This window comes from Variovorax sp. GW458-11-26-14-LB1 (assembly GCF_059423965.1).
This window is the reverse complement of the sequence record NZ_JBWKYW010000015.1, coordinates 1-88,129: the sequence shown is the minus strand read 5'-3', so window position 1 is coordinate 88,129 and position 88,129 is coordinate 1. Positions and strand designations below refer to the sequence as shown.

Genomic DNA, 88,129 nt, shown 5'->3' with positions numbered 1-88,129 from the left:
GTTCCGTGGTGGCCACGAGCAGCGAGGAGCAGCTCGGTCTCGAGATCGTCGCGGCCGGCGCGCCGGCGACGGCGGGTTTCCAGGGCGTCACGCTGGATGCGGGCGCGCTCAGCGGCATGGGCGCGTCGCGCCTGGTCATCGGCGGGTTGCAGGGCGCCGACTATGGGCAGAGCGGCAACGTCATCCAGACCGGCGACGGCGGGCAGAGCGTGGTGCTGCGCCAGGGGGCGGTGCTGTCCGCACCCGAGGTGTTCCTGGCCGCGGTAGGCGCGACCGAGGGCACGCCGCTCAGCGTGGTGGTCGAGCAGGGCGCGCGCATCCACACCCTCGGCCGTGGCAAGGCGGCTTACGACGCTGGCGACGGCTTCGTCTACGCCGCGACCGGCCAGATGCTGATGGTCTCCAACGGCCGGGTGAGCACGCTGCCGGTGCCCCAGACCCAGGCCGCGTCGGACAACCGCAGCCTGCAGATCGGCGTGTGTGCCAGCGCGTCGTGCAGCGGGCAGACCGAGCTGTATTCCGAAGGCACCATCGCGATGGTGACGCCCGACCGCTTCGAGATGAACGAGGCGGTGCGCTACGGCACGCGCCACCTCACGCTGGCGGTGCGCGGCATCAACGTGGGCGACAGCGCCGCGCTGGCCGCCGCCGCGCAGAACCACACGCTGCCGCCGGGACTGGCCATGAGCCAGGCCCTGCTCGACCGCCTGCTGCGCGGCGACCGGCAGTACGGCGCGCCCGCGCTCGAAACGCTGGAACTGAGCGCCAGCGGCGGCGTCAACTTCTTCGGCACCGCGGCGCTGGACACCATCGACCCCGCCACCGGCAAGGCGACGATGGCGCAGCTGGTGCTGGCCACGCCTGCCATCTACGGCCAGGGCGGCGCGGGCGACGTGGCCACCATCCGCACCGGCCGCCTGGTGTGGCAGGGCGCGACCACGGCGCCTTCCGCCGTGGTGCGCGACGGCGCGGGCACCGGCAGCGGCACGCTGAACATCGAGGCTGAGCACATCGAGTTCGGCTACGGCCCCCACAGCCAGCCGAGCGGCCTGGAAGACGCGGGTCGCCTGGTGCTGGGCTTTGCCGGCGTGAACCTCAAGGCCTCCGAGCGCGTGAGCGCCAACCACAAGGGCAGTCTCTCGGTCTACCAGTCGCAGGGCGCGTACGAAGCGGGCAAGGGCTACGCGTACAGCGGCGGCGACCTGAGCATCGTGGCGCCGCTGCTGACGGGCGAGGCGGGCTCGGTGAACCGCATCACGGCGGGCGGCACGCTGCGCGTGGCCGCACCCGCGGGCGCGCCGGCGGCGGCCACCGGCGATGCCGCGCTGGGCGCCGAGCTGAGCCTGCGCGGGCGCGAGTTGACGCTGGACACCGCCGTGGCGCTGCCCAGCGGCAAGCTCACGCTGAGCGCCGAACGCGACCTCGTGCTGACCGACCGCGCGGTGCTCGACCTGTCGGGCCGCGAGGTGGTGTTCAACGACCTGAGCAGGTACAGCGCCGGCGGCGACGTGGTGCTCGAAAGCCTGCACGGCAACCTGCGGCAGGCGGCGGGTTCGGTGATCGACATCTCGGCGAAGAACAACCGCGCCGGCACGCTGAAGGCGATGGCGCTCGACGATGCCGCCGGGGCAGTCGACTTGCAGGGCCGCATCCTCGGCGCGAGCAGCGGCCACTACGACGCGGGCGGCACGCGGGTGCCGTTCGTGGCGGGCAGCGTGGACGTGCGCGCGCGGCAGCTCGGCGACGCCGAGTTCGCGGCGCTCAACCAGCGGCTGAACGACGGCGGCGTGTTCGGCGCGCGCAGCTTCCAGCTGCGCCAGGGCGACCTCGCCATCGGCGACGGCCTGAAGGCCAACGAAGTGAACGTGTCGCTCGACAACGGCAGCCTCACCGTGACCGGCACCATCGACGCCAGTGGCGAGCGCGTGGGCCGCATCAGCCTGGCCGCGAAGCACAACCTCACGCTGGTCGGCAGCGCGGTGCTCGATGCGCACGGCCGCACACTGCGCGTGGACAGCCACGGCCAGATCATCGATTCGCCGAACCGCGCGATGGTCGAACTCACGTCGAACGACGGGCAGCTCACGCTGGCCTCGGGTGCGCGCATCGACCTGCGCCACGGCACCGACGCCCAGGTGGGCGGCGAACCGGGCCAGAACGACGGTCGGGCGCGCGGCACGCTGGAGCTCAACGCGGGCCGCACCGGTGAGACCGTCGGCGACATCCGTATCGACGCCAGCGGCAGCATCGCCATCGAGGGCGCGCGCTCCATCGCCGTGAACGGCATGTGGCGCTACGACGATGCCCGCTTCGGCACCGACGCCGCGGCCACCGGCCGGCCCTACCAGGTCATCGACCAGGCGTACCTCGACGCCAAACACCTGCAGAGCACGGACTTCATCGATCGCGCGCTGGCCAACGGCGCGCTGATGAACGGCAAGCTCGCGGGCCTGAACAATGCGCGCTACGCCGACGCCTTCCACCTGCGCCCCGGCGTGGAGATCGTGAGCAAGACCTCCGGCGGCGATCTGGTGGTGCAGGGCGACATCGACCTGTCGGGCTACCGCTACGCCAGCGCCAATCCGCACACGCAAAAGACCGGCGTGTACGGCTCGGGCGAGGTGGGCGCGCTGGCCCTGCGCGCGGGCGGCAACCTCGACATCTTCGGCAGCGTCAACGACGGCTTCGCGCCGCCGCCCGCCACGCCGGACGACGGCGGCTGGCTGCTGCTGCCGGGCGTCAACCTGCTGCGCGGCGACACCGTGCTGCCGCGCGGCGGCGTGGTGCTGGCCGACGGCACGACCTTCGAGGGAGGCGCCGGCACGCTCAACTACGACCTGCCGATCAAGTCGACGGCCTTCGGGGCCGGGCAGGTGATGCCGGTGGCCAGCGTGCTGGCCAAGGCGCTCGAACTGAAGGTGGGCACGGTGCTGAGCGCCGACGTGCGCGACGCCTCGGGCGCGCTGCTGTTCGCGGCGGGCAGCATCGTCAGCGGCGCCAACGTGACGCTGCCGGTGGGCACGCGCCTGGGGGCCGGCATGCGCCTGCCGTCGGCGGCCACGCTGTCGGGCGTGGTGTGGCCCAAGGGCGTGCCGCTGCCCGGCGACGGCAAGAAGTTCGTGCTCAACGGCGCCCTCACGCTGCCGCTGGGCGCGCTGCTCCCGGCCGCGACCAACATCAAGCTGCCCGGCGGCGTGACTTCGGTGAACCTGCGCCCGGACGGCGCCGGCAGGCTGTGGGCCGCGGCGGCGATGCTGCCCGAGGGTTCGCAGTCGTGGTCGGTGCGGCTGGTGGCCGGCGCGGACCTGGGCGCGGCCGACAACCGCATCGTGCAGGTGCATCCGGCGGCGGGCCGGGGCGACCTGCGGCTGGCGGACAGCCACTACGGCATGTTCGGCAAGCTGAAGCCCGGCGGCGAGGTGTGGAGCGTGGAAGGGTCCATCAACTTCGTGGGCGACGAGAGCATGGCTGGCAAGCCCATCGATTTCGCGGACATCCAGTACCCGGAGCTTTGCGTGGACCTTCCCAGCTATTGCGTCATCACCGCCCCGGAGTACGGCTACCTGCCGGGCAGCACGCGCTTCAGCGTGGTGCGCACCGGCGCGGCCGATCTCGACCTGCTGGCCGCCGGCAACCTGCGCATGGATTCGCTGTTCGGCGTGTACACCGCCGGCGCCTCGTCGCAGGCCACGCGGGCCGGCGACCCCTACAACCTGCCGCGCGCGGTGGGCGCCAAGGGCACGGTGCTCAACGACGCGAGCGGTGGCTACGAGAAGTTCGTCGATGGCGGCACGCAGAACCTGGCACGCGCCTGGTACCCCGCCTCCGGCGGCAACCTGACGCTGAAGGCCGGCGGCGACCTGACCGGCGACATGATGCTGGTCGCCGGGGGCAGCGGTGCGGGGCGGCCAAACCCCGCCGACAAGGGCTTCAGCAGCGGCGCCATCGGCAACTGGCTGTGGCGCCAGGGCACGGGCGACAGCTTCGGCGGCGCGCAGGACCAGCCCACGGCGTGGTGGATCAACTTCGGCTCCTATGTCGGCACGACCGGGGCGGCCGACAAGTTGCTCGGCTTCACCGGCTTCGGCACGCTGGGCGGCGGCGACCTGCGCGTGGACGTGGGCGGCAACGCGGGGCTGCAGGGACGGCGCGGCGCCAAGACAGATTCGTACGCCGACAGCCGGCGCAGCCAGGGCCTGGTGCTGGCGGTGGGCGGCACCGGCCGTGTGCTGGCCGACGGCAGCCTGAGCCTGACGGGCGGTGGCGACGTGCTCGTGCGCGTGGGCGGTGCCTTCAATCCGCTCCACAGGCCCTACGTCGAGGGTGCCGGTGGCGACATCGACGCCGGGCTCAACGGGGCGATCGTCAACCTCCGGGGCGACGTGCAGCTGCAGGCAGGCACCCTCGGCAGCCTGCCCCTGGTCTACGGCCTCACCGAACGGACGCAGTCGCCGCGCGAGACCCGCGCCTACGACCCCTACACCGCGACCCGCGGCATGGCGCAAGGCGGCATCGTGCTGGCCCCGGGCGATGCGAACTACACGCTCGCCACGCGCGGCGACCTGGTGGTCAAGGGCGTGATCGATCCGACGCGCGTCGACCTCGCCAATGCCACGCCGTTCAGCGCCAACGGCCTGGCAGGACAGGGCCAGAGCTGGTTCACCCTGTGGACGCCGCACACCGCCATCCGCCTTTTCGGCACGGGCGGCGACCTGGTGCCGGTGACGGGTGGCGCGGGCGTGCCCGTGACCGACTCGGCCTTCGTGTACCCCTCGATCCTGAGCGCGGTGGCCGCCAGCGGCAGCCTGTTCTATGGCGACGCGGCGACCTTCGACAACACCGGCACGGGCACGCCGCTGGTACTGGCACCCTCGGCCCACGGCACGCTGGAGTTCCTGGCCAGCGACTCGATCTACGCGGGAGGCAACACCGTCAGCCAGTCGGGCGCGGCGGCCTCTGCGCTGGCGACGCCGCGGCGTCCGGCGTTCCAGGGCACCGCCAGCGACGGCACGGTGCTAGGCAACCTGTCGGGTGGCAACAACCTGGCCGGCGGCGGCGTGCGTCCGCTGTTCGCCTTCGGCCCCAACACGGTGTCGGGTGAAGCGGTGGGCACGCAGCCGGCGCGGTTCTACGCCGTGCACGGCGACCTGGTCGGCGTGAGCAGCGGGCGCATCCTGCGCTTCGGGCCTGACGACGCGACGCGTGCCGGCCAGACCTGGTACGAGGGCGCGCAGCCGGTGTGGATGATGGCCGGGCGAGACATCGTGGCGAGCGGCACGCCCATCGGGCAGGCCGAGGATTCGGGCGGCATTGCGCAGACCTACTTCGCGAGCAGCGGCAACCTGTTCGCGCACCAGAAGCCGGGCGACATCTCGGTGGTCTCGGCAGGCCGCGACATCCTGTTCAGCACCTTCAACGTGGCCGGCCCCGGCACGCTGGAGATCACGGCCGGGCGCGACATCCGCATGGAGAACAGGGCCTCGGTCAGCAGCCTCGGCGCGGTGGTGCCGGGCGACAGCCGGCCCGGTGCGGGCATCGCGATGTTGGCCGGCGTGGGCGCCCACGGGCCCGACTACGCGGGCTTCGCGCAGCGTTACCTCGATCCGGCCCACCTGATGCAGAGCGGCCAGCCGCTGGCCGACCAGGCCGGCAAGGTGGTGAAGAACTACAACCGCCAGCTCACGCTGGGCGACTGGCTGCGCGCCGAGCATGGCTACAGCGGCGATGACAACGGCGCGGCGGCCTGGATGGCGCAGCGGCAAGCCCGCCTCGACGCGGACACCGGCACGCCGCGCCGCGTGCTCGCCAACGACTACCGGCAGGCGAGCCAGCTGTACCTGGTGAACTGGCTCGAAGCCTCGCAGGGCTACAGCGGCAAGGGCGGGGCACAGGAGGCGCTGGCCTTCTTCAACGCACTGCCGCCGGAACAGCAGCGCAGCTACCTGCGCGGCGTGTACTTCGCGGAACTGAAGGAGGGCGGCCGCGAATACAACGACGAGGCTGGCGTGCGCTACGGCAGCTACCTGCGCGGGCGCAACGCCATCGCGTCGCTGTTCCCGGGAACGAGCTACAGGGGCGACATCACGATGTTCGGCGCGGCCGGCATCAACACGCTGTTCGGCGGCGACATCGCGATGCTCACGCCGGGCGGGCGCCAGGTGTTCGGCATCGAGGGCGCGGCGCCCCAGGCCGTGGGCACGCTGATTCCGGGTGTCATCACGCAGGGCGCGGGCGACATCTCGCTCTATGCGCTGGGCAGCATCCTGCTGGGCCAGAGCCGGATCATGACCACCTTCGGCGGCAGCGTGCTGGGCTGGTCGGCCGAAGGCGACATCAACGCGGGCCGGGGCTCGAAGACCACCGTGGTCTACACGCCGCCCAAACGCGTGTACGACCGCTGGGGCAACGTGGTGCTCTCGTCGGACGTGCCGAGCACGGGTGCGGGCATTGCCACGCTGAACCCGATTCCCGAGGTGCCGGCCGGCGACATCGACCTGATCGCGCCGCTGGGCACCATCGACGCGGGCGAGGCGGGCATCCGCGTGTCGGGCAACGTGAACCTGGCGGCGCTGCAGATCGTGAATGCCGACAACATGGCGGTGCAGGGCAAGAGCACGGGGCTGCCGGTGGTGGCGTCGGTGAATGTCGGTGCCCTGACCAACGCCAGCGCCGCGGCCTCGCAGGCCACGGCGGCGGCGCAGGACGTGATGCAGCGCGAACGCGCTGCGGCGCGCCAGAGCCTGCCGTCGGTGTTCTCGGTGCGCGTGCTGGGCTTCGGCAACGAGCCCGCGTCCGGCGCGCCCGAGGCCCCCGAGGTGCGGCGCAGGCCGGCGGAGCAGGCGAGCTACGACCCGTCGGGCTTCGTCCAGATGGTGGGGCACGGTGCGCTCACCGACGCGCAGCTGACGCGCCTGAACGAGCCCGAACGGCGCGGCCTGCCGCGCGGCCGCTAGGCGGCGACGCACCATGTCGCACGCCTGCCTGCTGCCCCGCGGCGATGCCGCGGGGACCGCCCCTGCGCCGCCGGACGTCCAGCAACTCCTGGTGGCGCACTACGCGCAGCTGCACCGGCGGCTGTCGCTGCACCTGGGGTGTGCCGACGCCGCCACCGAAAGCCTGCACGATGCCTGGCTGCGCCTGGGCGAGGCCGGCTTCACGGGCACCTTGCACAACCCCGTGGCCTACATCTTCCGCGTGGCGTGCAATGCCGCCATGGACCGCCTGCGCGCCGAGCGCCCCTGGCAGTACACCGGCGAGGCGGACGACACGCTGGCCCAGGTGGCCGATCACGCACCGGGGCCCGAGCTGATCGCCGAGGCGCGCTCCGACCTGAAGGCGGTCGAGCGCGCGATGCAGGGCCTGCCGCACCGCCATCAGGACATCTTCGTGGCCTTGCGCGTGCACGAGCTGACGCGGCACGAGGTGGCGGTGCGGCACGGGCTGTCGCTGCGGCGGGTGGATTCCACGCTGCGCCAGGCGCTGCAGCGCCTGCCGACCGGTCGCCGCTCGGACATGCATGCCTGAGCCATTGCTTTTGTATGCAATGTTTGCAAATGAAAACTAAAGGCCTATGATGAATTCATCATGGACTCCGCCCGACTCGACCTTCACGTGCCAGGTGGCTGGACGGGATGGTTCGAACTCACGCGCACCCCGAAGGGCACCTACGCCGGCATCGCGGCGCTGAGCCTGGACGGCATTCCGCGCTGCGCGCTGGTCATCACCCAGCAGCTGTCGTGGGACTCGGCCGTGGCGCGCGCGAACGTGCGCGCGGAGCACTTCGTGCGGCAGTGGTCCGAGCGCGCGCACTGACGAAGGCATTGGCTGCGCGCTCGCGCCGCGCGTGGTAGAAACCGCCACCCGTGGGCGCGGTCGTGCACCGCGCCGCGCGGCAGCGGCGTTTTTTCTCCTTCGCTCCCGTGCCCTTGCCCTTCCTATTTCCTGTCGTTCATGCAGAGCCCATTGCCCCGGGCTGACGTGCCGCGCGCCCGGTGGTTCGCCTGGCTGCTGTGCGGCCTGGTGATGCTCGTGCTCGCCGGTTGCGCCGGCTTGCCGACCGAGGTGGCGCGCAAGCCCTCGAGTGCCATCACCGACGGCGCGGACACCGCGCTGGGCCGCCTCGTGCGCGCCGCCGCGCCGCCGGGCGAGCCGCTCAGCGGCTTTCGCCTGCTGCCGATGCCGCAGTTCTCGCTGCACGCGCGCATCGAGCTGGCGCGCCGCGCGCAGCGCTCCATCGACGTGCAGTACTACCTCGTGCAGAACGACGAGACCGGCCGCTACCTGCTGCGCACGCTGCGCGACGCGGCCGACCGCGGCGTGCGCGTGCGCCTGCTGGTGGACGACCTGTACACGGCGGGCGCCGACCCGCTGTTCACCAGCTTTGCGTCGCACCCGAACGTCGAGGTGCGCCTGTTCAACCCGTTCCCGGCCGGACGCTCGCGCTTCGGCACGCGCTGGGCGTGGTCGATCCTGGACTTCGACCGCGTGCACCGCCGCATGCACAACAAGCTGTTCGTGGTCGACAACACGATGGCGGTCATGGGCGGGCGCAACATCGCCAACGAGTACTTCCTGCGCGACGGCGGCTCCAACTTCATCGACATCGACACGCTGGTGGCCGGCGCCGTGGTGCCCCGGCTGTCCTCGCTGTTCGACATGTACTGGAACAGCCTGTACGTGTACCCCATCGAGTCGCTGGTGCCGCGCGGCAACGAGTCGGCGCAGGCGCTGCGCGAGCGCTTCGACCGGCTCACCACGGGCCCCGAGACGCTGCACCCCGAAGAGCCCGAATCGACCGACCTGCTGGGCCACAACCCGCTGGCCAAGGACCTCAACGCCGGCAAGCTCGCGCTGAGCTGGGCGCGCGCCGAGGCGTATGCCGACGCGCCCGCCAAGGCGCTGGCGCCCACCGACGAAGGGCGCGGGCTGCCGGCCGACCAGGCCGCCGACAGCGTGCTCTACAACGTGCAGCGCTACCTGCGCGGCGCGCAGCACGGGGTGCTGCTGACCACGCCCTACCTGATCCCCGGGCGGGGCGGCATGGAGACGATGCAGATCGTGCGCGGCAACGGCGTGGGCTACACCATCGTCACCAACTCGTTGGCGGCCACCGACGAGTCGCTGGTGCACATCGGCTACCGCCGCTACCGCGCGCAGATGCTGCGCCTGGGCGTGGAGCTGTACGAGCTGAGCCCCAAGCGCGTGGAGCAGACCAAGCGCTTCGGCATCTACGGTTCGGCCAGCGGGCGGCTGCACGGCAAGTCGGCCGTGATCGACGGGCAGGTGGTGTTCGTCGGCTCGATGAACTTCGACCCGCGCTCGGCGCTGCACAACACCGAGATTGGCCTCTTCATCTTCAGCCCGCAGATCGCGCAGCAGCTGACCAGCCTGATCGGTTTCATGCGGCTGGACGGCGCCTACCAGCTGCAGCTGGGGCCGCGCGGCGGCATCGAGTGGGTGAGCCCGGCGTCGGGCGACGGGGCGGACACCATCCTGCACACCGAGCCCGAAACCCATTTCTGGGCCCGCTGGCGGCTGGAGCTGCTGGCGCCCCTGGTGCCCGAAAGCCTGCTGTAACGGCTTTTACGTTTACTGCTGCAAACGGCCGTTGAGGTACGGCTCGGGATCGACGGCGGTGCCGTTCTTGCGGATCTCGAAATGCAGCTTCACGCGGTCGGATTCGCTGTTGCCCATTTCGGCGATCTTCTGGCCCTGGCGCACCACGGCGCCTTCCTTCACGAGGATGGTCTTCGCGTGGGCGTAGGCCGTGAGGAAGGTTTCGTTGTGTTTCACGATGACCATGTTGCCGTAGGAGCGCAGCTCGCCGCCCACGTACACCACGCGGCCATCGGCCGAGGCCACGATGGGGTCGCCCAGGTTGCCCGCGATGTCCAGGCCCTTGTTGCGCACGCCGTCGAAGCGGCCCACGGTGGTGCCGGCGGCGGGGCGGATGAAGAGCGCCTGGCGCGGTGGCGGCGGCGTAGCGCCTGGAACAGGCTGCTGCGGCGGCGTGGGGCCGGGCGTGGTGCAGGCGGCAATGCCCCCGGCCACGAGCAGCGTGGCGGCGGTTCGGAAAACAAAAGTCTGAAGGTGCATGACGCTGTTGGAACGGATTCGTTGCGGAGGGTTCCGTCGAAGGCCGACATCTCGGTGTCGGCCGCTCGGACGATGCTAGCAAACTCGCATCGCCGAGCTGTTCAGCAGCCCCTTCACTTGAGCGGGATCGGCGTGCCGCGATCGACCGGCACGGCCGTGATGCTGTTCTTGGGCGAGCCGTCGATCAGCAGGTCGGAGTAGGTCAGGTAGACCAGCGTGTTGCGTTTGGGATCGACCATGCGCACCACGCGCAGGCGCTTGAAGAGCACCGACAGGCGTTCGCTGTAGACCTCTTCGCGCTTGGGCAGCGGCTGCGTGATGCTCACCGGGCCGACCTGGCGGCAGGCGATGGAGGCCTCGGCCTTGTCCTCGGCCACGCCGAAGGCGCCGGCGATGCCGCCGGTTCGCGCGCGCGAGACATAGCAGGTGACGCCGCTGACCTTGGGGTCGTCGTAGGCCTCGACCACGATCTTGTGGTCCGGGCCGATGAGCTTGAAGGCGGTGTCGACCTCGCCGACCGTGTCGGCCTTGGCTGCCGAAGCTGCGAGTGCGAAGCCGAGGCTGGCGCCACAGAGGAGGGTGGCGCGCAGGGTCTTGAGCATGGGGAAATTTTTCAAACGATGCTGAGTTCGTGGACGCGGTCGAAGCTGCCGCGCTTGCGGTCTTCGAAGTAATGTTCGAGCGCCTGGCGCACGGTGCGAAAGGCGATCTCGTCCCAGGGAATCTCGTCCTCGGTGAACAGGCGCGCCTCGATCGTCTCGTGGCCCGGGTCGAAGCGGTCGTCGAGCAGGCGGGCGCGGTAGAACATGTGGACCTGGCCCACGCGCACCACGCTGATCACGGCGAACAGGCCCTCGATCTCGAAGTTCGCGCCGGCCTCCTCGTCGGTCTCGCGGGCCGCGCCCTCGGCGGTGGTTTCCTCGAGCTCCATGAAGCCCGCGGGCAGCGTCCACTTGCCCCAGCGCGGCTCGATGTTGCGCTTGCACAGCAGCACCTTGTCGCCCAGCACGGGGATGGTGCCCACCACGTTCAGCGGGTTCTCGTAATGGATCGTGTGGCAGGCCGGGCACACCGCGCGCTGCTTGGTGTCGCCGTCGTCCGGCACGCGGTAGACCACCGCCGTGCCGCAGTTCTTGCAATGCTTGATGGGTACGCGAAGGAGCATGAAGAGGGACCGCGCGGGCGTCAGACGATCTTGACGGTCAGCGCGGGCAGGCCTGCGACCTGGCCCACCAGCGTGTCGCCGGCCACCACGGCCGCGACGCCCTCGGGCGTGCCCGTGAAGATCAGGTCGCCGGGCTGCAGCTCCCAGGCCGCCGACAGGTGCTCGATGGTCTCGGCCACGTTCCAGATCAGCTTGCTCACGGTGCTGCGCTGGCGGTCTTCGCCATTCACCTGCAGCGAGATCTCGGCCTGCTCGGCGTTGCCGGCCTGTGCCACGGGCACGATCGGGCCGATGGGCGCGCTCTGCTCGAAGCTCTTGCCGATGTCCCAGGGGCGGCCCTGCTTCTTCATGTCGTTCTGCAGGTCGCGGCGCGTCATGTCCAGGCCCACGGCGTAGCCGTAGATGTGCTTGTGGGCGTCGGCCGCTTTGATGTTCTTGCCGCCGGTGCCGATGGCCACCACGAGCTCGATCTCGTGGTGCAGGTTCTTCGTGAGCGTGGGGTAGGCCATGGTGCCGGTCTGGCCCGCTTCGACCGTCACCAGCGCATCGGCCGGCTTCATGAAGAAGAAGGGCGGCTCGCGGCCGGTGAAACCCATTTCCTTGGCGTGATCTTCGTAGTTGCGGCCCACGCAGTAGATGCGGTGCACCGGGAAGCGTGCGGGCTGACCGGCCACCGGCACCGAAACGGTGGCCGGCGGGGCGAAAACAAACTCGGAAGCCATGGGAAGGTGTCCTTTTTCAGCGAAGCGGGAGGGGAGACCGGCAGTGTGCCAGAGGCGGCACGGGCTTGCCGGCACGCCGGACTCGGGATTTTGCGGCGGCCCACAATAGGCGCTTCTGCGCGTTTCCCCGACCCCTTTCCCGACCTCTTTTCTCCCTCGCTCCACCATGCCCATCCGACTCGGCAAAGCCGGCAAGGCCACCGCCTTCAACGAACTCGGCCGCGAACGCGACGAGGCCGGCGACCAGGACGGCGCCCTGGCCGCCTACGCGCAGGCCAGCGCCATCCATCCGTACTGGTCGGCGCCCTGGTACAACGCCGGGCTCATCCACAAGTACCGCGGCGACTGGGCCGCGTCGTTGCAGGCCAACGCCCGCGCCGTGCAGTGCGAGCCGGGCAACGAAGGCGCGCTGTGGAACCTGGGCATCGCGGCCACCGCGCTGGGCGACTGGCCCACGGCGCGGCGCGCATGGCGCCAGTACGGCATCGGCATCCCGGACGGTGAAGGGCCGGTCGACTATTTCGTCGGCCTCACGCCGATCCGCGTGCACGGCGACGAGGCCAGCGAGGTGGTCTGGGCCGACCGCATCGACCCGGCGCGCGCGATCCTGCGCAACGTGCCGACGCCCGCCAGCGGCCACCGCTACGGCGACCTGGTGCTGCACGACGGCGCCGCCAACGGCTACCGCCGCCGCGGCGAGCGCGAGGTGCCGGTGTTCGACGCGCTCGCGCTGATCGCGCCGTCGGACCATGCGACCTACGAAGTCTTCGTCGAAGACGTGCAGGCCGAGGCGATCGATGCGCTGGTGCGCCGCTTCGAGGAAGCGGGCCTCAGCGCCGAGAACTGGACCAGCAGCATGCAGGTGCTGTGCAAGGCCTGTTCCGAAGGGCGCCCCGACGACCAGCACAACCACGCGCCCGGCGAACCACCCGCGGCCGAAGGGCCGTGGCACCTGGGCATCGCCGCGCGCGAAGAAGCCGCGGCGCGCGGCCTGCTCGATGCGTGGCAGCAAGAACACCCCGAAGCCCGGCTGCGCGATTTCCGCTGCGCATTGCCGGCCACACCACGCTCCTGAGAGGGCGCTATCCTCGAGAAATCATGAAGCTGCATAACTATTTCCGCTCCTCCGCCTCGTTCCGCGTGCGCATCGCCCTGAACCTCAAGGGCCTGGACTACGACTACGTGCCCGTGCACATCGCACGCGGCGAACACCGCACCGGCCCGTACTCGGCGATCTCGGCCGACATGCTCGTGCCGCTGCTCGAGGACGAAGGCGAGCGCTTCTCGCAGTCGATGGCCATCATCGAATACCTGGACGAAACGCACCCCGAGCCGGCGCTGCTGCCCAGCGACCCGGTGGGCCGCGCCCACGTGCGCGCGCTGGCGCAGTCGATCGCCTGCGAGATCCACCCGCTGAACAACCTGCGCGTGCTCAAGTACCTCGTGAAGGAACTGAAGGTCGACGACGAAGCCAAGAACACCTGGTACCGCCACTGGGTGCGCGACGGCCTGCTGTCGTTCGAGCGCCAGCTCGCGCAGCACCCGGGCGGCACCTATTGCTGGGGCGACACGCCCACCATCGCCGACTGCTGCCTCGTGCCGCAGATCTTCAACGGCCGCCGCTTCGACTGCGACTTCAGCGGCCTGCCGCGCACCATGGCCGCCTTCGACGCCTGCATGAAGCTCGACGCCTTCCAGCGCGCGCAGCCTTCGCAGTCGCCCGACGCGGAACCCTGAGCCGGCGCGTCGCGATGAATCCGCAATGGCTGGTGCCCGAATGGCCCGCGCCGCCGAACGTGCGCGCGCTGTGCACCACGCGCGACGGCGGGGTGTCGACCGGGCGCTATGACAGCCTGAACCTCGGCGACCACGTGGCCGACGACGCCGCGCTCGTCGCCGAGAACCGCCGGCGGTTGCAGCAGGCGATCGGCACGCGGCCGGTGTTCCTGCAGCAGGTGCATGGCACGGGGCTCGTGTCGCTCGACGAGGCCGTGCCCGACGGCACCGTCGCCGATGCCTGCACGGCCACGACCTCCGCGCGCGCCTGCACGGTCATGGTGGCCGACTGCCTGCCCGTGCTCTTCACCGACGAACTCGGCCACCGCGTGGCCGCTGCGCATGCGGGCTGGCGCGGGCTGGCCGGCGGCGTGCTCGAGCAGATCGTGCGCGCCTTCGCGCAGGACGAAGGCGCGCCGCGCCTGTTGGCCTGGCTCGGCCCCTGCATCGGCCCGAAGGCCTTCGAGGTGGGGGCGGAGGTCAAGGCCGCCTTCGAGGCGCAGTCGCCCGAGGCGGTGTCGTGCTTCACGCCCGCGGCGGCCGAAGGCAAGTGGCTGGCCGACCTGCCCGCGCTCGCGCGGCAGCGGCTGCGTGCGGTGGGTGTCGAGTCGCTCCATGGCAACGACAGCGGCGATGCGTGGTGCACCGTCGCACAGCCGTCACGGTTCTTTTCGCACCGGCGCGACGGCGTCAGCGGGCGGTTCGCTGCGCTGGTCTGGAAGGTCTGAAGCCGCAGCCTCCGCGGCGGCGCGGCGCGCGGCCTCCTGGGCCTGCGCCTCGCGTTCCTTGATCGCCCGCCGGCGCGCCGGCGTGGCCATCAGGTAGATCACCAGCGCCACCGGCGCGAGGCCGTAAAGAAGAAATGTGAAGATGGCGCCCAGCACCGTGCCCGTGGTGTTGGTGGCTTCGGCTACCGCCATCATCACGGCCACATAGAGCCAGCCGATCACGATCAAATGGATGAACACAGGCGCAGACGTTTTGTTTCAAGGGATTAGTGAAAGCGCGGCGTTGTGAGTGCCTTGCGAATGCAGCATACTCAAAACACGCAAGCCATCCGTTCGTATCGACCCAGGCCACGGCCAGGAGACATGATGAAGCAACAAGACACGGGGGCCGATGCGTTCGCGCCCTTTCAAAAAGCCCTCACGCAGGGCTGGACCCAGGCCATGGAGGCTTTCCAGAAAGCTGCAGGTCCAGGAGGTTCCGCCGCTTTCGACGTCGGCGGCACGCCGCTATGGCAATTGCCACAAATGGCGCAATTCCCGGGCGCAGCCGCCATGCCCGAGCTGCCCAAGTTCTCCATCGATCCCGAGCAGCTGCAGTCCATCCAGCAGCAGTACCTGAGCGACGCCACCGACCTGTGGCGCCGCGGCTTCGGTGCCCGCCCAGAGGGCGACAAGCGCTTTGCCGCCGAGGCCTGGGGCAGCAACCCGCTGGCGGCCTTCTCGGCCGCCGTGTATCTGCTCAACGGCCGCACCATGATGCGCATGGCCGAGGCCATCGACGCCGACGACAAGACCAAGGCGCGCCTGCGCTTCGCGGTCGAGCAGTGGATGGCCGCGGCCTCGCCCAGCAACTCGCTCGCCTTCAACGCCGAGGCGCAGAAGAAAGCCATCGACACGCAGGGCGAGAGCATCGCCAAGGGCATCCAGAACCTGCTGCATGACATGAAGCAGGGCCACGTCAGCATGACCGACGAGAGCGCCTTTGAAGTGGGGCGCAACGTGGCCACCACCGAAGGCGCCGTGGTGTTCGAGAACGACTATTTCCAGCTGCTCGAATACAAGCCGCTCACCGCCAAGGTGTACGAGCGGCCGTTCCTGCTGGTGCCGCCGTGCATCAACAAGTTCTACATCCTCGACCTGCAGCCCGACAACTCGCTCATCCGCTATGCGAACGAGCAGGGCCACCGCGTGTTCGTGGTGAGCTGGCGCAACCCCGACGAGTCGCTGGCCCAGGCCACCTGGGACGACTACATCGAGAACGCCGCCATCAAGGCCATCCATACCGTGCAGGAGATCAGCGGCAGCAAGCAGATCAACACGCTGGGTTTCTGCGTGGGCGGCACCATCCTGAGCACCGCGCTGGCCGTGCTCGCGGCGCGCGGCGAGAAGCCGGCCGCGTCGGTCACGCTGCTGACCACCTTCCTCGATTTCAGCGACACCGGCATCCTGGACATCTTCGTGGACGAGCCCATGGTGCAGTACCGCGAGATGCAACTGGGCAAGGGCGGCCTGCTGCCGGGCGGCGACCTGGCCTCGACCTTCAGCTTCCTGCGCCCGAACGACCTGGTGTGGAACTACGTGGTCGGCAACTACCTCAAGGGCGAGACGCCGCCGGCCTTCGACCTGCTGTACTGGAACAGCGACGCCACCAACCTGCCGGGCCCGTTCTACGCCTGGTACCTGCGCAACACGTACCACGAGAACAAGCTGGCCAAGCCGAATGCGCTCACCGTGTGCGGCGAGAAGATCGACCTGGGCAAGATCGACATCCCGGCCTACATCTACGGCTCGCGCGAAGATCACATCGTGCCCATCGGCGGCGCCTACACCTCCACGCAACTGCTCACGGGCAAGAAGCGCTTCGTGATGGGGGCCTCGGGCCACATCGCCGGCGTGATCAACCCGCCCGCCAAGAACAAGCGCAGCCACTGGCTGCGCGAGGACGGCAAGTTTCCCAAGACCCAGCCCGAATGGCTGGCCGGCGCGCAGGAGCAGCCGGGCAGCTGGTGGACCGACTGGGCACAATGGCTCAAGGGCCACGCGGGCAAGCAGATCCCCGCGCCCAAGGGCTACGGCAACGGCAAGGCCTACAAGGCCATCGAACCGGCGCCGGGACGCTACGTGAAGGCCAAGGCCTGAACGGGCGCCAGCTCCCGCAAGATCGCAACCGATTTCAAATCACCTCAACGGAGAGAACCTCATGGAAGACATCGTCATCGTTTCGGCTGCGCGTACGGCGGTCGGCAAATTCGGCGGCTCGCTCGCCGGCATTCCCGCCACCGAGCTGGGCGCCCTCGTGATCAAGGAAGTGATCGCGCGCGCCAACCTCACGGCCGACCAGGTGGGCGAGGCCATCATGGGCCAGGTGCTCGCGGCCGGCGCCGGCCAGAACCCCGCGCGCCAGGCCTGGCTCAAGGGCGGCGGCACCAAGGAAACGCCGGCGCTCACCATCAACGCCGTGTGCGGCTCGGGCCTGAAGGCCGTGATGCTGGCGGCGCAGGCCGTGGCCACGGGCGACTCCGAGATCGTCATTGCCGGCGGTCAGGAAAACATGAGCATGGCGCCGCACGTGCTGCCCAACTCGCGCAACGGCCAGCGCATGGGCGACTGGAAGCTGGTCGACACCATGATCGTCGACGGCCTGTGGGACGTGTACAACCAGTACCACATGGGCATCACGGCCGAGAACGTGGCCAAGAAGTACAACATCGACCGCGCCTCGCAGGACGAACTGGCCCTGGCCAGCCAGACCAAGGCTGCCGCCGCGCAGGACGCCGGCAAGTTCAAGGACGAAATCGTCGGCGTGAGCATTCCGCAGAAGAAGGGCGACCCGCTCGTCTTCAACCAGGACGAGTTCATCAACCGCAAGACCAACGCCGAAGTGCTGGCCGGCCTGCGTCCCGCCTTCGACAAGGCCGGCGGCGTGACCGCGGGCAATGCCTCGGGCCTGAACGACGGCGCAGCCGCCGTGATGGTCATGACGGCCAAGAAGGCCGCGGCCCTGGGCCTGAAGCCGCTGGGCCGCATCGCCAGCTACGCCACCGCCGGCCTGGACCCGACCATCATGGGCATGGGCCCCGTGCCCGCATCGCAGAAGGCGCTGCAGCGCGCCGGCTGGAAGGCCGCCGACCTCGACCTGCTCGAGATCAACGAAGCCTTCGCCGCACAGGCCTGCGCCGTGAACCGCGAAATGGGCTGGGACGTGAACAAGGTGAACGTGAACGGCGGCGCCATCGCCATCGGCCACCCCATCGGCGCGTCGGGCTGCCGCATCCTGGTGACGCTGCTGCACGAAATGCAGCGCCAGAACGCCAAGAAGGGCATTGCTTCGCTGTGCATCGGCGGCGGCATGGGCGTGGCGCTGACGATCGAGCGCTGAGCCTGAGCACCGGGTGAACCGGTACGGGGAGGGGAGGCAGGGGCTCGCAAGGGCCGATGCCTCCCCTCCCTTTTTTGTGCCCGCTGTTTGCGGGTCTTGCCTGCGGATTACTTCGACCGGTCCGAAGCCACGAGGTCCCAGGCCAGGCCCGCGAGCCAGCCGATGCCCACCAGCCACGCGCCGGCGTGCACCGTGTCGATGCCGGCGGGTGCCAGCCAGTGAACCAGCAGGGCGATCAGCAGCCCGGCGACGGCACCGAGGCAGGACCCGGGGGAGCTGAGGGCTTCGAGCATGTCAGGGCGACTGTAGCGGCCCTCTTTCGCGCCCGCATCGGCCCGATTCGGCGTGCTGAGAACCTTTGGATTCATTTGGGTGACGGTCACCCGACTGGCTGACGCTCTTGTTCACCGCTCAAAAATTGAGCAATGTGTGGAATCCCTTTGTAAAACAACAACTTGCATTCGTTTTACAAAGCTCCACCCCAGTTACCCCCAAAGTTGCCCACAGAAAGTGGGGATTGAAGCGGACTTCTTCACAACCGGCGGCAAGTCGTTGGTTTCAAAGGGTGGCCTAGCACAGGCAACCCCCTGTTTTTTCGCTTGACTTTCCTGTTTTAGAGCCATTTTTGGACCTGTCGGCCGCCAGACTTGTGCACTGCAAAAAATTTAAGCAGACTAACTATTCCCTTTATAAAACAACAACTTGCAATCGCTTTACAACGCTGCCCCTGACTTACCCCCAAAGTTGTGCACAGAAAATGGGGAAGACATCGGGTTTCTCACAAGCCGCCTGCAAGTGCCTGTTTTTGGCCGAAAAACCGGCCGTCAGCCGGTTTCGGCCTGCGCCTCGGCGTAGTGCTTGCACAAGGTCTCGACCAGCGCCTGGGCGTACACGGGCAGGGCGGCGCGGTCGCGCACGAGCAGGTAGCGCTCGCGCACGCACCACGGGTCGCTGAGCTCGACCAGCGCGAGCCCCATGCTCTCCTGGTTGCGCCGCGCGGCCGACTCCGGCACCACGCCGATGCCCACGCCGCTGCCGATCATCCGGCACATGGCGTCGAAGCTGCCGAGCTGGATGCGCAGCTTCTGGCGCTTGCCCAGGTGGTCGGTGATCTGCCCCAGGAAGGCCTGCAGCGTGCTGCCCTGCTGCATGCCGATGGCGTCTTCGTCGAGCGTTTCGGCGAACGAGATGCGGCGGCGCCGCGCAAAGCGGTGCTGGCGCGCCGTGACGAGCACCAGCCGGTCGGTGCTGAAGTGGATGGTGTCCAGGCCCAGCGTGTCCATCTGGCCCGCGACGATGCCGATGTCGGCGCGCCCGTCGCGCACGCCGCGCGGGATCTGAGCATTCGGTTTTTCCTGAAGGTCGACGTTGATGCGCGGGTTGGCGGCCAGGAAGCCGGGCAGGATCTCGGGCAGGAAATCGGTCACCGCCGTGGTGTTGGCGAACACGCGCAGATGGCCGCGCAGCCCGCCGCCGTACTCGAGCAGGTCGGCGCGCAACTGGTCGGCCTGGTGCAGCACCAGCCGGGCGTGGTGCAGGAAGGCTTCGCCCGGCGGCAGCAGGCGCACGCCGCGGGCCTCGCGCTGCAGCAGCTGCAGGCCGGCCTGGGTCTCGAGCGCCTTGATGCGCGCGCTGGCCGCGGCCAGCGACAGGTGCTGGCGCTCGGCCGCCCGCGTGAGGTTGCCGAGTTCGGCCGTGGCCACGAACAGGCGCAGGTCGGTGAGGTCGAAGAGCATGGGGCGATGGTAGTCAAGCCTTCGGAATTTCAGAAGCCTGGCTTCCGAAATCGCAGATTGCGCCGACGGGGCGGGCGGCAGACCATGCGGCCATGGAGACACACGACACCACCCCCGCCTTGCGGCTTCGCGCCAAGGCGCTGATCGCCTTCGGCCTGGCCGCCACCGCCTTGCTGGCCACCAACCCGGCCACCGCCCAGACCTACCCCTCGCGCCCCATCACGCTCGTCGTGCCTCAGGCCGCGGGCGGCACCAACGACATCGTCGGCCGCCTTGTGGGCCAGAAGCTCGGCGAGGTGTTGAACAACGCCGGCGTGGTGGTCGACAACCGCCCCGGCGCGGGCGGCAACATCGGCACGCAGCTGGTCGCCAAGGGCCCGAAGGACGGCTACACGCTGCTCATGACGATCAGCAGCAGCCAGGCCATCAACCCCGCGCTGTACAAGAACCCGGGCTTCGACCCCGAGAAAGACTTCAAGCCCGTCGGCCTGGTCGGCGCGGTGCCCAACGTGTTGCTGGTGAACCCGTCGTTCCCCGCGAAGAACTTCGCCGAATTCCTGAAGCTGGCGCGCGAGAAGGGCGCCAACTACCAGTACGCCTCGGCCGGCAACGGCACGCTCAACCACCTGCTGGGTGAAATGCTCAACAGCATGGGCGGCATCTCGCTGCAGCACGTGCCGTACAAGGGCGTGGCACCTGCCATCAACGACGTGCTGGGCGGGCAATTGCCCATCGTGTTCGCGAGCCTGCCTTCGGCGCTGGCGCACATCAAGGCCGGCAAGCTGCGCGCGCTGGCCGTGAGCGGCGAAAAGCGCTCGCCCGTGCTGCCCGACGTGCCCGCCATCGCCGAGCAGGTGCCGGGCTACAACGGCACGCTGTGGATCGGCCTGTTCGCGCCCGCGGGCGTGCCGGCCGACGTGCTCGCGACCCTGCAGGACGCCACGCGCAAGGCGCTCGCGGCCAAGGACCTGCGCGACAAGCTCGACCAGCAGGGCGTGGAGATCGCCGCGCCCACCTCGCCCGAGCAGTTCTCGGCGCTGCTGCATGCCGACCTCGCCAAGTGGGCGCGCATCGTCAAGGCCTCGGGCGCCGCGGTCGACTGACCCCGCCACTCATCCTTCTTCCCGACACACACGACATGACTTCTCCCCTGATCGACGCCGAAGCCCTCGCGCACCTGCAGGCCTGGCAGGGCCGCAGCGAAACACTGCGCGACGACCTCACGGCTGCGCCCGTGCGCGGCTTGTCCGCCACGCTCGACCGCGACGACCTGCTGCCCGAGGCGGGCACGCGCCTGCCTGCGCTGTGGCACTGGCTCTACTTCCTGCCGCACCACCGCCAATCCGAGATCGGCGAAGACGGCCACGCGAAGCGCGGCGGTTTCCTGCCGCCCGTGCCGCTGCCGCGCCGCATGTGGGCCGGCGGCCGGTTGACGTGGGAACCGGGCAATCCGCTGCAGGTGGGCGATGCGATCGAGCGCACCTCGACCATCGCCTCGGTCACGCACAAGGCCGGCCGCACGGGTGAGCTGGTGTTCGTGCTGGTGCGCCATGAAGTGCGCAACGCGCGAGGGCTCGCGCTGACCGAAGAGCACGACATCGTCTACCGCGCCGCCGCCGCGCCCGGCGAGGCCGCACCGCCGCCCACGCCCGCACCGAAGGACGCCACTTTCAGCCGCGACCTCGTGCCCGACGACGTGCTGCTGTTCCGCTACTCGGCGCTGACCTTCAACGGCCACCGCATCCACTACGACCGTCGTTACGTCACGCAGGTCGAGGGCTACCCGGGCCTCATCGTGCACGGCCCGCTGATCGCGACGCTGCTGGTCGACCTGTTGCGCCGCAACGCGCCGGCCGATGCGCAGCTCGCGCGCTTCGAGTTTCGCGCCGTGCGCCCGACCTTCGACATCGCGCCGTTCCGCGTGCACGGCAAGCCCGCCGAAGGCAGCACCGACGGCAAGACCTTCAGCCTGTGGGGCGAAGACGCCGACGGCTGGCTCACGATGCAGGCCACGGCCGTGCTCGCCTGACGCAAGGAAAGAAAGAAGAAGCCCATGACCAGACCCCTGGACGGCATCACCGTCATCTCGCTCGAACACGCCATCGCGGCGCCGTTCTGCACCCGCCAGCTCGCCGACCTCGGCGCGCGCGTCATCAAGGTCGAGCGCCCCGGCGGCGGCGACTTTGCGCGCGCCTACGACGAGCGCGTGAACGGCGAGGCCTCGCACTTCGTGTGGGTCAACCGCTCGAAGGAAAGCCTCACGCTCGACCTGAAGCAGCCCGCCGCGCTCGCCGTGCTGCAGGAGCTGGTGGCCGGCGCCGACGTGCTGGTGCAGAACCTCGCACCTGGCGCCGCCGCGCGCATGGGCCTGGGCGCGCAGGTGCTGCAGGAGAAGCACCCCGCGCTCATCGTCTGCGACATCTCGGGCTACGGCGAAGACGGGCCGTACCGCGACAAGAAGGCCTACGACCTGCTGATCCAGAGCGAGGCCGGCTTTCTCTCGGTGACGGGCACGCCCGACGATCCGTGCAAGTCGGGCAACTCCATCGCCGACATCGCGGCGGGCATGTACGCCTACACCGGCATCCTGGCGGCGCTGCTGCAGCGCGGCAAGACGGGCAAGGGCTCGCACATCGACGTGTCGATGCTCGAATCGCTTGCCGAGTGGATGGGCTACCCGATGTACTACGCCTACGACGGCGCGCCGCCGCCGCCGCGCAGCGCCGCCTCGCACGCCACCATCTATCCCTACGGCCCGTTCCCCGCGGGCGACGGCGGCACCGTGATGCTGGGCCTGCAGAACGAGCGCGAGTGGCGCGCCTTCTGCGACAAGGTGCTGCTGCGCCCCGAGCTCGCGAGCGACCCGCGCTTCGACAGCAACGCGCGGCGCAACGAACACCGCGAGGCGCTGCGTGCACTCATCGTCGACACCTTCGGCGCGCTCAGCGCGGCGCAGGTGCTCGAACGGCTCGACACCGCGCAGATCGCCAATGCACGCATGAACGACATGGCCGGGTTGTGGGCGCACCCGCAGCTGCAGGCGCGCGAGCGCTGGCGCCAGGTCGGTTCGCCGGCCGGCGACATCCCGGCGCTGCTGCCGGCCGGTCGCCAGAGCGCGTTCGACTACCGCATGGACCCGGTGCCTGCGGTCGGCCAGCACACCGACGCCATCCTGCGCAGCCTGGGCCGCGGCGATGACGCGATTGCGACGCTGCGCGCGGCCGGGGCGGTATGAGCGGACCCGCGAACGCCGCGCTCGCCTTGGCGCGCGCCTTTCTCTTCGTGCCGGCCGACCGGCCCGAGCGCCACGCACGTGCGCTGGCGACGGGTGCGGGCGGCGTGATCATCGACCTCGAAGACGCCGTGGCGCCCGCGCGCAAGGCCGAGGCGCGCGACGCGCTCGGTGCCTCGCTGGCGGCGTTGCCCGCCGAAGGGCGAGGGCGGCTGCTCGTGCGCGTGAACGCCAGCGGCACGCCGTGGCATGGCGACGACTGCGCGCGCGCGGCGGGCTGGATCGCCGACGGCCTGATCGCCGGCATCGTCCTGCCCAAGGCCGAGCACGCCGACGAGTTGCATCGGCTGGCCGCGACCGTCGGACCGAAGGCCGTGCTGGTGCCGCTCATCGAATCGGCCGCGGGGCTCGCGGCGCTCGATGCCATCGCGGGTGCGCCGCAGGTGCTGCGGCTGGCCTTCGGCCACCTCGATTTCCAGGCCGACCTCGGCATGGCCTGCGATGCCGACGAGGCCGAGCTGGTGCCTGTGCGCCTCGCGCTCGTGCTGGCCTCGCGCCGCGCCGGGCTGGCCACGCCCATCGACGGCGTCTCGCCCGACTGGCGCGACGCCCAGCGGCTCGCCGCCGACACCGCGCGCGCCCGGCGCGGCGGCTTCGGCGCCAAGCTGTGTATCCATCCCGAGCAGGTCGCGCCCGTGCAGGCCGCGCTCGGGCCCACGGCCGACGAGGTGGCCTGGGCGCACCGCGTCACCGAGGCCGTGCGCGCGGCCGGCGGCGGCGTCGTGAGCCTCGATGGCCGCATGGTCGACGGGCCCGTGGTGCGGTTGGCCGAGCGCTGGCTCGCGCTGGCCGCCTCGCACGGCCCCGGCGATTCATCCGTGACGCACTGATCCACAGACAAACCACAAGGAGACAAAGAAGTGAACGCAACGAAGACCTGGAAACTGAAAGCCCTCATCGCCGCATCGGCGGGCGCCTGCCTGCTCGCCGCCGCATCGCCTGCCGCCGCGCAGGCCGCGTGGCCCGACAAGCCCATCGTGATGGTCGTGCCGTACTCGGCCGGCGGCCCCACCGACGTGGTGGCGCGCATGCTCGCCGTGCCCATGGGCAAGTCGCTGGGGCAGAGCGTGGTGGTCGAGAACACCGTGGGCGCGGGTGGCACCATCGCGCCGACCCGCGTGGCCAAGGCCGCGCCCAACGGCTACACCATCCTCATCCACCACATGGGCATGGCCACCGCACCCGCGCTGTACAAGAAGCTCAACTACGACCCGCTGAAAGACTTCGAGTACGTCGGCCAGGTCATGGACGTGCCGATGACCCTGCTGTCGCGCAAGGACTTCCCGGCCAACAACTTCAAGGAGCTGCTGGCCTACGTGAAGGCCAACAAGGACAAGGTCTCGCTTGCCAACGCCGGCATCGGCGCCGTCTCGCAGCTGTGCGGCATGCTCTTCGCGCACCAGATCGGCGTGCAGCTCACGACCGTGCCCTACAAGGGCGCAGGCCCGGCGCTCAACGACCTCATGGGCGGGCAGGTCGACCTGCTGTGCGACCAGACCACGCAGACCGCGCCCGTCATCAAGGACGGCCAGCGCGTGAAGGTGTTCGGCGTGACCACGCCCAAACGCCTGTCGAGCATGCCCGACATCCCCACGCTCGACGAGCAGGGCCTCAAGGGCTTCGACGTGAAGGTGTGGCACGGCGTGTATGCGCCCAAGGGCACGCCGCCGGCGGTGATCGAGAAGCTCAACGTGGCCCTGCGCGCCGCGCTGCAGGACGACAACGTGAAGAAGCGCTTCGCCGAGCTCAGCACCGAGGCCGTGCCGATGGAGAAGGTCACGCCCGAGGCGCTGCGCAGCCATCTGGCGGCGGAGATCGAGAAGTGGGGGAAGGTGATCCGGGCTGCGGGGGTGCAGGCGGACTGAAGACGGCAGCTTGAGAGTTTGGGAGTCAGGGGCCGCAATGCCCCGGGCTCAGAGCTTCTTCTTCATGTAGGCAAGGTAGTTGCCGCGCGCGTAGTTGTCGATGCGGGCGAACTCTTCGTAGCCCTGCTTCAGGTAGAAGCCTCGCGCCTGCCACTCGAAGGTTTCGAGCGCGGCATTCCCGGCGCCCAGCGCCTTGCCGCGTGCTTCCGCCTCCGCGAGCAGGCGGCGGCCCAGGCCGGTGCCCCGGGCTTCCTCCTCGACGAACAGCACGTCGATGCGCAGCCATTCGAGGAACACGAAGCCACGCAGCCCGCCCATCAGGCGGCCCTGCGCATCCTTCGCGTTCAGCCACACGGGTTGCGTATCGGGGTACTCGCCGACGAAGCCGTAGTTGAACTCGCGCAACCGGCGGCCTAGGACGCCGGAGCGGACCTCTTCTTCGGAGGCGGTCGAAATCACGGTCTCGGTCATGCGTCGCTGCCGTTGTCGGCCGTCTGCAACGTCTCCTCGAACAACTTCAGCAACAGCCGCGCGAACACATCCATGTTCCATGGCCGGTCGGTCGCGCCGGTCTCGATCGTGCGGCTGACCACGAGGCCGTCCGCGCCGGTCACGGCGATGCAGACGTGCCCCGGCGCATCGCCGTACGGGCTGCCCGACGGTCCCGCCGCGCCGCTCTCGCAGATGCCCCACTTCGAACGATGGGCGTCGCGGATGCGGCCCGAGATGAAGCGCGCATAGGGCTCGGTCTCGCCGCGCATGTCGCCCATGTCCTCGGGCGTGAGGCCGAGCAGGGCCTTGCCGGCGCGCCGCGAGTAGATGACCGCGCCGCCCAGGAAGTAGGCCGAGGCGCCCGGCAACGCGAGCAGGGCGGCCGAGACCAGGCCGCCGGCCGACGATTCGGCCACCGCCACCGTCTGGCGCCGCTCGCGCAGCGTCGCCCCCACGCGGGCGGCGAGCACGGAAAGCGGTTCGAGGTCGGTGAGGTCGGGCGTGGACATGGAGGTCGAAAGAAGTAAGAAAGAAGAAATGACCGACCGTTCGATCGATCAAGGGAACGGGTGAACGGATGAACGAACTGTCAGGCGAGGCCCGCGCGCGAGCCCGGCCGCCGCACATACGACGGCGCGCGCTCGTGGCTCGAGGTGTGGCCGTACACCGTGTCGGCCGGGTAGTACTCGGCCTGCAGCTGCACCTTGGCCGCGGCTTCCTCGCCCGACACATGAGCGATGAAGGCGAGCATCAGGTCGGTGCCGGCCGACACGCCGGCCGAGGTCCAGACGTGGCCGTCCTGCACGAAGCGCTGCTCCACCACCTTCACGTCCCCGAGCGCGCGCAGGCGATCGAGCGACCCCCAGTGCGTGGTCGCGGTGCGGCCCGAGAGCAGGCCGGCCGCATGCAGCACGAAGGCACCGGTGCACACCGACAGCAGCGCCTTGCAGCCGGGCGCCTGCGCGGCCAGGAACTGCACCATGGCGGGGTTGTCGACCTCGTGCCGCGTGCCCATGCCGCCGGGCACGAGCACGAAATCGAGCGGCGGGCAGTCGGCAAACGAGACATGCGGGTTGATCGACAGCCCCTTGGCGCAGACGACCGGGCCATGCGTTTGCGCCACCACGAGGCAGTTGGCGGGGCCGCCAGCCAGCTTGCTCCACATGGTGAGCATTTCCCAGGGACCGACGAAATCGAGCTCCTCGACCTCGGGGAAGACGACGATTGCGAAATTCATGCGTGCGAACTCCTGGTGGGGTGGCCGGCAGGGGCCCTGTCACGGGCGCGAAGCCGCAAGCATATAGAGTGCCGCCGAGGTGATGTCCGTGACAGCTGGTTGCAAGCTTGGCTCAGTGTTCTCCCTCAGAGTTGTGTGGCCTGAAAATGGCTAGAGTGAAGGCGGCCGTTCAGGCTTTTTGCTAGCTTCAATCAAGGAAATCTCATGAGCAAGAAAGTTGCATATGTCACCGGAGGCATGGGTGGCATCGGAACAGCCATCTGCCAGCGTCTCTACAAAGACGGGTTCACCGTGGTCGCAGGTTGCGGCCCCACGCGGGACTACGCCAAGTGGCTGGCCGAACAGAAAGCCGAAGGCTTCGAGTTCCACGCGTCGGTCGGCAATGTCGGCGACTGGCAATCCACCGTCGAGGCCTTCTCCGCCGCCAAGGCGGCCCACGGGGCGATTGACGTGCTCGTCAACAACGCCGGCATCACGCGGGACCGCATGTTCCTCAAGATGACGCCCGAGGACTGGAGCGCGGTGATCGAAACCAACCTCAACAGCATGTTCAACGTCACCAAGCAGGTGGTGGGCGACATGGTCGAAAAGGGCTGGGGCCGCATCATCAACATCAGCTCGGTCAACGGCGCCAAGGGCCAGGCCGGCCAGACCAACTACTCGGCGGCCAAGGCCGGCATGCACGGCTTCACGATGGCGCTGGCGCAGGAGCTGGCCAACAAGGGCGTCACCGTGAACACGGTGAGCCCGGGCTACATCGGCACCGACATGGTCAAGGCCATCCGCCAGGAAGTGCTCGACAAGATCGTGGCCACGATCCCGGTCAAGCGCCTGGGTGAGCCGAGCGAAATCGCTTCCATCATCGCGTGGCTCGCCACCGACGAAGGCGGCTACAGCACCGGGGCCGACTTCTCGGTCAACGGCGGCCTCCACATGCACTGAGCATGCGCGCCACGCCCTGAAAACAAAAACCCGCTTCGGCGGGTTTTTTCATTTGGGCCGGAACCACCCCCACAGGACACACGACTTCAACCATCGAAAGCAACCCGACACGAACCCTTTCTTCTGCGTTTTCCTTCATCTTTTCAGGAGGCAGTCATGGCACATACAACAAGCACAGTACCCAGGAAGCTCCCCCTTTACCGTTCCCTGTACGTGCAGGTGATCACTGCGGTGATCGTCGGCGTGCTCCTGGGGTACTTCTACCCCTCGCTCGGCGAGTCGATGAAGCCCTTGGGCGACGGCTTCATCAAGCTCATCAAGATGATCATCGCGCCGATCATCTTCTGCACCGTGGTGGTCGGCATCGCCGGCATGGAAGACATGAAGAAGGTCGGCAAGACCGGCGGCTTGGCGCTTTTGTACTTCGAGATCGTGAGCAGCATCGCGCTGGTGGTCGGCCTCGTGCTGGTGAACCTGCTCAAGCCCGGCGCGGGCATGAACATCGACGCGTCCACGCTCGACACCAAGGCCATCGCGGCCTACACCGGCCCCGGCAAGATGACCGGCACGGTCGACTTCCTGCTCAACGTGATTCCCTCCACCGTGGTCGACGCCTTCGCCAAGGGCGAGATCCTGCAGGTGCTGCTGATAGCGGTGCTGTTCGGCTTTGCGCTGCACCGTTTCGGCGGGCGCGGCACGCTGGTGTTCGACGTGATCGAGAAGGGCTCGCACGTGCTGTTCGTGATCGTCAACTACATCATGAAGCTCGCGCCCATCGGCGCCTTCGGTGCCATGGCCTTCACCATCGGCAAGTACGGACTGGGCAGCCTGCTGTCGCTGGGCAAGCTCATGGGCACCTTCTACCTGACCTGTCTGCTGTTCATCTTCGTGGTGCTGGGGCTCATTGCGCGCTTTCACGGCTTCAGCATCTGGAAGTTCATCAAGTACATCAAGGAAGAGCTGCTGATCGTGCTGGGCACCTCGTCCAGCGAATCGGTGCTGCCGCGCATGATGGAGAAGATGGAGAACCTGGGCGCCCACAAGACCTGCGTGGGGCTGGTGATTCCCACGGGCTACTCGTTCAACCTGGACGGCACCTCGATCTACCTGACGATGGCGGCGGTGTTCATCGCGCAGGCCACCAACACGCCGATGACGCTCACGCAGGAGATCACGCTGCTGGCCGTGCTGCTGCTCACCTCGAAGGGGGCAGCCGGCGTCACGGGCAGCGGCTTCATCGTGCTGGCGGCCACGCTGTCGGCGGTGGGGCATGTGCCGGTGGCGGGGCTGGCGCTCATCCTGGGCATCGACCGCTTCATGTCGGAAGCCCGCGCGCTCACCAACCTGATCGGCAACGGCGTGGCCACCATCGTGGTCGCCAAGTGGACGAACGAACTGGACACCGAGCGGCTGCAGGCCGGGCTCAACAACGAGAGCTGGGTCGAGTCGCAGGAGCCCGAGGAGCTGGTGAACGCGCGCGAATCGAAGATGGCGCAGTAGCGGGCGCAGGGCGCCGGCCCGCGCGTTTCGGTGCGGTGTGGCGCGTTTCGGTGCGCTTCAGTGCACGTCAGTGCACCAGGGCCACCGCGAGCAGCGGCTGCGCTCTGGCGTCGAGCTCGCGTTCGTACAGCGGGGCGGCCTTGGCGTAGGCGCCCTGGGCGCGATGAGCCGCGGCCAGGTTCTGCCGGCTGTACAGCACGGCGTGTGCGTCGGGGCGCCGTTGCTTCTCGTGGATCGCCAGGGCGCGTTCGTACAGCGCAATGGCCTGGTCGAAGGCTTCGCGGCGGTAGTGCAGGCCGGCCAGCGCGCTCAGCGTGAACGCCACCATCGGGCTGTCGGGTCCTGCGGTCTTTTCCTGGATGGCGAGCGCGGCCGTGTACGACTGCGCGGCCCGGGTCAGCTGCCCCTGCCGCTGGTGGACATGGGCCAGCAGCACGAGGCTGAGGGCCGTGTCGGCGGACTCGGGCCCGCCCGTGCGTTGCGCCGTCTGCAGCACCTGCTGCGCCAGCTCGAGCGTGCCGACGTCGTAGCAGTTGGCGTTGATGCGTTGCACGAGTTCCTGGCGCAGCGCGCGCCATTCGGGGTTGCCGTCCTGCGCGTACAGCGCGCCGAACTGCGAGGCCGCCAGGATGACGCCGGCGGCAAGCCATGCCTTCGCGAATTTCATGGGGCCGAATCTAGTGCCCCGGCCTGAAAACCGAATACCTCGTTCATGGGAGTCCGCGCCCGCGGGGACAGGCCCCCGGGGCACGGACGGCGCAGGCGCCCGAAGGGGCCCCGCCTCAGGCGAGATCGAAGCGGTCCAGGTTCATCACCTTGGTCCAGGCGGCCACGAAGTCGTCGATGAACTTCTGCTGGCTGTCGGAAGCGCCATAGACCTCGGCGATGGCGCGCAGCTGCGCGTTGGAGCCGAACACCAGGTCGACGCGCGTGCCGGTCCACTTGAGGGTGCCGGTCTTGCGGTCGCGGCCTTCGTACTCTTCCTTGGCGTCCGACACGGCCTTCCACTCCGTGCCCATGTCGAGCAGGTTGACGAAGTAGTCGTTGCTCAGCGTGCCGGGCGTCTTCGTGAAGACGCCGTGGCGCGTCTGGCCGACGTTGGTGTCGAGCACGCGCAGGCCGCCGACCAGCACGGTCATCTCGGGCGCCGTGAGCGTGAGCAGCTGCGCCTTGTCGATCAGCAGCGCTTCGCTGGGCACGCTGTAGCGGCCTTTCAGGTAGTTGCGGAAGCCGTCGGCCGCGGGCTCCAGCGGCTCGAACGAGGGCACGTCGGTCTGTTCCTGCGAGGCGTCGGCGCGGCCCGGCGAGAAGGGCACCTTCACTTCACGGCCGCCATTGCGCGCGGCCTGTTCCACGCCCGCACCGCCGGCCAGCACGATCAGGTCGGCCAGCGAGATCTTCTTGCCGCCGGTCTGCGCTGCGTTGAACTCGCTCTGGATGCCTTCGAGCACCTTCAGTACCTGGGCCAGCTGCGCGGGCTGGTTGACGGCCCAGTCCTTCTGGGGCGCCAGCCGCACGCGGGCGCCGTTGGCACCGCCGCGCATGTCGGAGCCGCGGAAGGTGGAGGCCGAGGCCCACGCCGTCGACACCAGCTGCGCAGGCGTGAGGCCCGAGGCCAGCACCTTCTTCGTCAGCGCCGCGACGTCGCTGGCGTCGACCAGCGGGTGGTCGACGGCCGGGATCGGGTCTTGCCAGATGAGCTCCTCGGCCGGCACCTCGGGCCCGAGGTAGCGGGCGCGCGGGCCCATGTCGCGGTGCGTGAGCTTGAACCAGGCGCGCGCGAAGGCGTCGGCGAGCTGGTCGGGGTTGGCCAGGAAGCGGCGCGAGATCTTTTCGTAGGCCGGGTCCAGGCGCAGCGACAGGTCGGTCGTGAGCATGGTCGGCGCATGGCGCTTGGAGCCGTCGTGCGCGTCGGGGATGGTGCCGGCACCGGCACCGCCCTTGGCCACCCACTGGTGCGCGCCGGCGGGGCTCTTAGTCAGCTCCCATTCGTAGCCGAACAGGTTCTCGAAGAAGTTGTTGCTCCACTTCGTGGGCGTGGTGGTCCACGTCACTTCGAGGCCGCTGGTGATGGTGTCGCCGCCCTTGCCGGTGCCGAAGCTGTTCTTCCAGCCGAAGCCCTGGTCCTCGAGGCCGGCGGCTTCGGGCTCCTTGCCGACGTTCGAGGCCGGCCCCGCGCCGTGCGTCTTGCCGAAGGTGTGGCCGCCGGCGATGAGCGCCACGGTTTCCTCGTCGTTCATGGCCATGCGGGCGAAGGTGTCGCGGATGTCGTGGGCCGCGGCGATCGGGTCGGGGTTGCCGTCCGGGCCTTCGGGGTTCACGTAGATCAGGCCCATCTGCACGGCGCCCAGCGGGTTCTCGAGGTTGCGGCTGTGCGGCACCTTGCTGTCGTCGTCCTTCACGAGCACGCCGCGGTCTTTCTCGACACCGGGCGAGCCCTGTGCGTAGCGCACGTCGCCGCCCAGCCAGGTCTTCTCGCGGCCCCAGTACACGTCCTGGTCGGGCTCCCACACGTCGGGGCGGCCGCCGCCGAAGCCGAAGGTCTTGAAGCCCATGGTCTCGAGCGCGACGTTGCCGGTGAGGATCAACAGGTCGGCCCAGGAAATCTTCTGGCCGTACTTCTGCTTGATCGGCCACAGCAGGCGGCGCGCCTTGTCCAGGCTCACGTTGTCGGGCCAGCTGTTGAGCGGCGCGAAGCGCTGCTGCCCGCGGCCGGCGCCGCCGCGGCCGTCGCCGATGCGGTAGGTGCCGGCGCTGTGCCAGGCCATGCGGATGAAGAGCGGGCCGTAGTGGCCGAAGTCGGCGGGCCACCAGTCCTGCGAGTCGGTCATCAGCGCGGCGAGGTCTTTCTTCACCGAGGCGAGGTCGAGGCTCTGGAAGGCCTTGGCGTAGTCGAAACCGGCGCCCAGGGGATCGGATTTGGAGGAGTGCTGGTGCAGCAGGTCCAGGCGCAGCTGCTCGGGCCACCAGTCGCGGTTCGTGGTGCCGGCGCCGGTGGCCTGGCTGAACGGGCACTTCGCTTCGGTTTTCTCGTTGCTCATGGGGAGGCTCCTGTTGTTGGGGGGACGGGGGGACCGCTCAAATTCTGGATGAGAAAGGTGTCGATGCGAATAGAAGTGCTTTATGCCTACGATAGTTCGCGTCGCTTCCGTAGGGGTGTAGACGCAGGCCCGTAGAAGCCTGCGGGCTTCAAAGGTTGGGGGCCGTTCCTGCAAAATGGACCGATGCCCCACAGCGTCTCCCTCATCAATACGATTGCCGCCGGCCTGGGGTTGGCGCTGGTGTTCGGCTTTCTCGCGGCGCGGCTGCGATTGCCGGCGCTGGTGGGGTACCTCCTGGCGGGCGTGATCATCGGCCCGTTCACGCCCGGCTTCGTGGCCGACGCGGGCATTGCCGCGCAGCTGGCCGAGATCGGCGTGATGCTGCTGATGTTCGGCGTGGGCCTGCATTTTTCGCTGGCCGACCTGCTCGCGGTGCGCAAGATCGCGCTGCCCGGCGCCATCGCACAGATCGCGGTCGCCACGCTGCTCGGCGGCGGCCTCGCCATGTGGTGGGGCTGGAGCTGGGGCACGGCGCTGGTGTTCGGGCTGGCGCTGTCGGTGGCGAGCACGGTGGTGCTGCTGCGCGCGCTCGAGAGCCTGGGCATCCTCGATTCCTTCACCGGCCGCATCGCGGTGGGCTGGCTCGTGGTCGAAGACCTCGCGATGGTGCTGGTGCTCGTGCTGCTGCCGCCGCTGGCGGGCGCGCTGGGCAGCACCAAGGTCGACACCAGCGGCGACCCCGTCTGGCAGACGCTGGGCCTCACCTTGCTGCAGGTCGGCGGCTTCGTCGTGCTGATGCTGGTGGTGGGGCGGCGCGTGTTCCCGTGGATTCTCTGGCAGGTCACGCGCACCGGTTCGCGCGAGCTGTTCACGCTGTGCGTGGTGGCGGCGGCCGTGAGCATCGCCTTTGCCTCGGCGGCGCTGTTCGGCGTGTCGTTCGCGCTGGGTGCCTTCTTCGCCGGCATGGTGATGCGCGAGTCGCAGTTCAGCCACCGCGCGGCGCAGGAGTCGCTGCCGCTGCGCGACGCGTTTGCCGTGCTGTTCTTCGTGTCGGTCGGCATGCTGTTCGACCCGTCGGTGCTGCTGGAGCGCCCGCTGCAGGTGCTGGCCGTGGTGCTGGTGATCGTGCTGGGCAAGTCGCTCGCGGCCTGTGCGCTGGTGCTGGTGTTCCGCTACCCGCTGGCCACCGCGCTCACGGTGAGCGCGAGCCTGGCGCAGATCGGCGAGTTCTCGTTCATCCTGGCCGGGCTGGGCGTGTCGCTCGGCCTGCTGCCAGTGGAAGGGCAGAGCCTGGTGCTGGCGGGCGCGCTGATCTCCATCGCCACCAACCCGCTGTGGTTCAGCCTCATCGCGCCGCTGCAGAAATGGCTGCACGCGCATTCGAAATTTGCGCGCGAACTCGACGCGCGCAGCGACCCGCTGGCCGAACTGCCCATGACCACCGAGGCCAAGTACCTGTCGCGGCAGGTGGTGCTGGTCGGCTACGGCCGGGTGGGCCGGCGCATTGCCGCCGAATTGGAGACCAACGACATCCCCTACGTGGTGGCCGAGCAGAACCGCGAGCTGGTCGAGAAGCTGCGCGAGGCCGGCATCCCGGCCGTGTGGGGCGATGCGGCCGACCCGGCGGTGCTGATCCAGGCGCACGTGGCGCGCGCCCGCGTGCTCGTGGTGGCCACGCCCGACGCCATGAACGTGCGCCAGATGATCGAAACCGCGCGCACGCTGAACCCCACCATCCAGACCGTGGTGCGCAGCCACAACGAGCAGGAAGCCCGCCTGCTGGCCGCCGAAACCGACGCGAAGGTGTTCCTGGGCGAACAGGAACTTGCCCAGGCCATGGCCCGCGATGTGGTGCAGCGCGCCGCCGCGATGGCGGTGCCGGCCTGAGAACTCAAAGGTCCTCGATCACCAGCGTGCGATAGCGCTCGGCGATCGAGTAGGGCACGGTACGCACCAGTTCCATCACGCGCTCGGCGATGGCGCCGTCCTTGGTGCGGATCAGCAGGCCCGTGTGGCCTTCGTGGGCCAGCTGGATGAAGGCGCGCACCGTGTCGCCGTCGGTGCCGGCGGAGGGCAGGGGACTGTGCGAGGCATGCACGGTCGGCGCGATTTCCGCCAGGACGGTTTCGGCCGGTATCAGGTAGACCTCGTCGCCGCTCACGATGCCTTTCGCGATCAGCCCGTGGCCGATGCGGCTGGCGTCTTCGACGCTCGGAAACATCACCAGGGAGTAACCGGTCGGGTAGAACGCGCCACCGAAGGCGGCGCGCATGTTGGGTTCAAGCGTGAAATGTTTCATGCTGACTCCTTGTTCTGATGCAACTCCCCACCCCTAACATTAGGCCGCGCGGCGTCCATGCACTGTAGGAGAAGCCCTAGTACTGACAACCGCGCCGGCCCCTTGCCCGTTCAAAGGCGGGTTCATTCCCTGTTTCATTTCTCTGACCGTCATGCCTTCGCCGAGAGACATCGCACTCACCGTCCACGAACTGGAAGAAGGGGAGTTCTACTGGGTGCTGATGGAGGCCGTGGACGGCTCGCCCGGCGACTCCACCCATGTGTACGTGCCGCTCGAAGCCGCCCACGAGCCCTACGCCACGTATTCGAATGCACTGGTGGCCGGCGTGGCGGTGCTGCGGCGGCTGTTCGGGCCCGACGGCAAGCCCGTCTGACGGGGCCCGCAGGGGCGCCGCCGCAGGGCGCTCCCTATAATCCCGGCGGTTGGAAACATTGGTTCACACCGGTGTCGTCCAACACCCCACGGTTCGAAGGTGCCCTGCACGACCAGTCACAGGATTGGCGGCGGGGTTAAACGGGAAGCAGGTGCGAGGCGTCGTTTTTTCGAACGACCCTTCCATTCCTGCGCTGCCCCCGCAACGGTCAGCGGACATCGACACCCTCAGGCCCCGGCGATCTTTCGCTGGGGCAGCCACTGCGCTTCGGCGTGGGAAGGCGAGGGCTTCGGCGCCGAGGTGCATGCATTGCACCCGACGCACTCCGCGAGCCCGGATACCGGCCTTCGCAACCGCCTTCGGATGCTGCGGGAGTGCGTGTCCGGGCTTGCCGCTTTTCCCTCGCGCGAAACGGCACCGCCCCTCGTCTCTTCTCCCTTGGCGTCCGCGATCGGTCAGGAGCCTGCGGGGACGCGGGCTGGAGGAGAAGTCGGATGAATCGCATTGCATCGCCACCGCGCGATCGCTCGGGCCCGCCCCTGCAACGGGCGCGCCTTTCGGGTCTTTCAGGTCTTTCGCTGGGGCTTGGCCTCGCTTGCGGGCCCGCCCTGGCCCAATCGGGCGACACAACCGGTCGCCCCAGCCTCACGCCCGTGCAGGTCGAAGCCAGCCGCCACACGCCGCTGGCCCTGGACGAACCCACGCAGACCGGCAGCCGCCTGGGCCTCACGCCGCTCGAAACGCCGGCCAGCATCGAGGTGCTCACCGGCGACACGATCCGCGCGCGCGGCGACGTGTCGGTGGTCGAGGCCGCGAGCCGCGCCACCGGCATCACGGGCTCGCCCGCGCCGGGCAACGGCGGCTCGGCGCTGTCGGCGCGCGGCTTCAACAGCCACGGCTCGGTGATGCAGCTGTACGACGGCACGCGCCTGTACGTGGGCGCGGGCACCGTCACCTTCCCGTTTGACACCTGGTCGACCGACCGCATCGAGGTGCTGCGCGGCGCCGCCTCGGTGATGTTCGGCGAAGGCGCCATCGGCGGCGCGATCAACGTGGTGCCCAAGAAGCCCACGCGCGGCCCGATCCGCAACGAGGCGCTCGTGAGCGTCGGCTCCGACGCCACGCGCCAGGTCGCCTTCGGCAGCGGCGGGGCGATCAACGACATGCTCTCGTACCGCTTCGACATCAGCCACCGAAAAACCGACGGCTTCATGTTGCGCGGCGAGGCCGAGAGCCTCGCGGTGGGCGGCGCGGTGCGGCTCGACGTGTCGCCGCAGCTGCAGTTCACGCTCTCGCACGACGAGGGTCGCCAGACGCCGCAGCGCTACTTCGGCGTGCCGCTCGTCAACGGCCGCCTGAGCAGCCTGAACCGCGAACAGAACTACAACCTCGACGACGCCGAGGTCAAGTACCGCGACCGCTGGACCCGCCTCGATGCGCAGTGGACGCCCAACGACGCCGTCACCGTGCGCAACCAGCTCTATCGCCTGGACAGCAAACGCCACTGGCGCGACAGCGAAACCTACACCTACAGCGCCACCACGAACCGCGTGACGCGTGGCGACTACCTGGAGATCGGCCACGACCAGGAGCAGATCGGCAACCGCACCGACGCCACCTTCAAGCACGCGCTGTTCGGCCTGAAGAACCAGGTGCTGGTGGGCTTCGACGCCAATCGCATCGACTTCCTGAATTCGAGCGACACGCCCTACGGCGGGCGCTCGGTGGTCGATGCCTTCGTCTTCAACCCCGGCTACTACGCTTCGCCCACGCCCTACCTGCCGCGCTACAAGACCAAGACCCGCACCTACGCCTTCTTCGCCGAAGACAAGCTGGCCTTCAACGAACACTGGTCGGTGGTCGGCAGCCTGCGCTGGGACCACGCGAAGATCGTGCGCACCGACCCGCAGAACCGCGCCCCGCGCCTGGACAAGACCTTCGAGTACGCCACGGGCCGCCTCGGCGTGGTCTACGCGCCCGATGCCGCGCAGTCGTTCTATGCGCAGGTGGCGCGCGCGGCCGATCCGCTTACCGGGCTCATCAGCACCTCGACCACGCAGGTGCCGTTCGAGCTCAGCGTCGGCAAGCAGGTCGAGGTGGGCTACAAGCGCCAGCTGGCCGAGGGGCGCGGCGCCTGGAGCGTGGCGGCCTACCGCATCGAGAAAACCAAGCTGCTGTCGCGCGACGCGAACGACCCGACCGTCGTGCAGCAGATCGGCAAGCAGTCGTCCGAAGGCATCGAGGCCACGCTCGACCTGGCGCTGACCTCCACGCTGCGCCTCGAAGTCAACGCCGCGCGGCTGCGTGCGCGCTACGACGACTTCAACGAGGCGGTCGGCAAGTCGCTGGTCTCGCGTGCGGGCAACACGCCAGCCGGCGTGCCCGAGGTGGCGGCCAACCTGTGGCTGCACTGGCGCTTCCTGCCGCAGTGGGAGGCCGAGCTGGGCGTGCGCCACGTCGGCGCGCGGCAGGTCGATGCGGCCAACACGCGGCGGATCGGCTCCTACACCGTGGCCGATGCGGGCGTGAGCTGGCAGGCGAACCCGTCGCTCAAGCTCGCGCTGCGTGCCTTCAACCTCGCCGACCGCAGGTACCCGGTCTCGTTCTCGAACGGCGGCACCCAGTGGCTGCTGGGCCGTCCGCGCTCGTTCGAGCTGTCGGCGTTCGTGACTTTCTGAGCATGGCCGCATGAGCACCGCATGGCAACGCACATGGCCCCCGCTGCGGCGGGCGCTGTACTGGACGCACCGATGGCTGGGCATCGGCGGCTGCCTGCTGTTCGTCATGTGGTTCGTCTCGGGCGTGGTCATGATGTACGTGGGGTACCCGAACCTCACGGACGAAGAGCGGCTCGCGGGGCTCGCCCCGGTGCGCTTCGAACAGGCGGTGGTCACGCCGACTGCCGCGCTCGAGACGCTGCCGCAAGCGGTGCGCACGCAGCCGCCCAGGCGCATGGCGCTCGAAATGCAGGCCGGCGCCGACGCGCAGCCCGTGTGGCGCATCGTCGATGCGCGCGGCGGTCGGCATGCCGTGTCCGCGCGCGACGGTCGCGTGCTCGGCCCGGTCGATGCGGCGCAGGCCGAGGCCATCGCCCGCGACTTCTCCGCGCAGCCTGGCGCACGCTGGGCCGAAACGCTGGAACGCGACCAGTGGACGGTGCCGCAAGGCCTGAACCCGCTGCGCCCGCTGCACCGCATCGAAGTCGGCGACGCGGCGGGCACCGAGCTGTACGTGTCCTCGCGCACCGGCGAGGTGGTGCGCGACACCACGCGCGCCGAGCGCTTCTGGAACTGGCTGGGCGCCGTGCCGCACTGGATCTACTTCACGCCGCTGCGCGCCGATCCGCCGCTGTGGCACGACGTGGTCGTGTGGCTGTCGGCCGCCTGCATCGTCTCGGCCGTGACGGGCATCGTCATCGGCATCCTTCGCATCCGGCTGCGGCGGCGCTTTCGCAGCGGCGCGGTCACGCCGTACACGGGCTGGATGGCCTGGCACCACATCGCCGGCCTCATCGGCGGTTTCTTCGTGCTGACCTGGATCGTGAGCGGCTGGCTCTCGATGAACCCCAACGGCTGGTTCCAGCGCGCGCCCACCGATGCGGCCGCGATGGCGCGCTACACGGGCACCGGTGCATCGCCGTTCCCCTGGCCACCGGCCGTGGTGCCGGCAGGTGAGGGCGCCGCCGCACCGCGTGAGGCGCTGCCGACGTGGTTCGACGGCAAGCCGCTGCTGCAACTGCGCGATGCGCAGGCCCGCGTGCAGGTGGTCGATGCCGCGACCGGCGCGCCGGCCGTCATCGCTCGCGACGACATCATGCGCGCCGCCGCCCGGCTGCGCCCCGGCGCCGCGATCACGCAGGCCGCCTTGCAAACGCACGAAGACTTCCACTGGTACGGCCACCACCGCACGCGCGTGCTGCCCGTGTGGCGGCTCGAGTTCGACGATGCCGCGCGCAGCTGGCTCTACATCGACCCGACGAGCGGCCAGGTGGCCGGCAGCAACGACCGCAACGCGCGGTTGCGCCGCTGGCTCTTCAATGCCGCGCACAGCCTCGACTTTCCCTGGCTCATCCAGTACCGGCCCGCCTGGGATCTGGTGATGTGGTTCCTGTCGGTCATCGGCGTCGTCGCTTCGGCGAGCGGCGTGGTGATCGGCTGGCGGCGGCTGCGGCGCAAGCCACAGCCGTCGCCTGTTCAGCGGGGGCTGCAAGGCTCCCGGGTTTCATGACGGGGACTTGCGCAAGCCAGTCCATCCCCCAACAATCAACTTTCGCACTTCGGTGCATTTCAGGAGGTGCGCGATGCACATCGAACCCGGACTCGTCGACGGATCCAAGATCTTCCTCAGCTATGCCACGGGGGCGGCTGCACTGGCTTACACAGGCAAGGTCGCCTTCGACACCTTGCGCAAGGACGGCCCCATCGGCCTGCTGCTGCGCTCGGTCTTCACCGTGATGCTGGTGTTCTGCTTCTTCGAGGTGTTCCCGCACCATCCCGTGGGCGTGTCCGAGGTGCACCTGATCCTGGGCACCACGCTGATGCTCCTCTTCGGGCTCGCGCCCGCGGCCATCGGCCTGGCCGGCGGCTTGCTCATCCAGAGCCTGTTCTTCGCACCGCCTGACCTGCCGCAGTACGGCATGAACGTCACGACCTTGCTGGTGCCGCTGTTCGCCACCGCCGCGCTGGCACGCCGCATCATTCCCGCGAACATGGCCTACGTGGACATCAGCTACCAGCAGGCTTTCAAGCTGTCGGTGGCCTACCAGGGCGGCATCGTGGTGTGGGTGGGCTTCTGGGCCCTCTACGGCCGTGGCACGGGCCTCGAGAACCTCAGCCAGATCGCCAGCTTCGGCGCGGCCTACATGACGGTCGTGCTGGTCGAGCCGCTGGTCGACCTGGGCGTGCTGGCCGCGGCCAAGGCCTGGCGCCGTCTGCAGGGCACGGCCCTGGTCGAGCGCCGCTTGTACAGCGCCGTCTGATTCGCGCCGGCAGCCCCTCGTTGAAGAGGGCGTGCCGTTCGCCGGCGCGTGCGCCACGCACGCGCCGCGCCCGATTCCCCGTGCGCCTTCGGCGCCTGAAAGCATCCATTCCATGACACAAAGCAACGCCAAGATCCCCGTCACCATCGTCACGGGCTTCCTCGGCAGCGGCAAGACCACGCTGCTGCGTCACATCCTCGGCAATGCCGAGGGCCGCCGCATCGCGGTGGTGGTCAACGAGTTCGGCGAACTCGGCATCGACGGCGACATCCTGCGCGGTTGCGGCATCGGCTGCGACGACGAGGGCAACGAGCGCGAAGGCGCGCTGTACGAACTGGCCAACGGCTGCGTCTGCTGCACCGTGCAGGAAGAGTTCCTGCCCGTGATGCTGCAGCTGGCCGAGCGCCGCGACCAGATCGATGCCGTGCTCATCGAGACCTCGGGCCTGGCGCTGCCCAAGCCGCTGGTGCAGGCCTTCCAGTGGCCCGACATCGCGAACATCTTCACCGTCGATTCGGTGGTCACCGTGGTCGACGGCCCGGCCGCCGCCTCGGGCCAGTTCGCCGCGAACCCCGCGCAGGTCGACGTGCAGCGCCGCGCCGATCCCAACCTCGACCACGAATCGCCGCTGCACGAGCTGTTCGAAGACCAGCTCTCGGCCGCCGACCTCGTGGTGCTCAACAAGACCGACCTCATGGACGCCGCCGCGCGCGCGCAGGTCGAGGCGCTGGTGCGCGAAGAGCTGCCGCCCGAGGTGAAGATCGTCGGTGCCACCGAAGGCAAGCTGCCGCTCGCGCTGCTGCTGGGCCAGGGCCGCGCCGCGGAAAGCACCATCCACCTGCGCGAGAGCCACCACGACCACGAGGAAGACCACGACCACGACGAGTTCGACTCGCTCGTGATCGAGCTGCCGCCCGTGGACCGCGATGGCCTCATCGCCGTGCTGACTGCACTGGTCGAGCAGCACACCATCTACCGCGTGAAGGGCTTCGTCGCCGTGCCGCACAAGCCGATGCGCCTGCTGGTGCAGGGCGTGGGCCGTCGCTTCGACCACCACTTCGACCGCCGCTGGCGCGACGGCGAGGCGCAGCGCACGCGGCTCGTGTTCATCGGCGAAGACCTGGACGAAGGCGCGTTGCGCAAGGCACTGGAAGGCGTGGCGGCCGTTCCCGCCTGACCGCATGCACCTGCTGAGCACCCAGCCCGGCCGCTTCGTCGAGGACGATCCGAGCGTCGTCACCCGGCTCGACCAGACGCCGGGCGACATCGTGGTGCTCAGCTCGGCCGACACCACGCTCGCGCTGCTCGCCGCCGCGCGCACGGCGCTGGCGGCCACCGACCCCGGCTACCCCTCGCTGCGGCTGGCCAACCTCATGCACCTGCGCCAGCCCGCGTCGCTCGACCTGTACGTCGACGAGGTGTTGCGGCATGCGCGCGTGGTGGTGGTCGATCACCTGGGGGCCGAGTCGGCCTGGGCCTACGGTCTGCAGCAGCTCGAAAAGCTTGCGAAGCGCCAGGGCCAGCAGCTCGCGATGTTCTCGGGCGACCTGCAGGAAGACGAGGACCTGCTCGCGCGCGGCACCGCGGCGCGCGGCGTGAGCCGGCAGCTGTGGCAGTACCTGCGCTCGGGCGGCGCGGGCAACGCGGCGCAGTTCCTGCGCGCGGTGGCCTTCCACGGCCTGGGCCACGGCGAGGCGCCCTTGCCGCCGCGCAGCCTGCCGCAGGTCGCGCTGCATGTGCCGGGCGGCGTGGACGCGACGCACACGGTCGCGGGCATCGACGACCTGCGCGCCGGCTGGCATGCGGATGCGCCCGTGGTGGCACTGGTGTTCTATCGCTCGCACCTGCTGTCGGGCAACACCGAGGCCTTCGATGCGCTGGCCGCCGCGCTGCATGCGCAAGGACTGAACCCGCTGCCCGTGGCGCTCGATTCGCTGAAAGACCCGCTGTGCCTGTCCGCACTGCGCGCGCTGTGCATCGAACACGAAGTGCAGCTCGTGCTCAACACCACCGCCTTCGCCGCCTTGGGGCAGGGTGCCTCGGACGAAAGCGGTGAGCCTCTGGCACTCGCGGACGATGCCCCCGTGTTGCAGGTGATCGTGAGCGGCGGCAACCGCGAAGACTGGCTGGCTGACAGCCAGGGCCTGCGCCCGCGCGACATCGCGATGCAGATCGCGCTGCCCGAGATGGACGGGCGCATCGTCACGCGCGCCGTGAGCTTCAAGGGCCTGTCGCACCGCTGCGAACTCACGCAGACCGAAGTGGTCGGCTACCGGCCCGAGCCCGACCGCATCGCCTTCGTGGCCGAACTCGCGCGCCGCTGGTGCAGCCTGCGCAGACTGCGCGCGGATGAAAAACGCGTCGCGCTCATCCTGGCGAACTATCCCGGCAGCGAAGGCCGCATCGGCAGCGGCGTGGGGCTGGACACGCCGGCCTCGGTGATGGCCATCCTGCGTACGATGCAGGCCGAGGGCTACACGCTCGATGCGCTGCCCGCGGACGGCGACGCGCTGATGCGCACGCTGCAGGAGGGCATCGCCAACGATCCTGCCCAATGGGCTGCGCGGCCCGCGTGGCAGAGCTACGCGCTCGCCGACTACCGAGCCCGCCTGGCGGCGCTGCCCGAGGGCATGGCCGCCGCCATCGACGCGCAATGGGGCCCGCCCGAAAACGACCCGATGCTGCGCCAGGGCCGCTTCATGATCGCCGGGCTGCGGCTGGGCCGCGTGTTCGTGGGCATCCAGCCGGCGCGCGCGCTGGGACCGCTGGGCCTGGCCGACTACGCGAGTTACCACGACGCCGAGCTGGTGCCGCCGCACAGCTACCTCGCGTTCTACTTCTGGCTGCGCGACGTGTTCGCCATCGACGCGGTCGTCCACGTCGGCAAGCACGGCAACCTCGAATGGCTACCGGGCAAGAGCCTGGCGCTCGCGGCCACCTGCTGGCCCGACGCGATCCTCGGGCCGTTGCCCAACGTGTATCCCTTCATCGTCAACGACCCCGGCGAGGGCGCGCAGGCCAAGCGCCGCACGCAGGCCGTGATCGTCGACCACCTGATGCCACCGCTCACGCGCGCCGAGAACCACGGCCCGCTGCAGGACCTGGAGCGCCAGGTCGACGAGTACTACGACGCGCTGCTGGTCGACGCGCGCCGTGCCAAGGTGCTGCGCGCGCAGATCCTCGCGACCGTGCGCGCGCAGCACCTCGTCGAAGAGCTGGGCATGCCGGGTGCGGAAGACGATGCCGTGCTGGCGCGCGTCGATGCGTACCTGTGCGAGCTGAAAGAAACCCAGATCCGCGACGGCCTGCATGTGTTCGGCGATTCGCCGCGCGATCGGCTGCGGCGCGACACGCTGCTCGCGCTCGCGCGCTTTCCGGCCGGTGACGGCGCGGGCGAGAACGCAGGGTTGCTCGGCGCGTTGGCAGCCGACCTGTTGCCCGGCGACGCCTTCGATCCGCTCGACATCGACGCGGCGAAGCCCTGGCAGGGCGCGCGGCCCGCGCTGCTGGCGGCCGTGAGCGACGAGGCCTGGCGCCACCAGGGCGACACGCGCGAGCGGCTGGAGCTGCTGGCGCAGCAGCTGCTCGAAGCGGACGCTTGTCCGCCCGATCTGCCGCATACCGCCGCCGTGATGGGCCGCATCGCGCACCGCCTCGCGCCCGCGCTCGATGCGTGCGGCGGGGAAGAACTGCGTCAGCTGTCGCGCGCACTGCAAGGCCGCTTCGTGCCGCCGGGCCCGAGCGGCTCGCCTTCGCGCGGCCGGCCCGATGTGCTGCCGACCGGGCGCAACTTCTACGCGGTCGACACGCGCGCCATCCCCACGCCCACGGCCTGGATGCTCGGGCTCAAGTCCGCCGCGCAGTTGGTCGAACGCCACCTGCAGGAACACGGCGATTACCCCGTGGCGCTGGGCCTGTCGGTCTGGGGCACGGCCACCATGCGCACCGGCGGCGACGATCTGGCGCAGGCCTTCGCGCTCATCGGCGTGCGGCCCAAGTGGGCGCCGGGCAGCCAGCGCGTGGTCGACTTCGAGGTGCTGCCCACCGTGGGCCTCGGGCGTCCGCGCATCGATGTCACGCTGCGCATCTCGGGCTTCTTCCGCGATGCCTTTCCCAACGCCGTGCAGATGTTCGACGCCGCCGTGCAGGCCGTGGCCGCGCAGGAAGACGAAGACGCCGAGCGCAACCCGATCCGCGCCCGCATCCTGCGCGAGGCCGCCGCGCTCGAAGCACAAGGCGTGGCGCCCGGCGAGGCGCGCACGCAGGCCGGCTGGCGCGTGTTCGGTTCCGCGCCCGGCAGCTATGGCTCGGGCCTGCAGCCGCTGTTCGACCACGGCGACTGGCAGACCGACGATGACCTGTCGAAGGCCTATGTCGGCGGCAGCGCCCACGCCTACGGCCAGGGCAGCGACGGCGTGCCGGCCAGCGATGCGCTGGTGCGCCGGCTGCGCGCGATGAACGTCGTGCTGCAGAACCAGGACAGCCGCGAGCACGACCTGCTCGACTCCAACGACTACTACCAGTTCCAGGGCGGCATGGCCGCCGCCGTGCGCCACCTGAGCGGCCAACAGCCCGCGATGTACCACGGCGACCACGGCAACCCGCAGGCGCCGCGCGTGCGCACGCTGAAGGAAGAAATCAGCCGTGTGATCCGCGCGCGCGTGGTCAACCCCAAGTGGATCGACGGCGTGAAGCGCCACGGCTACAAGGGCGCCTTCGAGATGGCCGCCACGGTCGATTACCTCTTCGGCTTCGATGCCACCGCGCGCGTGGTGGGCGACCACCAGTACGCGATGGTGGCCGACGCCTACGTGCTCGACGAGGCCACCCGCGACTTCGTGAACGCGCACAATCCGCGCGCGCTGCAGGACATGCTCAACCGCCTGCTCGAAGCCATGCAGCGCGGCCTCTGGCAGTCGCCCGGCGACTACAAGGACCAATTGGAAAACCTGCTGCTCGACCACGAGCAGCAGATGGAAGGAAGCCCCCGATGACCACAGCCGCCCCGATGCCGGTGCCGTTCCCCTTTGCCGCGATCGCCGGCCAGCCGCAACTGCGCCAGGCGCTCTTGCTGGCCGCGGTCGATCCCGCGCTGGGCGGCGTGCTCATCGAAGGCCCGCGCGGCACCGCCAAGACCACGGCTGCGCGCGCGCTCGCCGAATTGCTGCCCGGCGCGCCCTTCGTCACGCTGCCGCTGGGCGCGAGCCTCGAAAGCCTCGTGGGCACGCTCGACCTCGGGCAGGCGCTGGCCGGCCACGAACTGAAGTTCGCGCCGGGCCTGCTGGCGCGCGCCCACGGCGGCGTGCTGTACGTCGACGAGATCAACCTGCTGCCCGACGCGCTCATCGACTCGCTGCTCGACGCGGCGGCCAGCGGCGTCAACGTGGTGGAGCGCGACGGCATCTCGCACCGGCATGCCGCGCGCTTCGTGCTCGTGGGCACCATGAACCCGGAAGAGGGCACGCTGCGCCCGCAGCTGCTCGACCGCTTCGGCCTGTGCGTGCGGCTGCGCAACCTGCAGGACGCGGCCGAGCGCCAGGCCATCGTGCGTGCACGGCTGGCCTTCGACGCCGATCCGCAAGGCTTTCGCGCGGCGCACGCGAAGGAGGAGGCCGAGCTCGCGGCGGCGCTGGTGCGTGCGCGCGCCCTCGTTGCGGACGCGGCGGCCCTGCCGTACGGCGATACGGTGCACGAAGCCGTCGGCGCGCTGTGCATCGCGGCTGGCGTGGACGGCCTGCGTGCCGACCTCGTGATGCTGCGCTCGGCGCGCGCACTCGCGGCGTGGGAAGGCGTGGCATCGATCACCGACGACCATGTGCAGCGCGTGGCCGAGGCAGTGCTACTGCACCGGCGCCATCCGGCGGCCGAAGCGGCGGTGGCTCTTCCCATGCCGTCGCCCGCACCTCATCGCCATCCGGGCGATGCACCTGCACGCCATGCCGGCGACAGCGATTGGGGCGCGATGCCGCCCGAGCCCGTCGGCATCGAGCGCGTGAAGCCGCTGCGCCCGCTGATCTCCACTCAGCAGGCCGCCCCAAAAAAAGCCTGAGCCTCCGGGACGCCGCACCCGCTGGCGCACGCCAGGGTGACCGGAGGCAGGGCACGCAACGGGACGCCTGGCACGGCGCCGCCGCGCCCGGCACGGCCTTCGACTGGCCGCGCACGCTCGTCGCCCGCGGCGCGGACCGCCTGCAGGCCGCGCACCTGCGCCACCGCCCGCAAGAGGCGCGCAGCGGTGCCTTGCATTGCTTCCTGCTCGACTGTTCGGCCTCGATGCGGCACGACGGCCAGTTGGCGCGCGCCAAGGGTCAGCTGCTCGCGCTGATGCAGGAGGCCTACCAGCGGCGCGACCATGTGGCGCTGCTGTGCTTCGCCGGCGATGTGGTCGAGCTGCGCCTGCCGCCGCGCCGCGCCAGTGCCTGGAACGACGACTGGGTCGCGCCCATCGCGGCGGGGGGCGGCACGCCGCTGGCGCTGGGCGTGCAGCGCGCGCAGCAGCTGCTGGCAAAGCACGAGAGCCGCCAGCGTTGGCTCTGGCTGCTGACGGACGGCCGCAGCAACGAAAGCCCCGCGCGCCCCGCCGCGGCGGACGTCGCCTGCGTGATGGACTTCGAGCGCGCCCGCACGCCGCTGCACCGGGCCCGGCAACTGGCGGCGCAGTGGGACGCGCGCTACCTGAGCGCCTGAATCACAGGATCGCGGGGCGCGCCCCGGCGCTCGCCGATCGACTTGGGAAGCGAAGGGGCATCCGCCGCGCGCCGTACCGCTGCAGGCGGCGCCTTCGATACTGCGGCGCTCCCAACGAAACCCAGGAACCCCCATGTCCGTCACTCCCCGCCGCGTGGTGCGCGAAGGCGCGTTCAAGCACATCATTGCCGACGGTGTGCAGGTCGGCGACACGATCTATCTCTCGGGCCAGGTGAGCGTGGACGGCGAGGGCCGCACCCTGGGCGCCGGCGACATCGCGGCGCAGGTGCGGCAGGCCTACGTCAACGTGCGCAGCGTGCTCGCATCCTTCGGCGCCTCGATGGCCGACGTGGTGGACGAAACCCTGTTCGTCACCGACATCGACGGCTTCCTCGGCCAGGCCGAGGCGCTCTTCGCCTTGCGCGCCGAGATGTTCGGCGGCGAGCCGCAGATCTCGCAGACGCTGGTGCAGGTGGCGCGGCTCGGCAGCCCCGACTGGCTGATCGAGATCAAGTGCATCGCCAGAACAGCTGCAGCCTGAAGGGCTGAAGGCCTGTTCCGGCAGGCAGTTCGGGTACCGTACGGCATGCGTCCGAAACCCCGTCTCCTGGCCCTTGCGTTGACCCTGGCCATGCCCGCCGCCTTTGCCCAAACCGAGGCGTCCGCGCAGCCGTCGAGTGCCGACGACTGCAAGGCACAGGAAGCCGTGCTGGAGCGCGACATGGCCCTGGCCCGTTCGCGTGGCCAGATGCTGCGCCGGCGCGAGCTGGCCGACACCCTGAGCGCGCTGCAGCAGCGCTGCCAGGCGCTGGCGCCGATGAGCCGCGAAGCGCGCATCGAGAAACTGGAACGCGAGATCCGCACGCTGCGCACCGAGCTCGAACGCGCGGAGGCGCAACTGCGCAGCGTGAAGAGCGAGTCGCCCTGAGCTACTTCACCAGGGCAGCTCGCTGAGCGGCCTGCGCGGGTCTGAAACAGCCGGCGCCACATCGACGGGGGTGGCCGGCCCGTTTTTCTCTGCCACGACTTCCACCGGTGCCAGCATCGTCCCGCGGCAGTTCGGCGAGCCGCAATGGCAGGGGTACTTCGACGGCGGCGAGCCGTCGTCGGCCGTCAGCGAATAGTCGATGAAGAGCTCGTCGCCGGCCTCCACCGCTTCCATCGTCTGGAAGCGAAGCACCATCTCGCCCGCCTCGTCGTATTCCTCGACCGCCTCGCAGTTCGGCTCGCAGGAATGGTTCAGGTGGCGCGTGGCGTTCCCGCCCTTGGCACCGTCAATGGTCTCGCCGGTCGTCAGCGTGAACAGGTAGGTGAGCTGGTCGTCCCAGAGCTTGGAGGCGACTTCCTGTTTGGTGTAGCGGCGGCCTTCGTACAGGCCCAGGAAGGCTTCGGCCGGCAGGTCGCGCGTGGCGAAGGCGCCCAGGCCATGCACGCCGCTGGGGCCCACGCGGATGAAGGGGGTGGACGAGGTTCGCTTGGGGGACTTCATGAACGGGCGGGGCGCGAGGAATCGGAAGAAAAGGTGGGCTGGGGCTGGAGTGTCGCGGCCATCTCGATCTGGCGTATGACAACGGTGGCGCCGCGTGCGGCCATCGCGCGGTGCAGCGCGCTGCCCTCGGGCTCGTCGACCAGCCGCCAGCGCGCGCCGGGGCGTGCCTGCGCGAGCGCATCGAGCAGTGCGTGGGCCGAGGCGTCGTCAGGCGCGGCGGCGTCCAGCAGCATGTGCAGCGGCAAGGCTGGCGGCAGCAAGATGGCGTAGCCGCCCGTTGCCGCGCCGAGGGCTGCGGCGCCGTCGTGCGCGAGCGCACCTTGCACGGTCGGCCACTCGCGGCGCCAGGTGGGGCGCGAGACAGCGGTGCAGGCCGCGTGCAGGTCGGCGAGCGCGTCGGTATCGGGCGCTGTCGAAGCTGCCTCGGCGCGAGGTTCGAAGCTGCCTTCGAGCACCTCGAGCGTGCGGGTTTCGACGAAGCCCGCGTGCTGGTACAGCTGCCGCGCGGGGTTCTGTTCGATGACTTCGAGCTGCACTTGCGCGATGCCGGCGGCCGCCAGGTCGCGCAGCTGGGCGTCGATGAGCTGTTTCGCCAGCCCCCGGCGGCGTTGCGCGCTCGCGATGCCGAAGCCCGCGAGGTAGGCGCGCGGCCCGCGCCGGCCGACGAGCGAGAGGCCGCAGGCCTCGCCGTCGGCGACGATCGCGCGCGAGAGGCCGAGGTCGGCTTGGGCGCGCCGCACATGCCGCTCGAACATCGCGCGGTCGAACGCGATCGGCACGAAGTAGTCTTCGTACGAGCGGTTCCACAGGGCGGTGAGTTCGTCGGTGCCGAAGTTCGCGGCGGGAACGATGTCGAAGTTCATGGCGTGCCGAAGATCAGTTGCGCGGCGCGTCCAGCGACGCGAGGCAGTTCACGATGGCGTCGGCCGCCTCGTCGAGCCGGGGGCCGGGCCGCATCATCAGGTCGAAGCGCGCCGAGGCAAAGCTGCAGACGCGCCCGCGCTGGATGGCCGACATGGCCGACCAGCCGGGCCGCGTGGCCATGGCCGAGATTTCGCCGAGGGCCGAGACCATCAGCACGTCGGGGTTGGCGCGCACCACGAACTCGGGGTTCATTCGGGGGAAGGGGCCGAGCGAGCCCGGCACCGCGTTGGCCAGGCCCAGGCGCGCCAGGGTCTCGCCGATGAAGGAGCTTTCGCTCGCCGCCGCCACGCCGCCGTGCACCTCGAAGTACACGCGCCGCCCCTGCCAGTTCAGCGGCACGCGGGCGCGCGCCGCGTTCAGCCGGGCGTCGAGGCTGCGCCAGAAGGCCTCGCCCGCGCCCGGCTTGCCGGTGGCGCGGGCCACGGTTTCCATCACGCGGCGCATGTCGGCATGGGTCTTGGCGTCGAGCGCCAGCACCTTGATGCCCAGGCGCTCCAGTGCCTCGGCGGCGCGGCTGCGCGGGCGCAGCAGCACGAGATCGGGCTTGAGCGCGACGATGCGCTCGATGTTCGCGTCGTCCATGCCGCCCACCTGCGGCAGGCCCTTCACCGCTGCCGGCCAGTTGGCGTGGCGGTCGATGCCCACGAGCCGGTCGCAGGCGTCGAGCGCGCAGACTGTCTCGGTGAGCGAGGGCATCAATGACACGATGCGTTTGGCGGGCGCCTGCAGTTCGAGCACCCGGCCACGGTCGTCTTCCAGGCGGATGGCGCCCGCGTGCGCGGCCGGGCCGAGGCCCAGTGCCACGAAGGCCGCGGCCCGGGCGATGTGGCGGAAGGCGGTGGAAGCAAAGGGGGGGCGCTGGGGCAGGGCGTTGGAAGTCATCGGGGCGGGCGGAGTCAGCCCGCTATTGTCGCGGCGCTTGCATCCGCAGCTGGCGCGCCGCTTCTTCCGCCCGTGCGTCGTCCACTTCGCGCAGCACGTTGCTGAGGTCGACCGGGCCGGTCTCGCGTACGAAGGTGCCTGTGAGTTCGGTCTCGGGCCGCAGCAGGCCGCGCTCGTAGAGCTGCCAGATCTCGTCGCCGTAGTGCGTCCGCAGCAGCGCGGGCGCGTACTGCCCGAAGAAGTTGCGCAGGTTCTCCACGTCGCGCAGCAGCATGCGCTTGGCGTGGTTGTTGCCCGCCGCGTCCACGGCCTGCGGCAGGTCGATGATCACCGGGCCGTCCTCGGCCAGCAGCACGTTGAACTCCGACAGGTCGCCGTGCACGATGCCGGCGCAGAGCATGCGCATCACTTCCTTGAGCAGGCTCGCGTGGTGGCGCAGCGCATCGTCGGGCGAGAAGGCCACGTCGTTCAGGCGCGGGGCGGCATCGCCGTTCGCGTCGGTCACCAGGTCCATCAGCAGCACGCCTTCGAGGAAGTTGTGCGGCGTGGGCACGCGCACGCCGGCCGCGGCCAGGCGGTAGAGCGCATCGACCTCGGCGCTTTGCCAGATGGCCTCGGTCACCTTGCGGCCGAAGCGCGTGCCCTTGGCCATGGCGCGCGCCTCGCGGGTGTTCTTCACGCGCCGGTTCTCGGTGTAGTCGACGGCCTGGCGGAAGCTGCGCTTGTCGGCTTCCTTGTAGATCTTGGCGCAGCGCGTTTCGTCGCCGCAGCGCACGACGTAGACCATGGCTTCCTTGCCGCTCATGAGCTGGCGCACGACGCTGTCGATCAGGCCCTCGTCGACGAGGGATTGCAGTCTGGGGGGTGTCTTCATGCGTGCGCCTCCGGCACAGCCAGGGGGCGGGTCGAGAGGAAGGCCCTCAGGCTTTCCGTGCCGATCTGGTAGGCGCCATCATGCCTGTGCGCGGCAAAGCCCAGCTGGCGGTTGATGGCGAGCATGGGCGCATTGACTTCCGCGTTCTGCGTGACGGCGATCGCCACCTCGGGATGCCGTTCGCGCACGAGCTGCAGCATGATCGCCTTCACGCCCTTGGCCAGTCCCTTGCCGCGCCAGGCGCGGGCCACGCCCGTGAGGCGCTGGAACATGCGGTCGGGGTACAGCTGGTTCCAGCTGGCGTCGCACACGGCGGCCACCTCGTCGTTGGCATCGCGCAGCAGCACGAGAAAGTGCTCGCCGCCGCGCCGGTCGATTTCGGCGTACCAGGCGTGGAAGCCTTCCAGCTCGAAGCGCAGGGGCGCGCGTTCCAGTGCGCTGGTGGGCGCGTCTTCGAGCAGCGCGGACAGCGGCGCCATCAGCGTGGCCAGCCGATCGAAGGGCACGCGGCCTGCGTGGATCTCCAGACGCAGCCCGTGCGTGGGCGCGAGGGCGTCGGCGCGCCAGCGCGCGAGCGCCGCCCAGTCGAGGCTGTCGAAGGCCATGCGGTTCTCGATGCTGCGGTGCTTTTCGGTCGCGCCGATGGCCGCGAGGAACGCCCGGCCTTCCGGCAAGTGGGCCTTGAAGGTCGCGGTGGTGGGGGCGCGAGTCTCCATCAGCGCCAGAAGCCGGTGCAGCAAGGTGCTGGCCACGCCCTGGCGTTGGTGCGATCGCAGCACGCCGCCCCACACGTCGATGAAAGGCGCGAAGGTCGCATAGTCGGGCGAGCCTTCGCGGCGCACGCCCATGTTGAGGCTGCCGACGATGCGCCCCTGTGCGTCCCGCGCGAAGGCGCGGTGCACCACGTGCAGCGGCGTGTGCTGGCGCACGTCCTGCTGGGTGTGGGCGTCGTCGGGCTGCGGCTCGCCCGGAAAGTCTTCGTCGTGGCGCTGGCGCCAGTAGGCCAGGGCCTGCGCCCATTCTTCAGCGGACGCCCGCTGCGGATCGAAAGAAGAAGTCGTGAACTGCCGCGCATCGGCGGCACGGGTTTCAAGCATGGTGAGCCTTGATTCGAAAAGGGAACGGACCGCGCGCGGCACTCGTGTGCCGGCGTGGCGTTGTCTGAATCGGACGGCGTGTCGCGGCAGGACGCCGCGAGGGTCGAACGGGCTGGCTGGTGGTGCCTTCAGCGGCACCTGGAGCGTGGAAAGCGCTTCAGCAGCAGTTCGGATGCGACCCGACGAACCGTACGTGGGAGGGAGAGTGAATAGCAGTGTCTTCCATCGCGCACCTCCAGTCCGGTTTGTTGATCGAGGCGTCGAATGTAGCGAGGTTCGCGCGGTCTGTGAAGTGCAAGGCGCCTGCGGCAGAATCCAAAAACCAACAGGGAGATACCATGAATCCGAAGAAGATCTTCGACGCGGCCGGCGAAGCCGATGTCGACACGGTGCGTGCCTGCATCGCGGCCGGGGCCGACCTGGCCGCCGTGAACAAGCAGGGCTTCACCGCATTGCAATGTGCCGCGGCGGGTACGAACGAAGCCGAGCTCGAACCGATCCTCGCCGTGCTGCAACTGCTGCTCGAGGCCGGCAGCCCGCTCGAATACACCGGCACCGACGGCCGCACCGCGCTGTACCTCGCGGCCGAGTTCTCGCCAACCACGGAGCCGGTGCAACTGCTCATCGACGCAGGCGCGAACCCCGACGTGCGCGACAGCCACGGCAACCACATCACGGAGAACGCGATGGAGGAAGAGGTCGCGCAGCTGCTGTCGCGCATCACCGGCCACGCGCTGCCCGAACCGCCGCCGCCCGAGCCCGACCCGGTGAAGATGAGCGCCGCGCAGTGGCGCGCCGCCGAGGCACGCATCGCCGACGTGTTCGCCGCGCTGACGCAGGCGGGCCTGGTCGCGCTGCAGGACGCGGGCGACACGCAGTCCGACGGCTTCTCCGATTGCTCCGAAGCGTTCCGCGAACGCGGCGGCAAGAAGGCCGGCGTGCACGGCTTCTGCTTCTACACGCGGCAGGACCAGAACCGCGCCAAGCGCACCAGCCAGCTCTCGCTCGCGTTCTGGGGTGCGCCCGAAGGCGGCGATGCCGACATGCAGCGCGTCGGCGAACTGGTGGTCGGCCAGTTCCGCGGCGCGGGCTTCGAAGTGCGCTGGAACGGCGCGTCGTCGATGCGGCCCGAAGTCGATCTGCGCGCGTAAGACTCAACCCAACGCCGTGCGCAGCCGGGTCGCGAGCTGTCGGGCCTGGGTGGGCGAGGCGACGTTGGTGAAGCCCATCAGCAGCCCCTGGCTTTCAACGGCCGTGGTGCCCCGGGCCGACAGCGGCTGGCAGTTCAGGCCGGCTGCCTGCGCACGGCGGGCCAGCACCACGTCGCTGTCGCGGTGCCCTTCGAAGCGCGCGATCAGGTGCATGCCGCCGGCTTGCAGGTCGATGCGCACGCCGTCGCCGAAGGCCTTGTGCAAGGCCTCGACCAGCAGGGCGCGGCGGCGCGCGTAGAGCAGGCGCATCTTCTTCAGGTGGCGCGAGAAATGGCCGTCGCGCATGAAGTCGGCCACTGTGGCCTGCGTGATCTGCGGGCAGCCGTTGGAGGCGATGCGCGCCGCGCCCTCGAAGCGTTCGCGCAGCGATTCGGGCACCACCAGGTAGCCCAGCGCGAGGCCCGGGTAGAGCACCTTCGAGAAGCTGCCCGCGTACAGCACGCGGTCGTGCCCGTCGAGGCTCTTGAGCGCGGGCAGCGGTGCGCCGGCGTAGCGGTACTCGCCGTCGTAGTCGTCCTCGACGATCCAGGCCTTGGCGCGCGAGGCCCAGTCGAGCAGCTGCAGCCGGCGCGCCAGCGACATCGACACGCCCAGCGGCGCCTGGTGCGAGGGCGTGACGACCGCCATGCGCGCCTTCGGCGAGCGGCGCACGCCGCGCGCGACCACCAGGCCCTCGTCGTCCACCGGCACGGGCACCACGCGGTGGCCGGCGCTGTGCAGCACGTCGCGCGTGGGAGCGTAGCCAGGGTCTTCGATCCATACGCGGTCGTCCCGGGCGAGCAGCGTGCGCGCCACCAGCGCCAGCGACGCGCGGTAGCCGCCGGTGACGAAGACCTGCGCCGGCTGGCAGGCCACGCCGCGCGACACCCGCAGGTAGGCCGCGATGGCCTCGCGCAGTGGCGCATGGCCTGCGGGGTCGCCGTAGAACAGGTCGGCCGCGCTCATGGCGCGCGCACGGCGGGCCATCAGCCGCGCCCAGAGCTTGCGCGGAAAGGCGTCGAGTGCCGGGATGCCGAGCTGCAGCGGTGGCGGGGCGGTGGGGCCGGCCAGTGCCGGCGCATCCGCGACGGGGCGTGAACCGGCGCGCACCGGCCGCTGCACCGGCAGCGACGGCGACACCACCGTGCCCGCCTGTCCCTGCGCGCAGAAATAGCCTTCGCCCGCGAGCTGGCTGTAGGCCGCTTCCACCGTGCCGCGCGCCACGCCCAGCTCGCTGGCCAGGCTGCGCGCCGACGCCACGCGGTCGCCGGGGCGAAGCACGCCGTGTTCGATGGCCGTGCGAAAGCGCTCGTAGACCTGGCGATGCAGCGGGGTCGCGGTCGAGCGGTCGATGCCGGGGAGGGCGTTGTCTGGCGGTTCGGTCATGGCCCAGTCATTTTGACGATTCTTGGTTCTTTCGTCTGGTGCATCCCGATCCTAAGCTCGAGCCTTCGAACAGCCAGCAGGAAAGAAGGACACGCAATGGGCGAGAAGGTATTCGTGGCGGGCGCGACCGGTGCCGTGGGCTCGGCGCTGATCCCGCTGCTGGTCGAGGCCGGCCACACGGTCCATGGCGGCACCCGCCGGGCCGAGCGTGCGGCGGCGCTGGAGGCACGCGGCGTCACGCCGGTCGTCGTCGACGTGTTCGACGCGCAGGCCTTGCGCGACGCGCTGGTGCGCATCGCGCCCACGGTCGTCATCCACCAGCTCACCGATCTGCCCCGGGACCTGGACCCGGCGCTGATGGCCGAGGCGGTGGTGCGCAACGCGCGCGTGCGCATCGAGGGCACGCGGCACCTCGTCGCGGCGGCGCTGGCGGCCGGTGCGACGCAGCTGATTGCGCAAAGCATCGCCTGGGCCTACGCACCCGGGCCGACGCCGCACGCCGAGGACGATCCGCTCGACCTCGGGGCCGAAGGCGGTCGCCGCATCAGCATCGACGGCGTGGCGGCGCTGGAGCGCAGCGTGCTGGGTGCCGTCGGCCTCACGGGCACGGTGCTGCGCTATGGGCAGCTGCATGGGCCGGGCACCGCGAATGCGGCACCGAAGGGCGTGAGCCCGGTGCATGTCGAGGCCGCAGCCTGGGCGGCGCTGCTCGCGATGCGGCATGCACGCGGCGGCATCTTTAACATCGCGGAAGAGAGCCTCGAGATCAGCAGCGAGAAGGCAAGGCGCGAACTGGGGTGGCACGCGGCGCTGCGGGTGTCGCAGGAGGTCGTGTCATGAAGGCCGCACGCTGGCATCGCACGCCTTCCATCGGCGCGGGCCTCGCCGGGCTGTCGCTGGTGCTCGCCGCCGGCTGGGCGCTGATGCCGCGCACCGGCCAGCAGGAGGCCGTGCAGTGGTTCGCCGATGTTTGCAGCTCGGTGGCGCGGCCGATGTTCGCGTCCGCGCCGGTGCCTGCGGGCTCGGAGGCCACGGCGCGGCCGGCAACGCAGGTCAAGGTGCTGTCGTGCGAGGCGCTGCCGCATGTGCCCGGCAAGTCGGTGACGACGGTGCTGGTCGACTTTCCGCCGCTGGCCTATTCGCCCGCGCACCGGCACCCGGGCTCGGTGACCGCGATCGTTGTCGAAGGCACCATCCGCTCGCAATTGGGCGGAGGCCCCGTGGGCACCTTCAAGAGCGGCGAGACCTTCTTCGAGCCGCCCAACACGCTGCACATGTTCGCGGAGAACCCCGACCCGGTGAAGCCCGCGAAGCTGATGGCGGTGTTCGTCACCGATACCAACTGCGGACCGTTGTTGCTGCCGCCCTGAAGCTTCTGGTGCTGTGCGCACAGCTTCGAGAGAGCGTCAAACGCACGCGCCTTCGGCCCCGGATCGCGCAAGGCCACCGAGGCCGCGCGGGGCGCGCGCGATTAGAGTCCGGCGATGACCCTGACCTATGCATACCTCGCTGTCGCGATCGTCGTCGAAGTGCTCGCGACCAGCTTCCTCAAGGCCTCGGACAGCTTCACCCAGCTCTGGCCCAGCGTGGCCACGGTGGTGGGCTACGCGGTGTCGTTCTACTTTCTCTCGCTCGCGCTGCGCGTGCTGCCCACCGGCATCGCCTACGCGATCTGGTCGGGCGTGGGCATCGTGCTGATCTCGGTCGTGAGCTGGCTCTGGTTCGGCCAGACGCTCGATGCGCCGGCCATCGTCGGGCTCGGGCTGATCATCGCGGGCGTGGTGGTGGTCAACGTGTTCTCGAAGTCGGTGGGGCACTGAGGCATGGGCACTGTCGAACAGCTGCTGCCCCGGTTGCCCGCCGGCACGACGTGGGCGCCGGCCAGCGAGGGCGAGTCGGGCGATGCGGTGTTTCGCCGCAGCGATGGCGTTGCCTTCGCGAAGGTATCGCTAGGTGCGGGCGCCACGCAGCTCGACGAGGAACGCCGCCGCACCGCATGGCTCGCGCCGTACAACGTAGGCTCCGCGCGCGTGCTCGACTGGCACGCGACGCCCGAGGGCGCCTGCCTGGTCACGGCGGCGGTGCCGGGCGTGCCGGCCAGCGACCTGCCGGCGGCCGAGCTGCTGCGTGCCTGGCCGTCGATGGCGCGGCGCCTGCGCGCACTGCATGAGATTCCGGCGGGCGAGTGCCCGTTTGCGCGCCCGCTGTCGGCGATGTTCGATCGCGCCGCCGATCTCGTCGCGCGCGGCGCGGTGAACCCGGAGTTCCTCGACCCCGACCAGCAGGACGTGCCGCCGCCGCACCTGTTGGCGCGGTTGCACGCCGATCTGCCGCGCCGGGTGGCGCAGGAGGCGCAAGACCTCGTCGTGTGCCACGGCGATGCCTGCCTGCCGAACTTCCTTGTCGATCCGCAGACGCTGCAATGCACCGGCCTCATTGACGTGGGGCGGCTTGGCACGGCGGACCGGTATGTCGACCTGTCGCTGCTGCTGGGCAATGCGCGCGAGAGCTGGCGCGATGCGGCCGACGCGCGCGCCGCGCATGCCTTGCTGTTCGCGCAGTTGGGCATCGACGCGCCCGACGACGGCCGGCTCGATTTCTATCTTCGGCTCGACCCGCTGACCTGGGGCTGATGGCGGCGCCGGCGCGCCGCATTGTTTCCTTTTCGGGAACGCCGTGGTTCTTTTTGCCGCGGGTTTTTACCTAGATCCCGCCGCACAATTCATCTCACGGACCGGCCCCCAAAAGCCGGTCCGGATGAACAGGCCCCGAGCGAGTTGGCCGCCCTTCAAGAAGAGGGACGGTGACCCACCCCAGACCGGTTCAAACCATCCAAGCCAACACTTGTACTACTGAACTGAATTGAAGAAGGAAACCGCCATGAACGCCTCGAAGATCCTCTCCGCCGTTGCTGTTGCCCTGATGGCCGTCGCCGGTGCCGCCCACGCTGAAACCTACGAAGGCGTGCATCGCCTGACCTCGGCCGCCAGCCGCGCCGACGTCGCCGCACAAGCCGTCGTGGCCGCGCACAGCGCCGACCCCTATGCCACCGGCGCCGAGGCAGGCCCCGCCCAGGTGTTCGTGTCGACCGTGAGCCGTGACGCCGTGCGCGCCCAGGCCGTGGTGGCCGCCCGCAGCGAGAACCCCTACAGCGAGGCCGTGACCTCCCGCGTGGCCCCGGTGCTGGCCAGCGGCCTGGACCGCGCCAGCGTGCGCGCCGAGGCCCGTGCCGCCGCTCGCGGCGAGGCACTGCCGCTGTAATCGATCGGTCTGACAGGCAGGCACGCGCACTCGGCCCCACGGGGCGGGTGTCGGCGGGCCAGGGAAAGAAAAACCGGCCTTGCGAAAGCAAGGGCCGGTTTTTTCACGAACGGAGTGGGGCGGTCGTCAGAAGCAGCGTTCTTCGATCGTGCCCACGCGGTCCGGATAGAAGGCCACGTAGTCCTTGATCGGCGCGACCGATTCATAGGGTGACTCGTAGGTCCACACGGCATTCACCGAGCGCTCGCCGCCGGCTGGAATGCTGTAGTAGGCGCACTCGCCCTTGTACGGGCAATAGGTCGCATGCGTGGTGCGCTCCAGCAGCGACATGCGCACGTCCTTGCGCGGAAGGTAATGCACCGTGCCGAAATGCGATTCACGCAAGGTCAGCGCCTCGCGCGAGCTGGCAATGACATGGCCTCCCACCGACACCACCACGCGCAACGGATTCGGCGTGATGGTGATCGCATGGTCGGGGCCCGGAATCTTGACGGTGCGTTCTGGCGTAGCGAACATGGACAAGCTCCTTCGGACGAATCGGCGGATGCGCATCTTGCTGCGTTGTCGCGACGATTTGAAGTCTCCCGCGAATCCACCTGTTCCCGGCGTGGTTAAAGGCGGCCGGGCTCGAAAACCAAAGTTTCAGATTCGCTGTTTTTGCGGTGCACACCGAAGCCCGAGCGGCCCGGCGCGATGTGTTCGCGCAGCGTGAGCGCCGGAATTTCGTAGTCGCCGCCGTTCTGCGGGCGGAACGCAATCGGGTCGGTGCTCCACAGCGTGTCCAGCCGCTCGCCCAGCTCGCCGGTGATGCGTGCATAGGCTGCGGCATCGACCTTGCCCGTGCGGTGCACCACGAAGGGCGGCAGCACGTCGAAGCCGGGGTAGTAGAGGATGCCGTGGTGAATGGGAAACAGCAGGTCGTCCATCGGCCCGTTGATGCCGCGCGGGGCGTAGTGCGAGGCCCAGCCGCCGGTCGTCACGACCAGCATCGCGCGCTTGCCGGCCAGCGTGCCTTCGCCGAAACGGTCGCCCCAGTGTGTATCGGAATGTTCGCCCACGCCGTAGGCAAAGCCGTAGGCGTAGATGCGCTCGATCCAGCCCTTAAGGATGGCGGGCATCGAGTACCACCACAGCGGGAACTGCAGGATCACCGCGTCGGCCCACAGCAGCTTCTCCTGCTCGGCGGCGATGTCGGCGGTCTGCGTGCCGCCCTCGAAGGCGCGCAGCGAGTCGAGCACGGGGTCGAAGGGCGCGGCGGTGTCGCGCGCGGGAAAGTCGTCGGCGTCGAGCGCGGGCTTCCAGCGCATCGCGTACAGGTCGGACACGCGCACGGAATGGCCCGCGCTCGTGAGGCGTTCGACCATGAAGCGATGGAGCGAGCCGTTCAGCGAGGAGGCGGCTTCGGGATGGGCAAGGACCAGCAGGATGTTCACGGTGTCAAAGGGTTCGAGTGAAGATGCCCTCAGGTTAGGTATTGCCAAGCTATATTGGAAATGAATAGTTTGAATGCCAGGTATCGCCATGAACAATTTCAGCCGACTCGACCTCAACCTGCTGGTCACGCTCGACACCTTGCTGGCCGAGCGCAACGTGACCCGCGCGGCCGAGCGCCTGAACCTTTCGCAGCCCTCGGTGAGCGTGCAGCTGGCCAAGCTGCGCGAGCTCTTCGACGACCCGCTGCTCGTGCCCGCGCAGCGCGGCATGCGGCCCACCGCGCGTGCCGACGAACTGCGCGAGCCGCTGCGCGAAGCGCTCGCATCGCTGGGCCGCGCGGTGGCGCCCAGCCAGCCCTTCGACCCGGCCAAGGCGACCACCACCTGGCGCGTGGCCGCGGCCGACTACGCCGAGTCGGCCATCCTGCTGCCTGCGCTGGCCGGCCTGCGCACGGCCGCGCCGAACACCCGGCTGGCCGTGGTCGAGGCCGTGCCGACCCGCATGGCGCGCCAGCTCGAGCAGGCGGAGATCGACTTGTTCTTCCACACCAGCGTGGGCGCGCCGCCCGGTCTGCACCGGCGCGTGCTGTTCCACGAGCGCTACGTGCTGGCCGGACGGGCAGGGCACCCGCGCCTGAAGCGCCGCCCCACGCTCGCGCAGTTCTGCGCGCTGGAGCATGTGGTGGTGTCGCTCAGCGGCGGCGGCTTTGCCGGCCCCACCGACGAGGCGCTGGCGGCGCAGGGCCTCACGCGGCGCGTGGCGCTGTCGGTGCCGCACTTCCTTTTCATGATGTCCGTGCTCGCCAGCACCGACATGGTGGCCATGCTGCCCGAGCGCCTGGCGCGCGGCGCGCCGGGGCTGCGCGTGGTGGAGGCTCCGCTGGAGGTGCCGGGCTACGAGATGGCGATGCTGTGGCACGAGCGGCGGCATCGCGACCCGGGGCATCGGTGGCTGCGCGAGCAGATCGCTCGCAGCTTGTAGCGCCGGCTGGCGAGCCCGCCGGCCCCTTCGCCGGCATCGGCTTTCTGCCATGACGGCGCAGAGCTTGCCGCTGCGGGCGTACAGTCGAAGCGTGGGCCTGTCGGGGCTCTCTCTGCACGAATGGAGGTCGAAGATGGCCCAGCACGCAATTACCGCGGTTCACTTCAAGGACGGAAAGGTGGACCTCGTCGCCATTCACCCGGTCGTGGAGAAGGAGTTCGGTTCGACGGAATTTGCCCTTGGCACGGCGCAGCGCGTCAGCGTCGGCGAATGCGTCAAGCTCCTTGCGGCCGGCGAGGAGGTGTGCCTGGCCCGGCGCACTGAAAACCACGGCTGGGAAGTCATTTGCGACGCCCGGCTCTTGCCGGGCGGGACCGCTTTCGCCGGCGTCGACATCCTGGACCGTCCCACCGATGCCTTGCTGCAGCTTCCTGCGTGGGACTAGGTCACCGGGCGCCCGCGCTGGATGCAGCTGTGAAGGGCCGCCAACAAGTCGCCGACGATCGGTTCAGCCGGAGACGCTCTTTGTGTGACGGAAGAAGTTCTCGGGGTCGTACCTGCGCTTGAGTGCCGCGAGTTTGTCCAGGTTGGCCCGGCCGTACGCGGCTTCGATGCGGTCCTGGCCCTCTTCCTCCGTCAGGAAGTTGATGTAGGCCCCGCCTGTCGAGCAGGCGCGCGTCGCCTCGAAGCAGTCCCGCGCCCACTGGATGTGGATGTGGTCGTCGCCCGGCTTCTCCCAGGAGCCCGCGATGTTCAGCACATAGGCCGCGTCCCGGTTGCCCGCCGGCGAATGCCCGGCAGGCAGCTCGCCCAGCGCACCCTGTATCTGGAACAGGAGGATGGCCGAATGGGGCGACTGAATCCGGCCCGCATGCGTCACGGCGAGGTCGATGGTCCGCTGATCGATGCCTGGCAGGTAGTGCGACTTCCAGTAGTAGCGCCGTCCCTTGGGCTGCGTGGCGTCGAGCAGGCTCTGCATCTGCGTGTAGGGCCGGCGCGTCACGATGTCGGCCACCGGCCGGCCAAGCGCGCGCAGCGGTGCGATCAATGCCTCTCCCTCTTCGACCTTGCCGGTGTAGCAGACGAAGATGGCCACGATCGGCTTGCCGTGCACCTCCTTCGGGAGCCAGGGGGCCGGCGGCGCGATCCGCAGAACGGCCACGCTGGTCAGTTCGCGCGGGGCCTCTGCGCTGAACGCACGGTAGGCGTCGAGAACCTGCCGGGCGTCGTTGCCGCTCCATGCGATCGCACCGCCCAGGATCTCGGGGCCGACGGGAAAGAGGCGGTACTCGAAGGAGGTGACGATGCCGAAGTTGCCGCTGCCGCCACGCAGCGCCCAGAACAGGTCCTCGTTTTCGTCCGCAGACGCACGCAGGACCTCGCCGCCGGCCGTCACGACCTCCATCGAGACCACGTTGTCGCAGGTCCAGCCGTGGCGACGCGTGAGGTAGCCGAATCCGCCGCCGACGGTGAGGCCTGCAATCCCGGTGGCAGACACAAAACCGAGCACGGCGGCGAGCCCGTGCAGCTGTGTCTCGCGGTCGACGTCGCCCAGCGTGCAGCCCGCTTGTGCGCGCGCCGTGCGGCGCGCTGGATCGACCCAGACACCTCTGAGCAGCGACATGTCGATCATGAGGCCGCCCTCGCAGACCGCGAGCCCTGCGATGTTGTGGCCGCCGCCGCGCACGGAACTCAGAAGCCCGTGCTGGCGCGCGAACCGGACGGCCTGCACGACATCGACCGTGCCGGTGCAGCGCGCCACCAGGCCCGGGCGGCGATCGATCATCGCGTTCCAGACCTTGCGTGACTCCTCGTAGGCCGGGTCCTCCGCGGTCAGCACCTGGCCTTTGAACGTGGCCTTGAACGACTGAAGGATCTCCGGCGAAAGGTCCATGGTCCCGCCGTCCATGCGTGTGAGTTGGATCGTCATGAGTCGTCTCCGAAATGAGTGGGGAAGTCGGGGGCAGCTTGCGCGTGACCAGGCGAGCGAACAAGTCCAGAATCTGAAGCGTTGCCGCTCTGGAGACGAGGCGATGGAAAACACCTACGGTCAGTTCTGCACCGTCGCCAGGGGGGCCGAGGTGTTGTGCGAGCGATGGACGCCGCTGGTCGTGCGCGAGTTGCTGTGTGGCAGCAAGCGCTTCAACGACCTGCATCGCGGCGTCCCGCGAATGTCCACCAGCCTGCTGGCGCAGCGGCTTCATCGCCTCGAGGAATTCGGTGTCGTGCGCCGCAACACCGTCGGCAAGGTGTGGGAATACAGCCTTACCGAGGCCGGCGAGGAACTTCGACCCATCGTCATGGCGCTGGGCCATTGGGGTGCGCAGTGGATCGGCAGCCGCCTGCGCGACGATGAACTGGATGCGGGCCTGCTCATGTGGGACATGCGCCGGTTCGCGTGCATTCAGGAGTTCCCGCCTAGGCCCGTGATCATCCACTTCCAGCTGCGCGACGCACGGACGCGCGAGCGCACGTGGTGGCTCGTGGTGGAGGACGGCGTGGCCGATCTGTGCCGCGACGACCCGGGGCGCGAGCTGACGCTCGTGGTCGATGCCTCCGTGCGCGCCTTGACCGAAGTGTGGACGGGCGATCGCACGCCTGCGCAGGCGCTTCAGTCGCGCGAGATCCGTGTCGATGGGGCGAGGTGCGACGCGCAAGACCTGTGGCGGTGGCTGGGCACCAGCGTGTTCGCCTCGACGCGGCGCGCCGCGGGACGGAAGTTGCCGGACGGCCAATCTCTGGCGCCGTAGCTGCTCAGGGCGAGCCAGCTATGCCGGTGCAAGGTCCTCGTGGATGCAAAGGAAGTTGCCTTCCGTGTCCTTGAACCACGCCGCTTTTTCCGAACCGAGGACGCAGACATGGTCGACCGTCTTCAGGTCGGGAAAGTCGTAGTCCTCGAACACCACGCCGGCGCGCTTGAGCTTGTCGATGCTGGCGGCGATGTCCGGCACCTGGAAGCTGATCGCCGTGTGGTCGGCCTTGGTCCCCTCGGGTTTGGGGAACAGCGCCAGCGTGCTGCCGCCCACCGTGTAGACGAACTTGCCGTCGGGCCGCAAGCCACCCGCCTTCAAGCCCAGGCAGCCTTCGTAGAAAGCACGCGCGCGGTCCATGTCCTTCACCGGAAGCATGGTCGTGACAGACGAGTTGGACAGCATGGTGGGTCCTTTCGCACAGTTCGGCGCAGCGGGTGCCGCTTGGCGGCATGGCCTTGGCTGGCCGGGCGAAGGTCAGCTTACGCCTGCGAGTGGCGCGATGCCAGTGCGGTGGGTAACCTGTTTGGTGATGCGTGATCCTTTCATGAGGTCGCCTTCGGCCGGGGGCGGGCATGGCTAACATCGGCCGACAGCAGATCAAGGAGGACGCAGGATGACGGTGGTGGCAGAGACTTTGCGGATGTCGACACTGCAGCGACTCGGGGCGTCCGCGCCCTTGGTGCAGTTGGCGATGGGCGAGTGCCTCCATGAAGTGTTCCGCACGGTCTGCCTGGGGCCGCCGTTCCTTGCGGACCACGGCGCCCGCGCACCCGACGGGCCGCCATGGGTTCCGTTGTGGGATCGCAGCAGCCGGGTGACGGGTCTGCGCGCTCACCCGGACGGCCTGGAGTTCGTCGAGTTCAGCGTGGAAGACCCTCGCGCGTTCGAGCGGATCGCGTTGACCGAGCAAGGCTTCTGGGTGACCCGGTTCGACGTGCTGTATGAAAACGATGTGCCCGAGAGCGTCCTGCACGAGGCCGCACGGCGGGTCGGGTTCCGGTATCTGGATCAGCACCTGGCTGCGAGGGAAGAGGCCGAGGAGCGACTGAGCACCTTCAGCGATCACCGCCTGTGGCTGCAAGGCCTCGTGGCGGACATCGATCGACAGGCCAGCGAGGCCTGACCGCAGTGTTCACACGAAACCCATCCTTTCATTGGTGCATCGTCCTCGCATCAGCTCTCATGCTCCACATGCCCGCGCATCCGGCCGAGGTCGAACCCGCTCGCGACACGACGTCCGCGCAAGCGCAGATTCCGTTCTTCGATGCCGTGGAGCGCGGTCGCCTCCGCGAGGTCGAGGCATTTCTTGCGCAGGGCTTTGGTGCCAACGATGTGCAGGGCCACGGTTTCAATGTGGGCGACTCGCCGTTGATGAAGGCCGCGCAGCAAGGCAATGCGCAGATGGTGAAGTTCCTGCTGCGTCGCCATGCCGATGTGAACTACCGCAACGCCAACGACGGCGAGACGGCGCTGCTGCGCGCAGCCAAGTTCGCGGGCTCCGGCGGCATCAGCGACACGCACGCCATCGACTTCCGCCAGACCCTGGCGCTGCTGCTGAAGGCGGGCGCAAACCCCGACACGCCCGATCGCAACGGCGGCCTTCCGTTGTTCTTCGGGCCCACGACCTGGGTCATCCAGGCGCTGCTGGCCGCCGGCGCCGACCCCAACGCCGCGAGCTCGCGCCCGCCGTTGATCGAGCATGCGCACGACCCCGCGCGCGTGCGGCTGCTGCTGGCCGCCGGCGCGCGGCCGGATGTGCGCGATGCGCAGGGCGTGTCGGCCCTAGCGGTGGCGGCGGAGAAGGGCAGCCTGGCAAGCGTCCGGCAGCTCCTGGCGGTCATGTCGCCGGACGCGGTGCGGGGCGCCGATGCCGATGGGCACAACGTGCTCGATGCGGCGGCCAGGGGTGGCGATGCGAGGATCGTTCGCCTGCTGCTGGCGCAGGGCCTGCCGGCGACCGAGCGCGCCGTGCGTGCAGCGGCGACGCAGGGGCATCTGCAGGCCGCCCGCCTGCTGCACCGGGCCATGGACCCGCCGCAGTGGCCGTCCCTCGAAGCAGGGGCGCCGGCCGAGGCGCGGGTCTATCTGCTGATCCTGCAGCAGAAGCCGCAAGAAGCGTTGGCCGCCTACCGCGCCCTCGAAACCGTCGCCTGCGGACGCATGACGCCGTTGGCGTCGGCGGTCGATGCCGGCAACGTGGAGGCCGTGCGCGCCTTGCTGGCCCTGGGCGTCGACGTGAACCACCAGACCCCCGCGCCGCTGCGCAGCGAGCTGGTGCCGCAGCCGCACACCTCGTCGGGGCTGCCTCGCCTTGTCCATGTGCTGCCGCCTCCTTGCAACGACGCTTCGCTCGCGCCGCAGGCGGCTTCGCCGACGTTGCTGCAGGCCGCGTTGCCTGTCGGCCGGTTGCCGTTCGCACCCGCGCCCGGCACTGAAAGCGCCTTGCCGCCGGCAGGGTTCTGGACGGACAACGCTCTGATGCGCGCGTTGGCGCGCGACCACCTCGAGATCGCGCGGCTGCTGGTGGCTGCAGGTGCCGATCCGGCGCTGCGAAGCCACTACCCGCCGCATGCATCGGCGCAGGCATGGCTGCAGGCGCACCCGCCATCGCATGGCGTGTCGCTGGCCGCATGGAAGAAATTGCTGAAGCTGAGTCGGCCCTGAGATGCAAACCCTGTCGCTCGATATCCGAGGTTGGCTTTGGTAGATTCCGCCACTCCGATCTCCACTGACAGGAGCGCTTCATGAGTACACAAAAAGAATTGCATCGCGGCCGCCTGATCGACCACATCGGACTGGTCGTTCGCGATCTGGCGGCCAGCAAGGCCTTCTACAGCGCCGTCTTCGAGGCGCTGAAGATCCCGATGGGCGGCTCGGACGCGCGCAACTTCTGGGCCGACGAGCTGTTCGTCTCCGCGCCTGGCAGCGAGGAAGTGCAGGGCGAACTGACCGGGCGCCACCACATCGCATTCCAGGCGCAGGACCGGGCCATGGTGGACGCCTTCTACCAGGCCGCATTGGCGCACGGAGGCCGGGACAACGGCCCGCCAGGTGAACGCGCCTACCACCCCGGGTACTACGCGGCGTTCGTGCTGGACCCGGACGGCAATAACATCGAGGCCGTGTTTCATGGCGAGGCCGATCGCAGTGCGGCTTCGGTGCGGATCAGGTTCTGATGCCTGTTGGCATGGGTGTCCTGAAATCATCGTCAGCCGCGGTGGCACAGCCGTCTTTCCGTTTTCGATGCCTGGCCAGCCTGTGCGCCTTGTTCATGCTGTCGGGTTGCGGAGACGAACCCGGTACGAAGCCAAAGGCCGACGGCACGAAGGCCGCGAAAACCGCGACCCATCTGCACGACCGGCACTCGGCCTATGCGGGCAGTTCCAGCGACTGGAGTGCCTTCATGGACTGCTGGCGCGAAGCTTCGTTCGAGTTGAATTCGACGAAGCCAGAGGCCGCGAAAAGCGGGGGCCATCTGACAGTGCTGGGGAAGCAAGCGCCTGGCGGTCCACCGGCTCCCACCGAGGCCGAACTGAGGGTCGGCCTCGCCCGGCTTGAGGCCCGGCTGAAGACAGAGCTCCCCAAGTCGTACAAGGATTTCTGGGTCGCCTACAAGTCGCAGGCGCTCGCACCCTCAGCATTCAGCCCGCAGAACCGGTCCCGATTCGTGGGAATGCTGGAGCTGGACGACGTGGGCCTGTTCAAGGACCTGGAGCCCGACTACTGGGCGATCAAGCAGACCGTGCCCATTCATTCGGATGACTCCGAATACTTCGTCTATGGCGTCGCCCAGGATTCGGTGTCCGGACGCACGAGCGACCATGCCCGCGCGATCCTCATCGGAAAGTATGACGATGACAGCACGGCGTTGATCTTGCTGCACCCACACGTGAGAACGAGCGACGGCGAAATGCAAGCTTCGCTGAACCAGCACGCGGGCGAGTTTCGCGCACCGTCGTTTGCCGAGTTGATGCGGCAGCTGAGCATCCTGGAAACTGTGGATATGGCGCACGTGCCGCCTTATCCGCAGAAGACGCTGGCAGGTCGTTGTGCCGAAAGGCTGCCCATGACGAATGTTTGGTGGGAGTGACCCCAGAAGCGAGAGACGCGTTGCGCGTCAGCCTTGCGTCCCTCTCATGCTTTGAAATCGATACCCAAAAAGGGCCACGCCACCCGCGCGCCCCTTCCCCACAACTCACAGCTTCGGCGTGTACTTCACCGTGAACAGCACGTTGCGCGGATCGCCGTAGTTGTTGTTCCCGTTGGCCTCGCTGTAGGCCGGGATGTAGTAGCGCTTGTCGAAGACGTTGTTGATGTTGACGGCCAGCGCCACCTCCGGCGTCAGCTGGTAGGCCAGGCGCGCGCTCCACACGGCGAAGCCGGGCACCTTGTACGTGCGGTCGTAGCCCAGCGTGTGGCTCTGGACGCTGAAGCCGCCGCCCACGCTGAGCCGGCTCCAGTCGCCGGGCAGCTGGTAGTTGGTCCACACGCGCAGCATGTGCTTGGGCGTCCACTGGCTGAAGATCTTGCCCTTGTTGTCCGGGTCTTCGAGGAATCGGGTGGTGTTGTAGGTGTAGCCCGCCGTGAGCTGCAGCCGCGGCGCGACCTCGCCGCTGATCTCGGCCTCGAAGCCCTGGCTGCGCACCTTGCCCGACGACTTGGAGCAGTACCAGCCATCGCAGGCAAAGCCGCCGTCGCGGTCGGTCACGGCGCGGTTGGTGTGGTTGTAGCGGAACACGGCCAGCGAGGTGTTCAGGCGGCCGTCCATCAGCTCGCCCTTCAGGCCCACCTCGTAATTGCTGCCGATGATGGGCTTGAGCCCGTCGCCCGAAACGGTGCGCTCGGTCTGCGGCTCGAACACGTCGGTGTAGCTCGCGTAGGCCGACCATTGTTTGTTGAGCGCGAACACGAGGCCGACGTACGGCGTCACTTCGCCCGACGTGCTGACGGTGCTCGTGAAGCCCGCGGACTGGCTCGAATAGAGGTAGTCGTACCAGCTCAGGCGCGCGCCGACGATGGCCGTGAGCGGCTCGGCCAACTGGGCCCGCCAGCTGCCGTAGATGCCCTTTTGCCGCACGTCGTAGTGCGTGTGGCTCTTCCCGCCGCCCGCCGCCATGATGGTGTCGTAGTTCTGCGCCGGGCGGTTGTGGTCGATGGCGAAGATGTTGCCGCCGCCGCTGAACCGGCGCGCGTACCGGTCGGTCGACTCGAACTTCGAGTAGTTGGCGCCGATGGTCAGGTCGTGCTGCATCGACAGTGCGTCGAAGCGCCCGCGCAGGTAGACGTCGAAGCCGAGCTTGCGCGAATCGAAGCGGGTGTCCCAGTCGGCGAAGTTCAGCCCGCTGCCGTCGGCCGCGACGTCGCCGTGCATGCGCTGGTGCTGCGCGCTGTTCTTCTCGTTCATGCCGAGCGCGGAGAACTTCAGCTTCCACTTGTCGTTGAAGCGGTGCTCGGCGTCGACATACACCGTGGTCTGCTCGACGTCGCTGTGGTTCCACAGGGCGCCCGTGAACACGGAGCGCGGCAGGCCGATGTCGGTGCCGTCCGGGTAGCGCGGAAAACCGCGCAGCATCGGACGCCCCTTGCCGTGCGAGTGGCTCACGCCGAAGCCGACGGTGGTGTCGGGCGAGATGTCGTAGTCGATGGCGCCGTAAAGCGAGCGCGTCTTGCGCCACACGTAGTCGGTGAACGAGTGGCTGCGGTCTTCGTCGACCACCACGCGGCCGCGCAGCGTGCCTTCGGCATTGAGCGGACCGCCGGCGTCGAGTTGCGCGCCGTAGTGGTCCCACGAGCCCGCCTTGCCGGTGAGCGTGAGCGTCTTCTCGGGCTGGCCGCGCTTGCGCACGAGGTTGATTGCGCCGCCCGGGCTGCCGGTGCCTTGCAGCAGGCCCGAGGCGCCGCGCAGCACCTCCACGCGGTCGAAGAACACCGTGTCTTCGGTGGCCCAGTTGCCCAGCGAGTACATGTTGCGCGGCACGGGCACGCCGTCGTACTGCCAGGCGTCGATCTGGAAGCCGCGCGACGTGAGGACCATGCCCGGCCCTACGCCCTTGACGCCCACCACGCCCGTGACGTTGTTGACCGCGTCGCGCAGGTCGACGAGGCCCTGGTCATCCATGCGCTGGCGCGTGATCACGCTGACCGACTGGGGAATGTCCTTGAGCGCCTGCTCGCCCTTGCCGAGCGTCAGCGCGCGCGCCGTGTACGAGCGCGTGCCTTCGGTGGTGGCGCTGCGTTCGGCCTCGGCCGTGACGGTGACCGGTGCCAGGGTGGTGCTGCCGTCGGCGCCGGTGTCTGCAGGGCCGCCGATGCTCGAGCGGCGCAGCGCATACGAGCCGCCCGCGCCGCCCGCCGCCTCGAGGCCCGAGCCGGCCAGCAGCCGCGCGAAGCCTTCGCCCACGGCGTGCTGGCCCTGCAGGCCGGGCGAGCGCTTGCCCTGCGCGAGGGCCGGCGGGATCGTGATGCTCACGCCGGCAGAGGCGGCGAAGTTCGACAGCGCCTCGTCGAGCGGGCCGGGTGCGATGTTGTAGGCCTTGCGTGCTTCGGTCTGCACGGCTGCTGCGCTGGGCGTTCCCGGCGTCTGCGCGGCGACCGTCCCGGCGGCGGCGCACGCCATGGCGAACAACGCGCCATGCACGGCGAGCGACAGTGCACGCAACGAGACGGCGTCGGAATCAAGGGGGGACGGTCGGCGACGGGCCATGGATTTCTCTCTCTCCTGCAAGGGTGTGAAGTTGCTGTTCCTCAAGGCTTCACACGCGAGGAAAGAAAAGGGGACAGGCCGCGACAGAAAAAATCGCAACGGCCGAAACCGCCGGCAACACCCGATGCCTCAACCGCCCGGCGCGACCACCGTGACCCAATAGCGCGTGCGAAAGAGCACGTCCACCGGCAAGGCCTGCGGCAGGCTGTCGAGCACCGGGCCGGTGTCGCGCAACTGGAAGACGCCCGACACGCGCAGGTCGGCCACGGCAGGATCGCAGCGCAGCACGCCCGGCCGGTAGCGGCCCAGCTCGGCGAGGAAGTCGTGCAGCCGCATGTTCCTGGCGCGCAGGACACCGCGCGACCAGTCGTCGGCATCAGGCGCTGCCGCCGTGATCTCGCCGATGGCAGCCGAAGAAAACATGGCCTGCTCGCCGGCACGCACCACCGCCGCCAGGCTGCGCGCGTGGTCAGGGCGAACTTCGACCGCGCCGTCGAGCACCGTCAGATGGGTGCGATCGCCTTCATGCTGCCGGACCACGAAGCGCGTGCCCAGCGCACGCAGGCGCCCCTGCGCGGTCTCGACGATGAAAGGGCGGTAGGCGGGATCGGAAGAGGGCACGGCATCGGGTGCCGTGTCGATGAGTATTTCGCCCGCATGCAGCCGCACGAGGCGCTGCGTCGCGCCATAGGCCACGTCGATGGCCGTCGCGGTGTTGAGCTGCACGCGCGTGCCTTCGGCCAGTCGCAGTTCGCGGCGTTCGCCCGTGGCGGTGCGGTGGTCGGCCAGCCATTCGCGCGCCGGTGAGGCGCGCCAGGCCAGCCAACCGGCGGGCGCCGCGGTCAGCAGCACGGCGAGTGCCTTGGCAGCTGTGCGGCGGTCGCTTCGCACCGCTCGGCCCAGCACCGGCATCGACAGCGCGCCCGGCAGCCTGCCGAACTTGCCGCTGATTTGCTCGGCGCGCTGCCAGGCCGCTTCGTGCGCGGGGTCGGCCGCCCGCCAGCGTGTCCATTGCGTGCGATCGGCCGCCGTGGCCTCGCCCGACTGCAGCAGGACGAACCATTGTGCCGCCTGCAGAGCGACGGCCTTGTCGACCCCGACCGCCATCGTGCGTTGCACCATCACGCGACCAGCAGAATGCAGCGGGCCATGGCCTCGGCCATGTAGCGCTTGACGGTGCGCTCGCTCACGCCCAGCTTCGCGGCGATCTCCGCATAGCCCAGTCCTTCGAGCTGCGCCATCAGGAAGGCCTGGCGCACCGGCGGTGCCAGGCCGTCGAGCATGGCGTCGATCTCCTGCAGGGTTTCGAGAATGATCGCCTGCTGCTCGGGCGAGGGCGCCAGCGGTTCGGGCAACGCGCTCAAGGCCTCGAGGTAGGCCTGCTCCAGCGAACGCCGGCGGTACAGGTTGGCAAGCAGCCGCTTGGCAACGACCGTCAGGTAGGCGCGCGGCTCCCGCAATTGCCAGTCGCACTGCTTCTCGGGCGTGTGGTCTGGCGCGGTGAGGATGCGCAGGAAGGTGTCCTGTGCGAGGTCTGCCGCATCGAAGGCATTGCCGAGCTTCCTGCGCAACCAGCCCTGCAACCAACCGTGGTGCTCGCTATAGAGGGCGTGGATGTGCGGGTGCAGAGCGGGATCGGCGGCCATGGCGGACGTAGTGCGGTGGCCAGGCCATCCAAATAAGAATTATTCTCATTGTATGACGACTGTGCACCAATGGCTACGTTCGGGGCTGCTGCACCAGTTGAAGCTCGTTGCCGGCGGGGTCGCGCAACGTGGCGAGGATGCCGCCCCAGGATTGCGCCTCGGGGAGGCCGCTGAAGGCGACGCCGAGCGACGAGAGTTCTGTGTACTTCGACTGGATGTTTTCCACGTCGAAAGACAGGCCTGTGAAGCGGCCCACCAAGGCCAGGTCTTCTGGCGGGGCATCTGCTTCGACAGTTTCGACCACCAGGCTCATGGGTCCTGCGTCGAACACGCAAAAGCCCTGTTCGCGTCCGTCGGCCTTCAGGGGCAGGCCGAGGATCTCTTCATAGAAGCGGGAGGCGAGGGCGAGGTCCTGGACGAAGATGCGGGCGGTGTGAAGCTGCATGGTGTCTCCTGGGTGAGGGGGCTGGGCGGGGCCCTTCAGTGAAGAGCGCCCGCAAGGCGCTCGAAGTAGCGCTGATAGACATTCGCGTAGTTGTTGCCGACCTGGCAGCAAGTGATGTCTCCGTAGCTCACCACGGAAGGGATACCTGCCCAGTTGCCGGCCCCCGTGAAATGCTCGATTTGCAGCGAATCGCCTTCGGTCTGAACAACTCGCCCGATCAAGAACTCGTTGATTTCGCCGGCCTCGCATTCCACGATCATCAGCGCGTGACGCAAGGTCAGCTGCGCAATCAACGTGCGCCAACTGCGCACGTCAAACTCGAAGCCAAAGGGAACCTGCTGCCCCAAGCCTTCTTCGAAGATCAGCTGCTTCTGAAGGCTGTGAGTGGCCGTCAATTCCACCTGTGTGATGTCTTCAGTTCGAAGCGCCATCAAGCCGTCCAAGCGGAAGTCGTAGACGTACTGAATCAGGACCAGTTCTGACGAGACCGCCAGCACGAAGCCTTGGATCTGCGAATCGTCGATGCCCGTCCGATAGATCGAGACGAGATCACGGTCCTCCAAGTGCTGTTCGAGCTGCTGCTTCTGGGGTGTCATCGAGGAGCGGTAGGGCCCGTGCTACTTCTTCGCAAGAAACGCCGCAACCAACGCATTCGCATGCCCATGACCCATCTGGTGCTGGGTCTTGAGCTGGCTCACGAGCTCCATGTGCTTCAGCGGGCCCGCCGCCTGAAGAATGTCCATCCAATGCGCGATCGGCTGGCCGTAGGTCTTCTCGATGGAGGGGAAGTACGAGGCGGGTCCTTTTACCTTGGCGGTCTCGGTCATGGGCGGTTCTTTCGCGGGTGGAGTGTGAGATTCGTGCAAGCGTGGGAGGGCATTCTTACAGCTGCCAGCTCCTGTTGCTGGCATTGGGCTGGATCAGGTCCCACATGTTCCCGCACAGGTCCTTGAAGACGGCCACGACCCCGTGTGGCTGCCCCTCCGGCGGGCGAACGAACTCGACGCCTGCGGCCTTGTACTTTTCGTAGTCGCGCCAGAAGTCGTCCGTGTACAGGAACAGGAACACGCGGCCGCCGGCCTGGTCGCCGATGGCGCGTTGCTGTTCTGGCGCCGATGCTTGCGCCAGGAGAAGGCAGGCCCCTTGTCCGCCCTGCGGCTTGACCACGACCCATCGCTTTCCTTGCGCAGGCACGGGCGTGTCTTCGACGAGTTCGAAGCCCAGTGTGCCGACGAAGAATTCGAGCGCCTTGTCGTAGTCGGGGACCACGAGGGAGACGAGGCCGAGTGATTGGTGCATGGGGTGCGATCGCAAAAATCAGCGATGGTAAATCGCTGAGCCGCCGCGCGCGATGCCCGACCTCGCATGGTGGATCAGGATCGAAACCTAGTTGGCAGACGCGGTGGCCGCATTCGCTGCCGAAAAACAGGAGATGCCGAATTCGACGCCTACCTTGATATTCGTGCGCATCTCTGCCTGCGGGAATCGACCCGTTCGCATCACCCATCCCCTGAGCAAGAGGTCATCGACGCCGATATAGATATCGATTCGACGAAAGCCCCGGTGTATGGCGGCCACCCGATGACACCTCACACCATCGACGCATGCAAATTTGCGAAAGCGCGGCCGGGCGAGGGTCGAAAACAGGTCATCACCTTCTTCGCGGAACAGGAGAGACCAGATCGTGAAGGCCGATCCCCTGGATACGCCGGTCGCGCCCGCAACAGCCATGAGGAGCGATTCCTCTTGCGCCAGTTCCGCGGGCGAGCTGTAGTCCTGGCTCCAGTAGTACGGCTTCCCCGCATCCAAGCCAACTTGAGAGCGTGAGATCAAGTGCCGTTTCGGCCTGTAGGGATGCGGGCTGCTGAAGCGAAATTTGAAGTCTGCAGGGCGCCGAAAAGCTGTCTCGAATGACATCGGCGAAGACTTCGGCCGATCCAGCTCTTGGACGAAGCCCGAATCGGCATAGGAGTCCATGGCGCGGTATCGCGAAGCCACTTCTTCGAGAAGGTCTCGGGCGCTGGAGAAGCTTGTCATTGGGGAGCGTCGTTCGCGGGTCAAGTTACAAAGGCGCCTGGGGAGAGTGCCGGACGCCAGTGGACGTTGTCCGCATACTTTCGACAGTGCTTGAAGCAGAGAAAGATTTCTACGACGGCGCGGGCCTGAAACCATTCATCGGCCATCAGCCTCAGTTCCCCAGCGCCGAAGGAGAGCACGGTGCCGTCGGGAAATATCGGGTTTGGTTTGTCATGGAACGCACGCACCATGGTCGAGGATGAAGCGTCGAAGCGTTCAACCATGCAGGTGACGCCGCCGCCAGCCACTTGAAGATAGTTGCCCTGATCGTCGGTCAGCGAAGCATACGAATGCCGACCGTAGCTGCGAAGCGCGAGCAGCCTGCTTTCCAAAACACGGTCGGAAGGTGCAGTCAAAGAGGCGAAGTTTTGACCTTCAAATTTCATGGTTCAGCCCTTGGCCCATTCGGCAACTTACCGCTCGCAGCGATTTGTTCCGCTACGTAGTCGAGGCGCACGAAGCCTTCGCGCTCCTGAAAAGAAACGGTTTCTGCATGCATCAGCTCACCATAGGTCTGCATGAGAGTGCACGCTTCGATGAATCGCGACGCACTCAAGTAGGCTTGAATGGCGGTCCGGTAGATGGCGTAGTCCCCGTTTGTCTTCGCGCCTCCGTAAGACAATTTGAGGTCGGCGCGGGCTTGCCAGATGGGGTCGTCCGCTAGCTGCGGCGCATCGTCTTGCTCTTGCAACCATCTGAGTTGCTTTGTCGCACGCTGGCCAAATGATGGCGGTGCAATGATCGCCTTGACCGCAACGACACGTGCTTCGTCTATTCGGCCCTGCCGAACGTACTGTGCCCACAGGAGGCAGAGCGCATCCGTGTACTCAGGGAGCACGTCAAGTGCCTGCTCCAAGAGCGCGACGGCGTCATCTACAGCTTGCGACTGAACCCTCTGCTTTGCCTCGAAGAAAAGCGCGCGTGGAGAACGCGCATCCTCTTCAAGCGAGGGCGGTTCGGGGTATTCGTCCTCCGCGTCTTTGAATGCATCCAAAAAGGAGGACAGCGATGAATACGTCGGCTGAATCTGCCACGAATCGTGCCATGTCTCGACCACAAGCGGCTCGCGTGCTTCCAACCCGATGGGCCAGTAGAGGCCAAATGAATCGCCGTTGCCGAGTGCTCCCTCTGTAAAGGGGCGGAATCCCAACGGCGGATAGGGCGTTTTGTAGCGCCATTCGCAGTCAACGCTTATCTCTGAAACTTGCGGAGGAAGAAACATGAAATTGAGGGACGATGGTTGCTTCAAGTTGGCTGCATCGGGGTCCACTGTGGCGTGGCTTTGACTGTCTGCTTGTGGTCGTCAGTTGCCGATGGAAGGGGCACTCCATTCTGGTCGAAGCCCTAGCGCAAACTCATCTCGCACCTTCTTCAGCGACGGCTCCCACCCCGTGGTGGCCTCGACCTCGCCAACGCACCCCCAGCAGTCGCCGCCGCAGTCCACTGACAGAGGGTCGTCCTTTCGTTCAAGCAAACGCCCACAAATCTGGCATTTCATAGGCCGGTTGTGGTCAGTCGTGTGGTCAGTGCGCATGTGCTTCGGAATTCAGGTGCGAGCGTGCGTCTCTGGCCGTGACCAATCGAATCGTCAGCGGGACATACCTGACGACGGCCCTTCACAAAGCCGCCGCGCACCCCTCAGGCTTGAACACCCGCGTTGTCGAACCCGGAAACTTCTCAAGCTTGGCCGCTGGCCGCGACGGGCGAGGGACCAACTCTCCGCCGCAGTTCGGGCACGTACCCGCAAGGCGTTGATTCGCGCAATCACTGCAGAACGTGCACTCGAAAGAACAGATACGGGCATCGGCCGAATCCGGCGGCAAGTCTCGGTCGCAGCATTCACACCCGGGGCGCATTTGGAGCATGGCGAAACCTCAGAGAGCGTTTTGTCAGTTGAGCTTAAACGAAGGCAAGGCGGCCGATGGCGGAATTCAGTCCGTCGAGCCAACGGGCCCGAGTGCAAGGCTCATCGGCTGCACCATCAGATGCGAGTGTTCCCGCAGCGGCTCCAACGCACCATCGGGCCGGAAGCCGCACGCCGTGTACAGGCGCATCGCGGGCGTGTCCGCGACAGTGACACCCAGGCCCACGCGCTTCATCCCTGCGCGCGCAGCCCAGGAAACCGCCGCTTCGAGTAAAGCGCGACCGGCTCCCATTCCTCGCGATGCAGGATCAACCCACATCTGGAAAAGGTCGGCGACAGCCGGCTCATCGTTGGACAACTTGCACCAGATGAGACCGCAGGCGTCGTTGCGGTTGAACGCGAAAAGCACGCGATCTTTCCCGGACGAAGTCGCCGCGGCAATGCGGGCGGACCACATCGCATCGGTTCTCGTGGCCTCCGCCTCGTACGTGCTTCCGAAGGCGTCCGGGGAGTCGAGCAAGGCCCGCAGGCGCAGGTCTCGATAGGTCTTCCATTCGTCGGGTTGTGCTGGTTGCACCGAGATCAAGTCATCACCTTCGGGTTAAGGGTTATGTGTGGGCCGAACGCTGCCTCTCGGCCTGCTTCATCGATGTGAGCCAATCGGGTGGCGAGCCAGAAAGCAATGCGTGTCGTTGGCGCTCTCGTGAACGAACCCGTGGCGCCCGTACAGCGCGCCAACTGGGTTCCACTTCAGATGCTCCAGCCGCACTGCCTGTTTGTCGTGGTCCGCTTGGGCCAGCAGCTGGCGAAGCACCGCTGAACCGATGCCGGCGCGCTGGAAATCCGGCAAGACGTAGAACTCACCGATCCGGCGGTGACCATCGACCTCCCATGTGGCGATCGTGCCGACCGGTGTGCCGCCCTTGAGGATGACCGACCACGGGCGCTCCTGCCATCGGCTCTGGTGCAGGTTCCGCTGGAAATCGTCATCCCATCCCCATCGCGCTGCCACGTAGGGGCCGAGCGCCTGTCGCTTGGCATCGAACGCAAATTCGAAATCCGAGTCGAGGGCGGTGCGCAAGGTGGGGGTCATGGGCGGTCGTTCGTTCTCGTTCACCACCGGATGTCGCGACGCATGCGCTTCAAGCGGCTGCTCATGATCCACGCAACCACCGGCCCGATCACCATCCCAGCCAGGCAGCTCCACACAACGACATGGCTCCTGAGTTCGAGCAGCCAGGTGAGCATCGGGTACTGAGCGGCCACGGCGTCCGGAAAGCTCCACCAATAGGAAGAGCCGCGGCTGGAGCCCGTGCGATGCTTGGTGCCGTCGAGCCAGTAGGCGGCCAACGGTGCAAGGCCCAGATAGGCAAACATCGCCGCCCAGGGCCCGAGCACGATGGCGCCCAGGAAGGCGTCGATGAAACGGGTGCGCATCGATTTACCGCTCACGCACGCGCCGCCAGATCAGGTCCGCCGCCTCGCTAGTACTCACCAGCGCCGAGTCGATGACCAGGCGGCTTGTGCCCCAGGCCTCGTAGTCATGCCGAAGCACAGCCTCCCAGCTCGGCAACGCAAAGCCCGCAATGTCGGCTTCCCGGTTCTCCACGCGCCTGCGATGCTCAACGACGTCAGAGCACACGACCTCGATCTCCACCAGATGCGATGACGTCTCTGCCGCCACGGCCCGCCACGCCTCACGCGTGACCGGCAGCGGGTTGACGCAATCAGCAACCACGGACATGCCGAGCGCAAGGTTGGAGCGGGCCAGCGCGTAGGCCACGACATAGCCCGCCGGGCCCACGTCGTCAGCGCTCCCACTCGCGGTCTTCAGCGCATGCTCGATGGCGTCGATGCGCAGGTACACCGACGGGGCACGCGCCACGAGTTCGCGCGCGATGGTGGTTTTGCCTGTGCCTGGCAGTCCGCTCAGGACAATCAGCGTTCGATGTTCCGAAGTCGATCTCATGGAAGGGGATGGCGTCTGCGAAGGGCTGTTCGTCGGTGATCGTACCCACCATTCGTTCATGCGGGCCCGTCGATTCGTCAGATCAGCGGCACGGTCGCTTCCTTCAGAACCCGCAGCACGAAATGCGACTTGCTGTGGCGAATGCCGGGAATCTTGTAGAGCTTCTCGCGCAGCAGCCGCTCGTAGTCGCGCGTGTCGCGCACGGCGATGCGGATGTAGTAGTCGTAGTCGCCCGACACCAGGTAGGCCTCCTGGATCTCGGGAATGGTGGCGAGGGTGCGGCCGAAGTCGTACAGGGTTTCGTCGGTGTGGCTCTCGAGGGTGACCTGCACGATCACCGAATCGTGGTAGCCCAGCTTGGCCGGGTCGACGTCGACGGTGTAGCGCTTGATGACGCCCGAGGCCTCGAGTTTCTTGATGCGCGTCCAGCAGCTGGTGGGCGACAGGCCGACCTCGTTGCCGATCTCCTGCAGGGTCTTGCGCGAGTCGAGCAGCAGCACCCGCAGGATCGCCAGATCGGTCTTGTCGAAAGATCCTTCGCTGTCTGTCGATGTTTGGCGATTGGTTTTCATGTTTCGAGCTTAAACAGCCAAAAGAAAGAAGCAAATTCTGCCTCAAGAGCGGAAGAATTGACGGCATGCGACTGCTCGACCTTCCCCCCACATCCTCGCCCTCCCTCTCGCCGGCCATGCCCGAGACCCCACCCCGCGTGCGCAACGGCGCCGAGGCGCTGCTCGACACGCTGGTCGAGTGCGGCGTCGACACGATCTTCGGCTACCCCGGCGGCGCGGCGCTGCCGCTGTACGACGCGCTGCACGGCGAACCCCGGCTGCGCCATGTGCTGGTGCGCCACGAACAGGCGGCGGTGCACGCGGCCGAGGGCTATGCGCGCAGCACGGGCCGCGTCGGCGTGGTGCTGGTCACGTCGGGGCCGGGCGTGGGCAACACGATCACGGGGCTGCTCGACGCGATGAGCGATTCGGTGCCGGTGCTGTGCATCAGCGGGCAGGTGTCGACGGCGGTGATCGGCACGCAGGCTTTCCAGGAAAGCGATGCGCTGGGCATGTCGCGCCCGGTGACCAAGTGGAACCGCCAGGTGCGCGCGGCCGACGATGTGCCCGCGCTGGTGCGCCGCGCACTCGACATCGCCACCACCGGCCGCCCCGGCCCAGTGCTGCTCGACGTGCCGAAGGACATCCAGCTCATGCGCCTCTCGCACGGCGCCGCGCCGGCCCCGCTGCGCGCGCTGCGCACGGGCCGCGCGCCGCTGCCGCCGCGGGCGATGCTGCAGCGCGCCGCCGACCTGATCTCGACCGCGCGCCGGCCGGTGCTCTACGGCGGCGGCGGGCTCATCAACTCGGGGCCGGCGGCCTGCGAGGCGTTCACGCAGCTGGTGCATCGGCTGCACGCGCCATGCACGCTCACGCTGATGGGGCTGGGCGCGTTCCCCGCGTCTGACCCGAAGTTCGTCGGCATGCTGGGCATGCACGGCATGCTCGAAGCCAACCTGGCGATGCACGAGGCCGACCTGGTGGTGTGCGTGGGCGCGCGTTTCGACGACCGCGTGACGGGCAAGCTCGACGAGTTCTGCCCGCACGCCCGCAAGATCCACATCGACATCGACCCCGGCAGCATCAACAAGGTGGTGCACGTCGACGTGCCGATGGTGGGCGACTGCGGCGCCATCGTCGAAGCGCTGTTGGGGCTGCTGCCCGACGAGTTTGCGCCCGAGCGGCTGGCGCCGTGGTGGGCGCGCATCGAGCGCTGGCGCGCCGAAGACTGCCTGGCCTTCACGCCGTCGCCCGAGGAGATCCTGCCGCAGCAGCTCATGTCGTCGCTGCAACGCGCCATCGCGGGCCGCGATGCGATCGTCTCGACCGACGTGGGCCAGCACCAGATGTGGGCCGCGCAGTACCTGCGCTTCGACAGCCCGCGCCACTGGCTCACCTCGGGCGGCGCCGGCACCATGGGCTACGGGCTGCCCGCAGCCATCGGTGCGCAGATCGGCCACCCCGACGCGCTCACGGTGTGCGTGAGCGGCGACGCGTCGGTGCTGATGAACATCCAGGAGCTGTCGACTGCCATGCAGCATCGCACCCCGGTGAAGCTGGTGCTGAGCAACAACGGCTATATGGGCATGGTGCGCCAGTGGCAGGAGCTGAACCACGGCAACCGCCTGAGCCACAGCTGGAACGAGGCGCTGCCCGACTTCGTGGCGTTGGCCAAGGCTTTCGGCTGGGGCGCGCGGCGGGTGTCGGACCCGGCGGAGCTGGAAGAGGCGCTGGCCGAATGCCTGGAGAGCGAGGGGCCGTTCTTTCTGGACGTGCAGGTGGCGGCGCAGGAGAACTGCTTCCCGATGATGCCGTCGGGGTGTGGGCATCACCGGGTGATGCTGGCGAAGGACAGGTGGTACGAAGAAGAACGCTGAGCGCCGGTCCTCGCACTCGCTCACATCATGAGTGCCCGTCCACCCGCATCTGGAACAGGAAGTAGGGCGGAATGCACGCCCCGCGTCCTTCGGGTTGGCCTTCGGCTTGCGCGCAGATGTAGTCCTCGCGGCAAGGCTGTTGCGCCGAGCAGCTGCGCAGGTTGCCGGGCCGCGTGTGCTTGCTCAGGCAATCCCCGAAGGGTTGCTTGGCTGCCAGGCACTGGTTGAAGTCGCTGAGGATGGCGATGCCACCGCAGGTGCCGTTCGGGTCCTTCGGATCGCAGCGGCCCGAGCACATGCCGCCGGGGAAGCCGACCGAGGTTTTCTCGCAGACCGAATCCGCGCCTTCGCAGGTCGTGGCGGCGGTGCGCGGCAGCTTCTGTGCGCGGTCGCGCCACGGGTCGGCCGAGGCGGTGATGCGCGTGGGCTCGCAGCTGGCGCCGACGGTGGCTTTGTCGGACGTGGCGTTCGCATCGTCCGGCGAGGCCAGCGGGCGGAACGGGTCGGGCACGGGCGTCGTCAACGCGGCCTTCACATAGTGTTCGCGCCGCGCCAACTCATCCTGCAGGTGCGGCGAGTGCGGCAGCGCGAGCGCGTTGCCGGTCGTGAAGGTGCGCGAGGCGCCGCGCCGGTCCACGCCCAACAGATGAAAGCCCGCGACCGCGCGGCTCTGGTGACAGCCCGCGCAGCTCAGGTCGTCGAGTCGGCGCAGCACGGCCTGCGGGGACTGCAGCGTGCGGCTGCCGGGCACGGGCTGCCAGTCGCCGGGTGCGAACAGCTGTTCGAAGGGGCGGTTCGCCAGGCGCTCGAGGCCGCGCGGCGCGACGGAGACCGACTCGGTCGCCAGGAAGCGATCGGGGATGCGCACGGTGGCGCTGTCGAGCGCGCGCAGCGTGTCGGGCTGTTGCAGCCATTGCAGCAGCGCCTTGCGCAGCGGGGCGTCGGCCTTGAGCTTCGCGACGTCGGGCGTGTTCTCGAGCGGGCCTGCGTCGAAGCGCTGCGTGCCCGCGTTCCAGCGGAAGGCGCGCAGCAGGTACTCGGCATGGCCGCCGAGGTCGGGCCGCACGGCCGAGGGCCAGCGCACGCTCTGCAGGTTGGTCGTCACCTGCGCGATGCGGGCCTGCGCGAGCCGCGGCGGCGCGAGCGGGCCGTCGGCCGACACGAGCCAGCGGCCGAGGGCTTCGTCCTTCATGGCTGCCTGCGGCGGTTGCCAACGCCGCGCCGCGCTGGCGCAGCTGCCGTCGGCATCGGGCGCATCGCCGCGCAGCTCGACGGCGACGGTCATCGGCAGGCGCGACTGCATCGCGGCCGAGCGGTAGGCCAGGCGGTACACGAGCCGCGTCTCGCCGCAGGCGCCGGGCTGGAACGGACGGCGGTCCATGCGGTTGGCCACGCCGACCAGCTCGAAGAAGGCGTCGGGGCTGGCGAGCCAGCGCGCGTCGAAGATCCGGTGCGGGTAGCGCGCGATGCCGACGCCGGCCTGCGGGTCGCGGCGTTGCAGGGCGGCGAGGCTGGTCTTCAGTGGGTCGGCAATCGACTGCCAGGCGGGCGAGCGTGCGAGTGCCTGGTTGGTGGCGGTACCGCTGGCCGCAGAGGGCACGTCGAACCAGCGGCCGAAACCGGCGCCGGCTTTCTCGGTGGCCTGCAGCGCGACAGGCGAGGTGACGAGCAGCACCGGGTCGGCTGCGTGGGCGAGGGAGGACGCGAGCGCGAGGCCGGCGGTCAGAAGGTGAAGTAGGCGTGGCACGCGGACGATTGTGCCGCTGCGATTCAGCCCGCCACCGTCAACGCCATCTGCTGCCGCATGAGCTCGGCCACGGCCACGCCCTGCGGATCGCCCAGCCGTTCCAGCGCGGCGATCACGCCCTTGCGGTCGTCTTCCGAGCGGTCCTGGTTGAGCTTGAACTTGCCTTCGAGCACGCGCACGGGAATCTCGACCGCCGCGATCATGTCCAGGCGCGGCGCCACGAAGTCGAAGGGCATGGTGTCGAAGTCCCAGTTGCCGCCCAGCGGCGTGTCGTAGAGCGCGACGGTGCGGCGCAGCACGGCATGGATGGCCATGCGTTCCTCGATCACGCGGGGCGTGCCGCGCGCGTGGATCGCGGTGTAGTTCCAGGTCGGGAAGGTGCTCTGCTTCACGTACCAGCTGGGCGTGACGAAGGCATGTGGCCCCTGGAAGATGGCGAGCACCTCGGCGCCCGCGCGCAGTTCGTCGAACTGCGGGTTCTTCTTCGACAGGTGCGTGGTGAGCAGGCCGGGGCCGTCGTCCTGCGCGTCGAGCAGGAAGGGCAGGTGCGTGGCGCTGGCGCTGGCGCCGGACGGACCCACGGTGATGAGCGTGCCGAAGCTCCACGCGCGGATGCCGGCGTGCAGCGTCGCGAGGTCGTCTTCGATGTACGGCTTGGGCGTGTACATGGCGAGGGCTTCAGCGCGCGGCCAGCGCGTGCATCCAGCGGGCGGCATCGTCGAAGGCGCGGCCGGCCACGTCGGCGATGGACACGGCTTCAAGAAAGCCGTGGATCGTGCCCGGGTAGAGCACGTCGGTCACGGCCACGCCGGCTTCGCGCAGCCGCGCGGCCATGAGCACGCTGTCGTCGTGCAGTGGGTCGCACTCGGTGATCGCCAGGCACGCGGGCGGCAGGCCCTCGAGCCGCGCCGTGAGGCTGGCCAGGCGCGGATCGCGAAAGTCTTCGGGCCGGCGCAGGTACAGGCCGTAGAACCACACCATCATGTGCAGCGACAGGCCGTACTCGCCCGCGCCGTAGCGCACCACCGACTCGCGGTACAGCTCGGTGCTGTAGGCGCCGTAGTTCAGCAGCATGCCCAGCGGCAGCGCCTCGCCCGCGTCGCGCAGCACGAGGCAGGCGCCCACCGACAGGTTGGCGCCCGCCGAGTCGCCGCCGATGAAGAGCTGCGCAGGATCGATGTCGAGCGCGCCTGCGTTGGCCGCGAGCCAGCGCATCACGTCGACGCACTCGTCGTGCGGCTGCGGAAACTGCGCTTCAGGCGCCCGCGTGTAGTCGATGCCGATGACGGCGATGCCCGCGCGGCCCGCGTACTCGCGCATCACGCGGTCGTGGGTGTCGAGGCTGAACAGCACGAAGCCGCCGCCGTGGATGTAGACGAGTGCGCCCTGCAGCCTGCGGTGCTGCGGATAGTGCACGCGGATGCGCACGTTGCCGTGGCGCGTGGGCACCTGCTGTTCGACGGTGCGCGCCATCGTCGGGCCGCCTTCGGTCCACGGGGCGCGCACCTTCTCGGCGTTGGCGCGGCCTTCGGCAATCGGGATGGTGTGGCGCTTCGGGTAGCGGCCGCCCTCGGCCGCCATGAGGCGCATGAACTCGACGATCTGCGGATCGAGCGGGGGCGGGGCGGTGGGGTTCAGCCAGGTGGCTGGCAAAGGAGCGGCGGTCACGCAAACACTTTCTCGGGAGGGCAGGAGACAGAATCGGCCAGCGACGCGAGCGGCCGTGGCGTGGCCGCCAGCAGCGCCTGCGTGTAGGCATGGCTCGGCTGGTCGAACACGGCGTCGCGCGGGCCTTGCTCGACGATGCGGCCACGCTCCATCACGACGACGCGGTCGGCGATCTGCTCGACGGCCGCGAGGTCGTGGCTGATGAAGAGGCACGCAAAGCCGTGGTGGGCCTGCAGGCTTTGGAACAGGCGCAGCACCTGCGCCTGGATGGTCATGTCGAGCGCGGACACGGGCTCGTCGGCCACCACGAAGGCGGGCCGGCGCACCAGCGCGCGCGCAATCGCCACGCGCTGGCGCTGGCCGCCCGAGAGCTCGTGCGGGTAGCGCGCGCCCAGGCCGTCCAGGCCGACTTCGTCGAGCGTCTCGTGCACGCGCTTTCCGCGCGCGGCGGCATCGAGCGCGGGCAGGTGGCGCAGCGGCTCGGCCACGATCTCCTGCACGCGCATGCGCGGGTCGAGCGACGAGAACGGGTCTTGAAACACGAGCTGGCAGGCGAGCCGGAAGCGGTGCAGCGCGGCGCGGTCGGCGCTGCGCACGTCGTCGCCGCGAAACAGGATCTGCCCCGCGTGCGACGGCGCGAGCCGCAGGATGGCGCGGCCCAGCGTGGTCTTGCCCGAGCCGCTGCCGCCCACCAGCGCGACCATCTCGCCGGGGTGGATGTCCAGGTCGAGCCGGTCGATGACCTGCACCGGTGCATGGCGCTTGAAGAAGCCGGCGCGCGCGCCGGGGTAGCTCACGCACAGGCCGCGCACCTGCACCAGCGGCTGCTGCGGCGCGGCCGGGGCCGGCTTCGCGGCCTGGCGGCGTGGCAGGGCGTCGACCAGCTTGCGGGTGTAGGGCTGCTTCGGGTCGACCAGGATGGCGGGCACGTCGCCCGTCTCCACGAGCTTGCCTTTTTCCAGCACGATGGCGCGTTGCGCGTAGCGCCCGACCAGCCCGAGGTTGTGCGTGATGAGCAGCACGGCCGTGCCCTGGTCTTTCGCGAGGCCGACCATGAGGTCGAGCACTTCGCGCTGGCTCAGCGTGTCGAGCGCGGTGGTCGGCTCGTCGGCGATCAGCAGGCGGGGCTTGAGCAGCATCACGCTGGCCAGCATGATGCGCTGGCGCATGCCGCCCGAGAACTCGTGCGGGTAGGCGTGCAGGCAGCGCTCGGGGTCGGCGATCTGCACGCGGTGCAGCATGTCGAGGCAGCGCGCGCGAATCTCGGCGGCCGACAGCTTCGTGTGCATGCGCAGGCCCTCGGCCATCTGCTCGCCGATGCGGTGCACCGGGTTGAGCGAGACCATCGGCTCCTGGAACACCATGCCGATGCCGGGCCCGCGGATGGGGCGCATGGCCTTCACGTCGCGGGTGCTCAGGTCTTCGCCGTCGAACACGATCTGCCCGCCGCTTTGCGCGATGCCGGGCGGCAGCAGCTGCAGGATGGCGCGCGCGGCCATGGTCTTGCCGCTGCCCGATTCGCCCACCACGGCAAGGAACTCGCCAGGGCGCACGTCGAACGAGAGGTCGTGCACCAGCGTCTGGGCGCCGCCGTGCAGGTCGATCTTCAGGTGCCGCACGGAAAGCACGGGCGCTGCGGAAGAGGTGGGATGGGTCATGACTTCTCCGTGCGCGGGTCGAGCCGGTCGCGCAGCGATTCGCCCAGGAGGTTGATACCCAGCAGCGTGAGCGCGATGCACAGGCCCGGCACCAGGCACAGCCACACGGCCGAGGCCATGTAGGGACGTGCGCTGGAGAGCATGTTGCCCCAGGTGGGCGCGGGCGGCGGCACGCCCAGGCCGAGGAAGCTCAGGGCGCTTTCCGACAGCAGCACCCAGCCGAACATGCTGGTGGCCAGCACCGCGACGGGCGCCACGCAGTTGGGCAGGATGTGGCGCCACATGGTGTAGATCTCGCCGTTGCCGATCATGCGCGAGGCCTCGACGTACTCGCGCTCGCGCAGCGACAGCACGGTGCCACGCACCACGCGCACCACCGAGGGCGCATACGCCATGCTCAGCGCGAGCACGATGCCCCACTGGTTGGCGCCCACGATCACCATCACGCCCAGCGCCAGCAGCAGGCCCGGAAAGGCCAGCAGCGTGTCGTTGAAGGCCATGAGCACGCGGTCGGTCCAGCCGCGCACGAAGCCGGCGAGCACGCCCACCACGAGGCCGACGGCGGTGGCCAGCGCCACCGTGAGCAGCGCGATGAGGCAGCTGGTGGAGGCCGCGCGCATGGCGCGGCTGGCCACGTCGCGCCCGAACTCGTCGGTGCCCAGCCAGTGCGCGGCCGACGGCGGCTGCAGCTTGCCGCGCAGGTCGATGCCCAGCGGGTTGTAGGGCGTCCACAGCGCGGCCACCAGCGCCAGGACCAGCAGCACGCCGATGAGCACGCCGCCCACGAGGGTATGGGTCTTGAGCTTTTTCACTGCACCGACACCCGGGGATCGAAGAGGGGATAGCACATGTCCACGATCAGGTTGATGACCACGTAGATGCAGGCCGTGAACAGCAGGCAGCCCTGCAGCACCGGGTAGTCGCGCGCGAAGATCGAATCGATCATCAGGCGGCCCAGGCCGGGCAGGGTGAACACCGTTTCGAGCACCGCGATGCCGCTCAGCAGATGGCCCAGGATGAGGCCGATCATGGTAAGCGTGGGGTTGAAGGCGTTGGGCAGCACGTGGCGGCGCAGCACCTGCGACTCGGGCACACCCTTGGCGCGCGCATGCGTCACGTACTCGAGCCGCAGCACCTCGATGGTGCTGGCGCGCGACATGCGCGTGAGCACGCCGGTCTCGACCAGCACCAGCGTGACGATCGGCAGGATCACGTACATCAGGCCCTGCGAGAAGTCTTCCGACATGGGCACGTAGCCCACCACCGGCAGCCAGTGCAGGTACTGGCCGAAGAACATCAACAGCAGCAGGCCGAGCCAGAAGCTCGGCACCGAGAGCATCAGCGTGGCCGCGCCGATGATGGCGAGGTCGGTCGGCCGGTCCTTGCGCCAGGCGGCGACGAGGCCGGCGGGCACGGCGATCAGCGAGGCCAGCGCCACGGCGGTGAGCACGATCACGGCGCTCACGTGAAAGCGCTCCCAGATCAGCGGCAGCACGGCCAGGCCGTTGGTGGTCGACACGCCCAGGTCGCCGGTGAGCGCGTGGCGCAGCCACACGACGTACTGGGTGACCAGGGGCTGGTCCAGCCCCATCTGCTGGCGGGCGAGTTCGAGCTGCGCGGGGTCGGCGCCTTCGCCGAGCATGAGCTGCACCGGGTCGCCCGGAATCAGCCGCATGAGCGTGAAGACGGCAATCGACACCAGCAGCAGCGTCGGGACCGTCATGGCGATCCGGCGCAAGAGGTAGGCAAGCATGGCGGCGGCGCCCCGTCAGCCGCGCGCGTCGAGCCGGACGTTCCAGAACCGGGGCTTGGCCGGCGCCCAGCCCTTGAAGCCGGTCACGCTCTTGCGCATGGCGGTGGCGTCGCTGGCGTTGAAGAGCACGACCATCGGCACGTCCTGCAGCATCTGCTTGTGCAGCTCGTCGAACAGCACCTGGCGGCGCGCCTTGTCGCGCGAGACCATGCTCTCGGTGAGCCGGGTCTGCGCGGCGGCGTTGTCCCACACCTTGCGCGGCTGCGCGGCCTTGTCGCCGGTGACCATCTCGTAGTTGAGCGAGGGGTCGATGCGCGCCGAGTACACGAAGGCCATGCTCTGGTACTGGCCCTTGGTGTAGCGGTCGAGCTGCGTGGCCCAGTCGAGCACTTCGAGTTCGATGTTGATGCCGGCCTCGGAGGCCATGGCCTGCACCAGCACGGCGGCCGAGTACAGCGCCTCGTAGCGTTTGTTGGCGACGAGCTTGATCGGCTGGCCGCGGTAGCCGGCTTCGGCCAGCAGCTTCTTGGCACCGGCGATGTCGCGCTTGTAGCCGCCGGTCTGCACGGGGCTGTAGAACGGGCTGGACGAAGGCACGACCGAGTTGTTGACGGCCGACAGGCCCTCGGTGACCGACTTGGCGATCTCGGGCGTGTCCAGCGCCAGTGCCAGCGCGCGGCGGATGCGCACGTCCTTCAGCAGCGGGTCGGTGGTCTGCAGCAGCAGCGCCACCATGGTCATCACCGGCGTGGTGTCGACGCGCACGTCGCTGCGCCCGCGCATCTCGACCACGTCGGCGGGGCTGGGGCTGATGAAGGCGTCGATGCCGCCGCTGTACAGCGCCGCCTTGGCGGCGGCCGAGTCGGGGATGACGACGAAGCGCAGGTTCTCGATCTCGGCCTTCTTGCCGCCCGTGAGGCCGTCGCGCGCCTCGGGGCGCGAGCTGTAGCCGTCGAAGCGCGTGAGCTCGATGTACTGGCCGCGTTTCCACTCCTTGATCTTGTAGGGGCCGGTGCCCACGGGCTCCTTCCACTGGCCGTCGGCGCCGAGCGAGCTGCGGTGCACGATGGCGGCGCCGCCGCAGTCGGGGCGCGCCATCATGGTGAGGAACAGCGCACTCGGGCGCTCGATCTTGAACACCACCGTCTTCGGCGTGGGCGCTTCCACCGCGAGCACCTTGGTCATGCCCTTGCCGTCGAACTCGGGCAGGCAGCGCCAGCCGCTGGTGGGCTTGAGGTAGCGCTGCCAGCTCCACACCACGTCGTCGGCCGTGAGCACCGCGCCGTTCTGGAACTTCACGCCGTCGCGCAGCGTGAAGGTGTAGGTCAGGCCGTCGGCCGAGGTGTCGACCTTGCTCGCGAGCATCGGGCCGACCGAGGTGTCTTCGCGCAGCGCGACCAGGCCTTCGACCACGTGGATGAGCACGTTGTCGGTGTTGTCGTCGCGGTTGCCGCCGGGGTCGGTGGAGCGGATGTCGGAGTTGATCTGGATCCGCATCGTCTGGCTGGCCGGGGCCTGGGCGAAGGCCGCGCTGGCGGCCAGGCCGAGGCCGAGGACCAGCGCGGCGGCGGTGCGCGCAGCGGGAGGGAGGGAC

At 68.9% G+C, this 88,129-nt stretch carries 87 protein-coding genes and 1 riboswitch; of the genes, 41 read left to right on the top strand and 46 right to left on the bottom strand.

The features are described from left to right. Positions 1 to 8: 8 nt before the first annotated feature. From AC07YS_RS12815 to AC07YS_RS12800, 4 genes are all read left to right on the top strand, one after another. Positions 9 to 6,953, top strand: coding sequence for a filamentous hemagglutinin family protein (locus AC07YS_RS12815; RefSeq protein ID WP_495268609.1), 6,945 nt, complete (start codon positions 9 to 11; stop codon positions 6,951 to 6,953). Positions 6,954 to 6,966: 13 nt separating this feature from the next. Next, the gene (locus tag AC07YS_RS12810; protein ID WP_495268610.1) at positions 6,967 to 7,524 is read left to right on the top strand and encodes an RNA polymerase sigma factor; all 558 of its coding nucleotides are present in this window, start codon (positions 6,967 to 6,969) and stop codon (positions 7,522 to 7,524) included. A gap of 60 nt (positions 7,525 to 7,584) precedes the next feature. Next, positions 7,585 to 7,812 (top strand): hypothetical protein, encoded by a 228-nt coding sequence (locus tag AC07YS_RS12805; protein WP_070061133.1) that lies wholly within the window; start codon positions 7,585 to 7,587, stop codon positions 7,810 to 7,812. Between the two features lie 138 nt (positions 7,813 to 7,950). Further along, complete coding sequence (locus AC07YS_RS12800; RefSeq protein ID WP_495268611.1) at positions 7,951 to 9,576, top strand: phospholipase D family protein; 1,626 nt, start codon at positions 7,951 to 7,953, stop codon at positions 9,574 to 9,576. A gap of 12 nt (positions 9,577 to 9,588) precedes the next feature. Here the strand turns inward: AC07YS_RS12800 and AC07YS_RS12795 are convergent, their stop codons facing one another. The 4 genes from AC07YS_RS12795 to AC07YS_RS12780 all read right to left on the bottom strand — a co-directional run bounded on the left by AC07YS_RS12795 (position 9,589) and on the right by AC07YS_RS12780 (position 11,982). Then, on the bottom strand, positions 9,589 to 10,095 hold the full coding sequence (locus AC07YS_RS12795; protein ID WP_062480281.1) for a murein hydrolase activator EnvC family protein: 507 nt from the start codon (positions 10,093 to 10,095) through the stop codon (positions 9,589 to 9,591). A 113-nt stretch (positions 10,096 to 10,208) separates the two neighbouring features. Continuing rightward, complete coding sequence (locus AC07YS_RS12790) at positions 10,209 to 10,697, bottom strand: CreA family protein (protein ID WP_492684139.1); 489 nt, start codon at positions 10,695 to 10,697, stop codon at positions 10,209 to 10,211. An 11-nt stretch (positions 10,698 to 10,708) separates the two neighbouring features. Next, on the bottom strand, positions 10,709 to 11,260 hold the full coding sequence (locus AC07YS_RS12785) for an NUDIX hydrolase (protein WP_062480276.1): 552 nt from the start codon (positions 11,258 to 11,260) through the stop codon (positions 10,709 to 10,711). Positions 11,261 to 11,280: 20 nt separating this feature from the next. Then, entirely contained in the window at positions 11,281 to 11,982 is a 702-nt protein-coding gene (locus AC07YS_RS12780; protein ID WP_492684138.1) for a fumarylacetoacetate hydrolase family protein, read from the bottom strand. A gap of 166 nt (positions 11,983 to 12,148) precedes the next feature. Here AC07YS_RS12780 and AC07YS_RS12775 point away from each other — a divergent pair, with 166 nt between their 5' ends. The 3 genes from AC07YS_RS12775 to pgeF are packed head-to-tail and all read left to right on the top strand — an operon-like array spanning position 12,149 to position 14,486. Next, the gene (locus AC07YS_RS12775; protein WP_492684137.1) at positions 12,149 to 13,057 is read left to right on the top strand and encodes a tetratricopeptide repeat protein; all 909 of its coding nucleotides are present in this window, start codon (positions 12,149 to 12,151) and stop codon (positions 13,055 to 13,057) included. A gap of 23 nt (positions 13,058 to 13,080) precedes the next feature. Beyond that, positions 13,081 to 13,719 carry a maleylacetoacetate isomerase gene (gene maiA / locus AC07YS_RS12770; RefSeq protein WP_062480269.1) on the top strand — a complete coding sequence of 213 codons (639 nt, stop codon included), beginning with the start codon at positions 13,081 to 13,083 and terminating at the stop codon, positions 13,717 to 13,719. Positions 13,720 to 13,733: 14 nt separating this feature from the next. Further along, a complete protein-coding gene (gene pgeF, locus AC07YS_RS12765; RefSeq protein WP_492684136.1) occupies positions 13,734 to 14,486 on the top strand; it encodes a peptidoglycan editing factor PgeF in 753 nt (250 codons plus the stop codon). Here the strand turns inward: pgeF and AC07YS_RS12760 are convergent. Next, positions 14,418 to 14,726: a hypothetical protein gene (locus AC07YS_RS12760; protein WP_307693228.1), complete on the bottom strand. Its 309-nt coding sequence runs from the start codon at positions 14,724 to 14,726 to the stop codon at positions 14,418 to 14,420. The two genes, pgeF and AC07YS_RS12760, sit on opposite strands and share 69 nt — an antisense overlap. A 126-nt stretch (positions 14,727 to 14,852) precedes the next feature. Here AC07YS_RS12760 and phaC point away from each other — a divergent pair, with 126 nt between their 5' ends. Both phaC and AC07YS_RS12750 read left to right on the top strand, forming a co-directional pair. Then, entirely contained in the window at positions 14,853 to 16,625 is a 1,773-nt protein-coding gene (phaC, locus tag AC07YS_RS12755) for a class I poly(R)-hydroxyalkanoic acid synthase (protein WP_492684135.1), read from the top strand. 61 nt (positions 16,626 to 16,686) lie between these two features. Next, the gene (locus tag AC07YS_RS12750; RefSeq protein ID WP_095745805.1) at positions 16,687 to 17,865 is read left to right on the top strand and encodes an acetyl-CoA C-acetyltransferase; all 1,179 of its coding nucleotides are present in this window, start codon (positions 16,687 to 16,689) and stop codon (positions 17,863 to 17,865) included. A gap of 107 nt (positions 17,866 to 17,972) precedes the next feature. Here AC07YS_RS12750 and AC07YS_RS12745 read toward each other — a convergent pair whose 3' ends face one another. Continuing rightward, entirely contained in the window at positions 17,973 to 18,233 is a 261-nt protein-coding gene (locus AC07YS_RS12745; RefSeq protein ID WP_495268612.1) for a hypothetical protein, read from the bottom strand. A gap of 456 nt (positions 18,234 to 18,689) precedes the next feature. Then, positions 18,690 to 19,601 (bottom strand): LysR family transcriptional regulator, encoded by a 912-nt coding sequence (locus AC07YS_RS12740; RefSeq protein ID WP_487849375.1) that lies wholly within the window; start codon positions 19,599 to 19,601, stop codon positions 18,690 to 18,692. A 92-nt stretch (positions 19,602 to 19,693) separates the two neighbouring features. On the opposite strand from AC07YS_RS12740, the gene AC07YS_RS12735 reads away from it, so the two are divergent. The 5 genes from AC07YS_RS12735 to AC07YS_RS12715 are packed head-to-tail and all read left to right on the top strand — an operon-like array spanning position 19,694 to position 24,758. Continuing rightward, the gene (locus AC07YS_RS12735) at positions 19,694 to 20,704 is read left to right on the top strand and encodes a Bug family tripartite tricarboxylate transporter substrate binding protein (RefSeq protein ID WP_495268613.1); all 1,011 of its coding nucleotides are present in this window, start codon (positions 19,694 to 19,696) and stop codon (positions 20,702 to 20,704) included. 35 nt (positions 20,705 to 20,739) lie between these two features. Beyond that, the gene (locus AC07YS_RS12730; RefSeq protein ID WP_495268614.1) at positions 20,740 to 21,630 is read left to right on the top strand and encodes an HTD2 family dehydratase; all 891 of its coding nucleotides are present in this window, start codon (positions 20,740 to 20,742) and stop codon (positions 21,628 to 21,630) included. A gap of 24 nt (positions 21,631 to 21,654) precedes the next feature. Continuing rightward, entirely contained in the window at positions 21,655 to 22,836 is a 1,182-nt protein-coding gene (locus AC07YS_RS12725) for a CaiB/BaiF CoA transferase family protein (RefSeq protein ID WP_495268615.1), read from the top strand. Further along, positions 22,833 to 23,723, top strand: a complete 891-nt coding sequence (locus tag AC07YS_RS12720; protein WP_495268616.1) for an HpcH/HpaI aldolase/citrate lyase family protein — start codon at positions 22,833 to 22,835, stop codon at positions 23,721 to 23,723. The genes AC07YS_RS12725 and AC07YS_RS12720 overlap by 4 nt, the downstream gene beginning before the upstream one ends. A gap of 30 nt (positions 23,724 to 23,753) precedes the next feature. Beyond that, positions 23,754 to 24,758: a tripartite tricarboxylate transporter substrate binding protein BugD gene (locus tag AC07YS_RS12715; protein WP_495268617.1), complete on the top strand. Its 1,005-nt coding sequence runs from the start codon at positions 23,754 to 23,756 to the stop codon at positions 24,756 to 24,758. 48 nt (positions 24,759 to 24,806) lie between these two features. Here the strand turns inward: AC07YS_RS12715 and AC07YS_RS12710 are convergent, their stop codons facing one another. From AC07YS_RS12710 to AC07YS_RS12700, 3 genes are all read right to left on the bottom strand, one after another. Beyond that, positions 24,807 to 25,229: a GNAT family N-acetyltransferase gene (locus AC07YS_RS12710; protein WP_095947110.1), complete on the bottom strand. Its 423-nt coding sequence runs from the start codon at positions 25,227 to 25,229 to the stop codon at positions 24,807 to 24,809. Further along, positions 25,226 to 25,759, bottom strand: coding sequence for a CinA family protein (locus AC07YS_RS12705; protein WP_495268618.1), 534 nt, complete (start codon positions 25,757 to 25,759; stop codon positions 25,226 to 25,228). Before AC07YS_RS12705 ends, AC07YS_RS12710 begins: the two co-directional genes overlap by 4 nt. Before the next feature lie 80 nt (positions 25,760 to 25,839). Then, complete coding sequence (locus AC07YS_RS12700; RefSeq protein WP_495268619.1) at positions 25,840 to 26,487, bottom strand: DJ-1/PfpI family protein; 648 nt, start codon at positions 26,485 to 26,487, stop codon at positions 25,840 to 25,842. A gap of 204 nt (positions 26,488 to 26,691) precedes the next feature. On the opposite strand from AC07YS_RS12700, the gene phbB reads away from it, so the two are divergent. Next, positions 26,692 to 27,429 (top strand): acetoacetyl-CoA reductase, encoded by a 738-nt coding sequence (phbB, locus tag AC07YS_RS12695; protein WP_062480872.1) that lies wholly within the window; start codon positions 26,692 to 26,694, stop codon positions 27,427 to 27,429. A 156-nt stretch (positions 27,430 to 27,585) separates the two neighbouring features. After that, the gene (locus AC07YS_RS12690) at positions 27,586 to 28,929 is read left to right on the top strand and encodes a dicarboxylate/amino acid:cation symporter (protein WP_062480874.1); all 1,344 of its coding nucleotides are present in this window, start codon (positions 27,586 to 27,588) and stop codon (positions 28,927 to 28,929) included. Positions 28,930 to 28,996: 67 nt separating this feature from the next. Here AC07YS_RS12690 and AC07YS_RS12685 read toward each other — a convergent pair whose 3' ends face one another. Next, on the bottom strand, positions 28,997 to 29,596 hold the full coding sequence (locus AC07YS_RS12685) for a tetratricopeptide repeat protein (protein WP_495268620.1): 600 nt from the start codon (positions 29,594 to 29,596) through the stop codon (positions 28,997 to 28,999). Positions 29,597 to 29,711: 115 nt separating this feature from the next. After that, positions 29,712 to 31,970, bottom strand: coding sequence for a catalase/peroxidase HPI (gene katG, locus AC07YS_RS12680; RefSeq protein WP_495268621.1), 2,259 nt, complete (start codon positions 31,968 to 31,970; stop codon positions 29,712 to 29,714). A 183-nt stretch (positions 31,971 to 32,153) separates the two neighbouring features. On the opposite strand from katG, the gene AC07YS_RS12675 reads away from it, so the two are divergent. Next, complete coding sequence (locus AC07YS_RS12675; protein ID WP_095745794.1) at positions 32,154 to 33,857, top strand: cation:proton antiporter domain-containing protein; 1,704 nt, start codon at positions 32,154 to 32,156, stop codon at positions 33,855 to 33,857. Between the two features lie 4 nt (positions 33,858 to 33,861). On the opposite strand, the gene AC07YS_RS12670 is transcribed toward AC07YS_RS12675, so the two are convergent. Continuing rightward, the gene (locus AC07YS_RS12670) at positions 33,862 to 34,269 is read right to left on the bottom strand and encodes a hypothetical protein (protein ID WP_070061115.1); all 408 of its coding nucleotides are present in this window, start codon (positions 34,267 to 34,269) and stop codon (positions 33,862 to 33,864) included. Between the two features lie 151 nt (positions 34,270 to 34,420). Between AC07YS_RS12670 and AC07YS_RS12665 the strand changes: the two genes are divergently transcribed. The 10 genes from AC07YS_RS12665 to AC07YS_RS12620 all read left to right on the top strand — a co-directional run bounded on the left by AC07YS_RS12665 (position 34,421) and on the right by AC07YS_RS12620 (position 47,235). Beyond that, entirely contained in the window at positions 34,421 to 34,642 is a 222-nt protein-coding gene (locus AC07YS_RS12665; RefSeq protein WP_062480886.1) for a hypothetical protein, read from the top strand. A gap of 81 nt (positions 34,643 to 34,723) precedes the next feature. Next, positions 34,724 to 35,005: riboswitch (cobalamin riboswitch) on the top strand. A gap of 290 nt (positions 35,006 to 35,295) precedes the next feature. Then, positions 35,296 to 37,320 (top strand): TonB-dependent receptor, encoded by a 2,025-nt coding sequence (locus tag AC07YS_RS12660; protein ID WP_495268622.1) that lies wholly within the window; start codon positions 35,296 to 35,298, stop codon positions 37,318 to 37,320. 10 nt (positions 37,321 to 37,330) lie between these two features. Beyond that, a complete protein-coding gene (locus tag AC07YS_RS12655) occupies positions 37,331 to 38,869 on the top strand; it encodes a PepSY domain-containing protein (protein ID WP_495268623.1) in 1,539 nt (512 codons plus the stop codon). A gap of 73 nt (positions 38,870 to 38,942) precedes the next feature. Further along, a complete protein-coding gene (locus AC07YS_RS12650; protein WP_492684122.1) occupies positions 38,943 to 39,620 on the top strand; it encodes an energy-coupling factor ABC transporter permease in 678 nt (225 codons plus the stop codon). Between the two features lie 112 nt (positions 39,621 to 39,732). After that, a complete protein-coding gene (gene cobW, locus AC07YS_RS12645) occupies positions 39,733 to 40,797 on the top strand; it encodes a cobalamin biosynthesis protein CobW (RefSeq protein ID WP_070061111.1) in 1,065 nt (354 codons plus the stop codon). Positions 40,798 to 40,801: 4 nt separating this feature from the next. Further along, the gene (cobN, locus tag AC07YS_RS12640) at positions 40,802 to 44,614 is read left to right on the top strand and encodes a cobaltochelatase subunit CobN (protein ID WP_495268624.1); all 3,813 of its coding nucleotides are present in this window, start codon (positions 40,802 to 40,804) and stop codon (positions 44,612 to 44,614) included. After that, positions 44,611 to 45,669, top strand: a complete 1,059-nt coding sequence (locus tag AC07YS_RS12635) for a magnesium chelatase ATPase subunit I (protein WP_495268625.1) — start codon at positions 44,611 to 44,613, stop codon at positions 45,667 to 45,669. Before cobN ends, AC07YS_RS12635 begins: the two co-directional genes overlap by 4 nt. Positions 45,670 to 45,860: 191 nt before the next feature. Next, a complete protein-coding gene (locus AC07YS_RS12630) occupies positions 45,861 to 46,307 on the top strand; it encodes a vWA domain-containing protein (RefSeq protein WP_240531135.1) in 447 nt (148 codons plus the stop codon). Between the two features lie 133 nt (positions 46,308 to 46,440). Then, positions 46,441 to 46,848, top strand: coding sequence for a RidA family protein (locus AC07YS_RS12625; RefSeq protein WP_070061108.1), 408 nt, complete (start codon positions 46,441 to 46,443; stop codon positions 46,846 to 46,848). Positions 46,849 to 46,938: 90 nt separating this feature from the next. Further along, a complete protein-coding gene (locus AC07YS_RS12620) occupies positions 46,939 to 47,235 on the top strand; it encodes a DUF1090 family protein (RefSeq protein ID WP_495268626.1) in 297 nt (98 codons plus the stop codon). A gap of 6 nt (positions 47,236 to 47,241) precedes the next feature. Here the strand turns inward: AC07YS_RS12620 and AC07YS_RS12615 are convergent, their stop codons facing one another. The 5 genes from AC07YS_RS12615 to AC07YS_RS12595 are packed head-to-tail and all read right to left on the bottom strand — an operon-like array spanning position 47,242 to position 51,573. Continuing rightward, the gene (locus AC07YS_RS12615) at positions 47,242 to 47,796 is read right to left on the bottom strand and encodes an SET domain-containing protein (protein WP_495268627.1); all 555 of its coding nucleotides are present in this window, start codon (positions 47,794 to 47,796) and stop codon (positions 47,242 to 47,244) included. Continuing rightward, a complete protein-coding gene (locus AC07YS_RS12610) occupies positions 47,793 to 48,659 on the bottom strand; it encodes a GNAT family N-acetyltransferase (RefSeq protein WP_495268628.1) in 867 nt (288 codons plus the stop codon). Before AC07YS_RS12610 ends, AC07YS_RS12615 begins: the two co-directional genes overlap by 4 nt. Positions 48,660 to 48,672: 13 nt before the next feature. Then, entirely contained in the window at positions 48,673 to 49,602 is a 930-nt protein-coding gene (locus AC07YS_RS12605; RefSeq protein ID WP_495268629.1) for an ABC transporter substrate-binding protein, read from the bottom strand. Positions 49,603 to 49,624: 22 nt separating this feature from the next. Continuing rightward, a complete protein-coding gene (locus AC07YS_RS12600) occupies positions 49,625 to 50,476 on the bottom strand; it encodes a PA4780 family RIO1-like protein kinase (RefSeq protein WP_495268630.1) in 852 nt (283 codons plus the stop codon). Then, a complete protein-coding gene (locus tag AC07YS_RS12595; RefSeq protein WP_495268631.1) occupies positions 50,473 to 51,573 on the bottom strand; it encodes a GNAT family N-acetyltransferase in 1,101 nt (366 codons plus the stop codon). The genes AC07YS_RS12600 and AC07YS_RS12595 overlap by 4 nt, the downstream gene beginning before the upstream one ends. Before the next feature lie 338 nt (positions 51,574 to 51,911). Between AC07YS_RS12595 and AC07YS_RS12590 the strand changes: the two genes are divergently transcribed. Continuing rightward, complete coding sequence (locus tag AC07YS_RS12590; protein ID WP_492740847.1) at positions 51,912 to 52,724, top strand: ankyrin repeat domain-containing protein; 813 nt, start codon at positions 51,912 to 51,914, stop codon at positions 52,722 to 52,724. Between the two features lie 3 nt (positions 52,725 to 52,727). Here the strand turns inward: AC07YS_RS12590 and pdxR are convergent, their stop codons facing one another. Then, entirely contained in the window at positions 52,728 to 54,149 is a 1,422-nt protein-coding gene (gene pdxR / locus AC07YS_RS12585) for a MocR-like pyridoxine biosynthesis transcription factor PdxR (protein ID WP_495268632.1), read from the bottom strand. Positions 54,150 to 54,245: 96 nt separating this feature from the next. On the opposite strand from pdxR, the gene AC07YS_RS12580 reads away from it, so the two are divergent. The 5 genes from AC07YS_RS12580 (at position 54,246) to AC07YS_RS12560 (ending at position 57,410) form a co-directional block, all read left to right on the top strand. Further along, positions 54,246 to 54,989 carry an NAD-dependent epimerase/dehydratase family protein gene (locus tag AC07YS_RS12580; RefSeq protein WP_495268633.1) on the top strand — a complete coding sequence of 248 codons (744 nt, stop codon included), beginning with the start codon at positions 54,246 to 54,248 and terminating at the stop codon, positions 54,987 to 54,989. Then, complete coding sequence (locus AC07YS_RS12575; protein WP_495268634.1) at positions 54,986 to 55,519, top strand: cupin domain-containing protein; 534 nt, start codon at positions 54,986 to 54,988, stop codon at positions 55,517 to 55,519. The genes AC07YS_RS12580 and AC07YS_RS12575 overlap by 4 nt, the downstream gene beginning before the upstream one ends. Before the next feature lie 114 nt (positions 55,520 to 55,633). Further along, on the top strand, positions 55,634 to 55,969 hold the full coding sequence (locus tag AC07YS_RS12570) for an SMR family transporter (RefSeq protein ID WP_062481473.1): 336 nt from the start codon (positions 55,634 to 55,636) through the stop codon (positions 55,967 to 55,969). A gap of 3 nt (positions 55,970 to 55,972) precedes the next feature. Next, on the top strand, positions 55,973 to 56,782 hold the full coding sequence (locus tag AC07YS_RS12565; RefSeq protein WP_495268635.1) for an APH(3'') family aminoglycoside O-phosphotransferase: 810 nt from the start codon (positions 55,973 to 55,975) through the stop codon (positions 56,780 to 56,782). Between the two features lie 247 nt (positions 56,783 to 57,029). Further along, on the top strand, positions 57,030 to 57,410 hold the full coding sequence (locus AC07YS_RS12560) for a helicase SNF2 (protein WP_095947133.1): 381 nt from the start codon (positions 57,030 to 57,032) through the stop codon (positions 57,408 to 57,410). A 126-nt stretch (positions 57,411 to 57,536) separates the two neighbouring features. Here AC07YS_RS12560 and AC07YS_RS12555 read toward each other — a convergent pair whose 3' ends face one another. Both AC07YS_RS12555 and AC07YS_RS12550 read right to left on the bottom strand, forming a co-directional pair. Continuing rightward, positions 57,537 to 57,926, bottom strand: coding sequence for a DUF427 domain-containing protein (locus tag AC07YS_RS12555; protein ID WP_062481469.1), 390 nt, complete (start codon positions 57,924 to 57,926; stop codon positions 57,537 to 57,539). A 95-nt stretch (positions 57,927 to 58,021) separates the two neighbouring features. Beyond that, positions 58,022 to 58,843 (bottom strand): NAD(P)H-dependent oxidoreductase, encoded by an 822-nt coding sequence (locus AC07YS_RS12550; protein WP_495268636.1) that lies wholly within the window; start codon positions 58,841 to 58,843, stop codon positions 58,022 to 58,024. Positions 58,844 to 58,931: 88 nt separating this feature from the next. Here AC07YS_RS12550 and AC07YS_RS12545 point away from each other — a divergent pair, with 88 nt between their 5' ends. Next, entirely contained in the window at positions 58,932 to 59,825 is an 894-nt protein-coding gene (locus tag AC07YS_RS12545) for a LysR family transcriptional regulator (RefSeq protein WP_495268637.1), read from the top strand. Between the two features lie 133 nt (positions 59,826 to 59,958). Further along, positions 59,959 to 60,270 (top strand): hypothetical protein, encoded by a 312-nt coding sequence (locus tag AC07YS_RS12540; protein WP_095947274.1) that lies wholly within the window; start codon positions 59,959 to 59,961, stop codon positions 60,268 to 60,270. A gap of 63 nt (positions 60,271 to 60,333) precedes the next feature. Here AC07YS_RS12540 and AC07YS_RS12535 read toward each other — a convergent pair whose 3' ends face one another. Further along, on the bottom strand, positions 60,334 to 61,755 hold the full coding sequence (locus tag AC07YS_RS12535) for an FAD-binding oxidoreductase (RefSeq protein WP_495268638.1): 1,422 nt from the start codon (positions 61,753 to 61,755) through the stop codon (positions 60,334 to 60,336). Positions 61,756 to 61,858: 103 nt separating this feature from the next. On the opposite strand from AC07YS_RS12535, the gene AC07YS_RS12530 reads away from it, so the two are divergent. After that, positions 61,859 to 62,575, top strand: a complete 717-nt coding sequence (locus tag AC07YS_RS12530) for a winged helix-turn-helix transcriptional regulator (RefSeq protein ID WP_095745771.1) — start codon at positions 61,859 to 61,861, stop codon at positions 62,573 to 62,575. An 18-nt stretch (positions 62,576 to 62,593) separates the two neighbouring features. Here AC07YS_RS12530 and AC07YS_RS12525 read toward each other — a convergent pair whose 3' ends face one another. Then, the gene (locus AC07YS_RS12525; protein WP_070061092.1) at positions 62,594 to 62,980 is read right to left on the bottom strand and encodes a VOC family protein; all 387 of its coding nucleotides are present in this window, start codon (positions 62,978 to 62,980) and stop codon (positions 62,594 to 62,596) included. A gap of 211 nt (positions 62,981 to 63,191) precedes the next feature. Between AC07YS_RS12525 and AC07YS_RS12520 the strand changes: the two genes are divergently transcribed. From AC07YS_RS12520 to AC07YS_RS12505, 4 genes are all read left to right on the top strand, one after another. Further along, the gene (locus AC07YS_RS12520) at positions 63,192 to 63,701 is read left to right on the top strand and encodes a hypothetical protein (protein ID WP_495268639.1); all 510 of its coding nucleotides are present in this window, start codon (positions 63,192 to 63,194) and stop codon (positions 63,699 to 63,701) included. Between the two features lie 59 nt (positions 63,702 to 63,760). Next, entirely contained in the window at positions 63,761 to 65,242 is a 1,482-nt protein-coding gene (locus tag AC07YS_RS12515; protein WP_495268640.1) for an ankyrin repeat domain-containing protein, read from the top strand. Positions 65,243 to 65,322: 80 nt separating this feature from the next. Further along, positions 65,323 to 65,754, top strand: a complete 432-nt coding sequence (locus AC07YS_RS12510) for a VOC family protein (protein ID WP_492696842.1) — start codon at positions 65,323 to 65,325, stop codon at positions 65,752 to 65,754. Between the two features lie 11 nt (positions 65,755 to 65,765). Then, positions 65,766 to 66,668, top strand: coding sequence for a hypothetical protein (locus AC07YS_RS12505; protein ID WP_495268641.1), 903 nt, complete (start codon positions 65,766 to 65,768; stop codon positions 66,666 to 66,668). Between the two features lie 105 nt (positions 66,669 to 66,773). Here AC07YS_RS12505 and AC07YS_RS12500 read toward each other — a convergent pair whose 3' ends face one another. From AC07YS_RS12500 to AC07YS_RS12425, 16 genes are all read right to left on the bottom strand, one after another. Further along, the gene (locus tag AC07YS_RS12500; protein WP_495268642.1) at positions 66,774 to 69,281 is read right to left on the bottom strand and encodes a TonB-dependent siderophore receptor; all 2,508 of its coding nucleotides are present in this window, start codon (positions 69,279 to 69,281) and stop codon (positions 66,774 to 66,776) included. 129 nt (positions 69,282 to 69,410) lie between these two features. Then, positions 69,411 to 70,403 carry a FecR domain-containing protein gene (locus AC07YS_RS12495; protein ID WP_495268643.1) on the bottom strand — a complete coding sequence of 331 codons (993 nt, stop codon included), beginning with the start codon at positions 70,401 to 70,403 and terminating at the stop codon, positions 69,411 to 69,413. Next, positions 70,403 to 70,927 (bottom strand): sigma-70 family RNA polymerase sigma factor, encoded by a 525-nt coding sequence (locus tag AC07YS_RS12490; RefSeq protein ID WP_495268644.1) that lies wholly within the window; start codon positions 70,925 to 70,927, stop codon positions 70,403 to 70,405. Before AC07YS_RS12490 ends, AC07YS_RS12495 begins: the two co-directional genes overlap by 1 nt. A gap of 73 nt (positions 70,928 to 71,000) precedes the next feature. Then, a complete protein-coding gene (locus AC07YS_RS12485; RefSeq protein WP_495268645.1) occupies positions 71,001 to 71,372 on the bottom strand; it encodes a VOC family protein in 372 nt (123 codons plus the stop codon). A gap of 35 nt (positions 71,373 to 71,407) precedes the next feature. Then, positions 71,408 to 71,968 carry a hypothetical protein gene (locus tag AC07YS_RS12480; RefSeq protein WP_495268646.1) on the bottom strand — a complete coding sequence of 187 codons (561 nt, stop codon included), beginning with the start codon at positions 71,966 to 71,968 and terminating at the stop codon, positions 71,408 to 71,410. A gap of 21 nt (positions 71,969 to 71,989) precedes the next feature. Then, complete coding sequence (locus tag AC07YS_RS12475; RefSeq protein WP_070061083.1) at positions 71,990 to 72,199, bottom strand: DUF4287 domain-containing protein; 210 nt, start codon at positions 72,197 to 72,199, stop codon at positions 71,990 to 71,992. Positions 72,200 to 72,254: 55 nt separating this feature from the next. Beyond that, complete coding sequence (locus AC07YS_RS12470) at positions 72,255 to 72,671, bottom strand: VOC family protein (RefSeq protein ID WP_495268647.1); 417 nt, start codon at positions 72,669 to 72,671, stop codon at positions 72,255 to 72,257. Between the two features lie 87 nt (positions 72,672 to 72,758). Then, complete coding sequence (locus tag AC07YS_RS12465) at positions 72,759 to 73,409, bottom strand: hypothetical protein (RefSeq protein WP_495268648.1); 651 nt, start codon at positions 73,407 to 73,409, stop codon at positions 72,759 to 72,761. A 20-nt stretch (positions 73,410 to 73,429) separates the two neighbouring features. Beyond that, the gene (locus AC07YS_RS12460; protein ID WP_495268649.1) at positions 73,430 to 73,834 is read right to left on the bottom strand and encodes a hypothetical protein; all 405 of its coding nucleotides are present in this window, start codon (positions 73,832 to 73,834) and stop codon (positions 73,430 to 73,432) included. After that, positions 73,831 to 74,697: a tetratricopeptide repeat protein gene (locus tag AC07YS_RS12455; RefSeq protein WP_495268650.1), complete on the bottom strand. Its 867-nt coding sequence runs from the start codon at positions 74,695 to 74,697 to the stop codon at positions 73,831 to 73,833. The genes AC07YS_RS12460 and AC07YS_RS12455 overlap by 4 nt, the downstream gene beginning before the upstream one ends. A gap of 367 nt (positions 74,698 to 75,064) precedes the next feature. Beyond that, positions 75,065 to 75,313: a DUF1272 domain-containing protein gene (locus AC07YS_RS12450; protein WP_495268651.1), complete on the bottom strand. Its 249-nt coding sequence runs from the start codon at positions 75,311 to 75,313 to the stop codon at positions 75,065 to 75,067. Between the two features lie 66 nt (positions 75,314 to 75,379). Further along, a complete protein-coding gene (locus AC07YS_RS12445; protein ID WP_495268660.1) occupies positions 75,380 to 75,889 on the bottom strand; it encodes a GNAT family N-acetyltransferase in 510 nt (169 codons plus the stop codon). A gap of 66 nt (positions 75,890 to 75,955) precedes the next feature. Continuing rightward, positions 75,956 to 76,405: a GNAT family N-acetyltransferase gene (locus AC07YS_RS12440; RefSeq protein WP_495268652.1), complete on the bottom strand. Its 450-nt coding sequence runs from the start codon at positions 76,403 to 76,405 to the stop codon at positions 75,956 to 75,958. Between the two features lie 20 nt (positions 76,406 to 76,425). Continuing rightward, on the bottom strand, positions 76,426 to 76,749 hold the full coding sequence (locus tag AC07YS_RS12435; protein WP_495268653.1) for a hypothetical protein: 324 nt from the start codon (positions 76,747 to 76,749) through the stop codon (positions 76,426 to 76,428). A 4-nt stretch (positions 76,750 to 76,753) separates the two neighbouring features. Further along, on the bottom strand, positions 76,754 to 77,281 hold the full coding sequence (locus AC07YS_RS12430; protein WP_495268654.1) for a P-loop nucleotide/nucleoside kinase family protein: 528 nt from the start codon (positions 77,279 to 77,281) through the stop codon (positions 76,754 to 76,756). A gap of 77 nt (positions 77,282 to 77,358) precedes the next feature. Next, the gene (locus AC07YS_RS12425; protein ID WP_205736667.1) at positions 77,359 to 77,853 is read right to left on the bottom strand and encodes an Lrp/AsnC family transcriptional regulator; all 495 of its coding nucleotides are present in this window, start codon (positions 77,851 to 77,853) and stop codon (positions 77,359 to 77,361) included. A 65-nt stretch (positions 77,854 to 77,918) separates the two neighbouring features. On the opposite strand from AC07YS_RS12425, the gene ilvB reads away from it, so the two are divergent. Continuing rightward, positions 77,919 to 79,709, top strand: a complete 1,791-nt coding sequence (gene ilvB, locus AC07YS_RS12420) for a biosynthetic-type acetolactate synthase large subunit (protein WP_495268655.1) — start codon at positions 77,919 to 77,921, stop codon at positions 79,707 to 79,709. Positions 79,710 to 79,734: 25 nt separating this feature from the next. On the opposite strand, the gene AC07YS_RS12415 is transcribed toward ilvB, so the two are convergent. The 7 genes from AC07YS_RS12415 to AC07YS_RS12385 are packed head-to-tail and all read right to left on the bottom strand — an operon-like array spanning position 79,735 to position 88,077. Next, the gene (locus tag AC07YS_RS12415) at positions 79,735 to 81,456 is read right to left on the bottom strand and encodes a hypothetical protein (protein ID WP_495268656.1); all 1,722 of its coding nucleotides are present in this window, start codon (positions 81,454 to 81,456) and stop codon (positions 79,735 to 79,737) included. A gap of 23 nt (positions 81,457 to 81,479) precedes the next feature. Continuing rightward, positions 81,480 to 82,124, bottom strand: a complete 645-nt coding sequence (locus AC07YS_RS12410; protein ID WP_495268657.1) for an FMN-binding negative transcriptional regulator — start codon at positions 82,122 to 82,124, stop codon at positions 81,480 to 81,482. Between the two features lie 10 nt (positions 82,125 to 82,134). Then, positions 82,135 to 83,124: an alpha/beta hydrolase fold domain-containing protein gene (locus AC07YS_RS12405; RefSeq protein ID WP_495268658.1), complete on the bottom strand. Its 990-nt coding sequence runs from the start codon at positions 83,122 to 83,124 to the stop codon at positions 82,135 to 82,137. After that, positions 83,121 to 84,782 carry an ABC transporter ATP-binding protein gene (locus tag AC07YS_RS12400; protein WP_495268659.1) on the bottom strand — a complete coding sequence of 554 codons (1,662 nt, stop codon included), beginning with the start codon at positions 84,780 to 84,782 and terminating at the stop codon, positions 83,121 to 83,123. Before AC07YS_RS12400 ends, AC07YS_RS12405 begins: the two co-directional genes overlap by 4 nt. Beyond that, the gene (locus AC07YS_RS12395) at positions 84,779 to 85,594 is read right to left on the bottom strand and encodes an ABC transporter permease (protein ID WP_070061074.1); all 816 of its coding nucleotides are present in this window, start codon (positions 85,592 to 85,594) and stop codon (positions 84,779 to 84,781) included. The genes AC07YS_RS12400 and AC07YS_RS12395 overlap by 4 nt, the downstream gene beginning before the upstream one ends. Then, on the bottom strand, positions 85,591 to 86,535 hold the full coding sequence (locus AC07YS_RS12390; protein WP_070061073.1) for an ABC transporter permease: 945 nt from the start codon (positions 86,533 to 86,535) through the stop codon (positions 85,591 to 85,593). The genes AC07YS_RS12395 and AC07YS_RS12390 overlap by 4 nt, the downstream gene beginning before the upstream one ends. 15 nt (positions 86,536 to 86,550) lie before the next feature. Further along, complete coding sequence (locus tag AC07YS_RS12385) at positions 86,551 to 88,077, bottom strand: ABC transporter substrate-binding protein (RefSeq protein ID WP_495273733.1); 1,527 nt, start codon at positions 88,075 to 88,077, stop codon at positions 86,551 to 86,553. Positions 88,078 to 88,129 lie beyond the last annotated feature (52 nt).

Coding starts and splice junctions, on each gene's coding strand:
- AC07YS_RS12810 (WP_495268610.1), top strand. CDS start 6,967: ATGTCGCACGCCTGCCTGCTGCCCCGCGGCGATGCCGCGGGGACCGCC.
- AC07YS_RS12805 (WP_070061133.1), top strand. CDS start 7,585: ATGGACTCCGCCCGACTCGACCTTCACGTGCCAGGTGGCTGGACGGGA.
- AC07YS_RS12800 (WP_495268611.1), top strand. CDS start 7,951: ATGCAGAGCCCATTGCCCCGGGCTGACGTGCCGCGCGCCCGGTGGTTC.
- AC07YS_RS12795 (WP_062480281.1), bottom strand. CDS start 10,095: ATGCACCTTCAGACTTTTGTTTTCCGAACCGCCGCCACGCTGCTCGTG.
- AC07YS_RS12790 (WP_492684139.1), bottom strand. CDS start 10,697: ATGCTCAAGACCCTGCGCGCCACCCTCCTCTGTGGCGCCAGCCTCGGC.
- AC07YS_RS12785 (WP_062480276.1), bottom strand. CDS start 11,260: ATGCTCCTTCGCGTACCCATCAAGCATTGCAAGAACTGCGGCACGGCG.
- AC07YS_RS12780 (WP_492684138.1), bottom strand. CDS start 11,982: ATGGCTTCCGAGTTTGTTTTCGCCCCGCCGGCCACCGTTTCGGTGCCG.
- AC07YS_RS12775 (WP_492684137.1), top strand. CDS start 12,149: ATGCCCATCCGACTCGGCAAAGCCGGCAAGGCCACCGCCTTCAACGAA.
- maiA (WP_062480269.1), top strand. CDS start 13,081: ATGAAGCTGCATAACTATTTCCGCTCCTCCGCCTCGTTCCGCGTGCGC.
- pgeF (WP_492684136.1), top strand. CDS start 13,734: ATGAATCCGCAATGGCTGGTGCCCGAATGGCCCGCGCCGCCGAACGTG.
- phaC (WP_492684135.1), top strand. CDS start 14,853: ATGAAGCAACAAGACACGGGGGCCGATGCGTTCGCGCCCTTTCAAAAA.
- AC07YS_RS12750 (WP_095745805.1), top strand. CDS start 16,687: ATGGAAGACATCGTCATCGTTTCGGCTGCGCGTACGGCGGTCGGCAAA.
- AC07YS_RS12745 (WP_495268612.1), bottom strand. CDS start 18,233: ATGAATCCAAAGGTTCTCAGCACGCCGAATCGGGCCGATGCGGGCGCG.
- AC07YS_RS12740 (WP_487849375.1), bottom strand. CDS start 19,601: ATGCTCTTCGACCTCACCGACCTGCGCCTGTTCGTGGCCACGGCCGAA.
- AC07YS_RS12735 (WP_495268613.1), top strand. CDS start 19,694: ATGGAGACACACGACACCACCCCCGCCTTGCGGCTTCGCGCCAAGGCG.
- AC07YS_RS12730 (WP_495268614.1), top strand. CDS start 20,740: ATGACTTCTCCCCTGATCGACGCCGAAGCCCTCGCGCACCTGCAGGCC.
- AC07YS_RS12725 (WP_495268615.1), top strand. CDS start 21,655: ATGACCAGACCCCTGGACGGCATCACCGTCATCTCGCTCGAACACGCC.
- AC07YS_RS12720 (WP_495268616.1), top strand. CDS start 22,833: ATGAGCGGACCCGCGAACGCCGCGCTCGCCTTGGCGCGCGCCTTTCTC.
- AC07YS_RS12710 (WP_095947110.1), bottom strand. CDS start 25,229: ATGACCGAGACCGTGATTTCGACCGCCTCCGAAGAAGAGGTCCGCTCC.
- AC07YS_RS12705 (WP_495268618.1), bottom strand. CDS start 25,759: ATGTCCACGCCCGACCTCACCGACCTCGAACCGCTTTCCGTGCTCGCC.
- AC07YS_RS12700 (WP_495268619.1), bottom strand. CDS start 26,487: ATGAATTTCGCAATCGTCGTCTTCCCCGAGGTCGAGGAGCTCGATTTC.
- phbB (WP_062480872.1), top strand. CDS start 26,692: ATGAGCAAGAAAGTTGCATATGTCACCGGAGGCATGGGTGGCATCGGA.
- AC07YS_RS12690 (WP_062480874.1), top strand. CDS start 27,586: ATGGCACATACAACAAGCACAGTACCCAGGAAGCTCCCCCTTTACCGT.
- AC07YS_RS12685 (WP_495268620.1), bottom strand. CDS start 29,596: ATGAAATTCGCGAAGGCATGGCTTGCCGCCGGCGTCATCCTGGCGGCC.
- katG (WP_495268621.1), bottom strand. CDS start 31,970: ATGAGCAACGAGAAAACCGAAGCGAAGTGCCCGTTCAGCCAGGCCACC.
- AC07YS_RS12675 (WP_095745794.1), top strand. CDS start 32,154: ATGCCCCACAGCGTCTCCCTCATCAATACGATTGCCGCCGGCCTGGGG.
- AC07YS_RS12670 (WP_070061115.1), bottom strand. CDS start 34,269: ATGAAACATTTCACGCTTGAACCCAACATGCGCGCCGCCTTCGGTGGC.
- AC07YS_RS12665 (WP_062480886.1), top strand. CDS start 34,421: ATGCCTTCGCCGAGAGACATCGCACTCACCGTCCACGAACTGGAAGAA.
- AC07YS_RS12655 (WP_495268623.1), top strand. CDS start 37,331: ATGAGCACCGCATGGCAACGCACATGGCCCCCGCTGCGGCGGGCGCTG.
- AC07YS_RS12650 (WP_492684122.1), top strand. CDS start 38,943: ATGCACATCGAACCCGGACTCGTCGACGGATCCAAGATCTTCCTCAGC.
- cobW (WP_070061111.1), top strand. CDS start 39,733: ATGACACAAAGCAACGCCAAGATCCCCGTCACCATCGTCACGGGCTTC.
- cobN (WP_495268624.1), top strand. CDS start 40,802: ATGCACCTGCTGAGCACCCAGCCCGGCCGCTTCGTCGAGGACGATCCG.
- AC07YS_RS12635 (WP_495268625.1), top strand. CDS start 44,611: ATGACCACAGCCGCCCCGATGCCGGTGCCGTTCCCCTTTGCCGCGATC.
- AC07YS_RS12625 (WP_070061108.1), top strand. CDS start 46,441: ATGTCCGTCACTCCCCGCCGCGTGGTGCGCGAAGGCGCGTTCAAGCAC.
- AC07YS_RS12620 (WP_495268626.1), top strand. CDS start 46,939: ATGCCCGCCGCCTTTGCCCAAACCGAGGCGTCCGCGCAGCCGTCGAGT.
- AC07YS_RS12615 (WP_495268627.1), bottom strand. CDS start 47,796: ATGAAGTCCCCCAAGCGAACCTCGTCCACCCCCTTCATCCGCGTGGGC.
- AC07YS_RS12610 (WP_495268628.1), bottom strand. CDS start 48,659: ATGAACTTCGACATCGTTCCCGCCGCGAACTTCGGCACCGACGAACTC.
- AC07YS_RS12605 (WP_495268629.1), bottom strand. CDS start 49,602: ATGACTTCCAACGCCCTGCCCCAGCGCCCCCCCTTTGCTTCCACCGCC.
- AC07YS_RS12600 (WP_495268630.1), bottom strand. CDS start 50,476: ATGAAGACACCCCCCAGACTGCAATCCCTCGTCGACGAGGGCCTGATC.
- AC07YS_RS12595 (WP_495268631.1), bottom strand. CDS start 51,573: ATGCTTGAAACCCGTGCCGCCGATGCGCGGCAGTTCACGACTTCTTCT.
- AC07YS_RS12590 (WP_492740847.1), top strand. CDS start 51,912: ATGAATCCGAAGAAGATCTTCGACGCGGCCGGCGAAGCCGATGTCGAC.
- pdxR (WP_495268632.1), bottom strand. CDS start 54,149: ATGACCGAACCGCCAGACAACGCCCTCCCCGGCATCGACCGCTCGACC.
- AC07YS_RS12580 (WP_495268633.1), top strand. CDS start 54,246: ATGGGCGAGAAGGTATTCGTGGCGGGCGCGACCGGTGCCGTGGGCTCG.
- AC07YS_RS12575 (WP_495268634.1), top strand. CDS start 54,986: ATGAAGGCCGCACGCTGGCATCGCACGCCTTCCATCGGCGCGGGCCTC.
- AC07YS_RS12570 (WP_062481473.1), top strand. CDS start 55,634: ATGACCCTGACCTATGCATACCTCGCTGTCGCGATCGTCGTCGAAGTG.
- AC07YS_RS12565 (WP_495268635.1), top strand. CDS start 55,973: ATGGGCACTGTCGAACAGCTGCTGCCCCGGTTGCCCGCCGGCACGACG.
- AC07YS_RS12560 (WP_095947133.1), top strand. CDS start 57,030: ATGAACGCCTCGAAGATCCTCTCCGCCGTTGCTGTTGCCCTGATGGCC.
- AC07YS_RS12555 (WP_062481469.1), bottom strand. CDS start 57,926: ATGTTCGCTACGCCAGAACGCACCGTCAAGATTCCGGGCCCCGACCAT.
- AC07YS_RS12545 (WP_495268637.1), top strand. CDS start 58,932: ATGAACAATTTCAGCCGACTCGACCTCAACCTGCTGGTCACGCTCGAC.
- AC07YS_RS12540 (WP_095947274.1), top strand. CDS start 59,959: ATGGCCCAGCACGCAATTACCGCGGTTCACTTCAAGGACGGAAAGGTG.
- AC07YS_RS12535 (WP_495268638.1), bottom strand. CDS start 61,755: ATGACGATCCAACTCACACGCATGGACGGCGGGACCATGGACCTTTCG.
- AC07YS_RS12530 (WP_095745771.1), top strand. CDS start 61,859: ATGGAAAACACCTACGGTCAGTTCTGCACCGTCGCCAGGGGGGCCGAG.
- AC07YS_RS12525 (WP_070061092.1), bottom strand. CDS start 62,980: ATGCTGTCCAACTCGTCTGTCACGACCATGCTTCCGGTGAAGGACATG.
- AC07YS_RS12520 (WP_495268639.1), top strand. CDS start 63,192: ATGACGGTGGTGGCAGAGACTTTGCGGATGTCGACACTGCAGCGACTC.
- AC07YS_RS12515 (WP_495268640.1), top strand. CDS start 63,761: ATGCTCCACATGCCCGCGCATCCGGCCGAGGTCGAACCCGCTCGCGAC.
- AC07YS_RS12510 (WP_492696842.1), top strand. CDS start 65,323: ATGAGTACACAAAAAGAATTGCATCGCGGCCGCCTGATCGACCACATC.
- AC07YS_RS12505 (WP_495268641.1), top strand. CDS start 65,766: ATGGGTGTCCTGAAATCATCGTCAGCCGCGGTGGCACAGCCGTCTTTC.
- AC07YS_RS12500 (WP_495268642.1), bottom strand. CDS start 69,281: ATGGCCCGTCGCCGACCGTCCCCCCTTGATTCCGACGCCGTCTCGTTG.
- AC07YS_RS12495 (WP_495268643.1), bottom strand. CDS start 70,403: ATGGTGCAACGCACGATGGCGGTCGGGGTCGACAAGGCCGTCGCTCTG.
- AC07YS_RS12490 (WP_495268644.1), bottom strand. CDS start 70,927: ATGGCCGCCGATCCCGCTCTGCACCCGCACATCCACGCCCTCTATAGC.
- AC07YS_RS12485 (WP_495268645.1), bottom strand. CDS start 71,372: ATGCAGCTTCACACCGCCCGCATCTTCGTCCAGGACCTCGCCCTCGCC.
- AC07YS_RS12480 (WP_495268646.1), bottom strand. CDS start 71,968: ATGACACCCCAGAAGCAGCAGCTCGAACAGCACTTGGAGGACCGTGAT.
- AC07YS_RS12475 (WP_070061083.1), bottom strand. CDS start 72,199: ATGACCGAGACCGCCAAGGTAAAAGGACCCGCCTCGTACTTCCCCTCC.
- AC07YS_RS12470 (WP_495268647.1), bottom strand. CDS start 72,671: ATGCACCAATCACTCGGCCTCGTCTCCCTCGTGGTCCCCGACTACGAC.
- AC07YS_RS12465 (WP_495268648.1), bottom strand. CDS start 73,409: ATGACAAGCTTCTCCAGCGCCCGAGACCTTCTCGAAGAAGTGGCTTCG.
- AC07YS_RS12460 (WP_495268649.1), bottom strand. CDS start 73,834: ATGAAATTTGAAGGTCAAAACTTCGCCTCTTTGACTGCACCTTCCGAC.
- AC07YS_RS12450 (WP_495268651.1), bottom strand. CDS start 75,313: ATGCTCCAAATGCGCCCCGGGTGTGAATGCTGCGACCGAGACTTGCCG.
- AC07YS_RS12440 (WP_495268652.1), bottom strand. CDS start 76,405: ATGACCCCCACCTTGCGCACCGCCCTCGACTCGGATTTCGAATTTGCG.
- AC07YS_RS12435 (WP_495268653.1), bottom strand. CDS start 76,749: ATGCGCACCCGTTTCATCGACGCCTTCCTGGGCGCCATCGTGCTCGGG.
- AC07YS_RS12430 (WP_495268654.1), bottom strand. CDS start 77,281: ATGAGATCGACTTCGGAACATCGAACGCTGATTGTCCTGAGCGGACTG.
- AC07YS_RS12425 (WP_205736667.1), bottom strand. CDS start 77,853: ATGAAAACCAATCGCCAAACATCGACAGACAGCGAAGGATCTTTCGAC.
- ilvB (WP_495268655.1), top strand. CDS start 77,919: ATGCGACTGCTCGACCTTCCCCCCACATCCTCGCCCTCCCTCTCGCCG.
- AC07YS_RS12410 (WP_495268657.1), bottom strand. CDS start 82,124: ATGTACACGCCCAAGCCGTACATCGAAGACGACCTCGCGACGCTGCAC.
- AC07YS_RS12400 (WP_495268659.1), bottom strand. CDS start 84,782: ATGACCCATCCCACCTCTTCCGCAGCGCCCGTGCTTTCCGTGCGGCAC.
- AC07YS_RS12390 (WP_070061073.1), bottom strand. CDS start 86,535: ATGCTTGCCTACCTCTTGCGCCGGATCGCCATGACGGTCCCGACGCTG.